This is a genomic window from Leuconostoc holzapfelii (assembly GCF_012396485.1).
Lineage (GTDB): Bacteria > Bacillota > Bacilli > Lactobacillales > Lactobacillaceae > Leuconostoc > Leuconostoc holzapfelii.
Window position 1 is genome coordinate 1 of sequence record NZ_JAAXPO010000001.1, and the last position, 115,343, is coordinate 115,343.

At 43.9% G+C, this 115,343-nt stretch carries 99 protein-coding genes, 1 tRNA gene, 2 pseudogenes and 1 riboswitch (1 of these 103 running past the window's edge); of the genes and pseudogenes, 20 read left to right on the forward strand and 82 right to left on the reverse strand.

The window, feature by feature from the left end; genetic code table 11:
* Positions 1-112, forward strand: a pseudogene (locus HF966_RS00005) (IS30 family transposase); the annotation flags it as partial.
* On the opposite strand, the gene HF966_RS00010 reads toward HF966_RS00005, so the two are convergent.
* Positions 88-729 carry a phage tail spike protein gene (locus HF966_RS00010; RefSeq protein ID WP_168675621.1) on the reverse strand — a complete coding sequence of 214 codons (642 nt, stop codon included), beginning with the start codon at positions 727-729 and terminating at the stop codon, positions 88-90. The pseudogene HF966_RS00005 and the gene HF966_RS00010 overlap by 25 nt on opposite strands.
* A 214-nt stretch (positions 730-943) precedes the next feature.
* On the opposite strand from HF966_RS00010, the gene HF966_RS00015 reads away from it, so the two are divergent.
* Together HF966_RS00015 and HF966_RS00020 are read left to right on the forward strand one after the other, a co-directional pair.
* Positions 944-1,216, forward strand: coding sequence for a transposase (locus HF966_RS00015; protein WP_168675622.1), 273 nt, complete (start codon positions 944-946; stop codon positions 1,214-1,216).
* 23 nt (positions 1,217-1,239) lie between these two features.
* Positions 1,240-2,028, forward strand: coding sequence for an IS3 family transposase (locus HF966_RS00020; protein WP_281418516.1), 789 nt, complete (start codon positions 1,240-1,242; stop codon positions 2,026-2,028).
* Between the two features lie 398 nt (positions 2,029-2,426).
* On the opposite strand, the gene HF966_RS00025 is transcribed toward HF966_RS00020, so the two are convergent.
* From HF966_RS00025 to HF966_RS00040, 4 genes are all read right to left on the reverse strand, one after another.
* Complete coding sequence (locus HF966_RS00025; protein ID WP_246586704.1) at positions 2,427-2,615, reverse strand: hypothetical protein; 189 nt, start codon at positions 2,613-2,615, stop codon at positions 2,427-2,429.
* A 264-nt stretch (positions 2,616-2,879) separates the two neighbouring features.
* Positions 2,880-3,539 (reverse strand): tRNA (guanosine(46)-N7)-methyltransferase TrmB, encoded by a 660-nt coding sequence (gene trmB / locus HF966_RS00030; RefSeq protein ID WP_168675624.1) that lies wholly within the window; start codon positions 3,537-3,539, stop codon positions 2,880-2,882.
* Between the two features lie 57 nt (positions 3,540-3,596).
* Complete coding sequence (locus HF966_RS00035) at positions 3,597-4,856, reverse strand: ABC transporter permease (protein WP_168675625.1); 1,260 nt, start codon at positions 4,854-4,856, stop codon at positions 3,597-3,599.
* Positions 4,843-5,586, reverse strand: a complete 744-nt coding sequence (locus HF966_RS00040) for an ABC transporter ATP-binding protein (protein WP_168675626.1) — start codon at positions 5,584-5,586, stop codon at positions 4,843-4,845. The genes HF966_RS00035 and HF966_RS00040 overlap by 14 nt, the downstream gene beginning before the upstream one ends.
* Before the next feature lie 70 nt (positions 5,587-5,656).
* On the opposite strand from HF966_RS00040, the gene HF966_RS00045 reads away from it, so the two are divergent.
* Genes HF966_RS00045 through HF966_RS00055 form a run of 3 tightly spaced genes read left to right on the forward strand, consistent with a single transcriptional unit; the run spans position 5,657 to position 7,298 of the window.
* Positions 5,657-6,088, forward strand: coding sequence for an HIT family protein (locus tag HF966_RS00045; RefSeq protein WP_168675627.1), 432 nt, complete (start codon positions 5,657-5,659; stop codon positions 6,086-6,088).
* Between the two features lie 4 nt (positions 6,089-6,092).
* Entirely contained in the window at positions 6,093-6,332 is a 240-nt protein-coding gene (locus HF966_RS00050; RefSeq protein WP_168675628.1) for a hypothetical protein, read from the forward strand.
* Positions 6,333-6,386: 54 nt separating this feature from the next.
* Complete coding sequence (locus tag HF966_RS00055) at positions 6,387-7,298, forward strand: peptidyl-prolyl cis-trans isomerase (protein WP_168675629.1); 912 nt, start codon at positions 6,387-6,389, stop codon at positions 7,296-7,298.
* Positions 7,299-7,327: 29 nt separating this feature from the next.
* Here HF966_RS00055 and HF966_RS00060 read toward each other — a convergent pair whose 3' ends face one another.
* From HF966_RS00060 to HF966_RS00070, 3 genes are read right to left on the reverse strand one after another with little or no spacing between them, the layout of a single operon-like run.
* Entirely contained in the window at positions 7,328-8,275 is a 948-nt protein-coding gene (locus tag HF966_RS00060; protein WP_168675630.1) for a 3'-5' exoribonuclease YhaM family protein, read from the reverse strand.
* Between the two features lie 15 nt (positions 8,276-8,290).
* Positions 8,291-10,654: an ATP-binding protein gene (locus HF966_RS00065; protein WP_168675631.1), complete on the reverse strand. Its 2,364-nt coding sequence runs from the start codon at positions 10,652-10,654 to the stop codon at positions 8,291-8,293.
* A 5-nt stretch (positions 10,655-10,659) separates the two neighbouring features.
* On the reverse strand, positions 10,660-11,823 hold the full coding sequence (locus HF966_RS00070) for a metallophosphoesterase family protein (RefSeq protein ID WP_168675632.1): 1,164 nt from the start codon (positions 11,821-11,823) through the stop codon (positions 10,660-10,662).
* A 123-nt stretch (positions 11,824-11,946) separates the two neighbouring features.
* On the opposite strand from HF966_RS00070, the gene HF966_RS00075 reads away from it, so the two are divergent.
* Positions 11,947-12,978, forward strand: coding sequence for a lactonase family protein (locus HF966_RS00075; RefSeq protein ID WP_168675633.1), 1,032 nt, complete (start codon positions 11,947-11,949; stop codon positions 12,976-12,978).
* A 16-nt stretch (positions 12,979-12,994) separates the two neighbouring features.
* On the opposite strand, the gene HF966_RS00080 is transcribed toward HF966_RS00075, so the two are convergent.
* From HF966_RS00080 to HF966_RS00185, 22 genes are all read right to left on the reverse strand, one after another.
* A complete protein-coding gene (locus HF966_RS00080; protein WP_247594535.1) occupies positions 12,995-13,729 on the reverse strand; it encodes an SGNH/GDSL hydrolase family protein in 735 nt (244 codons plus the stop codon).
* A 105-nt stretch (positions 13,730-13,834) separates the two neighbouring features.
* Complete coding sequence (locus HF966_RS00085) at positions 13,835-14,686, reverse strand: DegV family protein (RefSeq protein ID WP_168675635.1); 852 nt, start codon at positions 14,684-14,686, stop codon at positions 13,835-13,837.
* A gap of 7 nt (positions 14,687-14,693) precedes the next feature.
* A complete protein-coding gene (locus tag HF966_RS00090) occupies positions 14,694-15,194 on the reverse strand; it encodes a dihydrofolate reductase (RefSeq protein ID WP_168675636.1) in 501 nt (166 codons plus the stop codon).
* Positions 15,181-16,392 (reverse strand): CCA tRNA nucleotidyltransferase, encoded by a 1,212-nt coding sequence (locus HF966_RS00095; RefSeq protein WP_168675637.1) that lies wholly within the window; start codon positions 16,390-16,392, stop codon positions 15,181-15,183. Before HF966_RS00095 ends, HF966_RS00090 begins: the two co-directional genes overlap by 14 nt.
* Before the next feature lie 86 nt (positions 16,393-16,478).
* A complete protein-coding gene (locus tag HF966_RS00100; RefSeq protein WP_168675638.1) occupies positions 16,479-17,744 on the reverse strand; it encodes a tetratricopeptide repeat protein in 1,266 nt (421 codons plus the stop codon).
* Positions 17,745-17,936: 192 nt separating this feature from the next.
* Positions 17,937-18,164 (reverse strand): CsbD family protein, encoded by a 228-nt coding sequence (locus HF966_RS00105; RefSeq protein WP_168675639.1) that lies wholly within the window; start codon positions 18,162-18,164, stop codon positions 17,937-17,939.
* A gap of 229 nt (positions 18,165-18,393) precedes the next feature.
* Positions 18,394-18,669, reverse strand: coding sequence for an HU family DNA-binding protein (locus HF966_RS00110; protein WP_004899865.1), 276 nt, complete (start codon positions 18,667-18,669; stop codon positions 18,394-18,396).
* Between the two features lie 196 nt (positions 18,670-18,865).
* Entirely contained in the window at positions 18,866-20,179 is a 1,314-nt protein-coding gene (gene der, locus HF966_RS00115; RefSeq protein WP_168675640.1) for a ribosome biogenesis GTPase Der, read from the reverse strand.
* Positions 20,180-20,281: 102 nt separating this feature from the next.
* Positions 20,282-21,472 carry a 30S ribosomal protein S1 gene (rpsA, locus tag HF966_RS00120; protein ID WP_168675641.1) on the reverse strand — a complete coding sequence of 397 codons (1,191 nt, stop codon included), beginning with the start codon at positions 21,470-21,472 and terminating at the stop codon, positions 20,282-20,284.
* Between the two features lie 96 nt (positions 21,473-21,568).
* The gene (gene cmk / locus HF966_RS00125) at positions 21,569-22,246 is read right to left on the reverse strand and encodes a (d)CMP kinase (RefSeq protein WP_168675642.1); all 678 of its coding nucleotides are present in this window, start codon (positions 22,244-22,246) and stop codon (positions 21,569-21,571) included.
* A gap of 13 nt (positions 22,247-22,259) precedes the next feature.
* Complete coding sequence (locus HF966_RS00130; protein ID WP_168675643.1) at positions 22,260-22,814, reverse strand: peptidoglycan-binding protein LysM; 555 nt, start codon at positions 22,812-22,814, stop codon at positions 22,260-22,262.
* A 76-nt stretch (positions 22,815-22,890) separates the two neighbouring features.
* On the reverse strand, positions 22,891-23,475 hold the full coding sequence (locus tag HF966_RS00135) for an ECF transporter S component (protein ID WP_168675644.1): 585 nt from the start codon (positions 23,473-23,475) through the stop codon (positions 22,891-22,893).
* 67 nt (positions 23,476-23,542) lie between these two features.
* Positions 23,543-23,678: riboswitch (FMN riboswitch) on the reverse strand.
* 59 nt (positions 23,679-23,737) lie between these two features.
* Complete coding sequence (locus HF966_RS00140; RefSeq protein ID WP_168675645.1) at positions 23,738-24,487, reverse strand: pseudouridine synthase; 750 nt, start codon at positions 24,485-24,487, stop codon at positions 23,738-23,740.
* Positions 24,480-25,079, reverse strand: a complete 600-nt coding sequence (gene scpB, locus HF966_RS00145; protein ID WP_168675646.1) for an SMC-Scp complex subunit ScpB — start codon at positions 25,077-25,079, stop codon at positions 24,480-24,482. Before scpB ends, HF966_RS00140 begins: the two co-directional genes overlap by 8 nt.
* Entirely contained in the window at positions 25,072-25,848 is a 777-nt protein-coding gene (locus HF966_RS00150) for a segregation and condensation protein A (RefSeq protein WP_168675647.1), read from the reverse strand. Before HF966_RS00150 ends, scpB begins: the two co-directional genes overlap by 8 nt.
* Positions 25,827-26,183 (reverse strand): riboflavin biosynthesis protein RibT, encoded by a 357-nt coding sequence (locus HF966_RS00155; protein ID WP_168675648.1) that lies wholly within the window; start codon positions 26,181-26,183, stop codon positions 25,827-25,829. Before HF966_RS00155 ends, HF966_RS00150 begins: the two co-directional genes overlap by 22 nt.
* Positions 26,184-26,212: 29 nt before the next feature.
* Complete coding sequence (gene xerD / locus HF966_RS00160; RefSeq protein ID WP_168675649.1) at positions 26,213-27,109, reverse strand: site-specific tyrosine recombinase XerD; 897 nt, start codon at positions 27,107-27,109, stop codon at positions 26,213-26,215.
* On the reverse strand, positions 27,106-27,975 hold the full coding sequence (locus tag HF966_RS00165) for a CvfB family protein (protein ID WP_168675650.1): 870 nt from the start codon (positions 27,973-27,975) through the stop codon (positions 27,106-27,108). Before HF966_RS00165 ends, xerD begins: the two co-directional genes overlap by 4 nt.
* Positions 27,976-28,093: 118 nt before the next feature.
* The gene (locus HF966_RS00170; protein WP_168675651.1) at positions 28,094-28,540 is read right to left on the reverse strand and encodes a GatB/YqeY domain-containing protein; all 447 of its coding nucleotides are present in this window, start codon (positions 28,538-28,540) and stop codon (positions 28,094-28,096) included.
* A gap of 85 nt (positions 28,541-28,625) precedes the next feature.
* Positions 28,626-28,811: a 30S ribosomal protein S21 gene (gene rpsU / locus HF966_RS00175; protein WP_004899901.1), complete on the reverse strand. Its 186-nt coding sequence runs from the start codon at positions 28,809-28,811 to the stop codon at positions 28,626-28,628.
* A gap of 104 nt (positions 28,812-28,915) precedes the next feature.
* Positions 28,916-30,427, reverse strand: coding sequence for a carboxypeptidase M32 (locus HF966_RS00180; protein WP_168675652.1), 1,512 nt, complete (start codon positions 30,425-30,427; stop codon positions 28,916-28,918).
* A 31-nt stretch (positions 30,428-30,458) separates the two neighbouring features.
* Complete coding sequence (locus tag HF966_RS00185) at positions 30,459-31,724, reverse strand: MFS transporter (protein WP_168675653.1); 1,266 nt, start codon at positions 31,722-31,724, stop codon at positions 30,459-30,461.
* A gap of 168 nt (positions 31,725-31,892) precedes the next feature.
* On the opposite strand from HF966_RS00185, the gene HF966_RS00190 reads away from it, so the two are divergent.
* Both HF966_RS00190 and HF966_RS00195 read left to right on the forward strand, forming a co-directional pair.
* Positions 31,893-33,440, forward strand: coding sequence for a PucR family transcriptional regulator (locus tag HF966_RS00190; RefSeq protein ID WP_168675654.1), 1,548 nt, complete (start codon positions 31,893-31,895; stop codon positions 33,438-33,440).
* A gap of 134 nt (positions 33,441-33,574) precedes the next feature.
* Positions 33,575-34,975 carry an amino acid permease gene (locus tag HF966_RS00195; RefSeq protein ID WP_168675655.1) on the forward strand — a complete coding sequence of 467 codons (1,401 nt, stop codon included), beginning with the start codon at positions 33,575-33,577 and terminating at the stop codon, positions 34,973-34,975.
* Between the two features lie 30 nt (positions 34,976-35,005).
* Here HF966_RS00195 and HF966_RS00200 read toward each other — a convergent pair whose 3' ends face one another.
* From HF966_RS00200 to HF966_RS00235, 8 genes are all read right to left on the reverse strand, one after another.
* Positions 35,006-35,872 carry a YitT family protein gene (locus HF966_RS00200; RefSeq protein ID WP_168675656.1) on the reverse strand — a complete coding sequence of 289 codons (867 nt, stop codon included), beginning with the start codon at positions 35,870-35,872 and terminating at the stop codon, positions 35,006-35,008.
* A gap of 99 nt (positions 35,873-35,971) precedes the next feature.
* Entirely contained in the window at positions 35,972-37,741 is a 1,770-nt protein-coding gene (gene aspS / locus HF966_RS00205) for an aspartate--tRNA ligase (RefSeq protein ID WP_168675657.1), read from the reverse strand.
* Entirely contained in the window at positions 37,738-39,042 is a 1,305-nt protein-coding gene (gene hisS, locus HF966_RS00210) for a histidine--tRNA ligase (RefSeq protein ID WP_168675658.1), read from the reverse strand. Before hisS ends, aspS begins: the two co-directional genes overlap by 4 nt.
* 336 nt (positions 39,043-39,378) lie before the next feature.
* Positions 39,379-40,053: a beta-phosphoglucomutase gene (pgmB, locus tag HF966_RS00215; RefSeq protein WP_168675659.1), complete on the reverse strand. Its 675-nt coding sequence runs from the start codon at positions 40,051-40,053 to the stop codon at positions 39,379-39,381.
* 12 nt (positions 40,054-40,065) lie between these two features.
* Positions 40,066-41,034, reverse strand: coding sequence for an aldose epimerase family protein (locus tag HF966_RS00220; RefSeq protein ID WP_168675660.1), 969 nt, complete (start codon positions 41,032-41,034; stop codon positions 40,066-40,068).
* A gap of 35 nt (positions 41,035-41,069) precedes the next feature.
* The gene (locus HF966_RS00225) at positions 41,070-43,337 is read right to left on the reverse strand and encodes a glycoside hydrolase family 65 protein (RefSeq protein ID WP_168675661.1); all 2,268 of its coding nucleotides are present in this window, start codon (positions 43,335-43,337) and stop codon (positions 41,070-41,072) included.
* Between the two features lie 21 nt (positions 43,338-43,358).
* Positions 43,359-44,714, reverse strand: a complete 1,356-nt coding sequence (locus tag HF966_RS00230; protein ID WP_168675662.1) for an SLC45 family MFS transporter — start codon at positions 44,712-44,714, stop codon at positions 43,359-43,361.
* Between the two features lie 112 nt (positions 44,715-44,826).
* Positions 44,827-45,771 (reverse strand): LacI family DNA-binding transcriptional regulator, encoded by a 945-nt coding sequence (locus HF966_RS00235; RefSeq protein WP_168675663.1) that lies wholly within the window; start codon positions 45,769-45,771, stop codon positions 44,827-44,829.
* 111 nt (positions 45,772-45,882) lie between these two features.
* Between HF966_RS00235 and HF966_RS00240 the strand changes: the two genes are divergently transcribed.
* Positions 45,883-46,026, forward strand: a complete 144-nt coding sequence (locus HF966_RS00240) for a hypothetical protein (protein WP_168675664.1) — start codon at positions 45,883-45,885, stop codon at positions 46,024-46,026.
* A gap of 14 nt (positions 46,027-46,040) precedes the next feature.
* On the opposite strand, the gene HF966_RS00245 is transcribed toward HF966_RS00240, so the two are convergent.
* The 4 genes from HF966_RS00245 to HF966_RS00260 all read right to left on the reverse strand — a co-directional run bounded on the left by HF966_RS00245 (position 46,041) and on the right by HF966_RS00260 (position 49,960).
* Positions 46,041-46,643 carry a nitroreductase family protein gene (locus HF966_RS00245; protein WP_168675665.1) on the reverse strand — a complete coding sequence of 201 codons (603 nt, stop codon included), beginning with the start codon at positions 46,641-46,643 and terminating at the stop codon, positions 46,041-46,043.
* A 112-nt stretch (positions 46,644-46,755) separates the two neighbouring features.
* A complete protein-coding gene (locus HF966_RS00250; RefSeq protein ID WP_168675666.1) occupies positions 46,756-47,280 on the reverse strand; it encodes a GNAT family N-acetyltransferase in 525 nt (174 codons plus the stop codon).
* 221 nt (positions 47,281-47,501) lie between these two features.
* On the reverse strand, positions 47,502-48,698 hold the full coding sequence (locus HF966_RS00255; RefSeq protein WP_168675667.1) for an aminotransferase class I/II-fold pyridoxal phosphate-dependent enzyme: 1,197 nt from the start codon (positions 48,696-48,698) through the stop codon (positions 47,502-47,504).
* A 125-nt stretch (positions 48,699-48,823) separates the two neighbouring features.
* Positions 48,824-49,960, reverse strand: a complete 1,137-nt coding sequence (locus tag HF966_RS00260) for a THUMP domain-containing class I SAM-dependent RNA methyltransferase (protein ID WP_168675668.1) — start codon at positions 49,958-49,960, stop codon at positions 48,824-48,826.
* Positions 49,961-50,015: 55 nt separating this feature from the next.
* Between HF966_RS00260 and HF966_RS00265 the strand changes: the two genes are divergently transcribed.
* Positions 50,016-50,300: a hypothetical protein gene (locus tag HF966_RS00265; protein WP_168675669.1), complete on the forward strand. Its 285-nt coding sequence runs from the start codon at positions 50,016-50,018 to the stop codon at positions 50,298-50,300.
* Here the strand turns inward: HF966_RS00265 and HF966_RS00270 are convergent.
* The 5 genes from HF966_RS00270 to HF966_RS00290 all read right to left on the reverse strand — a co-directional run bounded on the left by HF966_RS00270 (position 50,292) and on the right by HF966_RS00290 (position 56,588).
* Entirely contained in the window at positions 50,292-50,930 is a 639-nt protein-coding gene (locus tag HF966_RS00270) for a DnaD domain-containing protein (RefSeq protein ID WP_168675670.1), read from the reverse strand. The two genes, HF966_RS00265 and HF966_RS00270, sit on opposite strands and share 9 nt — an antisense overlap.
* 122 nt (positions 50,931-51,052) lie before the next feature.
* Entirely contained in the window at positions 51,053-52,360 is a 1,308-nt protein-coding gene (gene asnS, locus HF966_RS00275; protein ID WP_168675671.1) for an asparagine--tRNA ligase, read from the reverse strand.
* 51 nt (positions 52,361-52,411) lie between these two features.
* On the reverse strand, positions 52,412-53,593 hold the full coding sequence (locus HF966_RS00280) for a pyridoxal phosphate-dependent aminotransferase (RefSeq protein WP_168675672.1): 1,182 nt from the start codon (positions 53,591-53,593) through the stop codon (positions 52,412-52,414).
* Between the two features lie 19 nt (positions 53,594-53,612).
* On the reverse strand, positions 53,613-54,146 hold the full coding sequence (locus HF966_RS00285) for a cell wall elongation regulator TseB-like domain-containing protein (protein ID WP_168675673.1): 534 nt from the start codon (positions 54,144-54,146) through the stop codon (positions 53,613-53,615).
* Positions 54,147-54,185: 39 nt separating this feature from the next.
* Complete coding sequence (locus HF966_RS00290; protein WP_168675674.1) at positions 54,186-56,588, reverse strand: exonuclease domain-containing protein; 2,403 nt, start codon at positions 56,586-56,588, stop codon at positions 54,186-54,188.
* Positions 56,589-56,742: 154 nt separating this feature from the next.
* Between HF966_RS00290 and mvk the strand changes: the two genes are divergently transcribed.
* Positions 56,743-57,675, forward strand: coding sequence for a mevalonate kinase (gene mvk / locus HF966_RS00295; RefSeq protein ID WP_168675675.1), 933 nt, complete (start codon positions 56,743-56,745; stop codon positions 57,673-57,675).
* 30 nt (positions 57,676-57,705) lie between these two features.
* Here the strand turns inward: mvk and HF966_RS00300 are convergent, their stop codons facing one another.
* The 11 genes from HF966_RS00300 to secY2 are packed head-to-tail and all read right to left on the reverse strand — an operon-like array spanning position 57,706 to position 70,539.
* Positions 57,706-58,665, reverse strand: a complete 960-nt coding sequence (locus tag HF966_RS00300) for a class A sortase (protein WP_168675676.1) — start codon at positions 58,663-58,665, stop codon at positions 57,706-57,708.
* Positions 58,666-58,688: 23 nt separating this feature from the next.
* Positions 58,689-58,874 (reverse strand): hypothetical protein, encoded by a 186-nt coding sequence (locus HF966_RS00305; RefSeq protein ID WP_168675677.1) that lies wholly within the window; start codon positions 58,872-58,874, stop codon positions 58,689-58,691.
* Entirely contained in the window at positions 58,871-60,220 is a 1,350-nt protein-coding gene (gtfB, locus tag HF966_RS00310) for an accessory Sec system glycosylation chaperone GtfB (protein ID WP_168675678.1), read from the reverse strand. Before gtfB ends, HF966_RS00305 begins: the two co-directional genes overlap by 4 nt.
* Positions 60,213-61,721, reverse strand: coding sequence for an accessory Sec system glycosyltransferase GtfA (gene gtfA, locus HF966_RS00315; RefSeq protein ID WP_168675679.1), 1,509 nt, complete (start codon positions 61,719-61,721; stop codon positions 60,213-60,215). Before gtfA ends, gtfB begins: the two co-directional genes overlap by 8 nt.
* Before the next feature lie 12 nt (positions 61,722-61,733).
* Positions 61,734-62,267, reverse strand: coding sequence for a glycosyltransferase (locus tag HF966_RS08835; RefSeq protein ID WP_246586706.1), 534 nt, complete (start codon positions 62,265-62,267; stop codon positions 61,734-61,736).
* Complete coding sequence (locus HF966_RS08840; protein WP_246586708.1) at positions 62,231-62,743, reverse strand: glycosyltransferase; 513 nt, start codon at positions 62,741-62,743, stop codon at positions 62,231-62,233. The genes HF966_RS08835 and HF966_RS08840 overlap by 37 nt, the downstream gene beginning before the upstream one ends.
* Positions 62,744-62,757: 14 nt before the next feature.
* On the reverse strand, positions 62,758-65,130 hold the full coding sequence (secA2, locus tag HF966_RS00325) for an accessory Sec system translocase SecA2 (protein WP_168675680.1): 2,373 nt from the start codon (positions 65,128-65,130) through the stop codon (positions 62,758-62,760).
* A gap of 11 nt (positions 65,131-65,141) precedes the next feature.
* Positions 65,142-66,131 carry an accessory Sec system protein Asp3 gene (gene asp3, locus HF966_RS00330; RefSeq protein ID WP_168675681.1) on the reverse strand — a complete coding sequence of 330 codons (990 nt, stop codon included), beginning with the start codon at positions 66,129-66,131 and terminating at the stop codon, positions 65,142-65,144.
* Between the two features lie 20 nt (positions 66,132-66,151).
* Complete coding sequence (asp2, locus tag HF966_RS00335; protein ID WP_168675682.1) at positions 66,152-67,675, reverse strand: accessory Sec system protein Asp2; 1,524 nt, start codon at positions 67,673-67,675, stop codon at positions 66,152-66,154.
* Positions 67,672-69,258: an accessory Sec system protein Asp1 gene (gene asp1, locus HF966_RS00340; RefSeq protein WP_168675683.1), complete on the reverse strand. Its 1,587-nt coding sequence runs from the start codon at positions 69,256-69,258 to the stop codon at positions 67,672-67,674. The genes asp2 and asp1 overlap by 4 nt, the downstream gene beginning before the upstream one ends.
* Positions 69,259-69,285: 27 nt before the next feature.
* Positions 69,286-70,539: an accessory Sec system protein translocase subunit SecY2 gene (gene secY2, locus HF966_RS00345; protein ID WP_168675684.1), complete on the reverse strand. Its 1,254-nt coding sequence runs from the start codon at positions 70,537-70,539 to the stop codon at positions 69,286-69,288.
* Between the two features lie 394 nt (positions 70,540-70,933).
* On the opposite strand from secY2, the gene HF966_RS00350 reads away from it, so the two are divergent.
* Entirely contained in the window at positions 70,934-71,653 is a 720-nt protein-coding gene (locus tag HF966_RS00350) for a hypothetical protein (RefSeq protein WP_168675685.1), read from the forward strand.
* A 3-nt stretch (positions 71,654-71,656) separates the two neighbouring features.
* Positions 71,657-72,043 (forward strand): helix-turn-helix transcriptional regulator, encoded by a 387-nt coding sequence (locus tag HF966_RS00355; protein ID WP_168675686.1) that lies wholly within the window; start codon positions 71,657-71,659, stop codon positions 72,041-72,043.
* 223 nt (positions 72,044-72,266) lie between these two features.
* Here the strand turns inward: HF966_RS00355 and HF966_RS08975 are convergent, their stop codons facing one another.
* Complete coding sequence (locus HF966_RS08975; protein ID WP_345719086.1) at positions 72,267-72,419, reverse strand: LPXTG cell wall anchor domain-containing protein; 153 nt, start codon at positions 72,417-72,419, stop codon at positions 72,267-72,269.
* A gap of 772 nt (positions 72,420-73,191) precedes the next feature.
* On the opposite strand from HF966_RS08975, the gene HF966_RS08980 reads away from it, so the two are divergent.
* Positions 73,192-75,870, forward strand: a complete 2,679-nt coding sequence (locus tag HF966_RS08980) for a hypothetical protein (RefSeq protein ID WP_345719087.1) — start codon at positions 73,192-73,194, stop codon at positions 75,868-75,870.
* A gap of 1,697 nt (positions 75,871-77,567) precedes the next feature.
* Here HF966_RS08980 and HF966_RS08995 read toward each other — a convergent pair.
* The 3 genes and pseudogenes from HF966_RS08995 to HF966_RS00370 form a co-directional block, all read right to left on the reverse strand.
* Positions 77,568-77,672 (reverse strand): annotated as a pseudogene (locus tag HF966_RS08995) (KxYKxGKxW signal peptide domain-containing protein); the annotation flags it as partial.
* Positions 77,673-77,929: 257 nt separating this feature from the next.
* On the reverse strand, positions 77,930-82,543 hold the full coding sequence (locus tag HF966_RS00365; protein ID WP_168675687.1) for a serine-rich family protein: 4,614 nt from the start codon (positions 82,541-82,543) through the stop codon (positions 77,930-77,932).
* 9 nt (positions 82,544-82,552) lie between these two features.
* On the reverse strand, positions 82,553-83,953 hold the full coding sequence (locus HF966_RS00370; RefSeq protein ID WP_168675688.1) for a KxYKxGKxW signal peptide domain-containing protein: 1,401 nt from the start codon (positions 83,951-83,953) through the stop codon (positions 82,553-82,555).
* Positions 83,954-84,673: 720 nt separating this feature from the next.
* Between HF966_RS00370 and HF966_RS00375 the strand changes: the two genes are divergently transcribed.
* Positions 84,674-85,288: a helix-turn-helix domain-containing protein gene (locus HF966_RS00375; protein ID WP_168675689.1), complete on the forward strand. Its 615-nt coding sequence runs from the start codon at positions 84,674-84,676 to the stop codon at positions 85,286-85,288.
* Positions 85,289-85,316: 28 nt separating this feature from the next.
* On the opposite strand, the gene HF966_RS00380 is transcribed toward HF966_RS00375, so the two are convergent.
* The 16 genes from HF966_RS00380 to glmS all read right to left on the reverse strand — a co-directional run bounded on the left by HF966_RS00380 (position 85,317) and on the right by glmS (position 106,904).
* On the reverse strand, positions 85,317-86,306 hold the full coding sequence (locus HF966_RS00380; protein ID WP_168675690.1) for an aldo/keto reductase: 990 nt from the start codon (positions 86,304-86,306) through the stop codon (positions 85,317-85,319).
* Between the two features lie 3 nt (positions 86,307-86,309).
* Positions 86,310-87,203: a GDSL-type esterase/lipase family protein gene (locus HF966_RS00385; RefSeq protein WP_168675691.1), complete on the reverse strand. Its 894-nt coding sequence runs from the start codon at positions 87,201-87,203 to the stop codon at positions 86,310-86,312.
* The gene (locus HF966_RS00390) at positions 87,200-88,174 is read right to left on the reverse strand and encodes a ribose-phosphate diphosphokinase (protein ID WP_168675692.1); all 975 of its coding nucleotides are present in this window, start codon (positions 88,172-88,174) and stop codon (positions 87,200-87,202) included. Before HF966_RS00390 ends, HF966_RS00385 begins: the two co-directional genes overlap by 4 nt.
* Positions 88,175-88,214: 40 nt before the next feature.
* Positions 88,215-90,599, reverse strand: coding sequence for an SF1B family DNA helicase RecD2 (recD2, locus tag HF966_RS00395; protein ID WP_168675693.1), 2,385 nt, complete (start codon positions 90,597-90,599; stop codon positions 88,215-88,217).
* A gap of 33 nt (positions 90,600-90,632) precedes the next feature.
* Entirely contained in the window at positions 90,633-91,286 is a 654-nt protein-coding gene (locus HF966_RS00400; protein ID WP_168675694.1) for a histidine phosphatase family protein, read from the reverse strand.
* A 1-nt stretch (position 91,287) separates the two neighbouring features.
* On the reverse strand, positions 91,288-91,626 hold the full coding sequence (locus HF966_RS00405) for a DUF1831 domain-containing protein (protein WP_168675695.1): 339 nt from the start codon (positions 91,624-91,626) through the stop codon (positions 91,288-91,290).
* 135 nt (positions 91,627-91,761) lie between these two features.
* A complete protein-coding gene (locus HF966_RS00410; protein ID WP_168675696.1) occupies positions 91,762-92,877 on the reverse strand; it encodes a BMP family lipoprotein in 1,116 nt (371 codons plus the stop codon).
* Positions 92,878-93,050: 173 nt separating this feature from the next.
* Positions 93,051-94,499, reverse strand: a complete 1,449-nt coding sequence (locus tag HF966_RS00415; RefSeq protein ID WP_168675697.1) for an RsmF rRNA methyltransferase first C-terminal domain-containing protein — start codon at positions 94,497-94,499, stop codon at positions 93,051-93,053.
* Positions 94,499-95,410, reverse strand: coding sequence for a ribokinase (gene rbsK, locus HF966_RS00420; RefSeq protein WP_168675698.1), 912 nt, complete (start codon positions 95,408-95,410; stop codon positions 94,499-94,501). Before rbsK ends, HF966_RS00415 begins: the two co-directional genes overlap by 1 nt.
* Before the next feature lie 157 nt (positions 95,411-95,567).
* Positions 95,568-95,993: a phosphate-starvation-inducible protein PsiE gene (locus HF966_RS00425; protein ID WP_168675699.1), complete on the reverse strand. Its 426-nt coding sequence runs from the start codon at positions 95,991-95,993 to the stop codon at positions 95,568-95,570.
* Positions 95,994-96,018: 25 nt separating this feature from the next.
* Positions 96,019-100,332 (reverse strand): PolC-type DNA polymerase III, encoded by a 4,314-nt coding sequence (locus HF966_RS00430; protein WP_168675700.1) that lies wholly within the window; start codon positions 100,330-100,332, stop codon positions 96,019-96,021.
* Positions 100,333-100,385: 53 nt separating this feature from the next.
* Complete coding sequence (locus HF966_RS00435) at positions 100,386-102,101, reverse strand: proline--tRNA ligase (RefSeq protein ID WP_168675701.1); 1,716 nt, start codon at positions 102,099-102,101, stop codon at positions 100,386-100,388.
* Positions 102,102-102,154: 53 nt separating this feature from the next.
* On the reverse strand, positions 102,155-103,408 hold the full coding sequence (rseP, locus tag HF966_RS00440; RefSeq protein ID WP_168675702.1) for an RIP metalloprotease RseP: 1,254 nt from the start codon (positions 103,406-103,408) through the stop codon (positions 102,155-102,157).
* A gap of 3 nt (positions 103,409-103,411) precedes the next feature.
* On the reverse strand, positions 103,412-104,206 hold the full coding sequence (locus tag HF966_RS00445; protein ID WP_168675703.1) for a phosphatidate cytidylyltransferase: 795 nt from the start codon (positions 104,204-104,206) through the stop codon (positions 103,412-103,414).
* A 3-nt stretch (positions 104,207-104,209) separates the two neighbouring features.
* Positions 104,210-104,989, reverse strand: a complete 780-nt coding sequence (gene uppS / locus HF966_RS00450) for an undecaprenyl pyrophosphate synthase (protein ID WP_168675704.1) — start codon at positions 104,987-104,989, stop codon at positions 104,210-104,212.
* A 109-nt stretch (positions 104,990-105,098) separates the two neighbouring features.
* A complete protein-coding gene (glmS, locus tag HF966_RS00455; protein ID WP_168675705.1) occupies positions 105,099-106,904 on the reverse strand; it encodes a glutamine--fructose-6-phosphate transaminase (isomerizing) in 1,806 nt (601 codons plus the stop codon).
* Between the two features lie 208 nt (positions 106,905-107,112).
* Between glmS and ade the strand changes: the two genes are divergently transcribed.
* The gene (gene ade, locus HF966_RS00460) at positions 107,113-108,768 is read left to right on the forward strand and encodes an adenine deaminase (RefSeq protein WP_168675706.1); all 1,656 of its coding nucleotides are present in this window, start codon (positions 107,113-107,115) and stop codon (positions 108,766-108,768) included.
* Between the two features lie 2 nt (positions 108,769-108,770).
* Positions 108,771-109,262 carry a hypothetical protein gene (locus tag HF966_RS00465; RefSeq protein WP_168675707.1) on the forward strand — a complete coding sequence of 164 codons (492 nt, stop codon included), beginning with the start codon at positions 108,771-108,773 and terminating at the stop codon, positions 109,260-109,262.
* A 27-nt stretch (positions 109,263-109,289) separates the two neighbouring features.
* On the opposite strand, the gene HF966_RS00470 is transcribed toward HF966_RS00465, so the two are convergent.
* The 4 genes from HF966_RS00470 to HF966_RS00485 form a co-directional block, all read right to left on the reverse strand.
* Positions 109,290-111,686, reverse strand: a complete 2,397-nt coding sequence (locus HF966_RS00470; protein WP_168675708.1) for an FtsK/SpoIIIE family DNA translocase — start codon at positions 111,684-111,686, stop codon at positions 109,290-109,292.
* 126 nt (positions 111,687-111,812) lie between these two features.
* Positions 111,813-111,884 (reverse strand) — tRNA-Glu (locus HF966_RS00475).
* Positions 111,885-111,953: 69 nt separating this feature from the next.
* Positions 111,954-112,466 carry a tRNA (cytidine(34)-2'-O)-methyltransferase gene (locus tag HF966_RS00480; RefSeq protein WP_168675709.1) on the reverse strand — a complete coding sequence of 171 codons (513 nt, stop codon included), beginning with the start codon at positions 112,464-112,466 and terminating at the stop codon, positions 111,954-111,956.
* Positions 112,463-113,611, reverse strand: a complete 1,149-nt coding sequence (locus HF966_RS00485) for an AI-2E family transporter (RefSeq protein WP_168675883.1) — start codon at positions 113,609-113,611, stop codon at positions 112,463-112,465. The genes HF966_RS00480 and HF966_RS00485 overlap by 4 nt, the downstream gene beginning before the upstream one ends.
* Positions 113,612-113,814: 203 nt before the next feature.
* Between HF966_RS00485 and mvaD the strand changes: the two genes are divergently transcribed.
* Entirely contained in the window at positions 113,815-114,765 is a 951-nt protein-coding gene (mvaD, locus tag HF966_RS00490) for a diphosphomevalonate decarboxylase (RefSeq protein WP_168675710.1), read from the forward strand.
* A protein-coding gene (locus tag HF966_RS00495; RefSeq protein ID WP_168675711.1) for a phosphomevalonate kinase crosses the window boundary here: on the forward strand, positions 114,758-115,343 show its 5' portion. Its footprint extends 443 nt past the window's final position; 586 of the gene's 1,029 nt are visible here — the first part of the coding sequence; it begins with the start codon at positions 114,758-114,760; its stop codon lies beyond the right edge, outside the window. The genes mvaD and HF966_RS00495 overlap by 8 nt, the downstream gene beginning before the upstream one ends.

A 115,343-nucleotide genomic window follows, 5' to 3' on the forward strand; every position in this document is an offset into this window, starting at 1 on the left:
CAGTCAGAAAGAATTAGATCAAATTAATCATTGGATTAATGCCAGGCCAATGAAAACGCTCAACTGGCAATCACCACGAAAAGTCTTTCAGAAACATGCGGTGTTCGGATGATTCTTGCAATCTGCCACCGTATACTTCAAACCGGAAATATTTTTACCTAGTCTGAACGTTGCAACGTTATCACGGCCACGTCTATTAAACATTGCAACACGGCGGTTTTCACGTTTTAATTCTCCGCCCCATATCTGCAAGAATGAGCCTTTGACACCCATAATAGCTTCCATTGGGTTTACATAGTCTAGTGATGTACTAGATACGTGATTGATATCAGAATAAAAATTAAAAATTGACGGATTAACGATCGCGTTTTTTAAAGCGCTCATCATTGTTTGGCCATCTGCGCCGCTGACGTTTAAATGCTTAACGATATTGTGGTTCAAGTCATACGTGATTGAGTCCGCTTCAATCATCAAACTGTAGCCCATCACATCCAGTTCTGTATTGACGATACGGAACGCGTGAGGTTCATCGCGTTGGTTTGGTTTTGCCAAAATGATACGTCCGACAGAAATGTCATCGTATCGAATACCTGTCACTGGATATTTGGCAGTAATCTGAAACAGTCCGTTGCGTTGTTCAGCGACATCGACGTCATAAACTTCAGCAAGCGCACCAAGACCTTGTGACGTGAAATCAATTTCATCTTTTTCATATAAAATTGGTGTCATAGTGTCCTCCATCTTGGTTCAATCGTTACAGTACCCGCACTAACCGAAACTGTATTCGCGCCTGGTTTAAGTACAGGAAACGCGCCTAGTGACATTTTTGCGTTTTCGTTGATAATAGTCACACCGTCCATACGTGCTCGTATGCTAGTAAAGTGGACAACTTTTGATAGAGGGTTCACGGTATAATGTTCAAACAGAAAAGGAACTCACTAGCATGACACAAAGCAAAAATTTCAGATACGCAAATGATTTCAAAGAATCAATGGTGGCGCTTTATCAAAGTGGTCGCTCAGCTACCTCTCTTGCCAAAGAATATGGTGTTAGCGTCACAACGTTGACTAAGTGGATTAAGAATGCTGGCACACAAACCGTTGGCGATAAAACCTATACCAATGCTGAAGTGAAACAGCTTCAAAAGGAAAATGCCCGTTTGAAAGAAGAACTTGATATTTTAAAACGAGCGGCGGTGTTACTGGCAAAGCGTTAAACCGTATCACCGCTTTACCAATTATTCAAGCAAATTTAGCAGTTGGGCATCGGATTACGACCATTCTCAAGGTCTTGCAAATCCCGCGCAGCACTTATTACCACTGGTTATCTTATCAACCAAGTCCACGCGATCTAGAAAACCAACGCATTACGGATCTTGGGCATAACATTTGGCTCTCTAGTAACAAAGTTTACGGTTACAAACGGGTTCATGTTGCCTTGAAACGACAAGGAATAAACGTTGGGGTAAAACGTGTTTGGCGCTTAATGAAAGCTATTCACGCACAATCTATCATGCAACGTCGCTTTAGAAAACCGGTGACACAGGTTTTGTATGCGCAACGACCAAATTTGATTAAACATTTTGATGACATGAGTGGTATCTGGGTAGCTGATGTGACGTACATTCAAATGCCCGGTGGGAGCCATTTGTACTTAGGAACAGTTTTTGATCCAGAAACACGTCAAGTTTTGTCACACAAGATTAGTACAATTCGTGATGGTCAATTCGTCGCCGATATTTTAAGTGATGCATTAAAACACCATGGCGCACCGCGCTATTTGCACACGGACATGGGGAGTGAATACACTAGCATGACATTTGATGATGTGATGAAAAACCATCACATTAAGCATTCGTATTCCAAAAAAGGGCATCCGTATGACAACGCAAGAATTGAGGCCTTTCACTCAATTTTGAAACGGGAACTGATTTATCCAAATCAATTTTCAAGCAAATATGAATTGATTGCACGAGTGTCGTGGTATATCAATTGGTTTAACACCAAGCGGATTAATTTAATCGCCTAACACACGATTCCCTCTATCGAATTGTGTCCAAATTATTGACATACGAGCATTTGCTTTCACAAGACGTTTCAATCGACTATATCAGTCGTCGCCTTGGTCACTCTAACACAGCAATCACTCTCAAAGTTTATGCCCACCTGCTAACCTCTAAAAAACAAAAAGAAGTAACCAAAACTTTAGCGCTTTTCGACTAGAAGGCTACAAAAAGGCTACACATCATCTATAAACGTTGGTGTGTAGCCTTATTTTTTATCCTGGGCAAGTTTTCGAACCAGTCCAACGGCTAGCCGTTGCTTTTGATAAATGCCTATTAAGTGTATCAAAATTACCAACACAAGAAAACCCCCTAAACCGTGATTTAGAGGGTTTTCTTGTCTACCTATTCGGTCATTTTTTCATTATTGACACCATTTCATGTGCTTTTGATAATCAATATTTTTATTCCCTAAAACTTCCGCTTTAATCTGTTCTTGGGCCCGCATCCGCCGCCTTTGACTAGCCAGTGCCATCTCGTGTGCGAATTGTGCATTGACCGTTGTTGCATCCATCATAGGTGTTGCCGTGTTCTGGGGTTCATTTATTGCCATCATTTTTCTCCAAAATAAGTGATTTGATTTAACTCATTTAATATATCGCTTTTTTGCGACATCCTATTTTTGTATTTTTGGCTTTTTGTTAATAAATGAAAAGTATTGCGCTTTGATGATAGGAGGCGGAGCGCATGTTGCACTTGATAGCGGCAAGCAATCGCTAAAAACGTACTAGCCACAGAGTCCCCAAAACAACAAAAAAACACTACCCAATCTGAGTCGTGTTTTTTCTTTGGTAAACTATCTGTAACCCTTGCGAGACTAGAAGTGCGCCTTAATTTTATAGATTGGTTGTCCCTTGGCCATGAACTTCTGTTCATACTCGGTTTCAACGTTACCAGCTACCTTGTCTGCATCCGCGTGCAAATCAAGGGTGTAATCTTCAGTCGTCCAGCGCATGCCATAATCCATGAAACTCACCATCGAATATTCAAACAGATGACGATTATCAGTCTTGAACTCCACTTCACCATTTGCCGGCAAAATGGCTTCATACGACTTCAAAAATGACTTGTATGTCAATCGACGTGATTCATGGCGCGTTTTTGGCCATGGATCAGAAAAGTTCAAGTACAACTTGGCAACTTCAGCTTTTTCAAAGTAAGTTTCCACGCCATTCCCGTTCCCATAAATGTATCGCAAGTTAGGCAACTTCCCAACTTGGTCAAAACTCTTGCGGGCTGCAATGGCAATCGCAGTTTCTTGGATTTCCATGCCAATGTAGTTAATCTCAGGGTGTGCTAATGCCATGCCCAAAATAAATTGGCCTTTCCCTGAGCCAATTTCCACATGAATTGGTTGTTCCTTGTCAAACAAGGCTTGCCACTGACCAATTTGTGCTGTTGCACGTTCTTGGTCAATCACAATATCTGAATGGGCTGCCAGCCAATCGGCTGCCCAAGGTTTTGCTCGCAGATGCATATGCGTGTGTTTCGGCTGGTGGCTAATACCCCCAGCCGCCTTTCTATTTAAAATAAGTTACTTTTTCAATTGTTTTGGCAGATAGACTTGCATTAAGAATACGCGCATCCCCAAAACACCAAACAATACCACCGCAGCTGGTAACCACCCTTGCGTTAACCCGGACAAGACCAATCCAATGCCAACAATTCCTAGCACTTGACCCATTAACGTCAGATAGGCGCGTTGACGGTTATGAGGAGTCACTGGCATTAAGCGCGTCCATAACTTGCGTTGCGTATCAAAATAATTTGGCAACAGCTGGAAGCTGATTAAATAGCTCACTGCCGCCGCAATGACCGGATACAGCCAAAGCGGTGCTTGATTCAAAGCCGCGATTAACACCATACCAATCGCCGTCAACCGCAAAACAAGTGGTAAACTTTCCGTATCGCGCGCCAAACGTATCAAATATAAACGATACATGACGTCACGCTGTTTTGTCAATCTTTTCATGAGACCATCAAGATATCGGCGGCGCTTAATTGTTTTAATTTGATTCGGCACCTCTGAAAATGTCGCATAAAATTGGAAGACACGTTGTTCATGGCGGGCAGCTTGTGCAATCGCTGCTGGCCAATTCATCGCGATGGTCTGAGCGTTTTTTGACGACAAATGAGCGTATCTGGTCAATGCGACCAGTACCACCAGCATTAAACAGCCGACTCCGATCAATAACCTTTGTGGTAAGAAGCCTACCAACACGATCCCCACCATTGGTACCAAGCCCCGAACAATAAGGCGCTGAACAAGGTTTTCTGATAGCTGCCGCCGATGCTGTGTAAGCAACAAGCGTTGCCGTTCAAGCACCAATAACCCCCATTTATAGATTAAAACAAAGCTTTCTAATACCAAGAGTCGTGCCCAAGTCATTTGTTGCATGCGCCACAAGATAGGCAAGATACTACCAAAGGCAGCCGCTTGCCATAGACTAGCATAGCCAAGGCTTAGCGCTAAGGCGCGCGATAAATAGTTAGTTGCTATCTCACGGTCACGGCCCATTAGAAACAAAGCATCAGCTGGTTTAAAATAAGTCACGAGCGACCCAAATTGCAACCCTAGCGTCAACCAGCCTGCAACGAGCCAGACCAACCATGGGGCGTGCCAAATCATGGCATATTGAGGCGCTGTGAGTAAATCACGATAACCCAGCACGACACCACCAAAACCAATGACTAAAAACACCAAAAAATGATCGTTAAATAGCCGTTTGAAATACTTGCTGGTTATTTTATTGGCCCGCCGCCATCGTTGTTGGAACAAGTTAGTCATGATCATGAGCCACGACCCCTGGCGCCAAGTCAAAATAATCATCCAGATTAGACAATGACAGATGATGCGCTTGCGCTAATGCTTTCGGTGAGCCAACAAAAGTTACCTGGCCGTTTGCCAGCACAACAAATGTATCCACAAATTCTGCCGCTGAACTTAACAGATGCGTGGTCATCAAGACGCTGTGACCTGACGCAGCGTGAGCCTTCATCAGTTGAATGACATCACGTTGGGCCAACGTATCCAACCCTAAAAACGGTTCATCCACTACCAAAAGCGGTGCGTGTAACATCAATGCTGCAACTAGCATCACTTTTTGGCGCATGCCTTTGGAAAAATGAGTGGGTAGCCAATGCAATTTATCGTCTAGACGGAAAGTCGCTAAGAGCCGCATAACATCATCCCAAGCCGCTGCTTTATCTAACTGATGGGCCGAAAGCATGAGCTCAAGATGTTCTTCTAAGGTTAGCTCATCATATAAAATTGGTTGTTCGGGTATGTAAGCAAGCTGTGCTTTAAATGCCGCTGGTGCTTGACCTAAATCAACCCCATTTAATGTTAATTGCCCTGACTTAGGTAACAATTCACCGATAATATGATTAATCGTGGTGGACTTTCCGGCACCATTAAGACCAATTAACGCCACGATTTGACCGTCGTCAACTTGAAAGCTCACATCTTTTAGTACTTGATTGCCAGCGTAACCGCCGGTTAAGTTGTCAATTTTTAATCCCATATGTCCATTATAACAGGGCCCTGCTGTTATTTGGTATAATAGCAGTAACGAAAAGAAATGGAGCTTGAAAATGGATATTTTTGATAAAATTATTGCTGGTGACATCCCAAGTTATAAAGTCTATGAAGATGATACCGTGCTGGCCTTTCTTGATATCTCACAAGTGACACCAGGTCACACGCTGGTGATCCCAAAAAAACATGTCGACGACATTTTCGGTTATGATGCCAATATGGCAGAAAACGTCTTGTTGAAATTACCCATGATTGCCCGAGCAATCAAAGCCAGCAATCCAAAAATTACTGGTATGAATATCTCGTCAAATAACGGCACTGCTGCTGGTCAAACTGTTCGACACTCGCACTGGCACTTAATCCCCCGCTTTGACGATGATGCACTCACACCACGTCTGGCACCAACCATCGACAATAGTGCCCAATTCTCACCTGAACGCTATCAGGCCATTGCCACGGCCATCAGTCAAGCTATCGAAAAGGAGTAATGCCATGGTAATTATTGACCAAATCAAACGTTTAATCACACAGATTCGGACGATTCGTGACCTCACAAAGCAACTCCAATCCCAACAAGCACAACTGAGTGCACAACTTGAACACGTCAAAGTTGTTCAGGATGAGATTCAAGTTGAAGTGGAAAAAATGACTTTCAAAAATAAGCCCCATTTGGATCGCATTCAAGAAGCCACAGCGCATCTCAATGCCGAGTTATCAAAGTTTAAAGCGTGACTGCTGATTTTGTGTTAAAATAATCAAGATACTAATCAGAAAAGGAAGCATCTCATGCGCAAATTTATTTGGGGACTACTTGTGGTTGTCTTTGCAGGTGGTCTTGTCTATCTTGGTCTCAATTCATCAAAAACTTTGATGACGTCTGACTCAGGTAAAATTACTGAAAAGGCATTCTTAGCCGACGTCAAAAAGTCACAGGCTGGGCAACAAGAATTCGCCAACATGGTCATCACCACAGTGTTGGAAAAGCAGTACGGCGGCAACGTTTCAAAGTCAGATGTACAAAATGCATTTGATACACAAAAGGCGCAATATGGTGACTCTTTCAAGTCTGTTCTCGCCTCAAACAACACGACCGAAGATCAATTTAAAACAAACATCAAAAATAACTTGATTATGACTGCCGCAGTGAAAGCCAACTACAAGGTTTCCGACAGCCAAATCAAGCAAGCCTATAAGGATTATCATCAAAACACCACTGTTTCAATGATTACAGCAAAAGATGAAGATTCAGCCAACAAAGCGATTGCCGATTTAAAGTCAGGTGATAGCTGGGCAACGGTTTACAAGAAGTACACAACAGATCAAACATACGCCAAGCAAGATGGTCAAATCCCAGCATTTGATTCAACCAGCACAAGCGTTGACTCTGCCGTGCAAGACGCCGCTTTCAAACTTGAAAAGACAGGCGACTACACCACATCCCCTGTCAAGGGAGCCAATGGTGGCTTCTATGTTGTTCAACTGGACAAGACAACAAACAAGCCAAGCTTGAACAGCGTACGCAACAAGCTCACGGATAAGATTGTGACTACCTTCTTGAATGACCAAAACAACAATTCAAAAGTCCAAGCCATTATTGGTAAAATCTTACGTCAACAAAATGTTGATGTGAAAGACGCACAACTTAAAAATGCTTTGAATAGTTACTTGACAGCTGGTTTGTCATCAAAATCAAAGTAAATTAAAAACGCCACATCAGTGGCGTTTTTTTATGCTTTGCGATCATTATAAAATCGTCGACTATCAAGGCCAAAGATACGATCAGAAAACGCATGATCGGGTGTTTTATCTAAAGCCGTCGTCATCATTTGGATGCTTGCATCCAGTTCATCTAACTGATGTAAGACTTCTGCAGTCATTGTCGCAGGGCGCACTGGTGACCCGTATTCTAGTAATCCATGATGGGCCAACACCACATGACGCAACAAAATCATATCTTCTGATTGCAGGTCAAATTTCAACTCATGTGCGGCAAGCACAATTTGCTCATCAACTAATGTGATGTGGCCGATTAAGTTCCCCGCTACGGTATATTGCGTTGCCACTGGGCCAGACAACTCAATCACCTTGCCTAAATCATGTAACAAGGCACCCGCCAGCAGTAATTCTTGGTTTATTTGCGGATATTGTCCCGCCACACTTTTTGCTAACCGGGCAATCGATAACGAATGAAAGGCTAAACCACCAGCAAAGGCGTGGTGGTTCGCTTTTGCCGCCGGAAAACGCAAAAATTCATCGTGATAAGTCGTAAAAAGTTTCCGAATCAAACGATTCCATGTTGGGTTGGTAATCATCAAAATCAAATCATTTAACTCATCTTGCATCGCTTCGGTTTTAATCGGGGCATGCACCATAAAGTCTGTTGGATCATCTGGTTCCCCAGCTTGTGACAAGCGCACATGTGTAATTTGTACCTGTGGTTTCTCTTGATATGCCCCCCGAACACCTTGCAATTTCACAACTTTGCCTGGCAGTAACCCGTTGATTTGGTCATCAGTTGCATCCCAAAGATTGCCTGGCAAATCGCCTGACCGATCTGAAAAAACCATACTGAGATACGGCTTCCCTGTTTTAGTTAGGCGCATATCGGCACTTTTAATCAACGCAAAGCTATCAATCGGCTCAGTATCTTGGTATGCTGTCAGTAATTTAGCCATTTTCCACCTCTTTCATTATAATTTTATCACATTGTTCGACGTTGCATGAGGCCATTGCGTTGTGAAGTAAATAATTTGCTGCGTGTGCGCCAACGCTTGTAGCATGGTAACCATTGTCTCTTTCCGTTGTGGATCAAAATTAACAAAACCATCATCAATCAAAAGTGGGACGGCGACAATATCACCGATGACCTGAGACAAAGCCAATCTAAGCGCAATATAGAGCTGCTCTTGCGTCCCAGTAGATAATTCAAATACTTGAAAGGTCTGTTGATCCTGGCGCGTCACCAGCAGCTCAGTCTCAGAAAAAGTGATGCGTTGATATCGCCCTTGCGTCAAATGATCAAAATATTTGGTTGCTAATTGCTGCATTTTGGGAAAACGATTTTGCGAGGCGAATTGTAGTGCTTGGTTAATCCAATTCACTGTGAGTTTGTCAGCAAGATAGTCCCCAAATTGGTCGAGTAAAGCAGCTTGTTCATCAGCCATATCTTGTTGTAGCGTTAAAAATTGGTCATTGCTCGTTAATTGTGCCTGTTGTGCTTGATGGTTTGACAACGTCGCTTGGTGATCAAACACACGTTGTTGCGCAACGCTTAGTTGTGCTTGCAACTGCGCCAATGCTTGTTGCAGGGTTTGACGATCAGTGTCTTGTTGGAACTGCGCCAACGTTTTTGGATCTAGCTGTCGCATCAAATCTTGATAACGCGCTTGCTGCCGTTGCGTTGTCAAATCATTTTGCCGACGGGCAGTTAACTCTGCCATCTCATTGACCTGATATCGGGCAAAAATTTGCCGTTGTGCCTGGCGAAGTTGATCTAATTGCTGCTGATGATAGGCAATTTCTTCCACACGCTGCTGCTGTTGTTGCGTTAATTTCAAAATATCATGCTGTGCTGTTAACTTCTGTTGTTCATAACGATGCTGCAGTTCAACGACTAATTTTGGTAAATCAGACAATTGGAGCGGGACATCGAAATGAGACGCAATCGGTTTGAGCCGGCGCAACAGCGCAGATTGTTGATCAGAAATTGTCACGTTGAGTTCAGCTAATTTTTGCTTGCGGAGAGGTTGTTGTTTTAAGGCATTTTGCAGATTTAATACCTCGTTGATCGTTAACCCATTGTACGCCACTAAAATTTGCTCGACTTGCCGTTGATGCTGTTGGTATTGCCAATAAGCAATCCCTGCAGGAATGCTTGCCAGCAAAACAGCTGGCTTCGCAACCAGAAAACCTAAAACGCCGACCACAAGGCTGGCCATTAGCCAAAGCATGGCCGGCCCTCGCCGAGTGAGTTGCTGTTTTTCTTGGGCAGACAAGGGTGGCGGAATTGTCCCTTGCTCAAATTGGGCACCGAGCTGTTGTTGTGTTTTTAACCAATCATCACGTTGTGCAAATTGTTTTTGTAAGGACTGCACCTCAAGTTGGGCCTGTGCTAAGGCTGTTTCAAATTCAAATGTATCACTTGAAACGTGCCCCACTTGTGGTGTTTGTGCTTGATTTAGCGTTTGCAAGGCCGTTTCGTGCATCGTCATCGTGGCAGCTTGTGATTGTACAGCCAGCCAATCATCATCACTTACGCTTTGCGGCGTATTGCTGAGTTCCGCTTTTAACGCCGCCGCTTTGACGTATAAATCGTATTGCTGTAATAATTGTTCATGATTTTTTACCTGTGCGGCTAACGTGACGACTGTTTTTTGTGCAGCAACCACCTCAGCCTTATCCGCCATTAACGCTTTTTCACCTTGCACAAAATCGGGCAGTGTCAAAGCTTTTTCGTGGACTAACGCTGCTGTTTCAGCGTAGTGCTTGGTCGCCAAGTTCAAAGGGCGTTTGCCGGTTGGCCGTTGGGCAAATTGTTTATCGGCTTGTTTATCTAGCCCTGAGGCAACATTTAACCAACCAGCGCTCCCGACCGCACCGATATTTAGTAGTAATTTCTGTAAATCAGCGCCCTTAATTTGTGTAATTGCCGCAAGGTCTTGTTGACTAAAATTAAAAATTGCGTCAAAACTGTCCTGGTTGAGCGGCGCCAATTGCTCAGCGAGCCACGCTTCAGGGTGTAATATCTCGCTTTGATCCGCTAAATCCGTAATCGTCAAATGTGATTGGGTGCGACCCAAACGCGTAATTTTCACGGTCTGATCGCCAAAAACGACTGTCAAACTCCCGCCATATCTGCTGCCATCGCGGGGATCATAAACATTGGTACGCCCTTTTTTGTTGGGAAAGCCAAATAAAACCCCCACGATAAAGGCACGCAAAGTTGACTTCCCGGACTCATTTTGTCCTTGAATGACTTGCATCTGGGTGGTCAAATCAAATGTTTGTTTTGACCATCGGCCAAAACCACTAATCGCCACTTGTTTGATTTTCATACTAGTTACTCTTTTCTTGCCAACAAACGTTGTTGCATTTTTTCGCGCAAGGCCTGCTTGCCCTCAGCACTCAAATAATAATCTCGAATAAAGTGCGGCACTTGTGTTGACAAATAGGCCGTCATATCAACGTTCGTTAACACATGATCCAAAGCCGCTTGCCAAAATTTTTGATCCACTTGATCAGCTGGTAATCCCTCTGCTGCCGAGGGTGCCATTGTTAGTTTCACCACCCATTGATTTTCCGGTAAAGCGGCCCGAATTTGCGCTAACATCACACCATTCAAGCAACGTGCCTTAACCTCTTTTGTTAACTGCCCGGTCAACTTAATCGTATAAAATACTGGTGTTTGTACCGGTAATGCTGTCAATCGCGCAATTAAATCAACCTCAGTCACAGGATCAGCAATCACAACTTCCTCCCAGAGAATAGCTGTTGTCGACTGAAAGACTGGCTGCAAACGCCCTTGGTCCGCAGTGACCAAATAATAGCCCTTATCGCCCGTCTCCTTACGATTAAGCCCCTGTAAATTGCCTGAATAGCCAATAAATGGCTGCTCATGCAACGTTTGCCGCACATGAATATGACCAAGGGCCCAATAATCATAATGCTTCGCCAATAAGCCCTGGATCGTGAATGGCGCATAAGGGTCACCATCTTTCCCAACTGCGCCATGGTACAGGCCAATTTGGTAGTCAACACCTGCATGCCTCGTTGGAAAATCAGCTATAACGGCTTGGACCTGGCGCGGTGTTTGATAGCTAAAGCCCGTGATGGCAACCCGTTCACCAGATGGCACAGTCAATTCCTGCGTTGTGACGTTTTGACTAAAGACATGCACATTTTCTGGCCAAGGCAAATGCGCATGCTGATCTGCTTCAAAATCATGATTCCCAAAGCTTAAAAAGACAGGAATATTTGCTGTTTGTAAGCGTTCAAATTGTTGATGTACAAACACTTGTACTTTTGGACTATTTTCCGTTGCACTATATAAATCGCCGGCGATCAGAACAAAATCAACCTTGGCTGTTAACGCCCCAGTTATCATTTTTTCAAAGGCTTGCAACGTTGATGTTTGAACAAATTGTTTAAGTGAAGTGGGGATGTCACGATCTAGCCCGCGAAATGGGTTCCCCAAGTGACTATCTGCTGCATGTATAAATTTCATAATTGGCCTTTCCTGAACAAATGTTCGCTTATTTTATTATACTGAATTGTCATCGTTTTCACAACTTGTGAAACCCCTTACATATATGCTATGATAGTAGCAACACATCAAGGAGTTTTTAAAATGACAGTCCATAAAATTTTATTTGGTACTTATACAAAACGCATTTCAAAAGGCCTCTACGAAGCTGAATTAGACACCGAAGCGCGCCAACTACAAAATCCAACTTTTGTTGGTGAGTTGACAAACCCAACCTACTTAGCCATTTCTACAGCAAACAAAGTCTACGCCGTTGAAAACCGCGACGGCCAAGGTGGGGTTGTGACTTTTGATAACACGGTCCGACCTTTAGCAGAAATTGACGCCCAATTAAGTGAAGGCTCTGCGCCTGCTTACATTGGGGTAGATGAAGCACGACAATTGGTCTTTGCGGGATATTACCACCGTGGCACAGTCGAATCTTACCAAATTCAACCAGATGGCAACTTGGCGCTGGTAACCACTTGGCAAAACAGCGGTTCCGGTCCACGGCCAGAACAAGGCAGCTCACATATCCACTTCGCCAACTTAACGCCCGATGCGCGTTTGGTGGCAGTGGATCTTGGGACTGATGAAGTCATTACTTTTGATGTCGCAGCTGACGGTCAATTCACTGAAGCCGCGCGTTTTCAAACCGAAGAAGGCTTTGGCCCACGCCATATCCGCTTCTCACCTGACGGCCAATATGCCTATGTTTTAGGTGAACTTTCAAGTTTGCTGAGCGTTCTCAAGTATCATGCAGAAGATGGTACTTTTGAACACGTGATGACCGCTTCAACAATTCCAGCCGACTGGACCGCCCATAACGGGTCAGCGGCTCTTCGTTTAAGTGCTGATGGTCGCTTCATTTACGCTTCCAACCGCGGTCATAATTCGGTGGTTGTCTTCAAAGTCGTCAATGAAGGGGCTGAAATTGAACGCATCCAATTCGTGAGTTCAGAAGGTGAATTCCCACGTGATATGAACTGGGACCAAAACCAAGACTTCCTAGTGGTCGCCAATCAAGATACCGATAATGTCACCCTATTTTCACGTCATCATGAAACCGGTGAATTGACGTTACTTCAAAAAGATTTCGCTATTCCTGAAGGGGTTCGCGTTGCCTTTGAAAATTAAACAAAAAAAGTTCAAGTCAGTCGACTTGAACTTTTTTATTGAGATTAACCGTTTTGTTATAGGTATTTGCAATTAATTTAGCAATTCGCCGATGCCCCGTACCATTAGGGTGCAACCCATCTCGCATGAACTGGGCTCGGAATTGTGGTTTGCTGGGATCAAACAATCGCGTTTGCATCAAATTGACTACTGGCACACCTAATGCTTGACATGCTTTCAATTGCGCACGAACATATACATGTAAATCTAATCCTAACGTATTCAGCGTCCGCTCGGTACGCCGAACTCGCGTGCCACGCATTGCCGTTTGATAAGTTGGTGTGACGACTAAAATCATAGCTTTGGGGTTTAGTCGCTGCAAGTAAGCAATTGTTTGATAAAAAGCCCCAATATAGGTCTGGCGAGATGCATTGCCATCGCCAAGCGGGATGTTGGCCAACCAATCATCATCCGTCCCTTGTAAAATAAACAAATCTGCGGGTTGCAGTCGATGTGCCTGTTGGTAAATACTTGTAAAGCCATTATCAGATAAATGCGCACCAGATACCGCTAGATTTTCGATCATCGCACCAGTTGCTTTTTGAATGTATTGGCCAAAGTTAAACTCGGCTTTCAAACCAAAGGCCACACTATCTCCAATAATGCCAATGCGTGACACGTTTTTCAAGGCAGAATGACGCAAAATCGCCAGACTGACCGAATCTGAGTCTAGCAGTCGTTGGGATAAGTGCCGAGCCTTAAATTGACTCATGATTTGGTGCAACCAATATTTTAATCGTCCCAGCATCCCTTTCCCCCTTGACATTTGCCACCGTAAAATAAAACCCCAAACGATTTTGGGGTCAACATCACATGATTAACGTGCTTGATATAAAATAGCCAAAGCCCCAATACCTGTGTGCGTTGACACAATAGGTGTGGTATTCGTCACTTCGATTTTAATTGCTGGCCAAATCGCATTGAGACGCGCAGCCATTTTTTCAGCAACTTCTGGGACACCAGCATGTGAAATACCAATAGCAATCATTTCATTGTATGATTGCATCTTTTCAATCACACTATCATTGAACTTCGCAATGGCTTTCATCCCACGCCCTTTGGCCAAGACCTCAACTGAACCAGTCTCATCAACAGTCGCCCCAACCTTAATGTTTAAAAGATTACCAATGATGCCTGACGTCTTACTCAAACGGCCCCCAGCAACCATGTTATCTAGTGAGGTAAAACTCAAGAATGTGTGCGACTCTGACCGGACTTTTTCAGCTTCCGCCAAAACTTCTGCCATGGATGCCCCACCTTGGGCCATCTTTGCCGCTGCTAAGACAGGGAAAGCCTCGGACCGATCAGCGTTTAACGTATCAAATGTTGTGATTTTGGCTGCTGTGAGCGCTGCAGCTTGGGCCGCAGCGTGCACTGTCCCTGATAAACCAGATGACAAGTGCAAGCTCAAAATCTCTGAATCAGGATATTGCTGATGAATTGCATCATAGGCCGCTTGGAATTTACCAATTGATGGTTGTGATGTCTGGGGTAATGTCGCGCTTTTTGACATTTTTTCCAAGAACTCTTCCCGTTGAATCGTCACGCCATCTTCATAAACGACCCCATCAATTTGTACAGTTAAAGGCACAACTGTGATATCGTATTGGGCAATTTCTTCTGGGGTTAAAGCAACCGCTGAATCTGTAACAATCTTTATATTCGACATTTTTTCCTCAATTCTTACGCTGGTATCGTTCAACAACAAATGCGTAGTCATGTTTTTCATCTTTGGGATGGGGCTCACTGGCAATTAACTCAAATTGCGTCAAATCTACTGTTGGGGCAAACGTGTCGCCATCGACAATCCCGTCAACCTTCGTAATCACCAAATCTGTAGCATATGGCATCATCGCATGGTAGAGCGATGCCCCACCAGCAATGGTTGCCGGCCGCGCATCATTGGCTATGGCCGCTAACACTTCAGATATATGATGTGCAACCAGCACTTGCTCGTAACCCGCCTGCCAGTCTTCTTGGTGCGTCAGCACCAACGTCGTCCGATTAGGTAGTGGCCGGCCAATACTGGCCCAAGTCGTTCGTCCCATGATCATCAAAGTGCCAGTCGTTTCTTGTTTAAAAAGTTTCAAATCGTCTGGTAGATGCCATGGCAAATCACCGTTTTTACCGATTGCATGGACACGATCTTCTGCCCATACCATTTTAACTTGGGTCATGTTGACTTAACTCCTTTGCAAAAGCCAATAAGTTGTTTGCTGTGTTGGGTAGCCTGCCTTCAACAACAGCACGTTCAATCGTTTTTAAGATGCGCCCCATTTGGGGCCCTGGTTGACAAATTTTTTGGGCAATCAAAGTGCCCCCATCAATGGCCAAAGCACGTACATCATGAATCGGTAGTGCCATGAGCGCTGCTTGGATATCAGTGATGACGGCCGCCTCAGTACGTATTAAGCGTAAAACGTCAAGCAAGATGTCTTTGAATGGATAGACCTGATATAACAGCCATTGATCACTAATGTCAATGGCTCGCGCGACAGGTGCCACGGCAATTGCCGCTTTCATCACCTCTCGGCTTGTTTTCCACCGGCGCAAAAATTGCTGCATGGCGGTCTCATCTAGGCTTGATCGCGTTAAAAGATGCGCCCAAGCCACAACTGGAGAGGCTGCTTGTCCCACTGCCAGATCTTGTATGAAGTCGGCCAACGGCCATTGCGCCATCTCACCGGGCACGTAACGCAGCACGCCATCTTCAACAGCCATGGCCACACTAATCGCCGCTTGCTGACCCAAAAGTAGCTTTTCCCACTCGACTCTGATGCGTTCGACGGCAATTTTTTCTAAATTTGGCGCCAAACGTTGCAGGGCTGCTCGGGTTGCGCTTTCGATGTCAAACCCTAACTGTGCGCTAAAACGCAGCGCACGCATCATGCGTAAAGCATCCTCTGTAAAGCGCACCTCGGCCTCGCCAACGGCGCGAATAATCCCCTCAGATAGATCTGCTAGGCCATTAAACAGGTCCACTATTTCACCATCTGCCGTCATCGCCAAGGCGTTGATCGTAAAATCACGCCGTTGTAAGTCTTCTGAAAGATTTCGGACGAAAGTCACTGCATCAGGCCGACGAAAATCTGTGTAGGTTGATTCGGTACGGAAAGTTGTAATTTCATACCCTAAGCCATGGTCCAAAACCATAACCGTCCCGTGCTGAATCCCAGTATCAACAGTTTTATCAAATTGTTTCTTAACCTCTTGGGGGAAAGCGGAACTCGCAATGTCAACATCGTGAATGGGTTTATTAAGTAACATATCACGCACTGAGCCGCCAACAAAATAAGCTTCAAATCCCGCCGACTCTAGCCGCTTTAAAACCGGTTGGGCTGCCACAAATTCTGGGGGTAATTTATCAATTTTCATGCGCACATCCTTTAATCCATTATATCAAAAACACCCTGATTAAAAACCCTAAACACCACCCTGGCGCGATTAATCTGCCAATTTGATTAATACGCTAAATCTTCCAAACGCATCTGCATGTCAATATCATCAGGTGATAAGAACAAGTACTGCTTCAACGCCGTAATTTCATCTTCAAGTTGACCTTGTTCATGATACCAATCAATCAAATCCTGGAGAAAGGCGCTATTTTCTTGGAAAAGTGGTGCTGCATTCGCCCAGTTTTCCGCCGCCTTTTCTGTGTCACCCATGGCTTGATAGGCCCGCGCTAACGACCAATAGAACTGCGAATCAACCACATCATCTGATATGGCGGTCGTCAATTGCGCAATTACTTCTGCAAGACGGTGTTGTTTAAAGAATAAATCGGTTAAGGCGACTAATATCGCTACATCCCCTTCATCAAGGGCTAAACCTTGTTGGTAATACGTTTCAGCTGTGGTTAAATCCCCTAACTTTTCTGCAGCTAACCCTGCCAAGCGGTACAACTGGCCATTCGTCTCATCCTGGGCTAATCCAGCTTGATACGTACGGTAAGCGTCTTCAAATTGGTTAATTTGCGCGTAGGCTTGCCCCAATAATGGATAAACCGAGGTGTATTTGGCATCCACATCTAAAATCTCATTAAACAACCGGATGGCGTCATCCTCACGATGATTTTCCTGATACAAAATAGCCAATTGAAAACGCGTATCTAACGTCATGGTCTCAGGTTTAATTTGTTCCAAATAACCAATGGCATGATCATATTGTCCAATTTGTGCATAAGCAACCCCAATACGGGCGACCAGATCAACTCGACTCACTTCGCGCTTGCCTTGCAACAATAATCCACGATAACGTCCAACCGCCTTTTGATAGAATTGGTTGGCAAAGTAAAATTCTGCTAGGGCAAATTGAATAATTGCCTCATTTGGCGCAAGCTTTTCTGCTTGCAACAAGCTATATTCAGCTGACTCATTTAAGCCTTCTGACTGATAAATATCTGCCTTCACCAATAAGGCTTGTAAGTATGACGCTGAATCGGGTTGAATCTGGGCGAGATAGTTCTGTGCTTCATCAATTTCCCCATCTTCAATGGCAATGTCTGCCAAAGCAGTCCGCAGTTCATCTTCTTTCGGATACTTTTCAAGGAGTTTTTTATACGCACGACGCGATTGGTTCAAGAAGCCTAAGGCATAGAGCTCTTCGGCCAAACTATAAATCATCTCATCGCTATCGCGACGTAATGCCTTGGCAAAAAATTGTTGGGCCTGTTCTAATTGACCACTTGAAAGTGCATCTAACATTTGTTGGGCATAACTGGTTGCCATGTTATCTCCTTTGTCACGACATTTATTGTAAGTCATGTCTGATTATGATTTTAAAAATTGCGATTTATCTTAATATGATTAACAGTCTATTTTACCATAAAACCGTTGATAACCGTGTCTTTCATCGATGAGTACCAATAAAAGACAATATAAAAACGTCACTCAACTTGAGCAACGTTCATATCAATGACTTTACTTCTTGAGATTATCAAAGCCATCTTTGACGGCATCCACGGCTTCTTCAGCCTTATCCTTCACCGCTTCTGCGGCATCTGACAATTTGCCTTTCACATCGGCAAACAGGCCTTGGGCCTTACCTTCTGCTTCACGGGCTTTGTCACCGGTAACCTTGCCTTCTACTTCTTTTGCCTTACCAGCAACCTTGTCCTTAGCATTATCAAACTTTTCTTCAACTGACATGTTCTGTCCTCCTTGAGTATGATATGACGTTACAAGGTCATTTTAACACAATCAAAGTAATTTTGGACATTTTTTGAATCGGGCCTACCCGCTCATCTAAAAAGTAATGCAACGAAAAAAGCAAGCTCAACGTGAGCTTGCCCTAAATGTCTGAGATTAAGTTAAAACAACAATGTATTGTCTCTATTCCTCAAGACACTGTTAAACCCTTTTTTCGGGTTTAATGTCATTACTTAACAGCTTCCTTCAATGCCTTACCAGGTTTGAATGCAGGTACCTTTGATGCAGGAATTTCGATTTCTGCGCCAGTTTGTGGGTTGCGACCCTTACGAGCTGCACGGTCACGAACTTCAAAGTTACCGAAACCAATCAATTGAACCTTTTCGCCGTTCTTCAAAGCTTCTTCGATTGATGCAAACACTGCGTCAACTGATGCAGTTGCATCCTTCTTTGTCAAACCTGTTGCCTTTGCAACTGAATCTACTAATTCTTGCTTGTTAGCCATTTTCGCTTCTCCTAAGAGTTTTTTATTAACCGTCAAACGGTCTTGAAATCTGTCGAAACATCATTTCATGTAACTAGAATAACATAAGAACGCCCGAATGTGTAGTGTTTATGCGGGTTTTCAGGTTTTCGTAATACTTTTGTCACACGAAAACGGTATTTATGCAAAACTAATCACATGATTCATCGGGAAAATCTCATTTACGTGCACGCACAATCAATTTGATTGGTGTTCCTGTGAAATCAAAGGCTTCTCGGATTTTATTTTCTAAGAAACGCTCGTATGAGAAATGCATTAACTCAACGTCATTGACAAAAATAACAAAAGTTGGTGGTTGGACGGCAACCTGCGTCGCATAGTAAACACGCAAACGGCGGCCATTATCTGTTGGTGTTGGGTTAACGGCAATTGCATCCATAATGACATCGTTCAAGGTTGACGATGAAATACGCTTACGGTGGTTACTATCAACATCCTTAACCATTTGTGGCAAGCGATCAAGTCGTTGGCCTGTCTTGGCTGACACAAACACAATCGGTGCATAATCGAGGAATTTAAATTCTGCCCGAATTAAATTCTCAAAGTCTTTCATCGTACGATCATCTTTTTCAATCGCATCCCATTTGTTAACAACGATAATCATGGCGCGACCGGCTTCATGAGCAAAGCCAGCCACGTGCTTGTCTTGTTCTCGAATACCGGCTTCGGCATCGATCACCATCAAAATCACATTGCTGTTATCAATGGCTTTTAAGGCACGCATCACAGAATACTTTTCCGTATTTTCATACACCTTACCACGTTTACGCATCCCAGCAGTATCAACCATGATGAATTCATCGCCTTCTGGCGTGACAAAGCGTGAATCAATCGCATCACGTGTTGTGCCTTCAATGTTAGACACAATAACGCGCTCTTCCCCAAGCATGGCATTCACAATGGATGATTTCCCAACATTGGGACGGCCAATAATACTAAACTTAATGGCATCGTCATCTTCTTGTTCCGCTGCTTCATCTGGGAAATTTTTAACCACTTCGTCTAATAAGTCACCTAGTCCCAAACCATGCGACCCAGAAACTGGATAAGGTTCACCAAGACCGAGTGAATAAAAGTCATAAATATCCTGACGCATTTCTGGATTATCCACTTTATTGACGGCAAGCACAACCGGCTTGTCAGTCTTGTAAAGCATTTTGGCGACAACTTCATCAGCAGATGTCACACCTTCACGTCCAGATGTGACCATCACAATCACATCAGCCTCATCCAAGGCTAATTCAACTTGTGCGCGAATTTCAGCCAAGAAAGGTTCATCGCCAAGTTCAATTCCCCCAGTATCAATCATCCGGAATTCATAATTCAACCATTCGGCTGGCGCGTACAAACGATCACGCGTGACGCCTGGCTTATCTTCTACAATTGCAATGCGTTCTCCGGCCATCCGGTTAAAAATAGTTGATTTTCCGACGTTTGGCCGGCCAACAATGGCTACTACTGGTGCTGCCATAATCGCACCTCCTTTTTCATACCGTGGGCGCCCACTAATGCCCACTCAAATTTCTTCAAAAATAAAAGAACTGGCGAACCAGCTCTTTTATGTTGATGCTTCTTACAACTTATCACCAAAGATGTCGCCCAATGTTGTAGCTGAATCATCTTGTTGCTTGTAAGCTGCGATATCAGCACGTGAAGCTGAACCATCGTTGCTACGACGGTCTTCACGTTCTGGCTTTTCTTCCAAAGCCTTCATTGACAATGAGATACGTTCTTCGGCTGGCTTGATATCCAATACCTTCACTTGTACCTTGTCACCTGACTTCAAAACTTCTGAAGGGTTTTCAATACGCTTGTTTGAAATTTGTGATACGTGCACAAGGCCTTCGATACCAGGCAAAATTTCAACAAAGGCACCAAAGTCCTTCACGCGCTTAACAGTACCTTCAAGTACTGAACCGGCAGCGATTTGGTCTGCGGCTTCGTCCCAAGGTCCACGTTGTGTTGCCTTGATTGACAATGAGATACGACCCTTTTCAGTGTCCAATGCCAAGATCTTAACGTTAACCTTGTCACCCTTTGTCAATACATCAGCAGGGTTCTTCACACGGTCATGTGAAATTTCTGAAACGTGAACCAAACCATCAACACCACCCAAGTCAACGAATGCGCCGAAGTCTGTCAAACGTGCAACAGTGCCTTCAACAACTTCACCAACTGACAACTTGCTAAATACTTCAGCCAACTGTGCGGCACGTTCTTGTGCAGCAACAGCCTTACGTGACAAAATCAAACGTGCGTTTGCAGGATCAATTTCGATAACTTGTGCTTTAATATCCTTGTTCTTGAATTGGTTCAAATCAGAAACGAAACGTTCTGCAACCATTGATGCAGGTACGAAACCACGTACACCATTAACATCAACAATCAAACCACCACGAACAGCGTTGACAACCTTGGCGTCAACTGTGTCACCTTCAGCAAAGCTCAAGTTTTCCCATGCCTTGCGTGCATCCAAGCGCTTCTTTGACAACAAGTAAGCTACGCCTTCCTTGTCGCTTGTCACGTTAGAAATGACAACTGCTTCAATGGTGTCCCCAATTTTTAATTCGTCTGCCAGGTTGATGTTACGATCGTCTGAGTACTCACGTGCTGGCACAACTCCTTCTTCACCGGTAGACAAACCAACAACTGCTTGGTTATCGTTATCAATAGCTAAAAGCTCACCAGTAACGACATCTCCCACCTTAATTTGATCTGCTGCGCTTTCGAGAGCTGCTAAGAACTCGTTGTTTGTTTCACTCATGACGTCTAACGTCCTCCTACAATTTACACTATGGGTATAGTTTACCAGATTAATTGCTGCTTGTATAGTAAAAAAACAGCGTTTTCACGCTGCAACTTATTGATGCTGTTTGTCTTTAATAATATTTGTAATGATAGCAACAACTTCATCGATGTTGTGGCCCGTTGTGTCTACCAAAATGGCATCATCTGCTTGAATCAACGGACTGATTTCACGATGAGAATCTTTATAGTCACGGGCTTGAATTTCAGCCTTTAAGGTGGCTAAATCAACTGACATCCCCTTAGCCAAATTCTCTTGGTACCGGCGTTGCGCACGCTCATCCACACTGGCAATCAAGAAGATCTTCACTGGGGCATCTGGCAAAACAGTTGTACCAATGTCTCGGCCATCCATAATCACATTTTGACTGGCTGCCATGTCACGTTGCCGTGCCACTAAATCATTGCGAACCGCTGCATAAGATGAGACGAGTGACACATTATTGGTGATTTCCGTTGAACGGATGGCGTCAGTCACTTCTTGATCATTTAAGAAAACGCGTTGTACGGGAGTGCCAGGTTCAAAGCGAAGTGCAATCGTTGGTAACAAATCCACTACCCCTGCCTCATCATCGTAATTCACGCCAGCATTTTTGGCTGCCAAGGTGATGGCACGATACATCGCTCCGGTGTCCACATAAACATATTGTAAGTTTGTGGCTAAAATTTTTGCAATGGTTGATTTCCCGGCAGATGCTGGGCCATCAATTGCAACTTGAAAATTATCTGTCATACGCTCCTCTAACTTAGCGAATATTTAAATCACGCCCAGCAAATTGTGTGTAGTTTGATACCGTCAACCCTGGGTTTAGCGCAATGACCTGATTTGTCGTCATGCCATGGGTCACAGCAAAATTGTACAACGTTTGGCTGGCACCAAGGACGGCTGTGTTTGTGGCAGCACTTGAAGCAACTGATGGTGCCGTGCTGCTGACATCGGCACTGCTTGCCGCACTATCAGTCGTTGAAGTGGCTTCACTACTGCTACTTTCTGAATCCGAGACGGCGCTACTCTCAGACGTTGATGAAGATGACGAAACGTCTGAGGATTGCTTCTTTGCTGATGATGTCTTTTTCTGACTCACAGAAGTGGCAACTTGTTGCTGCGGTGACTTATGATTCGCCCAGAAGCCATAAACTGGCACACTCGACAAAATGACCAAGCCCAGCACAATTAAAAACACACGCAAACCTTTGTGTTCATTGTTTTGCTGACTTGATTTACGGGCAAATTGTGGCTCAATTTTTTGTTTTTTTGAGCGCGCAGAGCGACTCATATTGTTTGGGTCAAAATCGTTCATATTAAAACGACCTCCATCATAATAGTTCACTTAAAAGTTTACCACATAGGGGGTCGTTGGGGTAGTTAACGTTTGCTTAAGCTGTTACTTTGTGTTGGATGGGCTTTAAAAGCGATAAAACGGCAAAACTCACTATCCCCCAAATGATCCCTTGCGCAATGTTAAATGGTATTACCATCCCCACAAAGTACTTGCCAAGCCCAATCATTTTGGCAATGTCAAAATTGGCAAACTGCGCATAAAGCGGCACGGCAACCAACCAGTTCATTAAAACACCAGCAATGGTCAAACCCAATGTCGCTGCGACGATAGCTAACACTTGACGACTGAGAGATTTCACATTGAAATGTGGCAACAACCAGAACAAAATTGCGGTAAAGATCACAATCGCTACTAAGTTCACTGGCAAGCCAAGATACGTATTCACGCCTTCATTGGCCAAAATAAGCTTGAGTATCGTCCGCAACAGCACCGTCCAAAGCGCTGCCGGCAGATCCAACCAGTAACCAGCAATAATCACTGGCACGATTGAAAAATCAAGTTTTAGGAAATCAGCACCTGGAATGAGTGGTATTTGCGGAAACAACATCAAACCAAACGAGATGGCGCTTAAAATAGCAATCAGTGTTAAGCGTTGTGTACGGGTGTGTGACATGGACATATTTTTTGCCTCAAAAAAAACTGCGCAATTTGTCAGGGTAGCACAAAAAGGCAGTTTTACTTTCTTTTTTAAACTTCTTTTTACCCGACTTTACGGTCGGCTCTGGATTTTGACCAGATCAGCTGCTGTCGCAGGTCGCGGGCTTACCATGTCTTGCATGTCTCACCGCCGGTTGGGATTTACACCCGACCCTGAAGTATATTCAATTGATATTACTCACTTATTTTATCAAAGTGATTCTCACAATGCAAGTTTTTCAACTTTAACGCCGACGATAGGTCTTATAATCTTGATTTTTAAGGCGCTTGACCTCAACACTGGTCAATTTGCGGTATTCACCCGATTGAAGGCCAGTGAGGTCAAAGAATGCATACTGTTCCCGTGTCAACTTTGCCACAGGCAGTCCCACTTTTTGGAGCATGTTTTTCACTTGATGATTGCGGCCTTCATGAATGGTGATCCGCACCATACTCGTCTTTTTGTCTTTATCAACGCGTTCAACGCTTACCCGTGCTGGGGCTGTCTTACGGCCTGCAATTACGACACCGCGCTTGAGCGGGGCTAATTTTTCTTCGGTCGCAATACCTTCGACTTTGGCCACATAAACCTTGTCAACACGTGATTTAGGATGCATCAGTTGGTTGGCAATGACGCCATCATTTGTCAGCAGCAATACACCCGTTGTATCATAATCCAAACGGCCAACTGGATAGACCCGCTGTGTCACACCATCTAAAATGTCCAAGACGGTTTGTCGCCCCTTCTCATCAGCATTTGTCGTCACCACACCACGCGGCTTATTGAGCAGATAATAAACTAACTTTTCACGTCCCTCAATCGGTGCACCGTCAACTTGGACCGTATCGTGTGGTTCAACTTTTAACCCAAGGGTTGTCACTGTCTCACCGTTAACTTGTACACGGCCTTGGGCGATGAGCTCTTCTGCGCCACGGCGGGAAGCTAAGCCCGCTTGGGCGATCACTTTTTGTAAACGCTGTGCTTCTTCAGACATTATTATTTTCTTCCATTTCTGTTTGACGCGCATCAAATGCGCTGGTAAACAATTCGCCACCATGATCCACGACATCGAGCGATTCAAAGTCTGGCAATGGTGGTAAATCTGAGAGTGCTTTCAAGCCAAAATAATCCAAAAATTCAGCTGATGTGCCATACAAAATTGGCCGGCCTGGCTCGTCTTTTCGACCAACCTCGACGACCAATTGCCGCAACATGAGCTTTTGAATCGTACCAGCTGATTGAACCCCACGAATTTGATCAATTTCGACACGTGTGATGGGTTGTTTGTAGGCGATCATCACTAAGGATTCGAGCTGCGCTTGGGATAAGGTTGCGTTGGCTGGTGACTCAAAATAACCTTTCACCACTGCCCCTAAGGCCGGCTTGGTCACTAAACGATAGGCCCCATCAGTTTCTCGAATTTCAAGCGCGCTACTCACGTCATCTGCGTAGCGGTTGGCCAATGCTTCAATTAAAGATAACACTGCTGGCTTATCAAAGTGAGTAATACTACAAATTGTCGCAAGCGTCATACCTTCATCGCCAGCGACAAAGAGTAACGCTTCGATTTGGCTCAAATTATTCATGCCCATCTATCGTCTCAATTTCTACAAATATTTCTGCTGTCGCATCTGTTTGATGCAACGTGATTTTAGCTTCTTTGGCCATTTCAAGTAAGGCCATGAAGGTCATCACCAAGGGTTCTCGATCCTGCAAGTCATCAAATAATGACGTGAAGGCGATCGTGTCGCCGACATGGTGTTTCGCAAAGCGTTGCCGCACACGGCCAATTGCTTGTGCTAATGTCATTCTCTCCTGCACGACACGACGACTAATGGGCGTATTTTGTCGCTTTTTACGTAACAATTTTGCAAAAGCAACTTGTAAATCGATCAACGTCAGCCCAGGTGCTAAAGTCATGTCAGGTTCAAAATCTTCCGGTACCAACATTGGTAAACGTGCAAAAGATTGTTGATCCGTTTGTTCACGTTCCCGCAATTGTGCACTGGCGACTTGGAATTGCTTATACGTTAGGAGTTGCTGCATCAACTCATCACGCGGATCAATATAATCCGATTCAATGAGTGGGTCATCATAGGTTTCTTGTGGCAAAAGGTCAGCTGACTTAATTTGAACCAAAGTGGCTGCCATCACGAGATATTCACTGGCGACATCTAATTGCATTTCTTGTTGCGCGTGAATAAAAGCTAAATATTGCGCCGTGATTGTGGCAATTGGTAAATCAAAAATATCTAATTCCGATTTTTTGATTAAATGCAAAAGCAAGTCCATTGGCCCCTCGAAATCGCTTAATTTGATTGTTAAACTTGAGGCTACGATGTTGCTTTTCTCCATTTGTTAATGAGTTTTTGGTTATCCAACGTGCCCATCAAAAAAGCGGTCGGATTTTGCGTTTGAAATTCAGATAAAATCTCAAAATAGTTTTCAACGGTCCGTGCTTCTGGCGTAAATGCCACGTGGCGCACTAAAACAATATCATGGTCTAAAAACTCAACCCCCAGCACACCTTGGACCCAAGTGCTTTGCTGCCAAATATAGAGGCAACGTGTCTCACGGTCTTGATACCAAGCCATTTCCGCCTTCAAAAAAGGCAACTCACGCAGGCCTGGTAGCAAAGACAAAATGCCCATCACTGTTTTTTGGTTATCACTTCTCGCCAATGCTAACATGTTTTTCTCCCAATCTGACACACCTTGACTCAGGCTCTTGGATGATACTGATCATATACTTCACTTAACCGCTTTTTGGAAATATGCGTATAGATTTGTGTTGTCGAAATATCTGCATGCCCTAATAACTCTTGGACAATACGCAAATCTGCCCCATTTTCCAAAATATGGGTCGCAAATGAATGCCGCAAAGTATGTGGTGAGACATCCTTGGTGATACCCGCTGCCACCACAAGTTTTTTAATAATTTTCCATACGCCTTGCCGAGTTAACTGCCCGCCACGGTCATTTAAGAAAACATAGGGTGATACTTTGCCTTTAAGCAACGCCAAACGGCTGACTGAAAAGTAACGTGTCAACCAGTCTGCGGCAACCTCACCAATCGGGATAATGCGCTCTTTATCGCCCTTACCGATTGTTTGAATCAAGCCTAGCTGCAAATGTAAATCACTTAATTTCAGATTGACTAATTCACTCACGCGCAGCCCGGTGGCATACATCACTTCAAGTAAGGCCCGATTGCGAATTTCTAACGGTGTTTTATCAGTCGGTACCGCCAGGAGTGCATCAATTTCAGCCACGGTCAAAACGGCGGGTAAATGGGTTGCTTTTTTGGGTGGTTTGATATCTTGCATGGGGTTTGGTGTCACGAGCTTTTCTTGGGCTAAATAACCGAAAAACTTGCGTAACGATGTGACCATGCGAATGACTGAATTATTTGACTTGCCAGCCAGACGTAAATGATTAAGCCACGCCAAAACAACAACATGATCCACCGCATCTAATGCCAGTTTTTCTGCTGTTAAATAATCCCCAAACTGCTGCAAATCTTGGCGATAACTTTTAATTGTATTTTCCGATAAGCCACGTTCTATACGAATATAATGCAAATAATCGGCAATGGCTAACGCAGTGGTTTGTGTCATTTACTTTCAGTTAGTTGGATGCCACCTTCAACTTGCGTAATCAAACGCGCCTTATAGAGATGCCCTAATGCTCGCTTGAATTGACTTTTACTAAAGCCAAATTGTCGCTTGATCGCTTCGGGATTACTCTTATCGTTGAAAGGCAAAAAATGATCGGCACGGCGTTGCAACTGGAGTAACAAGAACTGGGCATCTTCATCCATTGTCTTATAAGCCAATGGTTTAAGAGACAAATTCAGTGTGCCATCATCACGCACACCAATCACACGGGCACTAACAACCTCACCTAATCTCGGTTCGTCATGACGTTGTGATGGGTGAATAAATCCCAGATGATAATCTTCGGTCATCACGAGCGTCCCAGCAATCTTATTACGGTACACCGTCGCTTTCACAGTTTTAGACTTCATCTCTTGTGGCGCACGACGAGCAACCGCCGCAATTGTTTGCTGCTGCGCAAGTTCACCCCAAAGACGGCCTTTGTTATCTTCTTTCATCGCCAACATCAACCGGTCACCTTTTTGTGGCCACAAGGTTGTGATCGTTGGCAAATCATCCAATGAAACAACCAAGTCTTTATTAGGTAAGCCAATCGCAACAAACACCCCTAAATCATGTCGGTTTGCGACAACCGTGCCCCAACCATACACATCTTTTTGTACGGTCGGTAGTGTTTTAGTGATTTGTAGCTTATGGTTTTCATTCTCGTAAGCAAAACCGGTCACAAAGCCACCAACCTTTAACGGCTTTTCAAGCTCTGTTTTATCAATTTCATAAGTGTACCCAGCCACTTGTGCAAAAAAATACTGGGGATTTTCATCGGTTACGGCTGCTTTTACGATCGTACCAACTGTTGGATTCGTCATGTTTTTTCCTCTGACGCGCAACTTCACGCGTTTTTCTTTAATACCTTAGTTTAACATGGATAGCCAAAAATAAGCCACCAAAAAAATCGGCCGTAGCCGATTTGACGCGTGCTGGGTTTTATTGTGCCAACGCTGCCTTAACCAGGTTAGCAACAACCTTACCGTCAGCCTTACCCTTCACTTGTGGGGTCACAATGCCCATCACCTTTCCCATGTCTTTGGGTGTGGTAGCACCAGTTTGTTCAACAGCTGATGCAACAATGGTTGCGACTTCGTCTTCTGTCAATTGTTTTGGCAAATATGGCGCCAAAATGACTAATTCTGCTCGGATGCCTGAAGCTAAATCTTCACGACCGCCCTTTTCAAACTCCGTGAGGGAATCTTGGCGTTGCTTGACTTCACGTGATAGTACTGTCAACTCTTCTTCTGTTGTCAAGTCATGACCCAAACTAATCTGTTCATTCATGACAGTTGCCTTGACCATCCGAATAACTGACAAGGCTTCTTTATTCTTATCTTTCATTGCTTGCTTCATATCAGCGTTCAATGTTTCTAACAGGCTCATGTGTCTTCTTCTTTCTTGTTTCGTTACTGTTATTCTAACATAAAATGCAAAAGAAAAACGCCACCGCAGTGACGTTTAGAACCGATTAACGGCCCTTCTTCTTGTTACGCTTTTGTGCTGCTTCAGACTTCAATTTACGAGCAACTGAAGGCTTAACATAGAATTCGCGCTTACGGTATTCTTGGAGAGTACCGTCCTTTGAAACACCGCGCTTAAAGCGACGCAATGCATCATCCAAAGATTCGTTCTTACGTACGATGACCTTTGCCATGTGATAACCCTCCTTTCTCGCATTTTATTTCGATTAAACGACATGCTGTAAATACTTATTTATTCTATCAATAAAACCAAGCGTTGTCAACACAACAACCCGTTTTAACCGCGAGCGTGCGGTAATTGATACGCCGTAGCATATAATTGTTGCATCACATCAAGCCAATACTTGGGATTCAACGCTTCCCCCGTCACCGTCACCAAAATTTCTCCTGGATCAACGGCCCCGCCATGTTGCCAAATATGCTCACGCCGCCAAGCAAATATCGGCGTGTAATCACCTGAAGCATAGATCTGATCAAAATCCAGCGTTTTTTTCATCGTCGACATAAATTGCGCCGCATATAAATGACCTAGGGCATAACTTGGGAAGTAACCAAACGACCCGCCGGCCCAGTGAATATCTTGCAAAATCCCCGTCAGATCATCTGGGACCGTCAAGCCCAAATATTCTTGGTACTTATCACGCCAAAGTTGGGGCAAATCTGCCACGGGCACATTGTCATTAAAGATGGCTTTTTCGATTTCATAACGAATGATAATATGTAACGGATACGTCAACGGATCTGCTTCAGTTCGAATCAGTGTGGCTTCCGTCTTAATCCAGCCGCGATAGAACGTTTCAAAGGTAATATCATCAAAAGTTGGGGCAAACGTGGCTTGCATTTTTGGATATTCCACTTGCCAAAACGCCTTTGACCGCCCAATCATCACTTCATTAAAGAGTGATTGTGACTCATGAATGCTCATACTAATCGGCATCACTGCCCGTACATCATCGTATTTAGCGGCCACATTTTGCTCAAACAACCCATGCCCTGCTTCGTGAAAAATCCCCAATACCGCCATCTGGAAGTTATGTTCGTCCCAGCGGGTGGTAATTCGGGCATCATCGCGATTTAAAGCTTCCATAAAAGGATGAATGGTATCATCCAAGCGCCCTTTATTTAAATCATACCCCAGCCGTTGGGAAGCGGCCAGTGCATAGGCTTTTTGTTGGTCTTTTGTGATGCGTCGTGATAGGAAGTGACTATCAGGTGTGGTGCCGTCAGTCTGTAATTGGGTTCGTAAGGCCATAATCCCTGCCTTCAATTCGTCAAATACCGCATCCAATTTTGCCACGTTTAAGCCTGGCTCATACTGATTTAATAACACGTCATAAGGCGTCGCCTCATTGGCTTGCCACAATGGAATAAACTGCTTCAAATAGGCAATGATTTTTTCAACATACGGTTGAAAAATGGTGTAATCATTGGCTTCACGTGCTTGTGCCCAAAAATCTTGTGCTTCAGAGAGGGTCCTTTGAAAGTCGATATAATCCTTTTCTGGCAATTTCCCGGTGACATCAAAATCCTTTTGCGCTTTGGCAAAAACCAGTTGACCAAAAGCATCCAACCCACTTGCATCCTGTTTAAAATCCGCCAAGAGTTGTTGCCGTTTTGCCCCTGTCGCGACTTGAAAAGTTTTTTCCGCAAGATAAGCATCGATATCCGCTCGGAAATGTCCTGCATCTTTTGGCATACCAGTCAGCGCATCCCAACCTGAAAGTGCTGTGATTTCGGCAAGGAGTGTTTGTTCTTTAATTGATGCAATGAGTGCTTCTTGTGTTGTCATATTGACCACCTTTTTATCATGATATTACCATTTATTGATCGAGTTTAGAAGTCGCTTTGGTGTCAGTCATCCGCCAATACACAAGTAAACTAATAAAGATAACGAGGGTCACGTAGCCAAAGAACAGTGATTCGTGATGAATTTTTTTCAAATACAACGCGACATACTCAACTGTCCCACCAAAAATCGCTACCGTCAGACCATAGGGTAAGCCAACCCCTAAAGCACGAATTTCCGTCGGAAACATTTCGGCTTTCACAATCGCATTGATTGACGTATAACCGGTAACAATCATCAGACCAGCTAGCATCAAGAAAAAGGCAACCCAGGCACTCTTGGTATTTGACATCATCGTAAAGATCGGCCAAGTTAACAATGTCCCCAACCCACCAAACCAAAAAAGTAATGGTTTGCGGCCAATCTTATCAGACAATGCCCCCGCCAAAGGTTGAACAATCATAAAAATAAAGAGGGCTGCAAAATTAATCCACGTCACCGTTTGCTTAGGCAAACCAACTGAATTAATCATAAATTTTTGCAAATACGTCGTGTAAGTATAAAAAGCAATCGTTCCGCCCAACGTCAAACCAATCACGGTGAAAACCGCCTTTGGATACCGCAGCAATTCGCGTAATTGTCCCTTGTCTTGCTTTTTTTGCGCCACAAACTGATCTGATTCAGCCATACTCAAACGCAACACCAACACCACTAACGCGCCAACGGCACCAATGGCAAAAGGAATCCGCCACCCCCAGGCCGCTAACGCCGCATCCGATAGTGTCATTTGCAAGACGATTTGCACCCCTAATGCAATTAATTGCCCACTAATGAGGGTCACATATTGGAACGACGCATAGAATCCACGATGCCCGGCGCTGGCCATTTCGGACAAATAAGTTGCAGATGTGCCATACTCTCCCCCTAGCGATAAACCTTGAAATAGGCGCGCTAAGACAAGAATTGTTGGCGCCAAGAGCCCAATGTGCCCATAACTCGGCGTGATTGCAATCACAAACGAGCCTGCTGCCATGATCAAGACAGATAACGTCAGAGCTGCTCGTCGTCCATGTTGGTCGGCGTACTTACCCAATAGCAAGCTCCCAAGCGGCCGCATCAAAAAGCCAATAGCAAAAACAGCTGCTGTACTTAACAATTCTGCCGTTTTGTCATGCGCTGGAAAAAATGCCGGCGCAAAGTAGACCGCAAATGATGCATAGACGTACCAATCAAACCATTCAATGAGATTACCCAAAGAACCCTTTAAGACGTTACTGATAATTTCTCTTTCTGTTCGCATATTATTCCCCTCCGCTCATCTCAACTCTAATATATCCTATCTATATATCGTAATATAGCATGCGTGCTTTGTCTGGTGTTCAGGCGACTTGCACAACGTCAAAAAATCGCTTGTGCAGGTTCAACAACTACGATACAATGAAAAAAATAGTTTGAGGCTGGTTTGAAAATGGAATTACGCGAAATATTACAACATCCATCCCTACGCACCATTGCAGTGGCTGCCGGTGCGAATGGTTTGACGCGCGAAGTGTCCCAGGTTGGGATGATTGACGCACCGGATATCATGGATTTTCTATTTGATGGGCAATTGCTCGTCACATCAGGTTATCATTTTTCACAAAATCATCACCTTTTAAAAGACTTGATTATTGGTATGCACAAAACAAACGCGAGTGGTATCGCCATCAAATCTGGCCGTTATGTCACCCATTTGCCCCAAGACGTGATTGACCTAGCCAATCAACTCAACGTCCCCATTTTATGGACACCAGCTGATGATTTCTTATCGCTCACGGTCAAACGCCTCACGGCAGTCATTTTAGAAACGCAAAATACAGAACTCAAACAAATTATTGCCATTAACCAGCAGCTTTCCGAATTAAACGCCCAAAACATCACCTATCAGCATTTATTAGACCAAGGGGCTAAAGTGCTTGAAACCCCCTTAGCTTTATTGGATGCACACTTTACAGCAATTTATGCTAGTAGTGAATGGGTCGCACAACGTGAGTTTCTCACCCATTATTTGCGGCGCGAATCTGGGATTGATTATTTAAACCTCACTGTGCCTGTTCGGGTCGAATTTAATCACCAATTAATCGATATCTTACCGATTTTTTCGGCCTTAAATGAAAATAAAGCCTTTGCGGCTTTTGTCGTCAACCAAGATGAACCATCAAGCTTTCAAATTCTTAAGCGCCAACAAGTCATGAACACCCTAGGTTTGGCTAATTCGCGTACTGACTTGTTAAATGAAACAGAATTCCGCAATCGTTCTGGCTTCTTTTTAAATGTGATGCAGCGCGGCCTCAGTCACGAAGCGATTGATAATTATTTGTACAACGCCAATATTGACAATAAACGCCGCTATCGCGTCGCCATTATTGATTTTAGTCAAAAAAATAAAGTGATTGAATCCCGCCAATTTGAAATCCGGCAACAATTAACCCGCTGGTTCATTTTCGAGCATGACTGGCAAGTCCTCACTTTCTCTCACCGGCAACAGCTCGTCTTACTCATTGAAGAAGCCATTGATACGCGCCAGTTTCTAAAGCGGCTCTATGACTTTTTGAATCAGCAGCCTGGCTTGCATTATGCCTTTACCATCGGTTTTTCGCGAATATCAGAATCGATTCATATGTTGTCTGATTTATATGATCAAGCCAATAATGCCCTCAAATTAACCTCACAACAACATCCAATCATGCGTTTCCGCCCCAAAAACGCACAAGAATTGCTGCATTTATTACCCAAACAAGAAGCCCATGTCTTTGTTGAGAAAACCTTAGGGCAAATCTTACACAATGCCGAACTCCTAGAAACTTTGGAAACTTACATTTTTTTGCATCAGAATGTGACGGCAGTTGCCAATGCACTATTTGTTCATCGTAATACCATCACTTATCGTTTAAAGCGGATTAGTGAACTCCTTGGCGTTGATTTGGAGATGCCAGATGTGTTAGTTGACATTCAATTAGCACTATTGCTCATCTAAATTCCGTATTTTTGTTCACGTTGCACAAAAACATTTTCATTTTTTGTCATTTTCCCGACAATTCTCATTTATAAAGATGCTAATATGATTATATTGGCTCTTTTTTAATGGCCACGACTATCGGAGGTTCACATATGATTGAATACACAGACATCGCAACAAATGCAGATGGCACGAAACGCGGTCTCAAAAAGAAACACGTTCAAATGATTGCCATCGGCGGCACGATTGGTACTGGTTTGTTTTTAGGCGCTGGTAACTCGATTGCCAAAACCGGCCCCTCAATTTTAATTGTTTATGCCATTCTCGGCGCATTCTTCTTCTTGATGATGCGCGGTATTGGTGAAATGCTCTATGCCGACCCCTCACAACACACATTCGTCTCATTTATTAGTAAGTATGTTGGCGCAAGTGCGGGTTACTTCGCCGGCTGGTCTTACTGGATTGGCTTAACCTTCGTTGCCATGGCCGAACTAACTGCCGTATCTACTTACGTCAAGTTTTGGTTTCCTGACTGGCCAACGTGGCTGATTCAAATTGCTTTTTTGGCCGTGTTGACCTTAGTGAATCTGGTCGCTGTCAACATCTTTGGTGAAACGGAATATTGGTTTGCTATGATTAAAATCATTGCCATTATCGCCATGATTGTGACCGGCATATTCCTGATCATGATTGGCTTTAAGGCCCCTGCTTCAGGTGGTAATACCGTCGCTTCGTTGCAAAATATCACACACGGCTTCACGCTCTTTCCAAATGGTCCAGCGATGTTCATTGCGGCATTCCCAATGGTCTTCTTTGCCTTTCAAGGCATGGAATTTGTCGGCATCACAACAGCGGAAACAGAAAATCCACGCCATGTTTTGCCACGCGCCATTAACACCATTATTATCCGTATCTTGATTTTCTATCTTGGTGCAATGACGATCATCATGTCTATTATCAATTGGCATGTCATTGCGAAAACACCAAGCCAAAGCCCATTCGTCATGGTCTTTGAATTGGCTGGTTTTAAAGCAGCGGCCGCAGTGATTAACTTCGTTGTCTTGACTTCCGCTGCTTCGGCATTGAATTCAGCACTCTATTCTGCTGGTCGGCATTTCTACCAATTAGCAAAGGAATCGAATACCAATGTGATGACTCCATTCAAGAAGATTTCAGCACATGGTATCCCTGCTAACGCCATTCTCTTCACTTCAGCACTCGTACTTTTATCACCAATCATTAATTCCATACCACAAATTACATCGTCATTTAGTTTCATCACAGCCATCTCTTCTAACATGTACATCATTGTTTATGGTTTGACAATGTATGCACATCGCAAGTTCCGTGAATCAGATGATTATATGCCAGATGGCTTCACCATGCCTGGCTATCGCGTGACAAGCCCGTTAACTTTGCTCTTCTTTGCAGCAATTTATATCAGCCTATTCTTCCAAGCTGATACGCGCATGTCAGCCATTGGCGCCATTATCTTCACGTTAATCTTTGGCACCTTGGTCCACAAAAGATTTTCAACCACTAACAATGGCTAAGAAAAAAGCGAATCTCACGATTCGCTTTTTTTATAGCTCCGGTTCATAGAAACGTCCGACCGTATGTTCAATTTTCCAAGTTGATGAAAAGGCTTTCTCATCAACTGATTTGATGGCTTCACGTAACTCATAACGCTCTTGTTGGGTGATCACAGTAAGTAAAACCGAACGGCCTTCGCCAGTGTAGCCACCACGTGCATCATTGATAATCGTCACACCACGGCGCATTTTTTCATAAATTGCTTGCACAATCTCGTCGGGTTTATTCGTAATGATCATCACTTGCATCTGCTGTTGCCGTGTATAGAACGCATCAATCATCCGAGAACTGACAAACACACCGACCAGTGAGTACATCGCATATTTCCAACCATACGTCAAACCAGCCCCAATCATAATCAAGGCGTTAAATCCAAGGTTGACTGGTCCCATTTTAAAGCCGTACTTTTTCTTAACGAGGATGCCAATCACATCGAGGCCACCAGTGCCGACCCCATAGCGTAAAGCGGTACCAACCGCCATCCCATTTAATGCCCCACCAAACAAAGCATTGATTAATGGATCAGGCGTCAGCACACGTTGTGTACTAAATAGTGGCATCAAAGCTGCACTGAGTAAGACAGCCAAAGTGGTAAACGATGCAAATCGCCAAGATAATTTCCACCAGGCGATCACTAACATCGGTAAATTAACTAAGGCTAAGGCTAAACCAACGGGCACTTTACCGCCCGATAAGGTGGAAACCAGTTGCGCAAACCCAGTAAAACCAGATGAGTAGATGTGACCGGGGTGCCAGAAATAATTCATTGCAACTGCCACGATAACAGCATAGAACACCGCACCGCCCGCACGACCAGCATAACGGTGCTTCATAAAATTATGGAAAAATTTTTGCATGATTAATGTGCGCAAACGCACAGTCCTTTTTTAATAAATATAGCATGTTCATGGGCAAAAGCAATACATGAACGAACCTAAAATAGCACGATATGCCCTTTAGTCAGCGTCCGGTACAAACAAACCTAAATCATTCAACTGCTTACCATCTACACGTGTTGGTGCTTCAGTCATTGGTTCAGTTGCCCGTGAATTCTTAGGGAAAGCAATCACTTCACGAATGTTATCTTGTCCGGCCAGTAACATGGCCAAACGATCCAAACCAAGGGCAATACCGCCCATTGGTGGGAAGCCATATTCCATGCCTTCAAGCAAGAAGCCAAAGGCTTCATGGGCTGCTTCTGGTGTAAATCCGAGTGCCTTGAGCATCTTTTCTTGCACATCCATACGATGAATACGAATTGAGCCTGAGCCTAATTCATATCCATTTAAGACCAAATCGTAACTTTGTGCATGGGCTTGGTGGGGATCTTCCCCTTCATCAAGATAATGCAAGTCCGCCTCATTTGGCATGGTGAAAGGATGATGCGCGGCAATCCAGCGATCAAATTCTTCAGAGTATTCAAACAATGGCCAATCTACGATCCAAGCAAAAGCCCATGGGTTTGTTTCATCAATCAAGTGTAAGTCTTGCGCTGTTTGACGACGCAAATAATCTAAGGTTGCTGCCACAACGTCTGCGCGACCGGCACCAAACAACAAAAGATCGCCATCTTGGGCCCCAGTCGCAGCAAGTATGGCCTCAGCTTCAGGGAAGAACTTCGCAATCGGGCCAGATACGCCATCAGCCGTAACTTTTAGCCAAGCCAAGCCCTTCGCACCAAAACGTTCAATATATTGTGCCAGTTTGTCAATGTCTTTACGTGAATAATGCGCTGCGCCACCAGGGACAGCAATGGCCTTCACTACGCCACCAGCTTTGACAGCATTTGCAAACACGCCAAAGTCAGAATCTGCCACGACAGCAGATAAGTCTTTGAGTTCGTAGCTAATGCGTAAGTCGGGCTTATCAGTCCCAAAACGGGCCATCGCTTCTTGCCAAGTGAGTGTTTGAATCTTAGTCGTATCCAACTCAAACCCAACGACGTCATGCATCATCGTCTTAACCCACGCGTTTACCAATGCACGGATTTCGTCGGCTGACATGAAGGATGTTTCCAAATCCATCTGGGTGAATTCAGGTTGGCGATCACCACGCAAATCCTCGTCGCGGAAGGCACGCGCAATTTGGAAGTACCGGTCAAAGCCGGCCCCCATCAACAATTGTTTGAACAATTGCGGTGATTGTGGCAACGCATAAAATGACCCTGGGAAAATACGTGAAGGCACCAAATAATCACGCGCCCCTTCTGGCGTTGATTTGGCCAAAATAGGGGTTTCAATATTGATGAAATCATTTTCGTCCATAAACTTCATCGCACTAGACATAATTTTTGATCGAATGCGCAGATTTTTTTGCATTTCTGGGCGGCGCAAATCCAAATAACGATACTGCAACTTCAACTCTTCGTTGGCGTTCACACCATCTTCAATATAAAATGGTGGTGTTTTTGAAGTCCCCAGAATTTCTGCCTCAGTCACGTCAATTTCGATTTTACCTGACTGAATTTTGTGATTAATCTGGCTCGCATCACGATTGATGACCGTTCCCGTGACCCCAATGACAAATTCATTGCGCATGGTTTCTGCCACCGCCAAGGCCGCAGGATGGGTGGCGTTAAAAGTTAATTGCACAATCCCTTCACGATCACGCAAATCAACGAAAATAAGGTCGCCAAAATCACGACGCTTTTGCACCCAACCAGTGAGTGTCACTGTTTGTCCCAGATATTTTTCATCGACTAAGCCGGCATATGTTGTTCGCTTCATTCTTCTTCATCCCCTTGTGCATCTAGAATTGTTGGTAAATCCGTATAAAGGTCTGTCAACTTGACAGTTTGTTGCTGGCCGGTTGCCATATTTTTAATTTTTGCCACATGATCAGCAAGTTCTTGCTCACCAATGGTGACCACGTATTGGCTTTGATAACGATCAGCTGATTTAAACTGCGCTTTTGCTGAGCGACCAAGATAATCCCGTTCGGCAACGTAGCCAAAGCCACGAATCGCCTGGACAACTTGCATCGCAGTCACTTCCGTCTCTTCGCCAATGTTCACTACGTAAAAGTCCAACCCTTGTGGTGTCACTGGATTCAAGTCCTTTGCCGCCAAAAGGCTCAACAAGCGTTCCACACCAATTCCAAAGCCGACGCCCGCCATTTCAGGCCCGCCAAATTCTTCGACCAAGCCAGCATAACGACCACCACCAGCAATCGTTGCCGCACCCTTCAACGTCTCATCAACCGTCATGATTTCAAAAATGGTATCGTTGTAATAATCCAACCCACGGACCATGGTGGCATCAATTTCAAACGGAATATCCAAAGCAGTCAACAGTGCTTGGACCTTTGCCCAGTGCGCTTGTGATTCATCAGTCAAATAATCTAAAATCACCGGTGCATCCGCAACAAAGACTTGGTCACGCGGATCTTTTGAGTCCAAAACACGTAACGGATTCTTTTCCAAGCGTGCTTGTGAATCAGCAGATAATTCATCAAAGTGCGGCTTTAAATAATCAATCAAGGCTTGACGATAAGCTGCGCGAGAAGCTTGGTCCCCTAAGGAATTAATCGCCACTTTCAAGTTATCCAAACCAAGTGTTTGGAAATAATTGATCAGCATCGCAATGATTTCAACGTCCAAGGCTGGTGAAGTTGACCCGAAAGCTTCTGCCCCAATTTGGTGGAATTGGCGGAAGCGACCAGCTTGTGGTCGTTCATAGCGAAACATCGGTCCAATATAAAAAGCTTTGTAAGGCTTGTCAAATTCAGGGCCATACAACTTGTTTTCAACAAAGGCGCGGACAATCCCCGCTGTACCTTCAGGTCGCAAGGCCACGTGGCGATCTCCTTTATCGTGGAAATCATACATTTCTTTGGTGACCACATCAGACGTGTCACCTGCCGAACGCGCGAAAACATCAAAGTTTTCAAATATTGGCGTTCGCACTTCTTTGAAGTTATAATCACCAAATAAAACACGGGCTAAATTCTCGACATATTGCCATTGGGCTGTTTGTTCTGGTAACAAATCAGCAGTCCCTTTTGGGCGTTGGAAAGTTGCTTTTGCCATTTTTTATCAACACATTGCCCACACTCATGTATAGGCAACGCATGCTCCTTTATTTTTTTACATTAAACCTCAAAAGCGCCCTTAACGATTACTCGCTAAGGGCGCTTTTGCACGGTACCACCTTAAATTTTGATAGCACACGCTATCACTTGGACTGCTTATCGCGCAACCACGCACTGTCTTGCACAACAGCGACCTCCAAGGTGTCACCAATCACGTTGTTGTTTTGCTTCCATCACCCGCAAAATTTCTAAAGGTCCAAACTGTGATTTTTCCAATTCATCGGCTTTAATATATACCCTAATCATAGCGGGTCACTGCTTTAAAGTCAAGCAGTTATTCACCCATTAAAGCCGCAATTTTTTCAAGCGTCACATCCGCTGTGCTGTTAAAATTCAAATCGGCTGCGGACAAAACAGTTGGCTCACCAATTCCCAATGACGTCGCCCCAGCAGCGTTGATGGCTTCAATGCCAGAGGTTGAATCTTCCAGGCCAATGGTTTGTTCTGGTGGCAAGGCTAGAATTTCCGCTGCACGAACAAAGATTTCTGGATCTGGCTTGCCTTTGGCCAAAGTGGCTGGATCAACAATCCCCACAAAATAATCCGTCAAACCGAGGTGTTCAAGAATGAGCGGCGCATTTTTTGAAGCCGAAGCAATCGCCAACTGATACCCCGCTGTCTTAGCCTCAGTAATAAAGGCCTTCATCCCCGGTAAAATATCTGCTTGGGTCAGCGTGGCAATCAGCGTTTGGTAGTTCCGGTTCTTTTCATCAGCTAAGTCCGCCTTTTCTGCGTCACTATAAACATCCCCTTGGCCGCTGGCCTCTAAAATCAGTTGGAGGGAATCCATCCGGCTAATGCCTTTCAACCCTTCCGCTAATTCATCGGTCCAGGGTGTGCCGACTTTGTCCGCCACTTGTCGCCAAGCTTGGCCGTGGAATTTTGCTGTGTCAGCAATCACGCCGTCTAGGTCAAAAAGGAAACCCTTTATTTCTGAAAAATTAGTCATGTTTTGACTCCTTTAAATTAAATCATAAGTCACTTGATAGGTTTTCTTGACATTGGCTGGCAATACAATATCCCCAAAGCCCGCCTGATTAATCGCATCTGGTAGGGTTTGCATTTCCACCGCAATAGCTGTCATCTGATCACTATCCATGGCTGGATTGGTCGTAAAGACCACCACCCCGTTACGATCTGAATCAATCGCCAGCGTCACCCCAGTCTTTGGCGATCGCAAGACCACGGCTGGCCCTTGCCGGTCATCAGCCAGACGCCAAGCATCATCAAACCGCGCATCACCAATTGGTTTTAAGTCTTCAAGGTCGAATTTAGTCCCTTTATTGGCCGCTAAGACCCCAGTTGGCAGCTTCGCCTTATCTACCACCACATGCTCCCGCGCCACAATCTGTAACTCGTGCTGACTCGCATCTTGCTGGCGTCCATCAAAGTTAAAATAAACATGCGTCATCGGATTAAACAAGGTCGTTGCGGTTGATTCCCCACCAAACGTCACGGTCAAACGATCCGCGTCATCCAATGTGTACGTCACCTCTGCCTGCAATTCGCCAGGAAATTCCGTCACAAATGTGTGGGTGAAATGTACGGCAGCTTGGTGCGCGTCTTGCGTCACTGATGCCTGCCAATTCACCCGATCAAACCCATTAATGCCGGAGTGCAAACTATTTGGGCCATCGTTTGGGGTTAAGGTAAATGATGTCCCATCAAGCTGATACGCCACTTTTGATAATCGGCCACCAACCGGTCCAATCGTGTGCCCAACATGGAAGGGTTGCCCGACGTAATCCGACAACTGGTCAAAATTGACTAATAATTCATGCGTTTGCCCAGCCTTGGTCACGCGAAATGATTGCCAAGTTGCCCCATAAGTCAAGGCTGTTACCGCCGTTTGCTTATCATTGACTAACGTGTACGCTGTCACTTGTTGACCATCTGGTAAATGGCCAAACACCTGCTCTTTTACTTGCACCACCCTTGCCTCCTATCAAATCTGTGTCGACAACGTTACTTGTCAGACTTTGACAATGTGACTTCTTCGCCTGACAGGTTAATTGTCAACGGTTCACCGCTAATAAGTTGGACATTGGCCCCAGCTTGATCAACTGAGACTTCCAAGACATGCCCACGGAAGACCAAACGGAAGCTGTACTTGTCCCACTTCTTTGGCAAGAATGGCTTCAAGTGCAATTGGCCATCACGAACACGCATACCAGCAAAGCCTTGCACAATGGCTAACCATGAGCCGGTCATCGCTGTGATATGCAGACCATCGTCTGTATCATTGTTATAGTTATCCAAATCCAAACGTGCCGCGCGTTCATACATTTCAACGGCCTTCTCTGACATTTCAAGATCAGCGGCCAAAATGGCGTGAACGGATGGTGACAATGATGATTCATGGACAGTCAATGGTTCGTAGAATTCAAAGTTTTGACGCTTTTCATCTGCTGTAAAGGCATCTGGGAAGTAGAACATCGTATGCAAAGTGTCTGATTGCTTAATGTATGGTGAACGCAGGATGCGATCCCATGACCAGTTTTGGTTAATTGGGCGGATAGCTTGTGGCATATCTGCAATTGGTGTCAAATCCTTATCCAAGAACGTATCGTGCTGTTCAAAGATATGGTAATCCTTGCCCTTAAGCGTAATATCTGCTTCTGGCAAATACATCTTATCCACAATGTCTTGCCACTTCTCAAGCTCATCAGCTGATACATTCAAACGTGCTTTTTGTTCATCTGCAATGTCATCATAGTTTGCCAAAGCATACTGCAAGACCCACTTGGCCATCCAGTTCGTATAGAAGTTGTTGTTGACGTTGTTTTCGTATTCGTTAGGGCCCGTGACACCATGAATCATGTATTGGCCGTGACGTACTGAATAATGGACACGATCGGCCCAGAAACGTGCAATGTTGTACAAAACTTGCGCCCCATCACCTGTCAACCATGACCGGTCGCCAGTAATGTTGGTGTAGTTATAAATCGCATAAGCAATCGTTGAATTCCGGTGAATTTCTTCAAAGGTAATTTCCCATTCGTTGTGTGATTCAATCCCATCAAAGGTCACCATTGGGTACAAAGCACCATCGAGACCTTGCTCCTTGGCGTTATGGAAGGCACCGTCGAGTTGATCAAAACGGTATTGCAACAATGAACGGGTCACTTCAGGTTCAGCAACCCCGAGGTAAACTGGGATGGCAAACGCTTCTGTATCCCAGTACGTTGCCCCACCATACTTTTCACCTGTGAAGCCCTTTGGTCCAATGTTCAAGCGTGGGTCGTTTCCGTAGTAAGTTGAGAACAATTGGAAAAGATTGAAACGAATGCCTTGTTGGGCAGCATCATCCCCATCAATTTGGACATCCGCCTTTTCCCAACGGTTAGCCCATTCTTGGGTATGTGCGGTATACAAATCGTCATAGCTTTGGTCAGCGATTGTATGGGTGATGTCTGCACCCGCAGCGACCACGGCAGCCAAATCGGCGTAATCACGTGATGTTGTCACCACTACCCGCTTTTCAAATGTGACTTCACCAGCGGCTGGCACCGTCAAGTCAAAGTGATCCGTGACTTCAGTGGCTGTGTGTGTCGCCGTTTGGTTGTCACCACCAACAAAGCTTTGACGCGCTACGACAGTAAATTGTGGTACGCCAAATGGATTTTCAACTGTTTGTGTGGCAATAAATGAGGTATCACCGTCATGACCAGCTGACAACACTTGCCAGAACTTTTCGTCATAGTTTGAATCTTCGTTCACGACATCTGCATCAATGCTTGCATCAAAGCGCACTTGATGGGCTTGACCATCCGCTGAGGCAAACGTGTAATGCAAAACAGCCAATTCCTTTTGTGCGACTGAGATCAAACGTGTCACTGTCACCTTAACTCCAAATACCGTAAAGGTCCGGTTTAAGACACCCTTTTGCATATCAAGTGACAATTCAAAGTCTTGGACATCATTCTTGGCCAAATCCACTTGTTGGTCATCGATATAGAAATCCGCCTTGACAAAGTTCAAAGCATTAATCGCCTTACCAAAGTAGTGTGGATAACCATTCTTCCACCAACCAACACGTGTTTTGTCGGGGAACCAGACACCACCGATATAAATACCTTGGTGCGTATCACCAGAATAGACTTCTTCAAACATGCCACGCATGCCCATATATTCATTACCCAAACTCGTCATGGATTCCTGGAGCCGCTTGTCTTGCGGATTCAAGTCGTGGGTTGTGACTGTCCAAGGATTAATTTCAAAAATTCTTTTCATTTCTATTGACCTCTTTTATGATTAGTCTGCTTGATTGACTGGATTACTGTGGATTTCTTGAATGAAACCGACGCTAAGAGCACCTAAGAACATCAAGACCCCTGATACCAAAATCATCGCTGGGAAGTTTGATCCTAGAGCTGGGAAGAGCGCGAAGCTGGCCAATGACGCCACGATTTGTGGTAAGCAGATTGAGCCGTTAAACAAGCCCAAGTAAGTCCCCATGTGATCTCCTGGTAAGGCATTGGTCACCATGATAAATGGATAAGCCATCATACCAGCCCATGAAATACCAATGAGAATAAATGAACCAATTAACAGATATTGTGAGTGGACAAAGAATACTGACGCAAAACCGATGGCGCCTAAGAAGAGTGACAAAGCATACCCTAGCTTATTTCGCGTTGCTGGAATCTTTGACAAAACAAGTGACCACACGACGGCTGCGACGGCATAAACGGCTGACATAATCCCAAACCAGTTACCCCCGTTTTGGTAGCCGGCAGTTGTGGGATCGGTCGCGTGGAAAACATTGTCTGCCACGGCCCCAGTACCATAAGTCCATAGATATTGGAAGGCCATCCAGCAGAAGAATTGCGTCACAGTGACCATCCAGAACGTCTTTGGCGCGCGCTTTAGCAAAGCAAAGAAGTTGCCATTGCCATTTTCTGATGTATTCAAAGCGTAGCCATGATACAACGCATAGGTTTTGTCATCATATTCTTTCACATTAAACACAGCAATGAGTGAAAAGACAACCAAAATGATCGCTCCCACATAGAATGAAATAATCACCGACGCGGGCACTTCCCCTTTAGGGGCCGTGTTAGCAACACCAATCGCTGTTAAGAGGAATGGGAAAATTGTTGCAAGCACAGAACCTGTATTTGAGAGGAAGCTCTGAATCGAGTAAGCATACGACTTCTGGTCTTCATTGACCATGTCACCAACCACCATTTTAAACGGTTGCATCGCCACGTTAGAACTCAAATCCATGAATAAAATGGTAATGGCACCAAACCATAGACCGGCCGTTGTTGAGAAACCAAAACTGCCTGAGTTTGGCAATAAGAACATCACGACAACTGAGACTAATGCCCCAACTAAGAGGTAAGGCATGCGGCGCCCAAAGTGCTTGGTCCAAGTACGGTCTGAGAAGTAGCCTACAATTGGCTGAACAAAAAGTCCGGCAAGTGGTGGTAGGATAAAGAAGAAACCTAATTTTGTGGGGTCTGCCCCAAGTGTCTGAAAGATACGTCCCATTTGTGAACTTTGCAATGAGAACGCCATCTGTACGCCTAAGAAACCAAAACTCAACATCCAAATCGTGCTTAATGGCAGATTTGGTAGGCCTTGGCCTTTTTGCTTGTTAACCATAATCGTCTCCTTTGATTAAATACTTCATATTGTAAGCGTTTACAATTATTAGTATAAAACAGGGATTATGGAAATGAAACCGCTTTCGGCGTGTTAACGGTAACATGTTTTTTTAATGGCGCGTCGTATCTCGAATGATAACATCTGGCGCCAAACGTTGCATCCCCAATTCACCGTTGTGCAATTGCACAAACAAATTGTCCACCAGTGCGTGAGCGATTTGCGCAAAAGGTTGTCGGATGGTTGTCAACTGTGGCGATGTAATTTGATCAATAAACACCCCATCAAACCCAACGACACCATATTTTTCAGGGATGCCGTTTTGCCGGTTTAGCGCACGCACGACACCTAGCGCGATACGATCTGTCGCACAGACCACGCCGGTATTGGCTGGCAGATGCGTTTGCAAGTTAAAAATAAGCTGTTCTGCAGCGCGTGAATGATTGTCAACGGTATACACCCGCGATACCTTGTGATTGGCCGCCATGGTGTCTAAATAGCCACGTTCGCGTTCTTGTGCAAAAGGGAGATCAACCGTCAGGCCCACATAAATAATTTTGTCATAACCGGCCCGAATCAAGTGCTGTGTGGCCAGTGCGGTTCCTTGCCGGTTATCGACATCAACAAACGGCATATCATAATCTAGCGGTGACTCGCCATATAACACCACTGGGACAGATAACGCTTCTAAAGCGGGCAAATCGTCAGCCCGCCACCCACTGACGATCACCCCATCAATTCGCTTGTTGGCTTTGATGTGTGTACTAATCTCTAACGTATACCCTCTTTGATTTAATAAATCAGCGATTTGTAGGAGTAAAATAGCGTAGTTGGGTTCCACAGTCACCACATCTTCTAGCACCAAGAATTCGATCACATAATTTTGATGATTGACCAATGCTTGGGCCATGCGATTCGGTTGATAACCGACGGCATCAATCGCAGACAAAACCGCTGCTTTGACCTCTTCAGATACTTTTTCCGGGTGATTGATGACGCGGCTGACGGTCATCTTTGAAACATGTGCCCGATGGGCAACATCTGCCAAATTTACCATGGTGACTCCTTTGTCGTTTGAATTATTTTTATTTTACCACGCGCACGACAGACCGCTCTATATTTCATCATGAGAATAAGGTATACTATTAAGGACAAAAGGATGGAAAATATGGGACGTTATCAAATTGATTTTAAGCAAAAACAGGCCAACGCGAAGTACAAGTCAAGCCAACAAACACAATTGACAAAAGCAGAAAAACTCGCTGCCATCAAGGCCAAAGTCGCACAAAAAAAAGCAAGTCATCTTAATTAAGATGACTTGCTTTTTTAGGCTTTAATCCATTTGAAACGCGCGCTATCATCAACACTTTCTTTGGCAACACCAGGAGTTTCAATTGAGCCAAATGGCATTTGTGCACGTAAACGCCAAGTTGCAGGAATTGCAAATGCTTCGGCAACCGGTGCATCAATCAACGGGTTATAATGTTGCAAAGATGCCCCTAACCCAATCTCTGTCAAGGCTAGCCAAGTTGCATATTCTGCAATACCATGGCCTTGTTCTGACCAATCATAGAAATTGTCAGCATATAAAGGCACCGTTTCTTCAAATTCAGTGACCACTGCAGTGTCAGTATAAAAGAGCACCGTACCAAAACCAGCCTGAAAGGCTTGATTAATCTTGGCAAGCGTTTTTTCGTAAGCTGCCGCATCAGGCACTTCTTGTTGCAAACGTTGGGCCGTAATCGCCCATAATTTCTCATGGGCAGCGCCCGTAAGCAAGACAACGCGCACCGATTGGTTGTTAAACGCAGTTGGTGCTTGCTTCACCGCTAATTTGATTAAATCAAACAATGCTGTGGGTGTTTGAGAGACGTTGCGCCCTAACGCATAGACTGAGTGACGCTGTGCTTGTAAGTCCGTAAAATTCATCAATTATCTGATCTAGTATGGCCATTTCACCATACTATCTCCTTTCCTTTGGGTTCAACAGGTGATAATTTTATCATACCAACTTACTTTTGATAAGTAAATACCTAAAAACTTATAAGACTAATTGATAAGCCCAACGCACATTCCGGTCTTCGCCTTCATGAATGTGCACGTTGCCCCGCTTTTGAAAACCATTCCCTGTAATCACGGCTTGCATTGCGAGATTTTCTGGGTGCGTATCAATTCTAAAATCGCGTTGATTTTGTTCGTAAAAGTGTGAAAGGATTGCTGTCATGAAACGTTGGGCAAGTTTTTGACCACGGAATTGATTTGACATGGCAAAACGGTGTAAGGCAACATAACTCTTATCATCATTTAACCATTGACCAGCTTCAATCACCCCATACACTGGGTCTTCTCCGACAATGACTGCCGCATAGCCGGCGACTTGATGATCCACAACTAACACATAACCTTGTCTTAAATCTAAATCTGTGGCAATGGTATCTTGATTCGGATACCCCATTTGCCATTGGTTAAGGCCTTGTTGCTTCAAATACTCTCGTCCACTGTCGATGATTGCTTTGATGTCTAGCAAATCATCTGCTTGCGCTTGGCGCATGTATACTGCTGGCATATTTCCAAAGTATTCAGGGAATATTTTTTAACCCTCACGTTTATTCAACTCCATGGTCTGACTCATTCACGTCGTCATTGATTGCCCGAATACGTTTCCTCCATTTTGGTAGTTCTTTCCAAATTAACACAGCCATTTTGCCATAAAAATGACAAAACAGCTGAGTTAATCATTTAATTCTACCATGATAACCAGCAAAAAAAAACAAATTTATTCACGTATTACACGGCTATTCGCGTATTTGCAACGTAATTTTTTAACCGTGACATGGCCTCCTCTAGCACTGGCATGGCAGCAGCATAGCTGATGCGAATGTACCCTTCCCCGCCCGGTCCAAAGCCAGAGCCAGCCACGACTGCCAATTGTTCCCGTGCCACCAAATCATAGGCAAAGGCCACATCGTCTTGCGTCAAATCCGCAGGAATTTTTGCGAAAATGTAAAAGGCGCCGTTGGGACGAACCATTTCAAACCCTAACGCAGTTAATTCAGTGACTAAAAAGTCACGTCGCGTTTGATACGCGGCTTTCATTGCCTGTGTGTCAATTAAACTTCGGTCACAGTTAAAGGCTTCGGTTGCCGCCGCCATGGCTGGATTTGAAGGCGTCATGATGACAAATCCATGGACTTTATTAATTTGTGCAATTAGCGCCGCTGGCCCGGCAAGAATGCCAATCCGATAACCAGTCATGGCGTGTGATTTTGACACCCCGTTGACCACAATCGTTTGTTCTGGCAAATAAGTGGCCATTGATGCATGAGCCCCGTCATATTGTAATTCAGAATAGATTTCATCTGAAATCACTAAGATAGCCGTCTCTTTCAGCACCGCTGCCAAGGCCTTTAATTCATCAGGGGTATAAGTGGCCCCTGTGGGATTTGAAGGATTCGTTAAAATCATGGCTTTCACTTGTTTATGCGTCGCTAGGATGGCACGTAACCGGTCCGGTGTTAACAGAAACGCCTCTTCGGATACATCAACAAACAGTGGCTGCCCGCCGTTTAAGCGTGTCATTTCCGCATACACCGGATAAGCTGGTGTCGGAATTAATACCTCGTCACCTGGATTTAAAACGGCTGACAAGAGCGTATATAACCCTTCAGTTGCGCCGACTGTCGTCAAAATTTCAGTCTCTGGCTGGAAATCTAAGGCATAACGGGTCAGTAAAAACTGGTGGGCTGCTTGGCGCAAAGCCAGCGAGCCAGCCGAGACAGAATAATGCGAGTCGTCCGCTGCAATTGCCGCAACGGCAGCGGCTTTGATGTGTTCTGGCACAGCAAAGTCAGGTTCCCCAATCGTCAATTTCAAGATATTTGGGACGTCACTCACTGCTTCACTAAATGTATGAATTGGACTGGGTGCCACCTGTTGTAACCGATCAGAAAAAATCCCCATCATCGCATCATTTGTTTCAACCATATTTTGCCTCTTTTCTTCAATACCAAACATTGCTAATCATTCTACCAATATCGTACGAGAAAACGAGCCTTACCACGCAAAAATAAAAAAGCAAAATCTATGCATAGTGCACAAATTTTGCTTGATTATGACTTGATTCGCTTGCCCCAATATTGGAAGTAATCCACTCGCAAGGCCCCGTTATAGAGCTTACGACGCTTCGTCGCCTTCTCACCGTAAGCTTCCTCGAACGCTAAATCACTCGTCAAAATATACTTGCTCCAAGTTGGCAATTGCCGATAAACAGCGCCCATTTGCGCATAAAGTTCACGCGCCGCATCCAACTCACCCAAACGTTCTCCGTAAGGTGGGTTAGCAACGATGACCCCATTTTGTTTCTCTGTCGTCCAATCTTTGGCAGCTAATTGTTTAAAGACAATGTCTTGCCCTAAGCCGGCATGTTTCGCATTTTCAATCGCAATTTGAACCATGTTTTCATCAATATCAAACCCTTGAATATCTAGTTTGCGGTCATAGTCCGCTTGGGATTCTGCTGCATCGCGCACAGCATCAGACAAAGACTTATCAAACCAATCCATTTGTTCAATATCAAAATCACGAATCAACCCAGGGGCAATGTTGCGCCCAATTAACGCAGCTTCAATTGCCAAAGTGCCCGACCCTGTGGTTGGATCGACAAATGGACGATCTGGATGCCAATTTGTCAACAACACCAAGGCTGCCGCAAAGTTTTCCTTCAAGGGTGCGCCACCTTTATTGACACGATAGCCACGTTTAAACAATGATGGCCCAGTCGTATCCAAAGTCACAATCACATGATCTTTTTCAATCATCACTTCAAGTTGGGCAAAATAACCGTTTTCAGGCAAACGTGTCCGAATATGATACGCGTCTTGTAAGCGATTGACAATGGCTTTTTTCGTAATGGCCTGGACATCAGGCACACTAAATAATTCTGATTTTTTTGATCGACCCGCGACTGGAAATTCTGAATCATAGTTCAAGTAGTCTTCCCAGGGGAGTGCTTTGACCCCTTCAAATAAGGCATCAAATGTGGTGGCTTCAAATTCACCCACGATAATTTTCACACGATCCGCTGTGCGCAACCAAATATTGGCATTTAAAATATCGCGCGCCGTACCGTCAAAACGCACCCGATAATTTTCTACTTGCGCATCATAACCCAGACGATCCAGTTCTTTCCCCACTAACGCTTCAAGCCCTGCAGCAGCAGTTGCCATTAAATGATATGTTTTTTCCATTTGTTTTCCTTTATACTGATTATGTCACACAAGTGACGGAGGTAGAGCGTTCCCCATGAAATTTATTGATTTAACCGAATTAACCCATTATATGTCACCAAAAAGTCGGCTGTTTTGGCAAAGTGAAGCCGACATTGTCCCTGTTGCCAATGTTAAATTTGCTACAACCAGCCCAAATTTGGTGCTTGTGCCCGGTGACAAAGCTATGACCCTGTCCCAACTGACCACTCGTCTTCAAGACATGAGTCCTGAAACGCAACTGTTTTCACCTGATGCGCAACCCATATTTGGCTTTCACCTGCAATTAACAACGGCGGAACCAGAAATCATCTTAAAATAAATTATCGTAGGTGTAAGTGACGCCGCGTCTTTTTTGCTTGGCAATTTGCGCTTGGGTCGCCGTTTTTACATTGTCGCGTTGCCAATTGACCAAAATCGTCTCAATATAGCGCAAGCTGCGGGCGTTATTGGCCACGGCTTCCTGAATGGCTAGTAGCATCAAGTCCGGTTCGAAATGGTCTTGATCAAACCAATGACTAATGGTTTGCATCTCCATGGGCGTCAGCGGACGACCAAACTCTGTTTCAATCGTTTGAAAAATTTCACGCCGAGCTGATTTGCCATCGGACATGATAGGCTGCGCACTAACTTGCTGTCCTGCAATTAATTTAGTAATCATGGGCGTGAAATCATACGTTTCGACTTGTTTTGTCGTCGCAGCAATCACCATCAAATCACGAGCAATCAAACTTTTGAGCCGTGTTACCACGACTGTTTCCGTTACATGCAAACATTGTGCAAGCACTTTAGGCGTGGCAGCATCCCCTTGGCTTTGAATCCGCGTCACTTGAAGATAAAGGGCCAAATCATCGTTATCTAACCCAATTTCTTGATAATGCAGCAAAAGATCGTTGCTAATCGCCGTGTGTCCTGCTTGAATATATTGTTGTAAACGTTGCGCTAATGCCATACCAGTTCCCTTTTACAAATACCGTTATAAAAACGTCCAAGTTAATCTTGGACGTTTTTATCATGCCTTTAGTCTATCATGTTTTACCCCCGACTGCTGGAAAAACATGTCAAACGCCAGTGTTATGGTCGGATACGGTTGGTCATACGTGGGAACGGAATGGCCTCACGAATGTGTTCTTCACCCGTCACAAACGTTACCATACGTTCCAAACCAAGGCCAAAGCCAGAATGTGGCACTGAGCCATACTTGCGCAAATCCAAATACCAATTGTATTCGTCAAGATCCAAGCCTTGTTCTGCAATACGCATCTTCAAATACTCATAATCGGTATCACGTTCTGAACCGCCAATAATTTCACCATAACCTTCTGGTGCCAATAAGTCGGCAGAAATCACGACATCATCACGCGTCGCATGACGCTTCATGTAAAAGGCTTTAATCGCCTTAGGGAAGTTCACAATAAAGACGGGCTTTGCGAAATGGTTGGCCAAGAATGTTTCTTCAGGAGAACCAAAGTCAACACCCCATTCAATGTCAAACCCATTGTCTTGCAACAACTTGACTGCATCATCATAACTGATACGTGGATAAGGTAGTTGCGTATAAGATGCGAGCAAAGCCTTATCACGTTCAAGAATATCGAGTTCTTGGTCGTTTTTCTCCAAAACTTTTGAAATCAAAAATGAAATGTAGCGTTCTTGCAGTTCAAGACTCTCTTCTTGATGCATAAAGGCCATTTCTGGTTCAACCATCCAAAATTCCGTCAAATGACGACGTGTCTTAGACTTTTCTGCCCGGAAAGTTGGGCCGAAAGTAAAGACCTTTCCAAACGCCATGGCGCCTGCTTCGGCATACAATTGTCCCGTTTGTGACAAGTATGCTGATTCGCCAAAGTAATCCGTTTCAAATAATTCCGTTGTCCCTTCTGGCGCCGAACCAGTCAAAAGTGGCGAATCCAACTTTGTAAAGCCTTCGTTGTTAAAGAATTCATAAGTGGCCGCAATCAACGTATTGCGAATCTTCAATGTCGCAAATGGCTTCAAATGGCGGAGATACAAGTGGCGTTCATCGAACAAAAAGTCTGTTCCGTGTTCTTTTGGTGTGATGGGATAATCTTGGCTATCACCAATGATTTCAATATCTGAGACAGCCATTTCATAACCAAAAGATGAGCGGGTATCTTCGTGAATTTCACCCGTCACGTAAAGACTCGTTTCTTGTTTCAAACCCTTTGCCAACTCAAACAATGCTTCTGAAACATCAGCCTTGGCAACCACCGCTTGGAAAAAAGCTGTCCCGTCGCGCAGTTGCAAAAAGGCCAACTTGCCAGAGCCACGCTTTTGGCGTAACCAAGCACCAATCTTGACCGTTTGGCCAACATAGTTCTTAGCATCAATAATTTGAATTGTGGGAATATCTTGTGACATGATCATATGCATGTGACTTAAAATGCGCCACATGCTTCTCCTATATTTTAATTAAATGTATTGTTGAAAAAATGCCGTCAGCCGGCGAACAGCTTCGTCCAAAACTGCTTGATCTTTGGCATAACCCATACGCAAGTAACCTGGCATCCCAAATCCTTCACCAGAAGGCATGGCCACCCGTGCCTCTTTGAGTAACTTCATGGATAACTCACTGGTATTGGCAACCCCTGCGGCAGCTAAGACTTGTGGCGCAACCTTTGGAAATAGGTAAAAAGCGCCTTCGGGTTTGACGGCCACCTCAAGCCCCGGCACCGTATTTAAGGCCTCAAATGTGGCATTCAACCGTTGCTCAAAGGCTTGGCGCATCACCTCAACGGATGATTGATCCCCCGTCAACGCTGCAATGGCAGCGTATTGCGCCACAGCGGTTGGATTGGAGGTCATGTGATCCAACAGTTTATTCATGGCTGTAATAATTTCTGAGCTGGCCAACGTCCAGCCAATCCGCCAACCGGTCATGGCGTAGGCTTTAGAGACCCCGTCAACGATAATCATTCGACTATTTTCAAGTGTTTGTAGTTGCAACCCAGAAGTAAATGTTGCCCCATTATAAACGAGCTGGCCGTAGATTTCATCTAAAATCACGTAAGTTTCATGGGCAGCTGCCCAGTCCAAAATAGCCTGCAACTCGTCACGTGTATAAACCTGTCCCGTCGGATTCGTTGGTGAATTGACAATAATCACTTTCACTGGCGTTGTCAATGCTGCCAAATCAGCAACCGTCAACTTCAAAGCAGCGTTGCTTGGGACAATTGTTTTTAATTGCCCTTCAGCGAGCTTAATTTGTTCAACGTAGCTGACCCATAGTGGGGCCGCAGCAACGACCACATCACCCGGATTCAAGAGCACTTGCATCAAGGCATAGAGTGATAATTTGGCACCCGTCGTCACCGTCACGTTATTCAAGCCAAGCGTGGCTTTGTAACGTTGCGCCATTAAATCAACAATCGCTTGCTTTAGCGCATTCAAGCCACTTGTTGGTGTATAAAAACTCGTTTGATGGGCTTGAATCGCTGCAATCGCTGCTTGTGCGATGTGTTCTGGTGTTTGGAAATCTGATTCCCCCACGCCAAGATTAATCACGTCAATGCCTTGCGCTTGCATTTCCTTGGCTAATCGACTCATTGCCAGTGTGGCAGCAGCTTCAACAGACTGCGCTCTTTCCGAAATCATTTCCCTCTCCTCATGGTTGTTACAGGCCATTAATGACCCGATAAGGTTGTCCAGTTTTAAAATCAAGTGTGAGATAATTTAATGCATTATCTTGCCCCTTATAACACACTTCCCAAACCAACGTTTTTTTGTACTCACTAATGTTAGCTGAATAAATTTTCTTCGGTTTGTACGTTTTAAGCAAAAGCTTACCGAGCTGAGCATTGGTCATCCCGTCACTGCGCGAATAGGCTTTCACTTGATTGCTATGGCCATGCACAATCGCCACTTTTTCTCGGCCGCTTGATGTCGTCCCAGTGATGGCATATGTGGTACTTTGCCGATTATCCACACTGATTTGCTGGACGGTAGCAATGTCTGTTTTCGCTTTCACTAACCGTTGCAGGCGATCTTCATCGTGGCGCATCGGGCTTAAAGAGATATAAAAATAACCCAGTGTTAACGCAGCAACGACAATGCCCACACCAGCCGCAATAAACCAAATCCGAGCCCAATGCACGCGTGATCGGCGTTGACGCTGGCGGATTCGAATATCATCTTTAAATTGCATCATTTTTGTTTCGTCCTCCAACGCATAGCTAAATTAATTATATCAAAAATCTGCTAACAATTGGTTATACTGGGCAATCAAATTATTTTTCACATCAAAATGTGGTGTCATCACCAATTGAGACTTAAAGCGATGGCGTTGCATGGCATTTAATTGCGTAATTAACAAGGCTTGGCGGTGGCGTTGCATCTCAGTTAACACCAATGCCAATCGCGAAACTGGTTGCCAAACATCACGCTCGGGCACCATCACGACACGTGGCAGCTCCTGATCGCGTAGCCACATGGTGGCCATGATTTTTGGGGTCACAAGTAAAATGTTTTGTTGTTCGGCATGGCGCTGACGTTGAATTTTTTCTAACGAACCAGTCACCCCTTCTGCGACAAGCCCATATTCTGTGGTTAGGACATGTTTCAACTTCTGATACCAATGATTCACCCGGTCGACATCTGGTAAAATCACCATAATTTCGCCAACTGCTTGTTGTGTCAAAGCTTGTAAATGGCTCACAGGTGACGTCTTCCCCATTTGCACCACGGTGACTGGTGAGTTATCAAAATGAATAAAGTCGCGTTCGGCTGTCATTTGGGTTGGCACGTCGCGTAGAAAGCCACTAACTTGATGATCTAAATACTCACTCACAACCAACAACTTGTCTAACTGAGGTAAAAAGTTCGTCTGATAACTCGTTTGTACTGGGACAAAGAAGTGTTTGACCGTTTGTTTTTGGCCGTTATCTTCAACGACTATCGTTTTAACCGTCACCTCTGGTTGGTGTTGTAGACGATTAATTTGCATGAGTTGGGCTGGTAGCGTTTCCCAAAATGCTGGCAGTGTGCCATACCCAATTTGAAGAACGGTTGTTAACCGCTGACAGATTAACAACAACCGCTCAACCCGTTTGAGTTGCGCTGGTAGTTGATCGGTTTGGAGCGTTTGCTTAATGAGTTTTAAGGCCTCGGCGACACTTTGTTTGATAAACAAGCGTTGCTTATGGGTGAGTCCTGCAATTTCTTGATGCATCAGCCCTTTCAAACTATTTTGCATGGCGGTCAGATTAATTTCTGCAGCATAATAAGCTGATAATTCATTGACAAACGCACTGGGTGTTTCCATCACAACTGCTGGCCAAGCCGATAACTGACGCGCAGCAAGCAAGTCACGCGATTGGTTGAAGTACGTGGCAAAATTCATAATTAACACGTCAGCGGCGTTGACTAAATGCTGCGCGCGTTGATAAAATCGGCCAGTGTCATCACTTCTAATGTCATCAATTAACGTGAGATGGGCTGCCCCCACCTGAATTTCATGCAACAAACCGGTTTGTGTCTGCGTGAGCCAAACTAATAAGCGTGCTTTGAAAAACTGCGTGGGCGTTGCCGTGTCTACTTGTTGTAAGACGCGATTAAATTTTGCGACATCAATATAATCAGTTGGTTGATATAAAATCGCTGCCTGCTGTTGGACATCCAGTAACTTAGCAATTTTTTCAACCAATTGTTGCTGCTGATGTTGCAAACTCTCATCGTTTGTGAGCAAGACCATCGGCCGGGCATGAACGTCAAAACTTAACGGCAACAAATAGCCCAATGTTTTCCCAATTTTTGGGGCCGTCAATAACGTTAAGACACCGTTCGTTTTTTTCGTCATGAACGCATGAATGCGATTCATTAACTCATTTTGCGCCGTGTTGGGCGTCAACCAATGCTCAAATTGTTGCATTTTCTCTTGGGCAGTCTTCGGATAGGCTGGCAAATGGGTTGGCTTTGGATGATTCACCAGTTCGGGCTTGGTGATTGCGACTTGCGAGACAATTTCCAAGTCGTCTCGCTGACCTTTTGGTTTAACCGCACGTAAAAAATCTTGCGTCTGTCGCAGTAGTGGCCATTGACCGAACTGTAATTGTTGTAAGACCACGACAGGCAACTGTTCCGCTTTTTGCCATAGTTTTAAAAACAATAATGCCGTTGCGTGCGCATCAGCATTCGCGCGATGCGCGTTATTCAACGTAATGTTCAGATAAGTCGTTAAATCTAGTAAGCGATACCCTGGCGCTGTGGGCAGTAAAATTTGGGCCAACTGCACGGTATCAATTGCCGGATTATCTAAGGCCGGAAACCCTGTCCGTGTCAATTCATCATTTAGGTAAGGATAATCAAAGTTGATATTATGTGCAATTAACACGGTATCTTGCAACATGCTTTTTAACACAGGGGCAATTTCTTCAAAATAAGGCGCATCACGCACATCTTTTTCTGAAATATGGGTCAATTGTTGAATATTGCGCTCAATGGCCTGGCCCGGATTAACAAACGATTCAAAATGATCAATGATGCGACGATTTTTGATAAAGGTCATCCCGATTTGGATGATCCGGCCACCCTTAGCAACACTTTGGCCCGTTGTTTCTAAATCAACAACCACAAACGTTTTATTGGCGTTCATAAAAACACCTTTCTTTTAATTTATTGGCGAATAGCGTTGTTAACTTCACCCTAATGTGCTGACATTACAACAAACTTAACAACGCAATTCTTCTATCATTTTACACTATTTGGGAAAGTGCGGTACAATAGGAGAGGAAATTTGGAGAAAAATCATGATTAGTCAAATGCTTGGTGTTGGCATTGCCCACGCCAAAATTATTTTAGTCGGCGAACATGCAGTCGTATACAACCAACCAGCCATCGCCATTCCCCTCACCAATCTCATGGTCACCACAACGATTCGGCCAGCTTTTCGCGGCCAAACGATTGAAAGCAACACCTTTCACGGTGACCTCGATGAATTGGGCGCCAATGTCGAGGGTTTGCGACAATTGATATTAAAATTACTACAACATCTTAAGCTATCAGATGCATCGTTTAATTTAGAAATTGAAACCAACATCCCCCAAGAACGTGGTTTTGGCGCTTCAGCCGCCTTTGCAACATCCATTACAAAGGCCTTTTTTGATTATGTGAACGCGTCCTTGACACCCGCATTGCTCAAGCATTTTACGGACTTAGCCGAGAGTATTTCTCATGGCTCTGCTTCTGGCTTGGATGCCGCGACCGTGAGTTCAGATGATCCGATTTGGTTTGTCAAAAATGATACCTTGACCCCTTTTAAAATGGCTTTAACCGGCACATTGGTGGTTGCAGATACTGGGATTCATGGGCAAACGATGCACGCTGTTAATATTGTTAAAACCAATCTCACGGATGATTATGACCTGACCTGGCAGAAAATTGTCCATTTAGGCCAAATCGCTGAAAAAGTGCGGACAGACTTGACGGACAATCACCCCGAACACGTCGGCTTGCTTTTCACCGCTGCCCATCACGAATTGCAATCTTTAGGTATTTCCCACCCCAAGTTGGATAACCTAGTCAATGCTGCGTTACATGCTGGGGCGCTTGGTGCCAAACTCACTGGCGCTGGCATTGGCGGGGCCATGTTTGCTTTGGCGAGAAACAACGATGAAGCCATTACAATTGCCAGTGCATTAACCAAAGCTGGCGCACAAAATACTTGGATTCAACCATTATAAAAACCTAGCCCATGGGCTAGGTTTTTATGTTTACTTTTTAGTCCCGCCGGCATCCCCGTTGGCGCCTTCTTCAACCCCTGGGTTCCACCAGTTAACATGCGCATTGGTATTTTGCACGCGTAAATTAAACAGTCGGATCAACTTTTGTGGCGCCGCCTGCCACGTCTCATGCTTTTTTAAGACTGCATGCGTCACAATGCGATATTGGGTTGATGGAAACAAACAACTGATAATCGTGAGACTGGGTTGGTCGGTTGGATTTAAGACGTTCACATCGGTCTTATCCACCGTGGTCTGACCTGTAATTTCATACTCGTACAAGCCAGTTGCATTGGCTAAAATAACCGATTTGCCCGTTAACCAAGATGACCCTTTTAAACGCCCATTTTTCAGATACGGCGCATTGCGATTATTACTTTCTTGTAACGCACTAAATCCGGTTTTCCCATCATTAAAATTGTGCCCCGCCAGACCATAATTCCCTTGGCCCATGACGGGTTTTTGCTGGCCTAAGGGATCAACACCGGAGCGATTGGCATAATCAGCCCCAGCATCGAGCCCCTGATTGGTGTAGGCATCATTATAAATTGGGAGTAATATATAACGACTGGGAATGGCAACAAACCCTTGTTTTTCCAACCCTTTTTGCGCTTGTCTCATGACCATTTGGGCGATTTTTTGACGAGAAGTTTTGTCGCGATCGGCTTGTTGATTGTGGCGCCGTTGACTTTGCGCTTGCACCAAATTGAGGGTGTTATCTTTCAAATGCCCCATATTTTTTTGGTAGGCATAATCAACACCCACGGCGACCAAAGCTGCCACACAGGCCCACAGCAATGCACGCTGAAACCATTGCCGAAATTTTTTGTACCGATAATGACAGCCCCATTGCCCTAAAAACACCGCAACCAAAACAAAAGCAAAAATGCCGCCTTCAAAAAAGAGTGGTTGAAGTTGCCAAGGAAAAATTTGTGTCAGTGTCAGGCTCATGTGCGACTGTCCTCAATCGTAAGTTAATGAATAAATAATTTCAACAAAAGCATCAATGAGCCCCCAATCACACCGATGGCCATCAAAAGGGCAAACAAAAACTCTAATATTTTGGTTTGCTTATGCCCCTTTTTCTCATCAGTCGGTTCATACCGTGCCTCTTTTAAGCGTTGATTAATTTGGCTTTGAATGGGATCTTTTGCACTCATGCCACCGGCCCCGTTGCCATATGCGCTAACAAGGCGCGATAATCTGCTGGTGAACTTTGACCGGCAGCAGCATGCTGCGCATTAAGCATGTCCGCCAGATATTCGGGCTCATCACACAAGCGGTGTAGCGTGTCAATCAACTGTTCAGGCTGCGCTTCATCAAATGTTAACGCATCGAGGGTGAAATGTGGGTTGTGTTTGGTTTGTTCGAATGCCATAATCACAGCATTGTCAAGGTATGCTTGGCGAATTGCCGACATCACCTCATTACTGCCATTAATATCCAAGTATAACACACTCTGTTTGAACAATTTTTCCACCCGTTGGAACGTCACGTTGGGATAGAGTGACACATTTTTATAATCGCCAAGACTCATCAATTTTGTCGACATTTCGGTGAACGCCGCAACGTTAAAGTGGACATTTGGCGTTGCCGCCACGATCTCTGCGACATGCGCAATTTGGTCCGTGTTCGTCAAGATAAACGCTTCATTTTTCTTGTTTCGGTGCTTAACGATTGGATAATTATAGCCAATGTAGTCAATAGCAATTTGTTGTTGCAACTGTTGAATATTATCGCGTTCAAAATCCGTCTTATTTTGGAACACAATATTTTTAGTTCGGCCATTTTGTGCAATGAGGGTGGTCATATTACCTGGAATTTCACCGCTTTCTGGTAACGTTTCTTGCCAAAATAGGATATCTCGGCCCGGCTGATCGAGTTGATAGGACACGAGAAATGGTGTCGCTAATGAATTATAAATTAACCCATCGATTGTGCCAAATTCGTGGGTCAAAAATTCTGTCACGAAATCAATTCGCGACTTGAAAAAGTAAATTTTGTCCTCACGGTTTAAAATAATATTGCTCGTCACATAATTTTCGACAATCACTTCATGGTCGTCAGCATCATAATAAGATGTCATCACAGGTTGATGATTCGCATTATAGTTCGTCTGCGCATAACGCCACCCTGACTGATTGTAATGATCCACACTGCGCACGCCACCATCTAATCCAAGCCACTCTACCCGTTGCACGATGCGCTGGTTTTGCTTAGTATCTTCATAAATGATATTCGCCCGCTTATAGCTTTCATCATAGACTGCCGCCTGCGTTGCATCGCCACGAATTTCCCAAAAATCAGGCACCTCGAGTTGATCAAAATACAAAGGTTCCCCCTGCCTTTGTGCCATTTTTGTGTAATAACCAAAAGGCGAAATCACATCTTCAGGTAAAAAGCCTTCATCATTGATGACAATCGTTGGGAGATCATAACCAGCTTGTTTTAACGAATAGTGTAAATCTCTGGTACGTTGTTCGTAAGTATCAAATAAATTAATCATGTGTGACCTCCGCTAATGCTTTGCGCCAAGTTGCTTGCACAGCTGAATTCAAATACTTCTCTGCAAGCTGATAAGAGGCTTGTGAGAATGCCGTCAAATCAGGTTGTTCTAGTAGCTTAATGATTGCTTGAGCCAACCCGTCTGTATAATCTTCGATGGCCTGGGCCTCGTTATAAGCAACTAAATAGCCGTTTTTGTCTGGCAGGATAAAGTTTTGATTCCCATATGGCACATCAAACCCAATGATAGGCAAGCCAGAACCTACGGCCTCCATCAAAGTTAAACCAAAACCTTCACTCGTCGAAGCTGAAATGTAAGCCGCGTAATTTTCATAAATTGCCGTCATGTCAGCATGCCCTTTTAACTGGATGTAGTCTTCCGCATGATTATCTGAGATTACCTGGCGAATTTTATCCCCTTCTGCGCCGTTACCATAAATATCAAACGTCACGTCAGGAATCACTTGTTGTACTTTAACGACCGCTTTTGCCAACCAATCCACGTGCTTTTCTGGTGCTAATCGGGAAGCTGTCAAGAGGCTGTGATGCCGTCTTGGCTTTTCAGGCTGGCGCAGTGCTGCTAGATTACCCACGGGAATTTCGACCACTTTGGGCTTTTGTCCAAGGTATTTTTTAAAGTGTCGATCCAAAACTTTCTTTTGCGCTGCCGTTGCTGTGATAAAGAAATCAACGTGGCTGGCTTGTGTAAATTGATATTCATAAAAATTATTCCAAAGAATATGATGCTGATTTGTATAGTTTTCACTGAAGTGCTCAGCATGAACCACCACGCCAAGCTTGGCTTGCCCTTTATTTTTGAACACGGTTGACCCAACCCCTGTTTCACGATCCAAAATAATGACATCATGGCGCGTTAAACCAAGCGATTGTAACAAATAAGCGACCAATTCCGTATGGTGATATAAAATGCGATCCTTAAAGCGATACATGACTTGATCGCCATCAATTAATTCTTCATAGGCCACCGAACCGTCGTTGTTAAAGTAGTGTCGTTCGTAAAGATAGGCTCGGTCATCTCTTGGGGCATAGTATTCTGAGAACAAACGCGTCGTCGTAAAGAAATCTTTACGAATCAACTTGCCTTTAGAAACAAACTCAGCCCGTTCAATCACCTCTTTATTTTTCGTACCAAAATACCCGGTGACCATTTCTTCAGCGGCGTCAAAGTAGTACCGAACAAAGTTGTCCGTACGTTCGACACGGTCAAAATCATGCGCAAAAGTCTGCTCTAAATCATCCGTGCGATAGGTCGTTGGCGCAATTTTAATATCCGTAAAGTATTGATACAACCAAATCACATCTTCATCTCGAAAACCAAGATTGTGAGTTAAATGCTCAATATTGTCACTGGAAATAAAATCTAAAAAGATAAATTTAGCAGGTTGTTGCATCTGCTGAAAAATTTTTGAGCGATACAGTTGCGCATATTCCACACCACTATTTGCCCAACCAATGCCTAAGTTAATGTTATATACTGTCATAAAAATCTCCCATTAATCGGTTGAAAGTAAGCTATGAAGGCTATCAATCAATGCTTTTTTGGTGTAATAGCCATTTTTCACCAGGAAGCTGATTTGCTTCACATGTGTGGCCATCACTTGATAATCTGTTTCTGACATCGTTTGAATGATGTCATCGGCTTCTTGCAACGAATCCACGACCAAACCCAAATGATTGGTTGCAATAAAGTCGGCAACCGCAATCCCTCGCCGTACGATCACGGGGATGCCGGCAGCAAGATAAGTACTGAGTTTGAACGATAGGTTAAGTTCTGAATAATCACGTTCATTTTTTTCGGCTATATTTTCACTCCACGACAACCCAAATCCACCAGAAAGCTTAAGCAGCATTTCTTCATCGCTATACCAGCCAATAAAAGTGGCATGATCGGTTTCAGCATCTTCATTTTGTTTTGCAAAAACCTGAAGTGGCGTCTTGTAGTGCCAATGCTTAACAAATGGAAATCGCTCTGGATGGCCAGTAAAATGAATTAAGCGTTCAAATTTTGGTTCGCGATATGGCAACATTGTTTGATGATCCCAAAGTTTTGAATCACCACTTTTTTTACAGTTAACCCTTCCGATCGTAATCGTGCAAACATGGCTTTTGTTGGTAGAATGACAAGGTCTGCCCGATTACATAACGCAATAAAACGTGGCATCAAATAGTAATTACCTGAAAACATTAATGGCGAAACATCGTGCACAAAGATAACCAACTTAAGATTTGGATAGATTTTTAACCGCTCAACTAAATGTTCATCAAATTCGAAATCATTCCATGTTGGAAATTGTGCAACAACAACATCATTGAATCCAACACCAGAAATAATGCCATCAATGCGTACCCGCAGTTCTTTTTCTGTGTCATCTGACACTGGGTAAGCGTATATACCAACTTCATTAAAACCAAGCGACTTACCGATTTCCGTTGTCATATTTTGTGCAATGAGTGCTGTACTTTTTGGCGAATGGCCGTAAATATTCGTAATATGGGTTCTCATAAGTTACTCCTTTTTTATGGGAAAGATACCGTTAGACTACCATCTTCCGTTTCTTCAAAAGTGCTCAACATAATATTTTTTAAAATCATCAAGTCGAGACGATTTTTCATCATATCATAAGCAATCACCGATTCTTTTTGGTACTCATAAATTGGATTTTTTTGAATGAATCGGCGGTTCATCACAATAGCTCTTAATTGTTGCAAATGATCAACTTGCTCAACCCAGCAGGAATCAATCGCTTTAAGCATTGACAAACGCTGAAACTGAATCAACTGTTCTTCTGACATGGCATGTTGCCTTTTTATGGCTAATTCGTTGTCTACCATTGCCAAAAGGTTGGCCTTTAAATGGTGACGTTGGCTACTTTTCAAGACTTCATCCGAATATTTCAAATTGTAGTTCATATTATCCAAAATGAATCGAATCGTTTGTCGTGCCGTCAGTTTGTCTTGTGAATCTAAGAATTTCGTGATTGCGCGATCAGCAATTGCTAAGATTTTTTGATCCATTGCGTGGTTTTCAGCTAAAAGCTGGTTACGCGTCTCGTAAACAATTTCTCGCTGAATACGCCCACTCTCATCAAATTCAAGTGTACTTAGACGCGACTCTCGATTTTGACTTTCTTCCGTCAGCTGCGCTTGATCAACAATTCTCTTGAATCTTCTTTTTTTCAACTCACGTGGCCGTCTGATATCAAAGTCATTGGCATGTTTTTTATAAAACTGCTTTGTTCGTTTTAAACCCCGCTCAACAACAATGTCATCTTCCAAACTGACAAAAAATTGACTAAATCCTGGGTCACCTTGTCTCCCCGCACGCCCGCGTAATTGGAGATCAATCCGTTTACTTGTCATGCGTTCAGTACCAATGACTGCTAAACCGCCAAGCTCAGCAACACCTTGCCCTAATTTAATATCAGTCCCTCGTCCAGCCATCATAGTTGCAACGGTTACAGCACCTAGTTGGCCTGCCTCTGAGATAATTTGAGCTTCTCTGGCAACGTTTTTGGCATTTAACACATTATGCGGGATACCTGCTTTTAAAAGCATTTGTGAATAAATTTCAGATAATTCCACTGATCCGGTGGTAAGTAGTATGGGTTGTTGCTTGTCGTGGCAAGCCTCAACCAGAGCCATTGAAGCATACAGCTTTTCTGGCAAAGTAGTATAAATTTTGTCTGGTAAATCTTGACGTCGAATAGGCCGATTTGTTGGGATCACAACAACTGACATATTATAAGTTTGGATAAATTCCTCTTCGTCGTGCTTGCCTGTACCTGTCATACCTGCTAATTTGTGAAACATACGAAACAAGTTTTGATAAGTAATGGAAGCCATCGCACGAGTTTGATCCGTAATTTTAACTTGTTCTTTAGCTTCAACTGCTTGGTGAAGTCCAAGCTGCATTTTTGTGCTTGGTAAAATGCGACCATTTTTAGCATCCAATAATTTGACTTCGCCATCTTCAACGACATAATCTTGGTTGCGTTTAAACAATGCTTTTGCATGAAGTGCAAGCTGGATATGCTTGACCAACATATAATTCTTTTCCGAGAAAAAGTCTGGAATATTAAAAAATATTCTTGCCTCAGCAATCCCTTTTTTGGTCAACCAGACATGTTTCCGTTCTTCATCAAGTTCATATGCCTCATCTTCTTCAAGCGTCGCGACAAAATCATCTGCTAATTTAAACAAGTTGGATTGAACACGTGGCGAACCAGAAATAATTAAAGGCATCTGCGCGGCATCGAGTAATACTGCATCAACTTCATCAATAATGGCATAATTAAACTCGCGCAAATATTGTTTTTCTACGCTATCGGCTAAATTATTTTGTAAATAGTCAAAACCTATACCATCATTTGTTGTATATATAATGTCTGAGTTATATATGACTTGTTTTTCCTCAGCTTTAAAGTGCTCATCTGGATCAACTTGAACACCCACGCCAACCGTCAGTCCCAACCATTCATAGACCACTCGCAATTCTTCCGCGTCACGAGTCGCTAAATAGCTGTTTGTGGTGACCACCATAACACCTTTACCAGTCAACGCATTAAGATAGACTGGCAGGGTCGCTGTCAGGGTCTTGCCCTCCCCAGTCTTCATTTCAGCTATATTACCTTGATGTAAAACGATGCCCCCAAGCACCTGAACATCAAAGGGAAACTTGCCCAAAACTCGCCGATCAGCCTCTCGAATCGTGGCAAAGGCCTCTGGCAAAATGCTATCCAGTGACGCCCCTTGAGCTAACAAGTTTTTGAGACGTCCTGTCTGTGCCTGCAAGTCAATATCTGTTTTTTTCGCCATGGCATCTTGAAGCCGGTTTACTTTTTTTAATATTTTTTTTAGATGCTTAACGCGTATATCATTTAGACTAAGCACATTAATTCCTCTTATTTTATGAAGTCAATATATTTTTCTAACCGGTCTGAATAATCAAAAAGTCGGCTTAACTGTGACATTTGGTAATAGTTTTGTTTAGGTGGTGTATGATAAATTATAAATTTATCAGAATCGGGTTCATTTTGCTTGAAAAACTCAAATCCCTCAATATTTTGCATCCTCTCTGATCGCGCAATTTGACCGAAATCATCTGTGATATGAGCTACACCATTTACCACTTGTGTCGCAAAAAAACGAGCAGCTTGGCTTGAAATTGGGCCATAACCAATGAATTGAACTGTATTAATATCAAAATCTTGCTGTAACTCACTTAATGTTTCTAAAATTAATTGTCGATACCTATCACTCAAATAAAACTGCGCATACGAGCGGTCACTTGTAATTTGAATAACATCATCCAACTGCGCTATTAATGATTCGCGCACCCATGCCATGGTCCCCACAATTGGTTCAACAAAAATCACACGTAACGTCGTTGCAGAAGACGATGCGTGCATCACATCTGAGATTGACAAGCCTTCTTTTTGTAAAAGCAGCTTGTTATCTTCTTGTTGCTTTTGAATTTTAAGACTATGAAAATTCATTTTTGAAAAGCCAGAACTCAGCAGTGAGATTTCGTATTGGTACGTTGCAATTGGGAATTCAAATACTTCACCTGAAAATTTGATTATCTTTCGTGTAATTTGTTGCGCAAAGCGGTCAAAAAATTTTATTTCAATATATAATGGCGTTTCCGGTATCACTTCAGCATCATAAGTTAATTGGTATTTGATACCTGGTTGAAGTGCCGGCAACGGAGATACTGCCCGTCTAATCGGAAAATTTCCCGCTGAATGCCAAGTATGAATTTGTAACCCACTCGCCATCAAATTATTTTCAAAAAATACTTGATCGATACTTTTGTAAGTAATTTCAGAACCGTAAAGATACGTTTCCCCAACATTATGATCCCAATAGATGACAAAATTGTTCCCAGTCATCAGATTAACTCCTTCATTTATTACGAAAAGGTTTTAATAATGCGTTGGTACTGATTTAAAAACCATTCAATAATTTCACCAGTATTGTCGTTGTGGCGCCCACTAATTCCTTTGCCAATAACCATGGCACGGCTATTCCCTAATGTTTCAAGCAAATCGTCATACGCCGTTTGATCATAATCATCGTCACGCATGTATGCAATGGCAAAGGTTGTGTGATTAAACGGCGTTTTGCTGAACTTATGCCAAAACCGCTGGTTCAACATGTCAACATGCTTTGATGTTGTCCCACCCGTGTTTTGTAATAATAAATCAGAAGCTGTTCCAAATTCACCAGGTCGAAGAAAAACGCCGTTAGCAGCAATATTGCCCAAATTTGCAAGTGGCTTGCCCACAATGACAGCACCGGGTTCAAGATTGCTTGCGTAGTAAAGTGCCCCAAATGTGCCCATCGATAGACCTGACAAGATTAATTGTTCCGAACTGAACCCCAAATCTGCGAGCTGATCTCGAATCACCTTGATGATCTTGGCTTCCATTTCAGGAGACCCAATGTAAAATGCACCACCTTCGAGCCTTGGATCAGCGATCAGGATAAACGGTTGCCTCAATTTTTTCATCATTGGAAACCCCTCAAAACCCTCGGCTGTTCGATAACCAGAAAAGTATACATTTAGTGGTGGTTTTAAGTTTCCTGGATAAAAATAGGTCATAATTTCTTCTGATTTTTGATCAACAAGACGCTGGCCACCAACAAGAAACTGGCCAAAATCTAATCGTGAGCGTCGGTGATGCAGTGAACCAAGCGATAACTTACCATAACCTTTCACGCGAATTGTAAATGACAAGTAGTATTCTGTCGCTAAGTCACTGGCAATTACAATGGGCTTCACTTGATTTTTCAAATTAACTGTCCATGAATCGACAATCTTCAAACTATCTGTTGTTAACAATCGGACGACGAGTTCAGCCTCCAACGTCTCATCAATCGTATGTTCTAACCAATACTCATGATTAAATCTTGGTTCTGCAATCGCGTTAAATTGCCACGAAGCCACCGACTGGTAACTTTGACCAAATTCACCAGAAATATCAATTTCCGAACTTCCAAAATAAGTCACATCATGATAAAAATCAGGCGAAATATGCAACATTTCAATACGAATACGATCCCCATATTGGGCAAAATAGAAGTATTTTGTTAACTGATAAATAACATTCTCTTTATTTGAGAAGTCTAGATACGACGCAAAGTGACTTTTCAATTGCTGACGCCGCGTAACATCTTCTTCAGCCTCTTTAATGTCAACAACAATACGATATGGATCAACAAGCGCCATAATGGCTTCTAATTCAGCTATAGTTGAAATTTCAGTCAATAACAGAACACTTGGTTGGCCGTTTTCCTCAACCCAAGCTTCAAAGTCAAGCAAACTGGTTTGAGATGGTAAGAAAGACCATGATAAAAAATCATTTTCTGTCTTCAATATGTCCGACCAGTCGGCCATGCCTGTTTGTAAGACACTTATTTTATCTTCTTTCATCCTGCACCTTCTAAAATATCTTGCCATTGCTTAACAATTGCACCATTGCTATACTTTTGAATTTGTTGCACTGAATACACAAGTGCCTCGTTCCAATGGCTTAATCCCACCAGATAGTAATCCATGGCTTGCGTTAGTTTACGACTATTGCTCAAAATGAAACCATTTTTTTTATGCAAAACATACGGGGACTCAATCTGATTGATTTGTGGAATACCAGAGCTAATACCAGCGATTTGAGTGAAAATATCAGGTTGGTGACTTAAATCAACTATCAATCGTGTGCGCCGAAGTTCTCGGATAATCGCATCTTCTGATTCAAAATATTGCGCCTGAATGCGATCAATTAAATCTTTGGCCGCTTTTTCATCATTTGAAATCATATTTTCTGCCTCAACTTCGGCATTTTCATTCACCTGATTATCGCCTGCAATCATGTCAGCAATGATGTCTACCGAGACGCCAAATTTTTCAGATATTTTTTGTCTGATTTGCTGTTCGATCCGAGACTTTTCAAATCCATCTGCACAGGCCATAGTCACATACACCAATTTGTGAGCGATCGTGTAATCAACTGCAAAATCTATCAATTCTAAAATTTCCGCCTCTGATAAATCTTTAATCATCATTAAGACATACATATTCTTAAATTGTTGACTTGTACCGAGTGTTAATCGTGCATCATAAGGTGGTAAATGATGTAATTTACGTTCCCAGTTTTCTATCGCAGGGTAATCCAATTTTTGGCCGATTTCAGTCATCATTTGTTGGCGTAAATCTTCGGTATCAAAAACCATGAGACTTGCGGCGGACAGCGTATGCATAGGATTATCTATCATCAACTTTCTACCGTTTCGTGGTTCGAAGAAAGATAGAATCACAGTTTCAGGACGCGTCGTAATATTTAAAACTAACTCATTATGACGTGAATCAGCGGCAACCACCATACGAGGCTTCTCTTCCTCATCTATGTGACTAAAGTATCGCGCAAGGCGTTCTTCAATTAATTCTTGCATGTTGCGATAATGCGATTTAAAAAATCGTGCTTGATGTGTCGAATTAACAATAATTTCATGTGTTTCGACATATTCACGTATTTGCCAATCGCCACCCTTATCCAAATAATCCGTGTATGCCTTTTGTCCATCAACATAATAAGCAATACTTGATACAAACCCACGGCTATCAAAATAAACTTCAACATCAACTTCACTACCTGAATAGTAGGTGATCTCTGACAAATAAGCGTCCTCACCAAATTTTATTCGAGCAAACATAGCGTCATGCACTAATACAATGATGTTAAATGGCGTATAAACAAATTCCGCGCCTTCTGGCCAGTTCAATTCCTCAAAGCTGATTATTCTTTGCATCACGTGATGCGTGTTTTGAATATCATCAAAAACCGCCCAGTAATTGATCGACGATAAGTCTTGTTGATGTAAAAATTTTTCAATTTGAGTAATGTAGTTTGGCACAATAATTTGAATGGGTTCCTCGGCTGATTGAAACATTTTAATTTGATTAATCGTATCGTCGAATGTAAGCCGCTCATCATACCAAGCTGGTATAAAGTAAAACATACTGATTTCCTTCTATTCATGTTCCTTTTACAAAAGTGCGCTATATTTGTTTTTCGACCAAAGTGCTTGCACCTGATCATTGACCGTAATGGTCATTCCAACGACAATTAAAACCATACTTGTACTCATCACAATATTCGTGTAACTCTCATCAATTAGCCCGAGATAAAGTGGGATGCCTGCAAATAATTCCAGATAAACAGCACCGACGGTTGCTAGTGAAAAAATTTTCTTTGTGAGAAAATTTTTTGTCGACACCCCTGGATCAACGCCAACGATATAGTCCCCATTTTGCTGCAACGTCTCACTCATTTGATCCGGATCGACATTCACAAATGCGAATCCAATTGTCAAAATAAATAATATAAAGACATAGAAAGTGATGCCTAATGCGCTTGACAACGTTAGATTAGAAATAAGATACAAAATTACTTGATTGTCTGGCCAAAAAACCGCAAGGAGTTGAAAAATATATTGTGGCAAGGTCATGATTGTCATGCTATACATCAACGGCATCCCACCGGCTGGATTGACGAGTAGCGGTAAATAAGTATTTTGATAAAAATCACTACTATTCAATACATTTTTAATTGCGATCCGATATTCTGACAATTGCATAACAAGTGCAATTCGAGTTAATATCGCAACACCGGCAATCGCAGTTACAATTGTCATTAACCCTGTTACCCACATGCCAGATTGAAATATCGGATTCAGATATTCCAAAACATTTTTTGGTATTTTGATTAACATACCGGCCAAAATTAAGACTGACGGCCCACCTAGCCCGTAAATATCATTCATGTTCGATAGCCAAATCAATAATACACTACCCGCTACCATGATAAACGCGACTTCTAATGCTTCATAAACACCGGAAAATCCCGTGACCTTGCCACTTTGGTCCAGAGAAATTGTAAACGCAATGGATAAACTTTGAATGACGGCCAGTAATAATGCGAGTAGCATTTTCAACACATAGGCCCGTGTTGTCGTAATTTTATCCAGCTCCAATCTTTTAAATAATTGCAAAACACGCCAAATAATTAAAGCTGACATCCATGGCGCCAAGCCCAAAGAAAACAAGGACAGCGTACTTAAATCACCACCTGTCGTGCCACTGACAAATTGCAACATGTATTGATTGTTACTGAACTTTAGCACCTGATCAACATTAACACCAGGGACTAAAATATGGCGACCAGTAACGAAAACTACCAGAACCAATATTGTCCAAAGTCCCTTTTTCCCAATGACCTTTGTGTCACGTCTTAATCTCATACGTTCTCCTAAAAATTTCAAAACCCACCTATACTTTTAAGCAACGCAGTTTATTTTGAGAATTATTTTTGTGTCAAACTCACTGCGAATATTAAATAAACGCTACCAAAGCAAACGATTGCAGAGATAATTTTCTGAGTATAAATACTTAAAAAATGTAACCCATTATTAACCACGCTCGGATTGACACGTTCTATTATTAATCAATCAAAAATTAGATTCATACTAAATTAGGACGTTTGATAACAAAATAGCGACCTAATCTTAAAAATAAGTCGTGCAGACTGACGAACAATCAAAACACTTGAAAAATTATACGTATGTATACTATAATGTTTTTGTTATTTATCAAGTGATAAATATCACATTTTAGGAGAATGATACAGAGGTCAATATGAAAGATTTAGAGAATTTTGCACACACATTAAACGCACAATCGTATCTATATAATATTAAGAGTAGAGAGATTTCGCCCCTTAATGTCAGTTCAAACGCACAATTTGAACTAGTAAAAAAACTTATTCCGAAATTTGGAAAGTATCCAGATCAAATCTATCAGTCATTTACATTCACAACAGGTCATCTTTTATCGATTAAAGTATCCGAAACCTCTGCTGTTTGTTTTTTATTTGACTTCAACCAAACTGACTTCTCAAAAAAACAGCTCAACTTAATTAATGTAATGACCAAATTGACACAAATTTCGGAAATTATTTATCGCTTATATACAGGAGAAATGGCACCAAAATCAGACGTCTTTATTCACAACAGTACGCTAAGTAAAGAATTTGATGACCAGCAACCTTTAACACCAGATTGCACATCGTACTATAATGTCGAAACTGAAATTTTAAAAGCAATTGTTTATTCAAATAAGGAAGATTTAATCGCTGCGCTTGAAAAATTACCACGCATTAATTTTTTCAACGTACTCAGCACGCAAGATATTTCATTCCGTCAAAAAAAAGACTTTATTGTTTCATATATCGCAATTTTGACACGCGCTATTGATCAATGGGGCTACCCTATCGACCAAGCATTTAAACTTCAGAAAGACTTAGTAACTGAAATCGAACATGCCAAACAATTCCCTGATTTCATTGGCACCCTTTGAGGCTTGGCGTGGTTTTATTTTAAAACAATTCAATCCTATCGTATTAACAACTTTTTACCGCTAGCAACACGCATTAAATCTTATATTAATGAACATATTTGCGATAATATTTTATTAGCAGACATCGCCGAAGCGGTTCACACGTCAAAGAAAAATCTTAACCCCGCATTTAAAGCCGAGTTTGGTGTAACCATTACACAATTTATTCGCAGCGCAAAAATTGACCGCGCAAAAGAAATATTAGTCATTTCTGATGCGGCTATCCCAGAAATTGCCAGCCATCTAGCATTCTCAACACCAAGTTATTTTATAAAAACTTTTAAAAACATTACCGGTATGACACCAAACTATTTTAGAAATAACTTTCTCAGCCTCACAGCTAGTCAATAAAGGAATAAAAGAGCAAGCATTTGTATAAAATGCTTGCTCTTTTATTGAAAACACTGTTCTCCAAGTTCGAACTGGTATCATGTAGAACCCACGTCGACATTCAGTTTTTACCTTATTGACCTATAAATGATTACTCGATTTGGTATGTTTAGTGATCTTCAATGAAAATCTGCTATGTACACGTAGAAATCACGACTGTAATTTCTACGTTTTTTTAAGTGGACTATAACTTCTTATTCTTCTTACTTTTCTTCAACACTAGTGGAGACATTAAGAGTCCTAACCCCAATAAAGCGGTGGTCGTGACGCTCTTTTCACCAGTTTGAGGCAAAATTGACGATTCATTCACCTTTGAAAGTTTTTGTGAACCACCCACATTAGTGATAATTGTCGAATCATGAGTTGTTGAGCTGATAACTGATTCAGACGTTGCTACACTCGTCGAGGCCGCAATTGATTCGGACGTTGCTACACTTGTCGAGGCTGCATCTGATTCAGACGTTGCTACACTTGTCGAGGCTGCAATTGATTCGGATGTTGCTACACTTGTCGAGGCTGCAATTGATTCGGATTCAACTACACTTGTTGATACTGAATCTGATTCGGACGTTGCTACACTTGTCGAGGCTGCAATTGATTCGGACGTTGCTACACTTGTCGAGGCCGCAATTGATTCGGATTCAACTACACTTGTCGAGGCTGCATCTGATTCAGAGGTTGCGACACTTGTCGAGGCTGCAATTGATTCGGACGTTGCGACACTTGTCGAGGCCGCAATTGATTCGGATTCAACTACACTTGTTGATACTGAATCTGATTCGGATTCAACTACACTCGTCGATGCTGAGACCGATTCGGATTCAACTACACTTGTTGATACTGAATCTGATTCAGAGGTTGCGACACTTGTTGATACTGAATCTGATTCAGAGGTTGCGACACTTGTCGATACTGAATTTGATTCAGACGTTGCTACACTCGTCGAGGCCGCAATTGATTCGGATTCAACTACACTTGTCGAGGCTGCATCTGATTCAGAGGTTGCGACACTTGTCGAGGCTGCAATTGATTCGGATTCAACTACACTTGTCGAGGCTGAATCTGATTCGGATTCAACTACACTTGTTGATACTGAATCTGATTCAGACGTGGCTACACTTGTCGATGCTGCAATTGATTCGGACGTTGCTACACTTGTCGATGCTGCATCTGATTCAGACGTTGCTACACTTGTCGAGGCCGCAATTGATTCGGACGTTGCTACACTCGTCGAGGCTGCATCTGATTCGGATGTTGCGACACTTGTTGATACTGAATCTGATTCGGATGTTGCGACACTTGTTGATACTGAATCTGATTCAACTACACTTGTTGATGCCGCATCTGATTCGGATGTTGCGACACTTGTCGATGCTGAATCTGATTCAGATGTTGCGACACTTGTTGATACTGAATCTGATTCAGATGTTGCGATACTTGTCGATGCTGCAATTGATTCGGATTCAACTACACTTGTTGATACTGAATCTGATTCAGATGTTGCGACACTTGTCGATACTGAATTTGATTCAGACGTTGCTACACTCGTCGAGGCCGCAATTGATTCGGATTCAACTACACTTGTCGATGCTGCATCTGATTCAGACGTGGCTACACTTGTCGAGGCCGCAATTGATTCGGACGTTGCTACACTCGTCGAGGCTGCATCTGATTCGGATGTTGCGACACTTGTCGAGGCTGAATCTGATTCAGATTCAACTACACTTGTTGATACTGAATCTGATTCAGATGTTGCGACACTTGTCGAGGCTGAATCTGATTCAGAGGTTGTGACACTTGTTGATGCCGCATCTGATTCAGAGGTTGCGACACTTGTTGATGCTGAATCTGATTCAGATGTTGCGACACTTGTCGAGGCTGAATCTGATTCAGATGTTGCGACACTTGTTGATACTGAATCTGATTCGGATGTTACGACACTTGTCGATGCTGCAATTGATTCGGATTCAACTACACTTGTTGATACTGAATCTGATTCGGATTCAACTACACTCGTCGATGCTGAGACCGATTCGGATTCAACTACACTTGTTGATACTGAATCTGATTCAGAGGTTGCGACACTTGTTGATACTGAATCTGATTCAGAGGTTGCGACACTTGTCGATGCCGCAATTGATTCGGACGTTGCGACACTTGTTGATACTGAATCTGATTCGGATGTTGCGACACTTGTCGATGCTGAATCTGATTCGGATGTTGCGACACTTGTTGATGCCGCATCTGATTCGGATGTTGCGACACTTGTCGATGCTGAATCTGATTCAGATTCAACTACACTTGTTGATACTGAATCTGATTCAGATGTTGCGACACTTGTCGATGCTGAATCTGATTCAGATGTTGCGACACTTGTCGATGCTGAATCTGATTCAGATGTTGCGACACTTGTTGATACTGAATCTGATTCAGATGTTGCGACACTTGTCGATGCTGAATCTGATTCAGATGTTGCGACACTTGTTGATGCTGAATCTGATTCAGATGTTGCGACACTTGTTGATACTGAATCTGATTCAGATGTTGCGACACTTGTTGATACTGAATCTGATTCGGATGTTGCGACACTTGTTGATACTGAATCTGATTCGGATTCAACTACACTCGTCGATGCTGAGACCGATTCGGATTCAACTACACTTGTCGAGGCTGCATCTGATTCAGATGTTGCGACACTTGTCGAGGCTGCATCTGATTCGGATGTTGCGACACTTGTTGATACTGAATCTGATTCAACTACACTTGTTGATACTGAATCTGATTCAGACGTGGCTACACTTGTCGATGCTGCTATTGATTCGGATTCAACTACACTTGTCGAGGCTGCAATTGATTCGGACGTTGCGACACTTGTCGATGCTGCATCTGATTCGGATGTTGCGACACTTGTTGATACTGAATCTGATTCAGATGTTGCGACACTTGTTGATACTGAATCTGATTCAGATGTTGCGACACTTGTCGATGCTGAATCTGATTCAGATGTTGCGACACTTGTCGATGCTGAATCTGATTCAGATGTTGCGACACTTGTTGATGCCGCATCTGATTCGGATGTTGCGACACTTGTTGATACTGAATCTGATTCGAATGTTGCGACACTTGTTGATACTGAATCTGATTCAGATGTTGCGACACTTGTTGATACTGAATCTGATTCAGATTCAACTACACTTGTTGATGCTGAATCTGATTCAGATGTTGCGACACTTGTTGATACTGAATCTGATTCAGATGTTGCGACACTTGTTGATGCCGCATCTGATTCGGATGTTGCGACACTTGTTGATACTGAATCTGATTCGGATGTTGCGACACTTGTCGATGCTGAATCTGATTCAGATGTTGCGACACTTTCTAATACTGAATCTGATTCGGATGTTGCGACACTTGTTGATGCCGCATCTGATTCGGATGTTGCGACACTTGTTGATGCCGCATCTGATTCGGATGTTGCGACACTTGTCGATGCTGAATCTGATTCAGATGTTGCGACACTTGTTGATACTGAATCTGATTCGGATGTTGCGACACTTGTTGATACTGAATCTGATTCAGATGTTGCGACACTTGTCGATGCTGAATCTGATTCAGATGTTGCGACACTTGTTGATGCCGCATCTGATTCAGATGTTGCGACACTTGTTGATGCCGCATCTGATTCAGATGTTGCGACACTTTCTGATACTGAATCTGATTCGGATTCAACTACACTCGTCGATGCTGCATCTGATTCAGAGGTTGCGACACTTTCTGATTCCATTTGAGAGTGTGAGGTTGCTTCTGAATTAGTCACAACATGTACAATAGTATCCGAACCCAAGTCAACTGGAACTCCACCATTCAAAATATCCTGTACATTAACATCATTCCCATTGTTATCAGCGTAAAAACTATACCCGTCAGGTATGTCAATTGGAATATCGGGGTAATTTCCACTCTCTGAATTTCCCGCATCGTTGACATATTGTTTTTCCGAAGCAATATGACCGTCTTCGCCAATAACAACTAATGATCCCAATTTTTTATACTGAAATTTTACTTCGTTACTAATTGGACCATATGGATTAATTAAAGTTATTTTACCTGTAGGAAATGCACGGCTCGAAAAAATAGTTACTTGCCTGATTTGACCTGGTTTTAACTTTGCTCCTCGAGTCATTGTCCCGGTTCCGGCTGAATTATTTTGTAAAATATGACTCTGAACTGTTCCATCTTCACTAATGAGTTCATATTCTACCGATACGCCGTCATATTTAACTGTGTACGTGTCTCCAACTTTTGAAAATGGTGAAAATATACCTTTGCCATTATGATAAACATCTTCACTAAAATAACCTTGAACAACTTCACCTGGATTTACCGAGTATAAGGTTCCAGAATAGCCTAGCACATCTTCACTCGATGAATTACCATTTTGATCAATACGTGTTATGGTTTGATTGGTTACAATCGGCTCGATAGCATCTATATTTGTTACTTGATTTTTCCCAGTATAATCGCTTAGAGTAGTTTGGTTACTAACTGCATCTTCTCCTGGAATAACAGCAACTGCTGCTGAAATGTTAGTATCATTTTTCGAAATATAAACTTCTATATATCCAAATATCGTACTAACAGTCTGCACATCATCACTAATAGTTAAATTTGTTACTTTAGATTTCCAAATTTGATGATCATTATCAAAATACCGTTCTGTCATAAATATGAGAGAACTACCTGGTGTTTGATCCATCGAAAGTGTAATACTGCCAATTTTTTGAATTTTTGGTGCCCCATTAATCTCAACAGGTGCAGTTATATTCGTTCCTAAAAAATCAACTGCATCTTTGATATTGGACAATGGATAGCCATCTGGATAAACTGGCTTCATAATATTCCCATCAGTTACATTAGCTATCGTGTTTGACGCTGGCATTGATGGATTTTCTCGTGTCTGATCATTAGTTTGGCTCGCATTCGTGTTTTGCGGCACTGTACTTGAAGCATTCGCAGCTGAGGTGTTACCTGATTCTGATGTCGATTCGTTTGTCGAGCCTGCTACTTGTTGACTGCCTACATTCGCACTCGTACTCGTTGACCCCGGTGTTGCGCTGGCTGCTAAGCTCGTTGATGCCTTTGTCACTTCGGATGCAGCTGTGTGCTCACTTACTGAGGTAATCTTATCTGTGGCAACTGTCGATGTCACTGTAGACTCTGATACTGTACTGGTTGATGCTGACTGACTTGAGGCGGTCGACCCTGCTGGAATCATCACTGTATTCTGATCAATCACATTGTCTGCGGCAGCACCCTTTTCGTTGGCCACAGGTGTGTCCGCAAACACATCACTATTTGTCATGACCGTGCCACCCAGCAACGCTCCGACACCAATTAAGCCTTTGAGCAGCCCATGTTGTGCTTGCCCTTTTTCTTTGGTCTCTGTTGCTTGATTTGCCATATCAGACTTTTTTGTTAAGAATGTAAATCTTGATAACCCCGCTGTTATCCAATTTTTACCGTCTTTATACATTTTAAAGCGTGTCACGCGACTGACTTCTGGCCGATAGGACCCGTGTTTTCTTTTCATAAAGTATTACTCCCCTTAGTTTCTGATTTACCTGATTTACCAGCACCGCATTGACTGATATCTTCTAATTATTGCCCAAGGTATGCCTTCAGTCACACGATTAAAAGCGCTTATGCGCGACAATAAAATATTTTCATGCCATCAAAAAGTCACCCTCCGGTAAGAATTAAATTACCGAAGGGTGACTTTTTTGCACGATTACACAATGCGTTGTTTAAGATTCAAAAGATTACTGCGATCTTAGCGTTATTCTCGCCTTAATCTTGAGATTTTTTATTCTTTTTGTTTCGCTTTAGTGCAAGCGGTGCTGCCAATAGGCCAAGACCTAGTAATGCAGTTGTTGTATCGTGTTCACCTGTTTCAGGTAAGAGACCATCCTTTTTAACCTGATTTGGTACTTGTGAACCGATAGATTGACTATCACTTGAACTCGTCGACGTTACAGCTGTTGATTCAGATGCGCTTGTCAAAGCTGACTTTGATGCTGTCTCACTTTCTGATACCACATTTGATTCTGATGCTACTTCACTCGTTGAAACAGCCGTTGATTCTGATGCGCTGGTCGAAGCTGACTTTGATGCTGTCTCACTTTCTGATACCACATTTGATTCTGATGCTGCTTCACTCGTTGAAACAGCCGTTGATTCTGATGCGCTGGTTGAAGCTGACTTTGATGCCGTCTCACTTTCTGATACCGCATTTGATTCTGATGTTGCTTCACTCGTTGAAACAGCCGTTGATTCTGATGCGCTGGTCGAAGCTGACTTTGATGCTGTCTCACTTTCTGATACCGCATTTGATTCTGATGTTGCTTCACTCGTTGAAACAGCCGTTGATTCTGATGCGCTTGTCGAAGCTGACTTTGATGCTGTCTCACTTTCTGATACCGCATTTGATTCTGATGCTGCTTCACTCGTTGAAACAGCCGTTGATTCTGATGCGCTTGTTGAAGCTGACTTTGATGCTGTCTCACTTTCTGATACCGCATTTGATTCTGATGCTGCTTCACTCGTTGAAACAGCCGTTGATTCTGATGCGCTTGTCGAAGCTGACTTTGATGCTGTCTCACTTTCTGATACCGCATTTGATTCTGATGCTGCTTCACTCGTTGAAACAGCTGTTGATTCTGATGCGCTTGTCGAATTCGATGAAATCATTGAAATAAATTCTGATGCATTTGCAGAACCTGATTGACTTGAAGATACAATTTCAGATGTCATTTCTGACACAACCTGACTTAGTGAAATCAATTGTGATATTGCATTTGATTGCGATCCAGCCACACTTGTTGACTCTGACGCAACCTGTGACGTTGACACACTCGTTGACGCTAACTCACTCGCTGCCTTTGAACCCGCCGCACTCGCTGACGCAATCGCTGACGTTGCGACGCTCATTGACGCTTGGGCTGAAGCCAACTGTGAGGCCATCTCTGACGCAATCGCTGACGTCCGTTGTGACGTGACCGCGCTCGTTGACGCTAACCCGGATTCAACCAGCGAAACAGTTTCACTCATTGAAATGACTGCCGAAGTTACAGCACTAGTTGATCTACTAGTTGACACTTGATCTGAAGCCATCTGTGAGGCCATTTCTGACGTCCGTTGTGACGTTGACACACTCGTTGACGCTAACTCACTCGCTGCCTTTGAACCAGCCGCACTCGCTGACCCGATCTCGGATGTGAGCTTTGAAATCGCATCACTCTTTGAGCCGGTTTCGCCTGCGGACGCAATCTCTGACGCGACATGTGACGTTGACACACTCGTTGACGCTAACTCACTCGCTGCCTTTGAACCAGCCGCAATCTCTGAAACAATCGTTGAGGTTGCCTGTGAAAGTGCTTCACTCACAGAATTAGCCTCACTGGCTGATGCTAACTCACTCGCTGCCTTTGAACCAGCCGCGCTCGCTGAGACTAGCTCAGATGTAAGCTTTGAAATCGCATCACTCTTTGAACCGGTTTCGCCTGCGGACGCAATCTCTGACGCGACCTGTGACGTTGACACACTCGTTGACGCCCATTCTGAACCAGTCTTTGAAATCAACTCGCTCGCTGACACCATCTGAGATGCTAACACACTCGTTGACGCCACGGCTGAATCTGCTACAGATGCTACTATTGACGCAGTTTTTGATGAAGCTCCTGAGTTGATTTCACTCGCCGACGCCCATTCCGATTCAATCTGAGATACAGCCTCGCTCATCGAAATGACTGCCGAAGTTACAGCACTAGTTGATCTACTGGTTGACGCTTGGGCTGAAGCCATCTGTGAGGCCATCGCTGACGCGCTTTGTGACATGACAGCACTCTTTGACGCTAACTCACTCGCTGCCTTTGAACCCGCCGCGCTCGCTGACACAATCTCGGATGCACTCTTTGAAATCGCATCACTCTTTGAGCCGGTTTCGCCTGCGGACGCAATCTCTGACGCCGCCTGTGAGTTGGCCACACTCGTTGACGCTAACTCACTCGCTGCCTTTGACGCAACCGCCATTTCTGACGCAATTGCTGATGTTGCGACGCTTGCAACAGCAGATTCAATTGTAGACGCAATCCCCGACGTCCTTTGTGACATGACGGCGCTTGTTGACGCTAATTCACTCGCTGCCTTTGAACCCGCCGCGCTCGCTGACACGATCTCGGATGTGAGCTTTGAAATCGCATCACTCTTTGAGCCGATTGCGCCTGCAGACGCAATCGCTGACGCTACCTGCGACGTTGACACACTCGTTGACGCTAACTCACTTGCTGCCTTTGAACCCGCCGCCATCTCTGATGCAATCGTTGACGTTGCCTGTGAAAATACTTCGCTCGTTGACACTTGAGCTGACCCGGCCTGTGAAATTGTTTCACTGATTGAAGCAATAGTCGAGCCCATATTAGAATTTTCAAGGCTGGCTGATGCAACCCGTGAAGCAGCAACAGATACTTCTTGGCTGACAGAGGTCATCCCCGACCAATTACTTGAACCAGTTGAGGCTGTTTCCGAATTAAAAGCCGAGGCCCAAGCACTGGTGGAATCAAAAATAGACTTTGTCTCAGAAACCGCTTGCGAAATAACTGCACTCGTTGATGCCACTTGTGAAGATACACGCGAATCAGAAGCTGCAACACTTGCCGAGCTTACCTGAGAATCTTTGGTCGAAGCAGATTCAGATTGTTGCACAGAACCTGCTAACATAGCCGATTCAACTTCCGAACGGTAGATTGAAGCCCACTCACTGAGCGACACAAGCGCTGACAGACTGATTGACTGGTCTTGAGAAGCTGTCAAACTCGTTGATGCCACTTGTGATACGTTTTCAGAATCAGCAACCGATTGTGACTGTTGCACAGAACCTGCTAACATAGCTGACTCAACTTCTGAGCGATAAATTGAAGCCCACTCACTGAGAGAGACGAGCGCTGACAGACTGATTGACTGGTCTTGAGAAGCTGTCAAACTTGATGATGCTTCTTGTGATGCACTCTTAGAGTCGGATATTTTTTCACTTTCAGAGTGTTGTACAGAAGTCTGATATGATGCAATTTCGGAATTTACTTGACTCGCTGAGATACTCTGTAATGCCGAAATCGATGTTGAATCCGCTTGATTCGTTGAAACGCTCTGAGATGTTGCAATTGATTCTGAGGCCGCTTGCGAGTTTACAATTGATGTAGAGACCGACTGACCCGTTGAGGCACTTCGTGAAGCTGCAATTGATGTTGAGACTTCCCGACTTGTTGAGGCAGTTTGTGAAGCTGCAATTGATGTTGAAGCTAACACGCTTCCTGAGGTTAACTGCGAATTAATAATTGAAATTGACAGTGATTGTCTTGTTGAATCCTGTGTTGAAACTTCCGTACTTAACGATGCCGCATTTGAAATATTCCTTGAACGTTCTTCAGAAAGTACAGTACTAGTCGATCCGTTTTGTGATTGTAGTAATGACATTGCGTCACTCAAAGAAACTGAGTGCGATAACTTCATTGAACCAACTTGCGAAATAGACGCAGATTGCGAACCAGCTTTTGACGCAACTAAGCTCTTAGAATTACTTTCAGAGACATGTGCTGACTTCGCTTGACTTTCTGAACTATTACGTGACGTAACGATTGACGTCGAAACCACTTGTGAATCAGATATTGATGTTGAAGTTGCTTGGCTCGCAGAAGTATTCTGTGATGCAACAATGGAGGTTGAGGTTGCTTGACTCTCTGAAATATTCTGTGATGCTACAACAGATTTTGAGGCCACTTGTGACGTTGCAATTGAGCCTGAGGTTGTTTGTGACACGGCGACTGAGGTTGAATCAGCCTGTGATGAAACGACCGATGTTGAGGTCACTTGGCTCTCTGAAATATTCTGTGATGTCACAATTGATGTCGAGGCCACTTGTGATGTTGCAGTTGATCCCGAGACTGTTTGTGACGCGTCTGTGCTTGCTGAAACCGCTTGTGATACATTCTTACTTGTCAAAACGGACTGACTCGCCGAATCTGATTTTGAAGCAGTCTCTGATGTTGGAGTAATCGTTACAACTGTATCTTGTCCCAATTCTTTAGGTACTTTACCATTTAAAATATCATCTATGGTCACGTCTTGACCACTAACTGTTGATTTATAACCATCTGGGATGACATTTAAAGGGTATGTTGCGCTTGACGCATCATGAGGGTTATTAACATATTGTACATTTGCATAAACCGTACCATCGCCTTGCTTAACCACTAAATGCCCTAATTGCTTGTACACATACTCAACATCTGATGATGGGAAATATGGATTTAAAAGTACAAAATCAGTACTATAGTCAGCATCGTTTGGCCCGATCTTATCTACAACTTGGTCCGGTGTACCATCAGTAAACTTAACAACGGCACGCATAGTACCATCCTAACCAATTTGAGTATAAGTTACAGTCGCAGTATCACTAAGTCGTTGCGAATATTCTGCTCCAATCTTGCCATATGCTGATATTTTTCCGCTACCATTGTTATGCAAATCTTCAATGTAGTAGCCTTCCCTAACTGGTCCAGATGTGGATGTATATCTTTCACCTTCCCAACCAACTTCCTCATGGGTTTCAATAATTTTACCGGTTTCAGCATCAATAAGCTTAACAGTTTGTTTGACTTGTATTGGTACAAAAGTAGTTTTTCGCTGTCCACCGCCACCTAAGTCACGGATACCATAAGAATATTTATTGATAAGTGTTTTTTTTACAGAATCCATTCGGGTGTATTGCATGCGCACAGAATTCCGGTCACCATCTTTGGTAAAGTAAAATTTAAGCCCAGCAATGACATCTGAAGAATAAGAATAATAAGCAAGAGTTACTGTATTTGTATATATCTTCCCGTCAGTATCTTTTTCGCGAATAACAATCTCATCAGGATTATCACGTCTGACAGATATTAATATGTCGTCATAGGTGACGGAATCATCCATTGCAATAAGAGCCCCCCACCAAAAGTCATATAAATTATCATCATTTGACCGCGGCATGCTTGCTGGATAATCTGGTTCTGAAACTGAGCTGTTAGCCTTTGCATTGGCCGTATTGTTTTCAGCATTCACAGTCGCTGAATTCAACGCATTGTCTGTCAATGACGTTGAACTTGTTGGCGTCTCGCTCGTTGATTCTGATGTTGAAACTGTGGTCGTCTCTGAGCCTTGTTGACTGGTTACTTGGCTCGTTTCCCCAGCACTTTCGCTCATCGATGTTGAACTCACACGTTCCCCAGTTGACACGTCGACACGAGCGGCCTCTGAGTTCGAGCCCGTTGCACCTTGGTTTGTTGACGCTGTTGTACTTTGACTGGTTGTAGCTTGATCTGACGTGACAGTTGATGTCGACGCCGTCGTTTCTGCTGATGCCGAAGTAGACGTCCCCTCAGATTCAGATGTAACGCCTGATTCTGATACAGACCCAGCACCACTTACCTGCGTGCTCGTGCTGGTTGATCCTGCAGGAATTGTCACCTTGTTTTGATCAACTAAATTGTCCGCTGCCGCATTTTTTTCATTGGCAACTGTTGTGTCCGCAAAAACATCGCTGTTCGTCATTACTGTACCACCCAGTAATGCACCAACACCGATTAACCCTTTAAGCAAACCATTGTGACCTTGTTGCTTTTCTTGAGTAGTGGTTGTTTTTTCAACCAAATCCGACTTTTTTGTTAAAAAGGTAAACCTAGATAACCCGGCGGTAATCCAATTTTTACCATCTTTATACATCTTGAAACGCGTCACCTGTTTGATCTCAGGTTTAAATAATCTATGTTTTCTTTTCATATGCTAAGTCCCCTTTTAGATTGATTTTCATACAAAGAATGTATTGGCACTATTATCTTTGATATTGGAGATTAAAGCGTGCGAATAAAAGTCCATACATATCAAAATGGAACCTTTTACACAGCTTTTTGCTTTTTATCCCCAACTTTTACTTTATAATCAAAAATTGTTTACTATAACACAATTGAAAAGAAAACTTTTAAACTATAATTTTTTTATCACAAGGAAGCATATGAAAGACATAACTAATTTTGCACAGATATTAAATGCCAACGTATACCTCAAAACTAATGATGAAATAGATCAGGTGGATTCGCAATCTGCAGTAAAAAGAACACAATTAAAAAACGCAATCGTATTCTTTGAAAAATATCCTCAAAAAACCTATCAAGCTATCAGTTTTGATACAGGCTATATTTTAGCCGTTCAAGTATCATCTAGCGAGACGATTTATTACCTGTTTGACTTTAATCGTAGCTCATTTTCAGAAAGTCAGTTTCGACTAGTCAGTGTGCTCACAAAACTAGAATTAATTTCACAGACCATTTATCGATTGTATACTGGAAATATCGCCCCACGCGAACATCTTTTATCCATAATAAGCGTTTATCACAAAGAGTTATCGAACATTCACCGATTGATCCAGATTGTTCGTCTTATTATGATGTTGAAAATGAAATCATTAACGCAGTTATTTATTCTAATCAAGATGATCTCGTTATGGCTATCGAAAAATTACCAAATATCCATTTCTTTGATGCGTTGGATATTGACCATGCAACCCTCCGGCAAAAAAAAGACTTTATTGTCTCTTATATTGCTATTTTGACCCATGCCATTGAGCAATGGGGGTATCCGGTTGACCGTGCTTTTAAAATACAAACAGATCTTGTAAACGAAATAGAACATGCCATTAATTTTCCAGATTTCATTAATACATTGAATGGTGTGACCTGGTTTTATTTCAAAACCATTCAAAATTATCGCATCCACAACTTCCTACCGCTTCCAGATCGCATCATGTCGTATATTAATGAACACGTTTGTGACAACATTAATTTAGATGACATTGCCAAAGCAGTCCATGCCTCAAAAAAGAACTTGAATCCAGCATTTAAGGAAAAGTTTGGCATTACGATTACGCAATTTATCCGAAAAAATAAGATTGATCGCGCAAAAGAAATTCTAATTGTGTCGGATGCACCCATTCCAGATATCGCCAAACAATTAGCGTTTTCGACGCCAAGTTACTTTATTAAAACGTTTAAAAAAGTTACTGGTTTAACACCTAAATATTTTAGAAATCACTTTCTAGAAGACGAATTAAACCAATAAAAAAAAGCATCCCTGCGGGATGCTTTTTTTATTGCAAAATGTTGTCAATTTGTGCGATTTCTTCTTCGGTAAATGTCATATTGTGACTAAAAGCGAGATTATCGACCAAATGGTCAATATTACTTGCCCCAATCACAACACTAGCTACCCGACGATCTCTTAACAACCATGCCAAAGCCATTTGTGACAATTTTTGACCACGGGCTTGCGCGATATTATTCAAGCCGTTTAACTTCGTAATCAAGTCATCTTTACCATTTTCAAACAAAAATTCATTGGTGCGATGAATTGGATAATCTTCTGGAATACCTGTCAAATAACGATCCGTCAATAAGCCTTCTGCCAATGGGCCATAAGCAATTAAGCCGGCATGACTGTCATCCAAAACATCCAATAGCCCATCTTCAGTCGCCGTTTGGTTCAACATATTATACGAGACTTGGTTTCCAATAAATGGTGTCCCCAACTCGTCAAATAACTTGGCAATCGCTGCTGTTTGCTCTGCGGTGTAATTTGACACCCCAATATACAAGGCTTTGCCCTGCTTAACCATCAAATCTAACGCATAAGCCGTTTCTTCCAAGCGCGTATTGGGATCCCAACGGTGAGCATAAAAGATATCCACATAATCTAAGCCCATGCGCTGTAAACTCAAATCTAAAGCCGCAGTTAATGTTTTCTTGCCAGAAAATTCACCCAATGGCCCTGGCCACATGTGATACCCTGCCTTGGTCGTAATCACCAATTCATCGCGGTAAGGCTTTAAATCACTGCGATACACTTGGCCGAAAGTTTCTTCAGCCGTGCCGTTGCTTGGCCCATAATTTGACGCATTATCAAAACTAAAAATACCACTATCAAAGGCTTTTAAAATCACTTTTTTAGAGTTTTCCAGAGGCATTTGATCGCCTAAGTTTCGCCACAACCCAAAGGATACGGCGGGTAAAATTAAGCCAGAATCGCTGACACGACGATAAGGTAATTTTTCATAACGTTGTTCATCTGCTGCATATACCATACTTTAAAGTCCTTTCACTATCTGCTCTGCAATGACTTGATGCTCTGCACAATTCGGGTGGACATGGGTCATGGTTGGTAACCATGCTTTTGTTTCAATTAACGTCAATTGATCAAAGCGTGCTGTTTCGGCAACAAACACGGCCCGAAACGCACCATTTAATGGCATCATTAACATAATTTTAGCATTATGAAAGCGCTTTATCAATTCAAGGAGATAAATCCGCAACCCAAAGGCAAACTGCTGCGCGTTTGCGCCATAATTGGCATCATTTGTCCCATAATTGACAATGACTAAATTTGTCGCCACTAATGGTCGCGCCACATTATTTCCGACATGCCATAACGCCTCTATCGCGGTTGGGATTTGATAAGGGGCTGATGCGGTCAATCCTGTGCCGCCATAAGCGATACGATTGAGCGGTTGCCCTAAGATATTAGCAACAAGTTGCGGATAGCTCACTTCTGGATGATTGCCATCGGCCGCCATGTCCTCGCCAGCCGTGATAGAATCCCCAACAAAAGTAACAAAAGGCTGCGTGACAGCGAATGGCACGACATCGCCATCGTCAATGGTCATCGTGGTAAGGATGACCGGATCATTCCAAAAGGCCTCACTGCTCCCCTCACGTTCCCGAAGCACAACCTGAACTGTAGCAGGTGTCTTGTCAAGCGACAATTGCAATACCTTTGCTGACACGGCAATGGTCTGCCAATCATTATCATTAATTTTAACGGCAAAACTCAGCCCACGGTAGGCTTTGGCAAAGGTTAATGTCACCTGACACACGCGGTTGGTTTTAAATGTCAGTGCTGCACCATATTGTGTTGTTAAGAAACCAGCGTCGCTAACACCCCATTCAGGTGATAGCAATGCTGTCATATCAACTGTTTTCATAGTTTAACATCCAAATTATCTGGGCTTCTCATAATATCTTCGATACTCTCAAAAGCTGCCACGCGGCGAATCGCTTCGGCAAACGGTGCTGCAACCGACAGGTGACTTAACTTATCAAATTGCTTACCGTCTGGCACTTCAATCGTGTTGGTCACCAAAATTTTTGAAATGGCGGATTCGGCTAATTTAGACACGGCATGATCAGACAAGACCGCATGTGGCGCCACGGCATAAATGTCCGTCACGCCAGCTGCAGCCAATGACGCGCTCGCCAAAGTCATACTTAAGCCCGTATCAATGATATCATCGATCAAAATTGCCCGCTTACCTTTAACATGACCAGTAATACCAAAAGGTGTCGTATGGGAATCATCATTGGCCCGGCGGTCAATAATTGCCCATTCAGCATGCAACAACTTGGCGAATTTACGTGCGCGACCCACACTAGAATGATCTGGCGCCACAACGACTAAATCTGAACCAAGTAGGTCGTTTTCATAGAAATAATGACCTAAAGTTGGCATTGAAATCAAGTGATCCACTGGAATATCAAAGAACCCTTGCACCTGATCGGCATGTAAATCCATCGTAATCACGCGCTTGACGCCTTGTGATTCCAACATATTTGCCACCAAACGGGCGGCAATTGGTTCGCGAGAACGTGCTTTACGATCTGACCGCGCATACCCAAAATATGGTATAACCACATTGATTGTCTTTGCTGAAGCGCGGCGCGCGGCATCAATAAAAATCATCAATTTCATGAAATTATCATTCACTGGGTCTGAAATGCCTTGCATCACATAAACATCTCGGCCACGCACAGTTTGCTCAATTCGTTCATAAATCTCATCATCGGCAAATTGCCGCACATCAATATCAGATAATTTCGTGCCTAAAATGCTGGCGACTTCGTTGGCCAACTTTGGATTACTGCCAAGGCTAAATAAGCGGTATTCAGGGGTCGTCATTTTCTTACTCCATTTTTTCTTAGTTTCATTATACCAGGTTTCAAGTCGTGCCCATAAAGTCATACGGGGTCACATCAGCCATCCCAATCATTGGTGACACAGCCTGTGCCACAATTAACTGTGTTGTTAATTGCTTCGTACCTGGTGGGGTTGGTTGGCTAACAGCAACTGGTTGGGTAACGTTTTTTTCTTCTGCTTGTAGCCGTTGCGTTAACCAAGTGGCTCGCATCGGCACGGGTGTCTGGGCCGCGCGAGCAAATGCTTCATATTCGCCAACCAAAATCAAGGCTTCTTTTGCGCGAGTGATCCCAGTATACAATAAATTACGATTTAACATTAAGCCAAAGCGCGACGTTAAGGCCATGATTACCAAGCGAAATTCATTACCTTGGGCCTTATGCACTGTGGTAGCATAGGCTAAGGTCAACTGATTCAATTGCTTTTTAGGATAAACTAGCTCTTTCCCATCAAAATCAACCACCAGACTGTCTTCATTTTCAGTATTCCCTGGATCTTTTTTATATTGAACCGCAACAATTTGGCCCATATCGCCATTATAAATGTCGCGTTCGCTGTCATTTTCCAACTGAAGCACCTTGTCGCCCCGACGAAAAATGGTTTCGCCAAACTGTAACGATTTTTGTGCCGGTTTAATGGGATTAAACAACGCTTGCGCCATGGTATTTAAAGCATGCACACCCGCAGTTGTTTTATACATCGGCGCTAAAATTTGTAATTCATCGGCGGTATACCCTTTTTTAATTGCGGCTTTGACCACCTGTTCAATTGCCGTTGCCACTTGATCTGGCGCCACCATAAACGTTGAGCGATCACGTTGGTTAGTCATAAAGTCTGCAGGTAAGCGGCCATTTTTAATGTCTTGGGCCATTGTCGTGATACTACTACCACGCCCTTGACGATAAATCGTTTCCAGCTCAATATGTGCCAGTGCCTGGCTCGCCACCAGATCAGCTAACACATTACCAGGTCCAACGGATGGTAATTGGTCGGCATCCCCGACGATAATCACTTTCATGCCACTGGGAATAGCGGCCAGCAATTTGGCGGTAAGCTCAATATCGAGCATCGAAGCCTCATCAATAATGAGTAAACCACCAGCAATGGGATTATCCGCGTTAAATTCTGGCTCATCTAGATCTGCAATGCCGAGTAGCCGATGAATAGTCGTTGCATCATAGCCGGTGACCTCGGTCATTCGTTTCGCCGCACGCCCAGTTGGTGACGCTAATTTCACGGCATAATTTTTCAAAAAATCTTTTGTATTGTCTGCATACTTAGCCTGCTGGGCCAACAACTGGTGCCACGTTGCCACAATTGTGCGGACAATTGTCGTTTTGCCTGTCCCAGGACCACCAGTCAATAAGAACACTTGCGCATTCAACCCCGCTGTCACAGCCGCAATTTGTGTCTCATCTAATTGCATATGGCCAGGTGTGACCACTGCAGCAGCAATTGCTTCCGAGGTGATGTCAAATGGCATCGGCGCACGCAATAAACGCCGCAAATCTTGGGCAGTCTGAACTTCTGCCTGATATAAAGCCGTCGCATACAGACGGCCGTCCTCATCGACCAGGATTTGATCCTTGAGGAGTTGCGCAATAGCAGCCGTAATGGCTGTTTCTAATTGTTGATCACGTAACAACTGGGCCGTGGTTTGCACGAGTTGGTCACGCGTCAAAAATGTGTGACCGTATTGAAAGCTCACATTCATCATCGTAGCATAAACAGCCGCCTGAATGCGTCGCGAATCATCACGCGTATGCCCATTTTTTTGGCCAATGCCGTCTGCCGTTTTAAAAGAAATACCGTCAAATTCAAAGACAAGACGATACGGATCGGTGGTTAAAATTGTTTCTGCTTCGTGACCATATTGATCATAGAGACGTCCAGCTAAGTCGGCCCCTAGCCCGTACTGATTCCCGACTTGAAATAAGCGCTCCAGGCCTAAATTGAGTTGTAAATTGCGGGCTAATTTCTGGGCGGTTGCTGGCTTCATAATGCCGTCCAATACCGAAACGTCATCTAAAATGAGATTTACCGCATCCAAGCCCAAATGATCAACAATTTTTTCAGCCGTTTTTTTACCAATGCCTGAAAATTGCCCACTGGCAAAGTACTTAATCAAGCCGTTTTCATCAGGTGGTAGTTCATTTTCATAACGTACCACTTTTAATTGTTGGCCATATTTTGGATGGCGCACAACTTGGCCATAAAAAGCATACGTACTGCCCTCTTGGACATCAGCAAAAGTTCCCGTGACAATGATTTCAGGCGCATCCCAATCCACTAAAGTCGCCTCGTCGATTTGTACCGATAAAATTTTAAAATAAGAATCACTGGACGCAAAAATGATGTGTTGTAACGTGCCGGTAATTTTGTCCAGTTGTTCCGTTGGAAATGCCATCGTGTGCAAATAATATCCTATCCCAATGTTAAATTAAATCGTTGTCCCATCGTTTTGTGGCTTGTTTAAATACGATGTGTTATTCCAATCTTCAACCTGAAAATGTTGGCCATCTTGTGTTGAGAGGACGGTGGTTGATGTGTTGCTTAATCCCCCACGGGTCCGAATGGCCATTCGTGGCGTCTGTAATAAAGCGTTAATGCCAAATGACAACGCCATCCCATGTGACACAATTAAAATATTGTCATTGGGGTATTGTTGCGCCAAATTTTTAATGAAGCGTGCAAAACGTTGACTGGCACGTGTGTACCCTTCACCACCAAATTCAACGCCTTCAAATTGATCTAAATCATGTCGATAATTGTGATAAGCGGTCGCATACTTAACTTGTACATTCGCCACCAACTCACCTTCCCATCGACCTAAGCCCACTTCAGCAATATTTGACCGCAGCGAAATCCGGCCACGATAATGCATTGCCCGACTAATTTGGGTGGCTGTTACGCGAGCCCGACGCAGCGGCGAAGCAAAAACGCGGGTAAAAGGGACGTCGCTTAAATACTCGGCCACCTTGATCATGTCATCATAACTAGATGGCAGCAAATCTGAATCCCCATTCCCGCCTTGAAAACGTCGCTCAAGGTTCCAGGCTGTTTGCCCATGTCGTACAAAATAAAATGTTGTCATATTAAATCTTTTCTAGCACACCACGTGCCACCAATTCATCCACAAAGAAATGATACAATTGTACCAATTCGGCCGCATGTTGATGCTTAAAAATGTCTACGCGAACCACATCGCCAGCCGACACGGTACTCATTTTAAAGCCCGTCAGTGTTTGGTTAACTGAGACCTTTAATTGAATCGCATTAACCAAGGCCTTTTCCGGTTCAAGTGAGCGGTGTAACACATAAACGCCCGCATTATTGGTCACAAAGCCTAAATCACCGAGCGTATACTTCTTCACTTGTGGGCTGAGTTGATAAGTTGCATCCCCAGAAATCGTCACTTGTTGATCGAAAGCCATTTCTTTTTTGTACACCCACCACGCGCGTTTTTCAACGATCAGTTGGGTACACTTCCTCCTAAAACATACTGTCTTTATTATACCAAAAAAGCCCCACGATAGCGGGGCTCTCCGGCAAAATGTTGCCTGTTTGGCTTAAAACTTTTGATTAAATTGTGAGCCTGCTGGGTGATTAGGCACTTTAATTGTGCCAGCAATAATCGCTTTTTGTGCTTTATCAACAGCGGCCTTTTCATCTGGTGTCAGCGCTGATTCTGTTAAGTACACCCCTTGTTCCTTCAACCCATAAGCCACGGTCTGGCCACCAGGGAAGCTGTGCTTCTTATTGTAGTCGTCAGCAATATGCTTCACGCCGGCACCTACAGACGTGATAGATGATGCCAAGGTTGATGTTTCTGACTGACCATCTTTTGACTTATAGGCGCCATCAGACTTTTGATCGCGATCAACACCAATAATGTACAAACGATCTTTTGAATCCGCTGTGAGCTTTGAGTTTTCAGCCTTGGCTTCTGAAAAGGCGCCATTGCCGACAAAACCTGCCGCAGCAAAAATCGTTTTAATGCCTGACGCATACATCGTTGCTGCAATGGTCTTTCCTTTAGCTGAGTCAGTGAATGAATTGGCATACTGCTTTTCAACGGTTAGTGTTGGATCAGTTGCCTTCACGCCAGCTTCAAATCCAGCATCGAAAGCATCAATGATATTCCCGTGAATCCCGCCGATGAAGCCAACTGCCTTTTCGCCATTGGCTTTAGCCTTTGTCGCCGCAGCGACACCAGCAAGATAAGATGACTGTTCTGAACGGAACATCACTGAAGCAACGTTTGGTTGGTTGGTGACAATGTCATCCACCAACACAAACTTTTGCTTCGGGTTTAATTTCGCCGACTTGGTAATGGCTTGATTCAAAGAATACCCAATCCCATAGACGATCTGGTACTTCTTGCTCTTGGTAGCCAAATTAAAATTCTGGTCTAAGTCAGAATGGTCAGCCGTAGAAAAGTACGTCACCGGCGCATTTTGTCCTGCCTTCACGTGGTTTGCTGCGGCATATTGCTTCGCACCTTCCCAAGCCGATTGGTTAAATGAGTGGTCATCCACACCACCTACATCAAGTACGAGACCAAGTGAGGCCACGTTTTTTGCATTGGTTGCTTGATTAGATTGGTGTGATACACCAGCATAAATGCCGCCACCGATGATGGCTACAGCAGCAATTCCTGCGACAATTTGAGTTGATTTTTTCATGGTGATTATTCTCCCTTTGTGAGGTATGCAAATGCATAGCACCGACCCCAGCTTCAAATTTTTACGCCACCTCAAATGATGAGATGGCGTAAATACTAGCTTCTATTATACGTGTTCTACTGACCAAAACAAGGTCAAATCATGGGCTTGACAGGTTGGAAAATGTTCGGGTTTTAATATTCTTCTGGTGCGAGTGGTGCATCATTTGGCTTCACAACAAAGCGTAAGCCCTTGGGAAAGAAATTCTTGATTTGACCATCCACAAACTTCCCCCAACCAACACCATTCCCATTTGCTGTCATCACAACCCAACCTTTTTGTATTGGTACATCTGGTCGAATAACATCGCCATGAACAAATTTTGCCCAATCGGCCGTATCCAACGCATAGGTTTGCACAAAGGCTTTGGGTGGTAGTGCTAACGCTAAAGCATGCGCTGGTTCAAAGCGATTCTTCTTAAATGTGCCAAGTTCAAGCCCAAGGCGTAAAATTTTCATCCCCGTGATATCTGGTGTTTCAACCGGTGCCAGATACAAGCGATCCCCGAATAAGGTAAACGTGCGGCCTGCCAGATCAAAATCAACCAGCGTATCTGATAAAAACGCGGTCACAATTTGTTCTTGCGCCCGACTCAGCGGACTGGGGACTAATGGTTTCACGTTAACATCTGTCACGGCAGCCGTTGCACTTTTTTGTAACTTGGCCACAAAATGCCCTTCGCCTTGCAAGACTTGTGGCCACAAACGCGCAGTCTTTGCCAGTTCGATCTGATCAACGGTTGTACTTTCAGATGTCTGACCCGCAGTATAATCATGATCTGCCCAAGCCGGCCGGCCATCACTAACATGTGTATGGGCTGGCTTTTCAATTGATAAGAGGGTCATCTCAGGATATTCTTGCATCAACCAAGCAATCATTTGTTCATCTTCTTCTGGGGCAAACGTGCATGTTGAGTAGACGATTTGTCCCCCAGGACGTAACATTTTCATGGCCTCTTGTAAAATTTCCCGTTGTAAATCGGCTAATTCATGTGGGAAATCTTGATGCCACTGCGCGACTGCCGCTGGATTTTTGCGAAACATGCCTTCGCCAGAACATGGTGCATCTAACAAAATTTTGTCAAAAAATTGCGGCAGTTTCGCACTTAATTCAGCTGGTGCATGTGAACTCACGATGCTATTTTGCACGCCCATCCGTTCAATATTTTCACTTAAAATCTTGGCGCGATTCATGAAAATTTCATTCGCCCAAAGCAAGCCATCTTGTTGCATAAAAGCTGCGAGGTGGGTTGTTTTGCCACCAGGAGCAGCGGCAAGATCTAACACGCGCTCACCAGGCTGTGGTTGGAGCACCTCACCTACAAACTGCGCAGATGGTTCTTGTGAATACACCACACCGGTCACATGGTCAACACTGTGACCAGAGACTGCCCCAAAATGCCCCCACTGCCCGTATGGTACTGGGCCATGGTCGGGTGTATCACTAACGATGGGATGTGCTTTAAGAGGATTAATCCGATACGCTTTTTGAACTTGATCATCAAATGTGTCAAAAAACGCTGGGGCTTCGTCACCTAATAAGCGTGTATATTTACTGATAAAATCTGTTGGTAAATTGGTCATCAGAACTGGTCCACTTCATCTCGGGTTGGAATTGACGGAATTGCCCCGTGGCGCGTGACTGCAATGGCACTTGCTGTACTTGCACGGTCAACTGCTTGCGCTAAATTATGCATGTCTGGTGCTAATTCATTGGCGAGTGTCCCAATAAAAGTGTCACCAGCCGCTGTCGTATCGACCGCCGCTACTTTCTTAGGCTTAGCCCACCACCGTTGGTCGCCATCGGCAATAAAGGCCCCCGCATCACCAAGTGTGATGATACTGCGAGGGATCCCCATCGCCAAAAGCGCATCACTGACTTGATTTAACACAGTCTCATCATTGGTCACTGGGATACCTGTCAATAATTGGGCTTCCGTTTCATTTGGCAAAATGATATCTGTCAAACTAGCCAACGTCGGGGTAATGTCATAAACTGCGGGTGCTGGGTTCAACACTGTTTGCACATCGTGTGTTTTAGCCAGCTTAAACGCCGCTGTGATGACGTCAAGTGGGACTTCAAATTGCGCAATTAATGTATCCGCCTGGGCAATGATTGCCTCATCTAAATCCGCTAGTGTGAGCGCTTGGTTGGCACCACCATGGATTAAAATTGTGTTCGCACCGTTTGCTTGTAGCATGATATAGGCCGATCCGGTTGGTACTTGGGGATTGACGGTCACCGCTGAAACATCCACCCCATTGTCTTGCAACGTTTGACGCATAAACGTCCCGTTGGCATCTTGACCAACAGCGCCGATAAAATCAACCTGTGCCCCTTGTCGCGCAGCGGCAACCGCTTGGTTGGCGCCCTTACCGCCTGGTGCGGTGGCAACGTCAGTTAACGCCATTGTTTCACCTACTAAAGGCATCCGCGGCATCTTCATAATGCTATCAACATTCAGACTGCCTAAGACCACAATTTTTTTTGCCATGATTGCTATTCACGATCTGCCACACTACCCATAGCTTGGGCAATGTCACAAATCACTTTCCTCCGTGTCATTTCCCTTCTATCATACCATGTTTAAACCATGCAAAAAAGCACGGCTAGCCGTGCTTTTCAAACGTTTTTCACTCAAAAATGATAAATTAAAGTGTCGTACGGTGCATTTTGCCCTTTTCTCGGAAATAACGATAAATCGTTAACGCCACGACCAAGATACCAATCGATAACGCCAACAACAACGTTTTCATGGTTTGATCATGATAAACCAAAATCGCCCGAATCAATGCCGTTACCCCAATGTAAAGGAAACTTTCCATTGAAATATGCGCATCTTTAATAAAGTACTCGCGTACCAAGCTCATAAATTCGAAGAACAAAAAAACTGCCAACGTGGCATCGGTAATTTGCCCAAAGTGCGCCCGCATGTCGTTGACGCTTAAGAGTAAATAGGCCAAATTATAGATTTCTCGCAATAAAAAGCCAAAAATCACCACCCCAATCACAATCATGAGGACATTTAAGACATATTCAAAATAATTGGCCACTTTTTGGTGCCATTCGTGTTTCATACTTCACGCTCCGTTATTCTAGTCGTTAAAAATCAAATAAGCTCAATTGATTTTCATCCGGCATCCCGTCTAAGACTGAATTTTTCGTCAAATAATCAATGACAGTTTGCGACACCTTGCCGCGCTTTTTCAAATCTTCCTTACTTAAAAATGGCTTTTCTTGTCGCGCCACAATAATCTGCTTGGCCACGTTATCTCCCAAACTTGGCACCGCTGAAAACGGCGGAATTAACGTGTCGCCATCAATGACCCACTCGCTGGCTTCTGACTTGTACAAGTCAACCATTGAGAACGTGATGCCACGTTCCAAGGCTTCGTTAGCCATTTCCAGCACCGTCAAAAGATTTTTGTCACCAACCGTGGCATCATTTCCCAGCGCCCGCAGCCGCTTTAAGGCTTCTTTAGTGGCATTTTTTCCGCGGCTCATCGCCACAATATCAAATTGGTCTGCGCGCACTGAGAAGTACGTCGCATAATAAATCGTTGGGAAATAGACTTTAAAATAAGCAATCCGCAAGGCCATCAAAACATAGGCCGCCGCGTGGGCACGTGGGAACATATACTTGATTTTAAGCATCGATTGGATATACCATTCTGGAATCTTTGCTTCACGTAATTGGGCCTGATATTCATCTGTAATGCCTTTCCCTTTACGCACTTTTTCCATCACGTTAAAGGCATCTGCGGCCGGAAAGCCCCAGTTAATCAAATCCGTCATGATCTTATCACGGGTTCCAATCACGGTCCCAATCGTTGCGGTGCCATTTTCAATTAATTCATTGGCATTCCCTAACCACACATCCGTGCCGTGGGACAAACCAGAAATTTGCAGTAATTCAGAATAATTGTGTGGTTGCGTTTCTTCCAGCATCCCCCGCACAAAGTTGGTCCCAAATTCCGGCAAGCCAAGCGTGCCAGTTTTTGAAAAAATCTGTTCTGGCGTCACGCCTAACGCTTTGGGTGAGGTAAACAAACTCAAGACACCCGGGTCATTGACTGGAATGGATTGCGGATCAATCCCCGACATATCCTTTAACGTTCGCACCATGGTTGGATCATCATGACCCAAAATATCCATTTTCAACAAATTATCGTGAATCGAATGATAATCCATGTGCGTGGTTTGCCAAAGTGATTTTTGATCATCGGCTGGGTATTGAACCGGCGTGAAATCATAGACATCATATTCCCGGGGCACAATCAAAATCCCACCCGGATGTTGCCCAGTCGTACGCTTGACCCCAGTAATCCCTTGAGCCAAGCGTTCCACTTCGGTACCGCGATAATGCTTATCATGATCGCGTTCAAAACCTTTGACATAACCAAATGCTGTTTTTTCAGCCACGGTCGCAATCGTGCCAGCGCGGTAGACATTGTGTTCGCCGAACAAAACTTTCATGTAATTGTGGGCAATTGGCTGGTAATCTCCTGAAAAGTTCAAATCGATATCGGGCACCTTGTCCCCTTTGAAGCCCATGAAGGTTTCAAAAGGAATGTTCTGGCCATCACCGATTAACATTTCACCCGGATGATTGGGATCAGGTTTATCTGGTAAATCGTAACCCGATTCATAGATTTTTGGATCAGCGAGTTCAAAATAATCCCCATGCGCACTGCGGTAATGCGGCGCAAACGGATTAACTTCCGTAATCCCAGACATCGTTGCCACAAATGATGAGCCAACCGAACCACGTGAGCCAACCAGATAGCCATCTTTGTTCGACTTTTCAACCAAGCGTTGGGCAATCATGTAGTGCGGCGCAAAGCCGTTGCCAATAATGGCTTTTAATTCTTGGTCAATGCGTGCTTGAATGACATCAGGCACCGGATCGCCGTACCATTTTTTGGCCGTTTCCAGTGTCCGCTGGGTTAATTCCTCACCTGCGGTGGGAATGTTTGGCGGGTACGAACCACTTTTTAGCGGTGCAACCGTCTCTAAACGATCCGCAATCAGATGCGTATTATCAATCACAACCTTTTTCGCCAGTTCCTCACCCAAAAACGCGTAATCATCTAGTAATTCTTGCGTCGTTTTAAAGTAGAGTGCTGGCAAAGCTGTCCGATTTTTTGGATTACCCGGCTGGGTAGCAATTAAGATTTGCCGGTAAATGCGGTCTTCAGGATTCGTATATTTAATATCACCCGTGACCACAACTGGCTTGTCCAATTCATCCCCAATGGCCACCATATCCCGCAAAATATCGTGTAATTTATTAGTATCGGCAATCAAGCTCGATTCGATCATCGGCGCATAATTGGCCGTGGGTTGTATTTCAATAAAGTCATAATACGCGGCCTTTTCTAACGCGGCGTCATAACCCTTTTCAATCAATGTGACAATCACATCACCCCCCGTGTCCCCCGTTCCCACTAACAAACCGTCACGGTGTTGTTCCAAAACAGAACGGGGAATGCGTGGCACGCGCGCAAAGAATTCAAGGTTTGACCGAGACACTAATTCATACAGATGCTTTAAACCAACTGCGTTTTTCACCAACAAAGTGGCATGAACGGGTCGGCCGTGTTGCCACGCCTTGCCTTCTGTCATATGGTCATTGAGCTGTTGATGGGTGGTCAGATCATAGCGTTCTTTAGCCTCTTTCATCAGACGCCAAGCAATATGCCCCGTCGTTTCCGAATCAAAAATAGCCCGGTGTGCTTGTTCAAGATTAATATTAAAGCGCTTGGCAATCGTGCCAAGTCGGTAAGATTTGTAATCAGGGTAAAGCCAACGGGTAAATGGCAAGGTATCAATCACTGGATTACTGATGGCCGGTTTTTGATAACGCGCATACGCCGCATTCATAAAGCCAATATCAAAGGTCACGTTATGCCCAATCAGCACCGCATCGCCAACCCAATCCCGGAAGCGTTGAATGACATCAACTTCCGGATCGGCATTGGCAACCATTGAATCGGTAATTGAGGTCAGTTCAGTCGTAAATTCTGACAAAGGAAAACCTGGGTTGATGTATTCTGAGAATTGGTCCACCACGTTGCCCAGCTGCATTTTAACCGCAGATAATTCAATGATTTTATCCGTGACGGCCGATAGCCCCGTGGTTTCCAAATCGAAAGCGACAAAGGTTGTCTCTGGTCCAAGTAATGGGACATCTGCCAAGTTAAACGCAATGGGTTCACCATCTTCAACGAGATTGGCTTCCATCCCATAAATCATTTTGAGATCATTTTTCTTGCCGGCAGCCACAGCTTCTGGAAAACCTTGCACGTTGGCTGTGTCCATGACACCAAGCGCCGTTTGTCCCCAACTTTTAGCGAGTTTTGCTACCGCGGCGTAATCCGTCACTGCGTCCATTGTTGACATGTTGGTATGCACATGCAACTCAATATGCTTTTTATCCCCTTGATACGTTTCAGCGCGGTTTTCATGCGTAATGACTTGTAAATCATAAATATTTAAGACTAGTTCGCGGGCATAGGTGTCTTCTTGCACATTACCAGACATCCGAACCCACAGCCCGGTTTTTAACCCGTCAAACACCGCTTCATCGATCTCATTATTGGAAAACTTTTTGGCTGCAATCGCACTTGAATAATCCGTCACTTTGATGGTCATCAATTTACGGCCCGAACGCAACTCACGTACTTCATTGGCAAAAATATACCCTTCAACAACCACCCGATTTTCTTCGCCTTCAATGGTATCTAAGCGCGTAATTTCAGCATCAGCGGCGATTTTTCGGCCGAGTGTTAACGGTACCCCTTCGGCTGAAGTTTTGGGCTTAGCCTGTTCAGTGGCTTGAATCGCCTTTTGCAAATCCTCATGGGCTTTGGCGTGGTGCATCGCCACGCTTTCTTCAATCTGTTGTGCTAAGGCGTCGTCCTGCTGCGGGGTTAGCATTAATTCAGGAAAGCCATAGGTTTGATAGGCCGAAGCAATGGATTGCAATGCCTCGGCTGTGAGCGCATTGTATAAGAGTTGTGCGCCAACTGCAACACCAAAATGTTGCGCCCCAATTGGCCGCAACATGGTATTACTGGTTAATTGTTGACTCGCCGCATGATTAAGGGTGGAATCGGCCAACGCAATATGCCAGTAATCGTTCACTTGGCGCTCATCGATGGCCTGAAGCGGTGTTTGAATCACGAGGTGAGTCTGCGCGATAATGGTAAAGGCAGCCTTTAATTGCTGTCGGAACTGCAAAAACACATGCACTGGTAAAATATCATGCAATTCAACATGAAAAGTCCACGTTTTGGCTTGTTTTGAAACAACGACTTGCGCTAAGCGACCGCCAGCAAAAAAAGCTTTCACGTCATCGGCTAGCTGAACTTGAGCCATCAGATGTTGCAGTTGTTCTTCTTGAGATATTGCCATGTCGCCCCCTTATTTCTTGATTAAAAAAACCGAAACGAGTCGGTCTTTTGTCTTTATTTATCACCATTTAGCAAGACTGAAACTGAGTCAACAACTTCGCTGACACGCATTTCAATATTCGTATTGCTAGCACGGACTTTCACTTCAACGACGTCTTCAGCGGCTTTTTTACCGACAGTGATTCGGATTGGCAAGCCAATCAAATCTGCATCGGCAAACTTAACGCCTGCACGTTCCTTCCGGTCATCAACTAACACATCTAGCCCCTGAGCCTTCAAGGCTGTTTCCAACTGTTCTGTCACACGTGCTTGCTCATCATCTTTTAAGTTCACGGGTACCAAATGCACGTCAAATGGTGCAACACTAGCTGGCCAAACCAAGCCATCATCGTCAGCCATTTGTTCCGAAATCGCACTCAACAAACGTGACACACCAATACCGTATGACCCCATAATCATATCAATTTGACGCCCATTTTCATCAAGAATTTGTGCGCCCATTGTCTTTGAGTAACGCGTCCCCAATTTGAAAATGTGGCCAATTTCAATCCCCTTGGTAAAGACCAAGTGCCCTTTACCGTCAACGGCTATGTCGCCTTCGCGGGCAGTACGAAAATCAGCGACATTTTCAGGCGCCAAATCAACATCGCGTCCCCAATTAATGTTGAGCAAATGTTGCCCATCTTCATTGGCACCAGCAGCAAAGTTCACCAAATCAGCCGCACGTTCATCAACCAGCAAACGGACGTTTTCTGGCAAATTCACTGGGCCTAATGAGCCAAAGCCGGCGCCAATTAGTTCACGAACTTGTGCTTCATCAGCTAGTTCTAAGCTGTCAGCTTGCAAAAAGTTTTGTACTTTCACATCATTGACTTCAAAATCACCCGTCGTCACGACAGCCACTAATTCACCATCAGCAATAAACGTGATTGTTTTTGCCAATTCTGATGTTGGTACTGACAATAATTGTGACAATTCATCAATTGTCTTTTCATTTGGTGTTGCAATTTTTTCAAGTGGCAATGCCGCTACTGATGACGCTTGACGTTCATAAAAATCCTTCGCCATTTCAAGGTTCGCTGCATAATCAGAGGCATCAGAATAAGCAATAATATCTTCACCGGCCGCAGCAGGCGCTGAAAATTCTTTTGAATCAGAACCACCCATGGCGCCTGCATCACCAACAATGGCACGATATGATAAGCCAATGCGATCAAAGATATTCACATAAGCGGCTTCCATGTCATGATAGGCTTTATCCAAACCTGCTTGGTCTGCACTAAATGAATACGCATCTTTCATGATAAATTCGCGTGTTCGCAACAAACCAAAACGTGGGCGATTTTCATCGCGGAACTTTGACTGAAGTTGGTAAACCACCAACGGTAACTTTTTATAAGACTTAATATCGTCAGCCATCAACTGCGTAAACGTCTCTTCATGGGTTGGTCCCAAGATGAAGTCACGGGCTTGTCGATTTTTAAATTTATAAAGTGCCGGACCATAAGTTTCATATCGGCCAGACTTTTCCCATAACTCAGCTGGTAAAATTTCAGGCACTAACATTTCATTGGCATCAATGCGATCCATTTCTTCCCGAATAATGGCTTCAATTTTGTTTAACACCCGTTGTGCCAATGGCAAATAGGCGAACATACCCGCAGCGACTGGTCGAATAAACCCAGCTTTTAAAAGCAGCTGGTGACTTTTCACCTCGGCATCAGCTGGTACTTCACGTAATGTTGGCATCAGTAATTTAGACTGTTTCATGAGAATCCTCGTTTTTCCTTTTTGCAATATGTACGGCGCCAAGCGCCATGTCATTATCTTAGTAAATCATTGATTGTGACTGCAACCATGAGCACAACCATAAAGGCGGCGCCTGCCACAGTCACAGCATTTTCGATATTTTCTGGTAAAGGTCGACGCCAAATGGCTTCAATTAAATTGAGCAACAATTTGCCGCCATCCAATGCTGGAATTGGAATTAAGTTCATCATCCCCAGATTGATGGACAACATTGCCATATAGACCAATACGTTTAAAAAGCCAGCTTTTGCAACTGTTGATGTCGTTTTGGCAATTGATACTGGACCGCCAAGCTTATTGAGACTAAACCCACCACTAAATAGGTGGGTGATAGCATACCAAATGCGCTGGGTCGTGCTGCCAGTTGCTAATATACCATATTTTAACCGTGCACCAAAGTCCGTATAGGTTTTTGGTGTGATACCGACCAAATGGGTCGTTGTCCCATCAACCTTCACCTGCTTTGGTGTTAATTTAATGGTTTTGGTCTGACCCTGTCGTTTCACAGACAATGAGAGCTTGTTGCCTGCTGAGCCACTAATTGTTGTGGCCAATTGATCCCAAGACCGCATCGTTTGGCCATTGACCGCTTGAATGTGGTCATTTGCGCGTAACCCAGCTTGCTGAGCTGGCATACCTGATTCAACCGTCCCCACAATCGGTTCATTTAACGTCACTTGTGGTTGCAAAAAGCCCAATAGACAAAAGACAATCAGCGCCAAAACAAAGTTCATCACCGGTCCGGCAATATTAATGATTGCCCGTTGATATACTTTGGCACTTTGCACCCAAGTATCTCGAGGGGCAATCAATAAGGCAATGCCTTGTTGATCAATAATCGTAGCACCATGATCAACCTGCACCGTTGTTAACGTTGGCTCATCTTCACGATAGCCAGTTAACGTCAAGGCGTCATTTAAATCAAATGAATCAATTTGAAACGGGACGCCTGCGCCAGGTCCGTCAATTTGGGTATCAATCGTTGATACGACGCCTTGGGCATCAAAAACCAAACGCACACGTTGCCCTGCATCTAAATCAGGGGTTTCATCCATGCCAGCCATACGCACATAACCACCCACCGGTAAAATGCGAATGGTGTAGGTGGTATGGTTACGGCGCCAATGCAGTAATTTAGGTCCCATACCAATCGCAAATTCACGCACCCGGACGCCTGTTTTTTTCGCCGCAATAAAATGGCCAAATTCATGAACGGTCACCAAGACCCCAAAAACGAATATAAAAGCAATGATGGCTGTCAAATTCATAATTTATCCTAACATGCCTAAAATGGACATTAATGGCATCACAATCAACATGGAGTCAAAACGATCCAGAATGCCGCCATGGCCAGGTAAAATATTCCCTGAATCTTTCACGCCATAGTGTCGTTTGAAACCTGATTCAATCAAATCACCCAATTGCCCTGCAATCGACAACAACACGGTAAAGGCGAGTAATTCAACAAAGTTGTATCCTGGCAACCAATGGCACACGGTGTACAAGGCCGGCACAACGACGATGGCAACAACACTCCCACCAATTGAGCCTTCCCAGGTTTTATTAGGGCTAATTTTTGGCGCAAGCTTGTGTTGCCCAATTGCACGCCCCACCATATAAGCCCCCGAATCCGTAATCCAAACAATCAGCATCCCAAACATCACCGTGGCAAGGCCCGTACTGTCGGCTTTAAAGAAATAATGAAAGCCCGTGCCGACATAAAGCATCGCTAACGTCAAAGCACCTGCGTCATCAAAGTTAAAATGATTACGCACAATAATCGTATTTAGCAGCATCAAGAATGCTAAGATGTAAAACACCACATGGGCACTTTGAACAACTGGCACATCTTGCCAAAAGCTATTGGGCAAAATCAGTGCAATCACACCCAAAAAAGCAATCATCGCCTCAGCTGAAACTAAGAAACGATGCTTCATACGGAGCACTTCACTCATCCCCACAATTCCCATCGCAAGTGTCAACAAGAGTAGTGGTAACCCACCAATAATCAATAATGGAACAAATACAATCAAGGCCACAACGGCCGTAATGACACGTGTTTTCATGTCTTAAGACTCACTTTCATACTTTTCGTTCAAACCACCAAACCGTCGATCTCGCTTGGTGAACGACGCAATAGCCTCAAGCAAATCATCGGCCGAGTAATCTGGCCACAAAACATCAGTAAAATAAAGTTCTGAATAAGCTGCTTGATAAGGCATAAAATTACTCAATCGTAATTCACCCGATGTGCGAATCATCAAATCTGGCGCTGATAAGTCGCCTAAGGCATGGGTTTGTAATGCAGCAGAGAAGTTTTCTGGTGTAATCTCATCAACCATCAGGGTGCCATCAGCAACCTGTTGGGCCAATTGTTTAGCTGCGGCAACAATTTCAATTTGGCCGCCATAATTCAATGCAAAGTTCAAAATCATGCCAGTGCCACCAGCTGTTTGGTCGATGGCACGTTGCACTGCTTGTTGGGTGCCATCTGGTAACTGGGCAATGTTGCCCATAACTTGCACTCGGATATTATTTTTAATCAAGTCCGGTACAAAGTCATTGAAAAAATCAATCGGTAACTGCATTAAAAAACTGACTTCGTCATTTGGACGAGACCAATTTTCAGTTGAAAAAGCATAAAGTGTGAGTACCTTGACCCCCAGATCGCTGGCTGCCGTGGTGATGCGTTTGACGGTGTTCATCCCCGTCTTATGCCCTGCAATACGCGGCATCATCCGTTTTTTTGCCCATCGGCCATTGCCATCCATAATAATCGCAATGTGCTCTGGGATTTTAAGTTGTGCAGGTACAACTTTAGGATTTGTTTTCGTTTTAAAAAGCGCCAAGACGCCCCCTCCTTCATGCGCGACAGCGCAATGGTATCTAGTTTATTTTACCAGATGTCACGGCTCTGCACAAAAAAACGTGATAAGAAAATTCTTATCACGATACTTTTTACTGAACGGTCACTGACTTTGCTAAGTTGCGTGGACGATCAACATCCAAGCCCCGGTCAAGGGTCGCATAATAAGCAATCAATTGTGCCGGAATCACTGCCAAGAGCGGCATCAATAATTCATTTACATCTGGCAAAACATAGGCATCCCCTGGCTTAGCTAATGACTTGCTTGCAATCACAACGGCATTAGCCCCACGCGCAGCAACTTGCGCAATTTCACCGCGGACTAGACCAGCAGTTTTGGCTTGCGTCAACAAGGCAAAGACCGGTGTGCCTTCTTCAATCAATGAAATCGTGCCGTGCTTTAATTCGCCAGCAGCAAAACCTTCGGTTTGCACGTAAGAAATTTCTTTTAACTTCAAAGCGGCTTCAACCGCAACAGCAGCATCGAGGCCACGGCCGATGTAAAAGGCAGAGCGACGATGACGCAAGGCTGATTCAGCAATAGCCTTAAAGTCATCCTTTTGGTCGATAATCACTTGCATTTCAACAGCAACTTTGGCTAATTCATGCTTCAAATCCAGACCACTTTCACCTACCGCATGAGCCAAAATCGCTTCAACGATGATTTGGGCCGTGTAAGCCTTCGTTGAGGCCACCGCGATTTCTGGACCAGCTAACAATGGCAAGGCAAAGTCGGCTTCGCGCGTTAATGTTGAGTTCATCACATTGGCAATGGTTAATGAGTGGTAGCCTTGCTTAATCACATTGTCTAATACTTCACGTGAGTCGGCTGTTTCACCTGATTGACTCAAGAAAATGAAGAATGGTTTCTCACTCAACAAAGGTTGGTCATAAGCAAATTCTGAGGCAATGTGGACTTCCGTTGGCTTTCCAGTCCATTGTTCAAAGTAACGCCTACCCACCAAACCAGCATGATACGACGTCCCAGCGGCCACAATGTAAATACGGTCTGCCGCTTGAATGGCAGTAACAATCGCTGGATCAATATTTTGAATACGGTTGTCATCGTCAAAATAATATTGTGACAATGTCCGCGCCACAACAGCTTGTTCATCAACTTCTTTTAACATGTAGTAAGGATAAACACCCTTGTCTGTTTCAGAAGCATCAATATCAATATGGAAAGGTTCACGTGTTATTTCTTGTCCTTCGGCATTAAACAAAGTCACTTTTTGCTTGTCAACAATCGCAATCTCGCCATCCATCAATTCAATGAAGTCATGTGTTACGTCAAGCATTGCTGCAGCATCTGATGTGACAACATTTGCTTCCTTAGAAACACCAATCAACAAGGGTGACTTCTTCTTAGCTGTGTACATCAAGTCTGGTGTTTCGCGATCCATCAACAAAAAGCCGTAGGCTGAATTTTCGTCTAACAAGCTAATCATTTGGCGGAAAGCATCAAAAGTTGATAGGTTGTTTTCTTTTGAGAACTTATCAATCAATTGCACCGCAATTTCCGTATCCGTTTGCGAGTGCAACTTCACGCCTTGCAAGTACTTTTCACGGAGTTCATCATAATTTTCAATCACGCCATTGTGGACCAAGTAAAAACGGCCATCTTCTGACATGTGTGGGTGCGCATTTTCAACAGAAACACCACCGTGCGTTGCCCAACGAGTATGAGCAATTCCAGCAGTTCCCGCAATCCCCTTATCTTTTGTTGCTGCTTCTAGTTTGGCAACGCGACCCTGCTCACGTACCAAGTAATCGCCAGCAGCCCCATTGCTCACGTATACACCGGCTGAATCATAGCCACGATATTCAAGCTTCTCCAACCCTTTTAACAAGTTTGGTAGTACTTGATTCACACCAGTATAACCGACAATTCCGCACATATTTTTTACCCTCTTTTTTAAATTGGTCAATATAAAATATTAACCTAACATCCACTATTCTAAAGCATCAAATTTAGTTTGTCAACGCATTTCATAAATTGGTCTAGTTGTAAATTATTAGTGCGTTTTATGCTGTAATAAAAATATTCCAATCGGCATGACCCCACTTTTGTGGTAAACTATTAAAAAATTGAAAGCGAGTTTTATCGTGGCAAAAACTGTGTCCTGGCATATTATTAACGCCAAAATATTAGATGTCTTCAACTTAACATTTGACGACACTGAACTCTGGATTGATGACCAAAAAATTATTTATCGGGGGCAACGCTCAGATCTCCAAGCAGCACAAACTTACGATGCAAAAGGCCAATATATTGTCCCCGGCCTCATTGATGCCCATGTCCATATTGAAAGTTCACTCTTAGCACCCAGTGAATTTGGCAAGCTGGTCATTCCCCGGGGCGTGACGCGGATTTTTGCCGATCCACATGAAATCGCCAGTGTTTCCGGCGTCTCTGGCATTCAATATATGCTAGAAGAAGCCCGTCAGTCACCACTTCATATTCATTATATGTTGCCCTCTTCTGTGCCCGCGACGCCGTTTGAACATGCTGGCGCAACCTTACACGCCGATGCGCTTAAACCATTTTACAGCGTCCCTGAAGTTAATGGTCTAGCTGAAGTCATGGACTTTCCTGCGGTATTTAACGAAGACAACGACATGCACCAAAAAATTCGCGATGCACAAGCAGCCGGTAAACATGTTGATGGTCATGCCTCTGGTTTGTCACGCGAACAGCTCGCCATTTATCGTAAGTACGGGATTGACACCGATCACGAAAGTGAAAACGCCAAGCAAGCACTCGAGCGTCTGAACGCCGGTTTTTCTGTTTTTGTACGTGAAGGGACAGTTGAGCGCGATGAATTAGCGATTTTACCTGGAATAACGCCCGCCAACCAATCACACTTCGCCTTTGCAACAGATGATAAAACAGCCAATGATTTGCAACGCGAAGGCTCAATTGACTTCAATGTTCGCCTAGCCATTCAAAACGGGATGTCCCCAGCGATGGCTTTTACTATCGGTAGTTATAACGCAGCAAAAGCCCAACGCCTTTCAGATGTTGGCGCACTAACTGATGGCTTCGTGGCTGATCTTGTCATCATCGATCAATTAGCAGATTTTACTGCACAAAAAGTCATGGTGAATGGCCAATGGTATAACGAAGCCGAAACCACGGTGATGCCACTTGCTAATCAGTCCCTCAATTTTAACTTAACAACGGCTGATTTGGCCCTGCCTTTGGACCCAGAAAAACCAGCACACGTCATTGGGATCATGCCCCATCACATCACCACCACGCATCTCATTGAAAACGTGCCAGTTGTTGATGGGCAGTTCGTGGCTGATGGCACCTACGCCAAAATTGTGGTCGCTGAACGTTATCATCATCTTGGCCACGGCGTCGGCATCATTAAGGGCTTCAACTTGAAAAACGGGGCTATCGCTTCAACCATAGCCCATGATTCCCATAACGTTATTATTGCCGGCACCAATGATGATGATATGATTTTGGCAGCCAATACGCTGCGCGAAATAGGGGGTGGCGAAGTGGTGGTGCATAACGGTCAAGTCACCACACTCCCCTTAGCAATTGGTGGGTTGATGTCTGAAGCACCGTATCAAACCGTGATTGCCAATGATCAAAAACTCCAAGCGGCTTTTGCTGAAATCAGCGATATTCCATTTGATCCGTTTTTGACCCTTTCCTTCATGGCATTGCCCGTCATTCCAAGCCTAAAAATAACGGATCAAGGCTTATTTGACTTTAATCGCTTCTCATTTATTGCCATTCAGGATTAACCATGAAAACCTATAGTATTCAACCCGAACAATTATTAAAAATCTTCCTCGGACAAACCGGTGAAATAGCGCTTGCAGAGACTGGTCTGCTGCTCCTGGCAACAAAGCAACACAATCAGCCCAATCTACCCACAGAAATGGCGGGTGGCATTATTTACCTGGAAAACCATCAACCAACCTTAGTCGCTTTAGTCCATCCCTTTGCTGTTCCCGAACAGACCGGGATATTTGATACCGATGATCAACTGATTCATCGTGAACCAATTAACTGGTTTGGGCCGCAAGCATTCGTGATCGAAAAGAAATTACAGGACTTTTCCAAAGCATATGATGGCCCGCGCACGGCTAATGGGCAAATTCCTCGCGCCTACATTCCAGACAGTATTGCCGAACCCGCAATCTTGTCTGATCACTACTGGCAAGCTTATGCTAGTTTTGTCAATGACCCAGACGGCCAGTTCCAAGCACAAATCAAACCACTATTTAACGACTAAAAAAAGATCGACTTACGTCGATCTTTTTTAATGCTCTACACCAGAACTACCATCACTAATATTAACTTGGCGCGGCTTGGAGCCGTCTGATGGGCCGATATACCCACCTGCTTCTAAATCATCAATTAAACGTGCTGCCCGGTTATAGCCAATGCGGAACCGCCGTTGCAGTAATGAAGTCGAGGCTTTTTGCTGTTCAATAATGAACTGCAGTGCCTCCTGGAACAACTCATCTTCACTATTCCCTGCACCGCCACCCTCACCCGTATCTTGGGCAATTTCTTCATCGGTTACCGTCATAGCTTCGGAATACTGGACTTCCTGTTGTGCCTTAACAAAGGACACGACATTCGTCACATCGGTGTTGCTAATAAAGGCGCCTTGCACACGCTGGGTCGGCTTACCCGGTGGTGCAAAAATCATATCGCCACGGCCCAACAATTTTTCCGCCCCATTCGCATCTAGAATCGTACGGGAATCAATGCCGGAGGCCGTTCTAAAGGCAATTCGGCCTGGAATATTACTTTTAATCGTCCCATTAATGACTTTCACATCCGGCCGCTGGGTTGCCAAAATCATGTGAATGCCGGCCGCACGCGCCTTGGCGCCCAGACGGGCAATTGAGACTTCAATTTCAGAACCAACCGTGCTCATTAAATCGGCAAACTCATCGACGATTGCGACAATATAAGGCATCTTTTGCATGACTGAAGCGCCTGTTTCCTTGGCTGTCGCATTTTGTTGGTCAACCGCGGCATTATATTCGCCGATATTGCGCTTACCAAATTGCGCGAGCAATTTATAACGGTTTTCCATTTCATCAACAACTTTTTGCAATGAACGCGCCGCTTTTCTGGGATCAGACACCACCGGCGTCAACAAATGCGGAATCCCGTTATAAATGGACAACTCAACCACCTTTGGATCCACCATCATTAGTTTCACTTCATTTGGCTTAGCTTTGAGCAAAATTGAAATGATAATCCCATTTAACCCAACCGACTTACCCGAACCAGTTGACCCGGCAATCAGCAAATGCGGCATGTCAGCCAAATTGGCCATAATGATATTGCCCGTCACATCACGCCCCAAAGGGACATTGAGCGGGTGAGCATCATCTTTTGGTGCCTGTTCGATCATATCGCGGAAGCCAACAGTGGCTTGTGTGTCATTTGGCACTTCAATCCCGACATAAGGCTTACCAGGAATTGGCGCCTCGATACGAATCGACTTGGCCGCTAATGCCAAAGCTAAGTCATCGGCCAAGTTGGCAATGCGATTCACCTTGACCCCTTGTCCAGGCTTTAATTCATATTGCGTCACAGTTGGCCCAAGTGACACACTCGTCACTTCAGCTTCAACTCCAAAACTTGAGAGCGTATCATGGACTAACCGTGACTTTTCCGACAAACTTTGGAATTCCTTTGTCTGGTCAGTTGGGGACACTTTGGTTAACAAATCAGCTGTCGGCAGCTCATAATCAGGATTATCCGGACCTGAAGCGGCTGTTGACAATGCCAATGGTTCATCATCACTGACCTCAGAAGTTGTCAATGGGTCACTTGCTGATTGAGGTGGCACGGCAGTTGGCGCCGGTGTCGGTGCTTCAACGGGTGCGACTGGCCCCTGCCATTTGATTTCTGGTTCAACAAACTCAGCGGCTGGGGTCGCAACTGGTGTGACACCCGGATCCGTTGGTGCTGACTGGTTTGACTTCACACCCAATGGATCATCCCCAAAGTCCGTAATGCTCTTTTTGGGCCGATCTCGACGCTTAAAGAGCGGTTCACGCGGTGGCATGCTAGCCCGCTGTTCTTGGACGTACGCCACGCCATTTTGCGCTTTTTCAATGCCTTTTTGCGTCAAATCGCGCGCCGGAATTCTAAAGAAGATAATCACACCACTGAATAATAAGATGAGCCCTAATAACCACGTCCCAATATTAGCCACTAACGTAAAACAACCTTGGTATAAAAAGGCGCCAATCACGCCACCACCAACTGGTGTATTGGCCGCTTTATTGGCAAAGTCTTGCCCAATAATTTTGATCACCGTTGGCACATAACCGTTACTATTTTTAACCGTATAGGTAAAAAACAATAAGGATGACAAGGTCAAGAGCGCCACATACGCCATGAGCGCCCCAATCCAAAAATGCCGGGCAATTTGAGGCAGCCGCTTATAAATCAGTGCATATCCCATGAGCAATGTGAGCGGCACAATGATGCCTAAGTAAAGATTACCAAAACCCAGTCGAAAAACATCCGCCACATATGCGCCTAATAAGCCGAGCTTTAAACTCCCCATCACACCTAAAAAGATGCTTAAAAGCAACGCCACATTTTTGCCAATTACGGCGTTCATGCTTTTCTTTCGAGTTGATGCAGTTGTCCGCCTGCGTGGCGGCGTTTTACGTGTTGCCAAAATCAATACCCTCTAAATCTGATCACTATGTCTCTTATTTTATCATGAAATCAAAACAAACTGGTGTTCGCTTTTTGTGATTTGCTTGTCAACATAAAAAGCCGCAACCGAAGTTGCGACTTGATATAGCTCGTGAGAGAATCGAACTCTCGATTCCGCCGTGAAAGGGCAGCGTCTTAGCCACTTGACCAACGAGCCATGGTCAATGCGTTTCATTGCTGAAACAACTATATTAGAATAGCAAGATTTTTGACCATTGTCAACACTTTATTTCAATTTATCCTGTTCATAGGTGTGTGTTGTCTCCAAATTGGGGAAACTTTGTTGGCGCAAGGCTTCATACAACACAATGGCGACCGTATTTGACAAGTTCAAAGAACGAATATGGGTGTCATCTTGTGGAATACGAATGGCTTTTTCAGGATTTTGTCGCATGAAGACTTCCGGCAAACCAGTCGTCTCTTTACCAAACAAGAAGTAATGATCCCCATCCGTCGCTGCATAATCACGTTGTGTGTAATCATAATTGGCAAACTTTGAAACCAAATAGAGATGATCTGTCTCATGAAGGGTTGCTAAGAAGTCTGGCAAACTATCATGCTTAACCAATTGAACATGTTCCCAGTAATCCAATCCTGCACGCTTGACGTGCTTATCATCTAACTCAAAGCCTAACGGTTCAATCAAGTGCAAAATCGCATCTGTCCCCGCTGTTGTTCTGGCAATATTTCCTGTGTTGGCCGGCATCACCGGTTCAAATAACACAATATGATTTGTCATTGCTTTAATTCTTCCATTTCTTCTTTAAATAAGGCGGAGTTATTGCGCCACCAGGTATAAATTCGCGTCACAATTACTTTAACCACGGCATAAGTTGGTACAGCCAAAATCACACCAAGTACTCCAAAAATATGGCCGCCACTTAATAATACAACAATAACAGTCACCGGGTGAATAGACAAGGCATCACCCAAAATTTTTGGCGCAATAATATGCGCTTCAATCGGTTGTTCAATCACTAACACAATCACTGCGAAAATCACGAGCTTTGGCCCACCAGCAATCAAGGCCACTGTAAACACTGGCACTTGCGCTAAGATTGACCCCACGTAAGGAATCATGTTGAAAAAGCCAGCCATCATCGCCAGTAAAATGCCGTATGGCAGCCCAATGACCGTATACCCGATCCCAAACATAATCATGACGGCCAAGCCCACGCCCAGTTGCCCACGAATATATTGCGCAATTTGCTTACTAATATCAGTTAACAATTGGCGCAGCGATTGTTGCGACTTTGGTGGAAACTTTTCAGAAATGAAACCGGAAAACTTATGCCCATCCAATAACATGTAGTAAAGAATAAAAGGCGTCGATACAGCTGTAATCCCGACCGCCGTCAAAGTTGATGCGACTGAGCCAATCCCCGCCACCCCAGTCGTCAAATATTTTTTGCTCCAGTCAATCACATTTTGATTAATCCCTGTGTTGGTTTGATTCAAGAATTCCCGAACAGGCTTAAATTGACTTGACTTAAATGTTTCATTAATAAACTGCTCACTGTGATGCCAATAACTTGGCCAGTGGTCAATAAAGGTGATCACTTGGGTACGTAATACAAGGATCAAAATCGTGACCAACCCCGCCACCAAGCCAATCATCGCAATAAGAATCAAACCAATGGCAAGATGTCGCGGTAACCGGGTGCGGCGTGTCAACCATTTCACAAGTGGGCTGAGGAGATAATAAAAGACGCCTGCAATCAAGATTGGCGCACCTACGGCTGTGAACAAGGCACGAACCGGTTCAAAAATAAATCGAATTTGCCAACTCAAAAAAATAATCAGTAAGATCAGCAGGACGACTAATAAACCGTTGAGTAGGTTATTGCCAGACAGCCAACGACGATACCAAGATTGTTCCCTCATTTGAATCAATGCCTCCAATACTTTAAACTTTTGTTGTGACATGTTGGTTGCCGGACCATATCACAAATATCATTACTACAATAGTAACATACTTGCCTGCCCTCTCTGTTGGAAAATCATAGTCTTTCAAGAGACCAGCACATACGCCAGCAGCTAATTTATGATAATATTAAAGTAACTCAATTTTTATAGAAAGAACCATTATGACTACCACTGCAACCGCCCATACCAATATTGCCTTGATCAAATATTGGGGCAAAAAAGACCCAATTTTCAATTTGCCAACGACAAGTTCACTGTCCCTAACCCTCAATGAGTTTTATACTCAAACGACAGTCAGTGTTAATCCTTTAGCAGATGAACTGATTATCAACGGCCAGGCTTTTGATAGCACACGGACGCATCATTTCTTAGATATGTTGCGTGATCAACTCGGTGATTTTGCCCCACTAACCGTCACGTCAGAAAATCATGTCCCCACTGGCGCTGGCCTGGCTTCTTCGGCTTCAGCCTTTGCTGCATTGACGGGGGCTGTTACCCGCGAACTCGGCCTAGACTTAAGCCTCGCCGAACTCTCGCGCCTGGCGCGCCGCGGTTCTGGGTCGGCTTCACGCTCATTTTATGGCCATTTCGCCATTTGGCATGAAGGTCATGACGATGTCTCATCGTTTGCCGAAAGTCTCAATGCCCCAGCAATGCCCATCGCATTAGTTGTGGCCGAAGTCTCGACAGACACGAAAAAAGTGGGTTCCACTGAAGGCATGCGTCGCGCCGCTACCTCACCTGACTACGATACTTGGGTCAAAAATAGTAAAGTACAGCTCAAAGACATGTTAGCAGCAATTCAAGCAAGTGATCTTGAAAAAATTGGTACCATTGCGGAAGCCAATGCCTTAGCAATGCATGACTTGAACTTGACTGCGCGTGATGCCCCATTTACATACTTCACGCCAGAAACGACACAAATCTTAACCTTAGTCGCCGATATGCGACGACAAGGGTTATTAGCTTACGCGACCTTAGATGCTGGGCCTAATGTAAAAATCATTACCAGCCAAGCCCAAGCACCTGGTATCGTTGCCCAACTTCAAGCGGCCCTACCAGCCCTCCATCTTGAAATTGCCACAAGCGGTGCGGGGATTCACTATGACTAAGCTTTCAATTCCTGGCAAACTTTTCCTAGCCGGCGAGTATGCGATTACTTCGCCTGGACACACTGCTATTTTAGCTGCAACCAGCATGGGGTTGACGATTGACATCTCAACTGCCACAACAACTTCATCTGTGCGTTCCAACATCATCCCCACACCTTGGCATTTTGACATTGCCAAACCCATTCAAATTGGTGCGGATGCTTGGCGCTATGTCCAAGCGGCGATCAAGATTGTCCAAGATTACCAAGCATTTCAATGCCAGCCAATCACAACCCAAGTGCAACTTACCATCCACAGCACGTTAAATGGGCCAATGGGTAAGCTTGGATTAGGCTCATCTGCTGCGGTAGTTGTCGGCATTGTCTCAGCACTGAATGTACATTACGCGCTCAATCTCTCGTTGTTAACGCGCTTTAAACTCGCCGGTTTGGCCCATTACTTTGTCCAAAAAAACGGCTCCCTAGGTGACATTGCCGCAAGTACTTTTGGCGGCGTCATTAGTTTTAACAGTCCTGATTTGTCCCAGTTAGTTGACCTGGATCAACCGTGGATTAATCCAGCAGTGATTGATCAACCTT

Coding starts and splice junctions, on each gene's coding strand:
- HF966_RS00445 (WP_168675703.1), bottom strand. CDS start 104,206: ATGAAAACACGTGTCATTACGGCCGTTGTGGCCTTGATTGTATTTGTT.
- HF966_RS00390 (WP_168675692.1), bottom strand. CDS start 88,174: ATGACGACCCCTGAATACCGCTTATTTAGCCTTGGCAGTAATCCAAAG.
- HF966_RS00365 (WP_168675687.1), bottom strand. CDS start 82,543: ATGCGTGCCGTTGTTAAGTTTACTGATGGTACACCGGACCAAGTTGTA.
- HF966_RS00140 (WP_168675645.1), bottom strand. CDS start 24,487: ATGTCTGAAGAAGCACAGCGTTTACAAAAAGTGATCGCCCAAGCGGGC.
- HF966_RS00180 (WP_168675652.1), bottom strand. CDS start 30,427: ATGACAACACAAGAAGCACTCATTGCATCAATTAAAGAACAAACACTC.
- rpsA (WP_168675641.1), bottom strand. CDS start 21,472: ATGAGTGAAACAAACAACGAGTTCTTAGCAGCTCTCGAAAGCGCAGCA.
- HF966_RS00375 (WP_168675689.1), top strand. CDS start 84,674: ATGGCTATCGAAAAATTACCAAATATCCATTTCTTTGATGCGTTGGAT.
- HF966_RS00485 (WP_168675883.1), bottom strand. CDS start 113,611: ATGAGGGAACAATCTTGGTATCGTCGTTGGCTGTCTGGCAATAACCTA.
- HF966_RS00060 (WP_168675630.1), bottom strand. CDS start 8,275: ATGGCTAAATTACTGACAGCATACCAAGATACTGAGCCGATTGATAGC.
- HF966_RS00350 (WP_168675685.1), top strand. CDS start 70,934: ATGAAAGATTTAGAGAATTTTGCACACACATTAAACGCACAATCGTAT.
- HF966_RS00195 (WP_168675655.1), top strand. CDS start 33,575: ATGATTGAATACACAGACATCGCAACAAATGCAGATGGCACGAAACGC.
- gtfB (WP_168675678.1), bottom strand. CDS start 60,220: ATGATTAATTTATTTGATACTTACGAACAACGTACCAGAGATTTACAC.
- HF966_RS00190 (WP_168675654.1), top strand. CDS start 31,893: ATGGAATTACGCGAAATATTACAACATCCATCCCTACGCACCATTGCA.
- HF966_RS00250 (WP_168675666.1), bottom strand. CDS start 47,280: ATGCCAGCAGTATACATGCGCCAAGCGCAAGCAGATGATTTGCTAGAC.
- HF966_RS00065 (WP_168675631.1), bottom strand. CDS start 10,654: ATGAAAATCAAACAAGTGGCGATTAGTGGTTTTGGCCGATGGTCAAAA.
- glmS (WP_168675705.1), bottom strand. CDS start 106,904: ATGTGCGGAATTGTCGGTTATACTGGTGTGAATCAAGTACTACCAAAC.
- HF966_RS00465 (WP_168675707.1), top strand. CDS start 108,771: ATGAAAACCTATAGTATTCAACCCGAACAATTATTAAAAATCTTCCTC.
- rseP (WP_168675702.1), bottom strand. CDS start 103,408: ATGAATTTGACAGCCATCATTGCTTTTATATTCGTTTTTGGGGTCTTG.
- HF966_RS00380 (WP_168675690.1), bottom strand. CDS start 86,306: ATGGTATATGCAGCAGATGAACAACGTTATGAAAAATTACCTTATCGT.
- HF966_RS00235 (WP_168675663.1), bottom strand. CDS start 45,771: ATGGTAAATTTGGCAGATGTTGCCCATCGGGCACATGTTTCAAAGATG.
- HF966_RS08840 (WP_246586708.1), bottom strand. CDS start 62,743: ATGAGAACCCATATTACGAATATTTACGGCCATTCGCCAAAAAGTACA.
- scpB (WP_168675646.1), bottom strand. CDS start 25,079: ATGAATAATTTGAGCCAAATCGAAGCGTTACTCTTTGTCGCTGGCGAT.
- HF966_RS00095 (WP_168675637.1), bottom strand. CDS start 16,392: ATGAAAATTGATAAATTACCCCCAGAATTTGTGGCAGCCCAACCGGTT.
- HF966_RS00135 (WP_168675644.1), bottom strand. CDS start 23,475: ATGTCCATGTCACACACCCGTACACAACGCTTAACACTGATTGCTATT.
- HF966_RS00165 (WP_168675650.1), bottom strand. CDS start 27,975: ATGACGAATCCAACAGTTGGTACGATCGTAAAAGCAGCCGTAACCGAT.
- HF966_RS00075 (WP_168675633.1), top strand. CDS start 11,947: ATGACAGTCCATAAAATTTTATTTGGTACTTATACAAAACGCATTTCA.
- HF966_RS00010 (WP_168675621.1), bottom strand. CDS start 729: ATGACACCAATTTTATATGAAAAAGATGAAATTGATTTCACGTCACAA.
- HF966_RS00080 (WP_247594535.1), bottom strand. CDS start 13,729: ATGAGTCAATTTAAGGCTCGGCACTTATCCCAACGACTGCTAGACTCA.
- HF966_RS00035 (WP_168675625.1), bottom strand. CDS start 4,856: ATGATCATGACTAACTTGTTCCAACAACGATGGCGGCGGGCCAATAAA.
- HF966_RS00435 (WP_168675701.1), bottom strand. CDS start 102,101: ATGAAACAGTCTAAATTACTGATGCCAACATTACGTGAAGTACCAGCT.
- HF966_RS00305 (WP_168675677.1), bottom strand. CDS start 58,874: ATGAGTGCAAAAGATCCCATTCAAAGCCAAATTAATCAACGCTTAAAA.
- hisS (WP_168675658.1), bottom strand. CDS start 39,042: ATGGCAAAAGCAACTTTCCAACGCCCAAAAGGGACTGCTGATTTGTTA.
- gtfA (WP_168675679.1), bottom strand. CDS start 61,721: ATGACAGTATATAACATTAACTTAGGCATTGGTTGGGCAAATAGTGGT.
- HF966_RS00285 (WP_168675673.1), bottom strand. CDS start 54,146: ATGATGCAATTTAAAGATGATATTCGAATCCGCCAGCGTCAACGCCGA.
- HF966_RS00110 (WP_004899865.1), bottom strand. CDS start 18,669: ATGGCTAACAAGCAAGAATTAGTAGATTCAGTTGCAAAGGCAACAGGT.
- HF966_RS00090 (WP_168675636.1), bottom strand. CDS start 15,194: ATGACCCAAGTTAAAATGGTATGGGCAGAAGATCGTGTCCATGCAATC.
- rbsK (WP_168675698.1), bottom strand. CDS start 95,410: ATGGCAAAAAAAATTGTGGTCTTAGGCAGTCTGAATGTTGATAGCATT.
- asp3 (WP_168675681.1), bottom strand. CDS start 66,131: ATGACTGGGAACAATTTTGTCATCTATTGGGATCATAATGTTGGGGAA.
- HF966_RS00130 (WP_168675643.1), bottom strand. CDS start 22,814: ATGAACGATTTTGACCCAAACAATATGAGTCGCTCTGCGCGCTCAAAA.
- HF966_RS00260 (WP_168675668.1), bottom strand. CDS start 49,960: ATGGAAAAAACATATCATTTAATGGCAACTGCTGCTGCAGGGCTTGAA.
- HF966_RS00300 (WP_168675676.1), bottom strand. CDS start 58,665: ATGAGCCTGACACTGACACAAATTTTTCCTTGGCAACTTCAACCACTC.
- der (WP_168675640.1), bottom strand. CDS start 20,179: ATGGCAGCACCAGTAGTAGCCATTGTTGGCCGGCCAAACGTCGGAAAA.
- HF966_RS00245 (WP_168675665.1), bottom strand. CDS start 46,643: ATGAATTTTACGGACTTACAAGCACAGCGTCACTCAGTCTATGCGTTA.
- HF966_RS00185 (WP_168675653.1), bottom strand. CDS start 31,724: ATGCGAACAGAAAGAGAAATTATCAGTAACGTCTTAAAGGGTTCTTTG.
- HF966_RS00370 (WP_168675688.1), bottom strand. CDS start 83,953: ATGAAAAGAAAACATAGATTATTTAAACCTGAGATCAAACAGGTGACG.
- trmB (WP_168675624.1), bottom strand. CDS start 3,539: ATGCATCTGCGAGCAAAACCTTGGGCAGCCGATTGGCTGGCAGCCCAT.
- HF966_RS00225 (WP_168675661.1), bottom strand. CDS start 43,337: ATGAAAAGAATTTTTGAAATTAATCCTTGGACAGTCACAACCCACGAC.
- asnS (WP_168675671.1), bottom strand. CDS start 52,360: ATGTCACAAGATATTCCCACAATTCAAATTATTGATGCTAAGAACTAT.
- HF966_RS00270 (WP_168675670.1), bottom strand. CDS start 50,930: ATGGCATTAGCGCAACGTTTACAACAATATATTCAAGCAGGACACACG.
- HF966_RS00050 (WP_168675628.1), top strand. CDS start 6,093: ATGGTAATTATTGACCAAATCAAACGTTTAATCACACAGATTCGGACG.
- HF966_RS00015 (WP_168675622.1), top strand. CDS start 944: ATGACACAAAGCAAAAATTTCAGATACGCAAATGATTTCAAAGAATCA.
- HF966_RS00415 (WP_168675697.1), bottom strand. CDS start 94,499: ATGACCAATTTACCAACAGATTTTATCAGTAAATATACACGCTTATTA.
- HF966_RS00085 (WP_168675635.1), bottom strand. CDS start 14,686: ATGTCGAATATAAAGATTGTTACAGATTCAGCGGTTGCTTTAACCCCA.
- mvk (WP_168675675.1), top strand. CDS start 56,743: ATGATTAGTCAAATGCTTGGTGTTGGCATTGCCCACGCCAAAATTATT.
- aspS (WP_168675657.1), bottom strand. CDS start 37,741: ATGAAGCGAACAACATATGCCGGCTTAGTCGATGAAAAATATCTGGGA.
- HF966_RS00280 (WP_168675672.1), bottom strand. CDS start 53,593: ATGATTTCGGAAAGAGCGCAGTCTGTTGAAGCTGCTGCCACACTGGCA.
- HF966_RS00255 (WP_168675667.1), bottom strand. CDS start 48,698: ATGGTTGAAACAAATGATGCGATGATGGGGATTTTTTCTGATCGGTTA.
- HF966_RS00385 (WP_168675691.1), bottom strand. CDS start 87,203: ATGAAAACAGTTGATATGACAGCATTGCTATCACCTGAATGGGGTGTT.
- recD2 (WP_168675693.1), bottom strand. CDS start 90,599: ATGGCATTTCCAACGGAACAACTGGACAAAATTACCGGCACGTTACAA.
- HF966_RS00025 (WP_246586704.1), bottom strand. CDS start 2,615: ATGGCAATAAATGAACCCCAGAACACGGCAACACCTATGATGGATGCA.
- HF966_RS00410 (WP_168675696.1), bottom strand. CDS start 92,877: ATGAAAAAATCAACTCAAATTGTCGCAGGAATTGCTGCTGTAGCCATC.
- HF966_RS00055 (WP_168675629.1), top strand. CDS start 6,387: ATGCGCAAATTTATTTGGGGACTACTTGTGGTTGTCTTTGCAGGTGGT.
- HF966_RS00045 (WP_168675627.1), top strand. CDS start 5,657: ATGGATATTTTTGATAAAATTATTGCTGGTGACATCCCAAGTTATAAA.
- asp1 (WP_168675683.1), bottom strand. CDS start 69,258: ATGTTTTACTTTATACCAGCTTGGTATGATGAGCGGCTTACATTCGAC.
- HF966_RS08835 (WP_246586706.1), bottom strand. CDS start 62,267: ATGTTGCCATATCGCGAACCAAAATTTGAACGCTTAATTCATTTTACT.
- HF966_RS00200 (WP_168675656.1), bottom strand. CDS start 35,872: ATGCAAAAATTTTTCCATAATTTTATGAAGCACCGTTATGCTGGTCGT.
- HF966_RS00100 (WP_168675638.1), bottom strand. CDS start 17,744: ATGGCAACCAGTTATGCCCAACAAATGTTAGATGCACTTTCAAGTGGT.
- HF966_RS00150 (WP_168675647.1), bottom strand. CDS start 25,848: ATGGAGAAAAGCAACATCGTAGCCTCAAGTTTAACAATCAAATTAAGC.
- HF966_RS00400 (WP_168675694.1), bottom strand. CDS start 91,286: ATGACAACATTTTATTTTGTACGACATGGGCAAACAGCCTGGAACCTT.
- mvaD (WP_168675710.1), top strand. CDS start 113,815: ATGACTACCACTGCAACCGCCCATACCAATATTGCCTTGATCAAATAT.
- HF966_RS00070 (WP_168675632.1), bottom strand. CDS start 11,823: ATGAAATTTATACATGCAGCAGATAGTCACTTGGGGAACCCATTTCGC.
- HF966_RS00105 (WP_168675639.1), bottom strand. CDS start 18,164: ATGTCAGTTGAAGAAAAGTTTGATAATGCTAAGGACAAGGTTGCTGGT.
- HF966_RS00430 (WP_168675700.1), bottom strand. CDS start 100,332: ATGGCAATATCTCAAGAAGAACAACTGCAACATCTGATGGCTCAAGTT.
- HF966_RS00040 (WP_168675626.1), bottom strand. CDS start 5,586: ATGGGATTAAAAATTGACAACTTAACCGGCGGTTACGCTGGCAATCAA.
- HF966_RS00405 (WP_168675695.1), bottom strand. CDS start 91,626: ATGGCTTTCGATCAACAAGTGACGATTTCTGGGGATGCAACTTATCAA.
- HF966_RS00265 (WP_168675669.1), top strand. CDS start 50,016: ATGAAATTTATTGATTTAACCGAATTAACCCATTATATGTCACCAAAA.
- xerD (WP_168675649.1), bottom strand. CDS start 27,109: ATGACACAAACCACTGCGTTAGCCATTGCCGATTATTTGCATTATATT.
- HF966_RS00290 (WP_168675674.1), bottom strand. CDS start 56,588: ATGAACGCCAATAAAACGTTTGTGGTTGTTGATTTAGAAACAACGGGC.
- HF966_RS00425 (WP_168675699.1), bottom strand. CDS start 95,993: ATGAAACACGAATGGCACCAAAAAGTGGCCAATTATTTTGAATATGTC.
- HF966_RS00230 (WP_168675662.1), bottom strand. CDS start 44,714: ATGGTTAACAAGCAAAAAGGCCAAGGCCTACCAAATCTGCCATTAAGC.
- HF966_RS00155 (WP_168675648.1), bottom strand. CDS start 26,183: ATGTTAGCATTGGCGAGAAGTGATAACCAAAAAACAGTGATGGGCATT.
- HF966_RS00170 (WP_168675651.1), bottom strand. CDS start 28,540: ATGAGCCTGTTAGAAACATTGAACGCTGATATGAAGCAAGCAATGAAA.
- pgmB (WP_168675659.1), bottom strand. CDS start 40,053: ATGACTAATTTTTCAGAAATAAAGGGTTTCCTTTTTGACCTAGACGGC.
- cmk (WP_168675642.1), bottom strand. CDS start 22,246: ATGACAGATAATTTTCAAGTTGCAATTGATGGCCCAGCATCTGCCGGG.
- asp2 (WP_168675682.1), bottom strand. CDS start 67,675: ATGAAAGAAGATAAAATAAGTGTCTTACAAACAGGCATGGCCGACTGG.
- secY2 (WP_168675684.1), bottom strand. CDS start 70,539: ATGAGATTAAGACGTGACACAAAGGTCATTGGGAAAAAGGGACTTTGG.
- HF966_RS00480 (WP_168675709.1), bottom strand. CDS start 112,466: ATGACAAATCATATTGTGTTATTTGAACCGGTGATGCCGGCCAACACA.
- HF966_RS00240 (WP_168675664.1), top strand. CDS start 45,883: ATGGGACGTTATCAAATTGATTTTAAGCAAAAACAGGCCAACGCGAAG.
- rpsU (WP_004899901.1), bottom strand. CDS start 28,811: ATGGCAAAGGTCATCGTACGTAAGAACGAATCTTTGGATGATGCATTG.